General features: G+C 42.7%; 97 protein-coding genes and 1 rRNA gene (1 of these 98 cut by a window edge). 69 read left to right on the forward strand and 29 right to left on the reverse strand.

Annotated elements, in window-relative coordinates; genetic code table 11:
* The 3 genes from J7384_RS07500 to J7384_RS07510 form a co-directional block, all read left to right on the forward strand.
* A protein-coding gene (locus tag J7384_RS07500; RefSeq protein WP_209112631.1) for a 3-deoxy-7-phosphoheptulonate synthase crosses the window boundary here: on the forward strand, positions 1-590 show its 3' portion. The gene continues 508 nt to the left of window position 1, outside the view; the window shows 590 of its 1098 coding nt (coding positions 509-1098); the start codon falls outside the window, past its left edge; its stop codon occupies positions 588-590.
* A gap of 89 nt (positions 591-679) precedes the next feature.
* Positions 680-1810: a bifunctional chorismate mutase/prephenate dehydrogenase gene (gene tyrA / locus J7384_RS07505; RefSeq protein WP_209112633.1), complete on the forward strand. Its 1131-nt coding sequence runs from the start codon at positions 680-682 to the stop codon at positions 1808-1810.
* 349 nt (positions 1811-2159) lie between these two features.
* Positions 2160-2678 carry a thioredoxin family protein gene (locus tag J7384_RS07510; RefSeq protein ID WP_247741680.1) on the forward strand — a complete coding sequence of 173 codons (519 nt, stop codon included), beginning with the start codon at positions 2160-2162 and terminating at the stop codon, positions 2676-2678.
* Positions 2679-2780: 102 nt separating this feature from the next.
* On the opposite strand, the gene J7384_RS07515 is transcribed toward J7384_RS07510, so the two are convergent.
* Positions 2781-3383 (reverse strand): hypothetical protein, encoded by a 603-nt coding sequence (locus J7384_RS07515; RefSeq protein WP_209112635.1) that lies wholly within the window; start codon positions 3381-3383, stop codon positions 2781-2783.
* 238 nt (positions 3384-3621) lie between these two features.
* On the opposite strand from J7384_RS07515, the gene J7384_RS07520 reads away from it, so the two are divergent.
* Together J7384_RS07520 and J7384_RS07525 are read left to right on the forward strand one after the other, a co-directional pair.
* Positions 3622-4680, forward strand: coding sequence for an efflux RND transporter periplasmic adaptor subunit (locus tag J7384_RS07520; RefSeq protein WP_209112637.1), 1059 nt, complete (start codon positions 3622-3624; stop codon positions 4678-4680).
* Positions 4677-7790 carry an efflux RND transporter permease subunit gene (locus J7384_RS07525; RefSeq protein WP_209112639.1) on the forward strand — a complete coding sequence of 1038 codons (3114 nt, stop codon included), beginning with the start codon at positions 4677-4679 and terminating at the stop codon, positions 7788-7790. The genes J7384_RS07520 and J7384_RS07525 overlap by 4 nt, the downstream gene beginning before the upstream one ends.
* Before the next feature lie 143 nt (positions 7791-7933).
* Here the strand turns inward: J7384_RS07525 and J7384_RS07530 are convergent, their stop codons facing one another.
* The 3 genes from J7384_RS07530 to J7384_RS07540 form a co-directional block, all read right to left on the reverse strand.
* A complete protein-coding gene (locus tag J7384_RS07530; RefSeq protein WP_209112640.1) occupies positions 7934-8260 on the reverse strand; it encodes a glutathione S-transferase N-terminal domain-containing protein in 327 nt (108 codons plus the stop codon).
* A gap of 94 nt (positions 8261-8354) precedes the next feature.
* Entirely contained in the window at positions 8355-9530 is a 1176-nt protein-coding gene (pheA, locus tag J7384_RS07535; protein ID WP_209112642.1) for a prephenate dehydratase, read from the reverse strand.
* A 243-nt stretch (positions 9531-9773) separates the two neighbouring features.
* The gene (locus tag J7384_RS07540) at positions 9774-12191 is read right to left on the reverse strand and encodes a penicillin acylase family protein (protein WP_209112644.1); all 2418 of its coding nucleotides are present in this window, start codon (positions 12189-12191) and stop codon (positions 9774-9776) included.
* 361 nt (positions 12192-12552) lie between these two features.
* On the opposite strand from J7384_RS07540, the gene J7384_RS07545 reads away from it, so the two are divergent.
* The 5 genes from J7384_RS07545 to J7384_RS07565 all read left to right on the forward strand — a co-directional run bounded on the left by J7384_RS07545 (position 12553) and on the right by J7384_RS07565 (position 17143).
* Positions 12553-12894, forward strand: coding sequence for a hypothetical protein (locus tag J7384_RS07545; RefSeq protein WP_209112646.1), 342 nt, complete (start codon positions 12553-12555; stop codon positions 12892-12894).
* A gap of 115 nt (positions 12895-13009) precedes the next feature.
* Positions 13010-13642 carry a nucleotidyltransferase family protein gene (locus J7384_RS07550; RefSeq protein WP_209112648.1) on the forward strand — a complete coding sequence of 211 codons (633 nt, stop codon included), beginning with the start codon at positions 13010-13012 and terminating at the stop codon, positions 13640-13642.
* Positions 13643-13718: 76 nt separating this feature from the next.
* On the forward strand, positions 13719-14174 hold the full coding sequence (locus J7384_RS07555) for a (2Fe-2S)-binding protein (RefSeq protein WP_209112650.1): 456 nt from the start codon (positions 13719-13721) through the stop codon (positions 14172-14174).
* Between the two features lie 3 nt (positions 14175-14177).
* Positions 14178-16436, forward strand: coding sequence for a molybdopterin cofactor-binding domain-containing protein (locus J7384_RS07560; RefSeq protein ID WP_209112652.1), 2259 nt, complete (start codon positions 14178-14180; stop codon positions 16434-16436).
* A gap of 152 nt (positions 16437-16588) precedes the next feature.
* Positions 16589-17143, forward strand: coding sequence for a DUF2058 domain-containing protein (locus J7384_RS07565; RefSeq protein WP_209112654.1), 555 nt, complete (start codon positions 16589-16591; stop codon positions 17141-17143).
* Between the two features lie 88 nt (positions 17144-17231).
* Here the strand turns inward: J7384_RS07565 and J7384_RS07570 are convergent, their stop codons facing one another.
* Together J7384_RS07570 and J7384_RS07575 are read right to left on the reverse strand one after the other, a co-directional pair.
* A complete protein-coding gene (locus tag J7384_RS07570) occupies positions 17232-18356 on the reverse strand; it encodes a DUF6136 family protein (RefSeq protein WP_209112656.1) in 1125 nt (374 codons plus the stop codon).
* Positions 18349-18954: an ATP-binding cassette domain-containing protein gene (locus tag J7384_RS07575; RefSeq protein WP_209112658.1), complete on the reverse strand. Its 606-nt coding sequence runs from the start codon at positions 18952-18954 to the stop codon at positions 18349-18351. The genes J7384_RS07570 and J7384_RS07575 overlap by 8 nt, the downstream gene beginning before the upstream one ends.
* 217 nt (positions 18955-19171) lie before the next feature.
* Here J7384_RS07575 and J7384_RS07580 point away from each other — a divergent pair, with 217 nt between their 5' ends.
* On the forward strand, positions 19172-19525 hold the full coding sequence (locus tag J7384_RS07580; protein WP_209112660.1) for a glutathione S-transferase N-terminal domain-containing protein: 354 nt from the start codon (positions 19172-19174) through the stop codon (positions 19523-19525).
* A gap of 98 nt (positions 19526-19623) precedes the next feature.
* Here J7384_RS07580 and J7384_RS07585 read toward each other — a convergent pair whose 3' ends face one another.
* Positions 19624-20208, reverse strand: coding sequence for a DUF4202 domain-containing protein (locus tag J7384_RS07585; RefSeq protein WP_209112661.1), 585 nt, complete (start codon positions 20206-20208; stop codon positions 19624-19626).
* 587 nt (positions 20209-20795) lie between these two features.
* On the opposite strand from J7384_RS07585, the gene J7384_RS07590 reads away from it, so the two are divergent.
* The 12 genes from J7384_RS07590 to rpoS all read left to right on the forward strand — a co-directional run bounded on the left by J7384_RS07590 (position 20796) and on the right by rpoS (position 31490).
* Positions 20796-22433 (forward strand): CTP synthase, encoded by a 1638-nt coding sequence (locus tag J7384_RS07590; protein ID WP_209112663.1) that lies wholly within the window; start codon positions 20796-20798, stop codon positions 22431-22433.
* A gap of 86 nt (positions 22434-22519) precedes the next feature.
* Positions 22520-23812, forward strand: a complete 1293-nt coding sequence (gene eno, locus J7384_RS07595) for a phosphopyruvate hydratase (RefSeq protein WP_209112665.1) — start codon at positions 22520-22522, stop codon at positions 23810-23812.
* Between the two features lie 176 nt (positions 23813-23988).
* Positions 23989-24675 carry a hypothetical protein gene (locus J7384_RS07600; protein ID WP_209112666.1) on the forward strand — a complete coding sequence of 229 codons (687 nt, stop codon included), beginning with the start codon at positions 23989-23991 and terminating at the stop codon, positions 24673-24675.
* 76 nt (positions 24676-24751) lie between these two features.
* Entirely contained in the window at positions 24752-25048 is a 297-nt protein-coding gene (gene ftsB, locus J7384_RS07605) for a cell division protein FtsB (RefSeq protein ID WP_209112668.1), read from the forward strand.
* Between the two features lie 52 nt (positions 25049-25100).
* On the forward strand, positions 25101-25871 hold the full coding sequence (gene ispD, locus J7384_RS07610; RefSeq protein ID WP_209112670.1) for a 2-C-methyl-D-erythritol 4-phosphate cytidylyltransferase: 771 nt from the start codon (positions 25101-25103) through the stop codon (positions 25869-25871).
* Complete coding sequence (gene ispF, locus J7384_RS07615) at positions 25862-26344, forward strand: 2-C-methyl-D-erythritol 2,4-cyclodiphosphate synthase (protein ID WP_209112672.1); 483 nt, start codon at positions 25862-25864, stop codon at positions 26342-26344. The genes ispD and ispF overlap by 10 nt, the downstream gene beginning before the upstream one ends.
* A gap of 8 nt (positions 26345-26352) precedes the next feature.
* A complete protein-coding gene (truD, locus tag J7384_RS07620) occupies positions 26353-27393 on the forward strand; it encodes a tRNA pseudouridine(13) synthase TruD (protein ID WP_209112674.1) in 1041 nt (346 codons plus the stop codon).
* Positions 27394-27556: 163 nt separating this feature from the next.
* Complete coding sequence (gene surE, locus J7384_RS07625) at positions 27557-28309, forward strand: 5'/3'-nucleotidase SurE (RefSeq protein ID WP_209112675.1); 753 nt, start codon at positions 27557-27559, stop codon at positions 28307-28309.
* Positions 28306-28968, forward strand: coding sequence for a protein-L-isoaspartate(D-aspartate) O-methyltransferase (locus tag J7384_RS07630; RefSeq protein WP_209112677.1), 663 nt, complete (start codon positions 28306-28308; stop codon positions 28966-28968). Before surE ends, J7384_RS07630 begins: the two co-directional genes overlap by 4 nt.
* Positions 28965-29543, forward strand: coding sequence for a YqaA family protein (locus J7384_RS07635; RefSeq protein WP_209112678.1), 579 nt, complete (start codon positions 28965-28967; stop codon positions 29541-29543). Before J7384_RS07630 ends, J7384_RS07635 begins: the two co-directional genes overlap by 4 nt.
* A gap of 59 nt (positions 29544-29602) precedes the next feature.
* Positions 29603-30475 carry a peptidoglycan DD-metalloendopeptidase family protein gene (locus tag J7384_RS07640; protein WP_209112680.1) on the forward strand — a complete coding sequence of 291 codons (873 nt, stop codon included), beginning with the start codon at positions 29603-29605 and terminating at the stop codon, positions 30473-30475.
* Between the two features lie 100 nt (positions 30476-30575).
* On the forward strand, positions 30576-31490 hold the full coding sequence (gene rpoS / locus J7384_RS07645) for an RNA polymerase sigma factor RpoS (protein ID WP_209112682.1): 915 nt from the start codon (positions 30576-30578) through the stop codon (positions 31488-31490).
* 93 nt (positions 31491-31583) lie between these two features.
* Here the strand turns inward: rpoS and mutS are convergent, their stop codons facing one another.
* A complete protein-coding gene (gene mutS, locus J7384_RS07650) occupies positions 31584-34166 on the reverse strand; it encodes a DNA mismatch repair protein MutS (protein ID WP_209112684.1) in 2583 nt (860 codons plus the stop codon).
* Between the two features lie 360 nt (positions 34167-34526).
* Between mutS and recA the strand changes: the two genes are divergently transcribed.
* The 3 genes from recA (at position 34527) to metH (ending at position 40547) form a co-directional block, all read left to right on the forward strand.
* Entirely contained in the window at positions 34527-35552 is a 1026-nt protein-coding gene (gene recA, locus J7384_RS07655) for a recombinase RecA (protein ID WP_209112687.1), read from the forward strand.
* A gap of 359 nt (positions 35553-35911) precedes the next feature.
* Positions 35912-36853, forward strand: a complete 942-nt coding sequence (metA, locus tag J7384_RS07660; RefSeq protein ID WP_209112689.1) for a homoserine O-succinyltransferase — start codon at positions 35912-35914, stop codon at positions 36851-36853.
* Position 36854: 1 nt separating this feature from the next.
* A complete protein-coding gene (gene metH, locus J7384_RS07665; RefSeq protein WP_348523853.1) occupies positions 36855-40547 on the forward strand; it encodes a methionine synthase in 3693 nt (1230 codons plus the stop codon).
* A 157-nt stretch (positions 40548-40704) separates the two neighbouring features.
* On the opposite strand, the gene J7384_RS07670 is transcribed toward metH, so the two are convergent.
* The gene (locus tag J7384_RS07670; protein ID WP_209112693.1) at positions 40705-41061 is read right to left on the reverse strand and encodes a hypothetical protein; all 357 of its coding nucleotides are present in this window, start codon (positions 41059-41061) and stop codon (positions 40705-40707) included.
* Positions 41062-41227: 166 nt separating this feature from the next.
* Between J7384_RS07670 and J7384_RS07675 the strand changes: the two genes are divergently transcribed.
* The gene (locus J7384_RS07675) at positions 41228-41881 is read left to right on the forward strand and encodes a hypothetical protein (RefSeq protein WP_247741681.1); all 654 of its coding nucleotides are present in this window, start codon (positions 41228-41230) and stop codon (positions 41879-41881) included.
* Between the two features lie 722 nt (positions 41882-42603).
* Here the strand turns inward: J7384_RS07675 and J7384_RS07680 are convergent.
* The 3 genes from J7384_RS07680 to J7384_RS07690 form a co-directional block, all read right to left on the reverse strand.
* Complete coding sequence (locus J7384_RS07680) at positions 42604-43887, reverse strand: HlyC/CorC family transporter (RefSeq protein WP_209112695.1); 1284 nt, start codon at positions 43885-43887, stop codon at positions 42604-42606.
* A 74-nt stretch (positions 43888-43961) separates the two neighbouring features.
* The gene (gene ccsA, locus J7384_RS07685) at positions 43962-44762 is read right to left on the reverse strand and encodes a cytochrome c biogenesis protein CcsA (protein WP_209112697.1); all 801 of its coding nucleotides are present in this window, start codon (positions 44760-44762) and stop codon (positions 43962-43964) included.
* 158 nt (positions 44763-44920) lie between these two features.
* Positions 44921-46048 carry an SO_0444 family Cu/Zn efflux transporter gene (locus tag J7384_RS07690; RefSeq protein ID WP_247741682.1) on the reverse strand — a complete coding sequence of 376 codons (1128 nt, stop codon included), beginning with the start codon at positions 46046-46048 and terminating at the stop codon, positions 44921-44923.
* Positions 46049-46263: 215 nt separating this feature from the next.
* Here J7384_RS07690 and ffh point away from each other — a divergent pair, with 215 nt between their 5' ends.
* The 13 genes from ffh (at position 46264) to J7384_RS07755 (ending at position 60622) form a co-directional block, all read left to right on the forward strand.
* Positions 46264-47658 (forward strand): signal recognition particle protein, encoded by a 1395-nt coding sequence (ffh, locus tag J7384_RS07695; protein ID WP_209112699.1) that lies wholly within the window; start codon positions 46264-46266, stop codon positions 47656-47658.
* 285 nt (positions 47659-47943) lie between these two features.
* Entirely contained in the window at positions 47944-48192 is a 249-nt protein-coding gene (gene rpsP / locus J7384_RS07700; RefSeq protein ID WP_044835858.1) for a 30S ribosomal protein S16, read from the forward strand.
* A gap of 26 nt (positions 48193-48218) precedes the next feature.
* Positions 48219-48743: a ribosome maturation factor RimM gene (rimM, locus tag J7384_RS07705; protein WP_209112701.1), complete on the forward strand. Its 525-nt coding sequence runs from the start codon at positions 48219-48221 to the stop codon at positions 48741-48743.
* A gap of 21 nt (positions 48744-48764) precedes the next feature.
* Positions 48765-49529 (forward strand): tRNA (guanosine(37)-N1)-methyltransferase TrmD, encoded by a 765-nt coding sequence (gene trmD / locus J7384_RS07710; RefSeq protein WP_209112824.1) that lies wholly within the window; start codon positions 48765-48767, stop codon positions 49527-49529.
* A gap of 13 nt (positions 49530-49542) precedes the next feature.
* Positions 49543-49896: a 50S ribosomal protein L19 gene (gene rplS, locus J7384_RS07715; protein ID WP_209112703.1), complete on the forward strand. Its 354-nt coding sequence runs from the start codon at positions 49543-49545 to the stop codon at positions 49894-49896.
* Between the two features lie 355 nt (positions 49897-50251).
* On the forward strand, positions 50252-51136 hold the full coding sequence (locus tag J7384_RS07720; RefSeq protein WP_209112705.1) for a bile acid:sodium symporter: 885 nt from the start codon (positions 50252-50254) through the stop codon (positions 51134-51136).
* Positions 51137-51316: 180 nt separating this feature from the next.
* Positions 51317-53269, forward strand: a complete 1953-nt coding sequence (gene acs, locus J7384_RS07725; RefSeq protein WP_209112707.1) for an acetate--CoA ligase — start codon at positions 51317-51319, stop codon at positions 53267-53269.
* A 40-nt stretch (positions 53270-53309) separates the two neighbouring features.
* Positions 53310-53948: a DUF1080 domain-containing protein gene (locus tag J7384_RS07730; protein WP_209112709.1), complete on the forward strand. Its 639-nt coding sequence runs from the start codon at positions 53310-53312 to the stop codon at positions 53946-53948.
* Positions 53949-54265: 317 nt separating this feature from the next.
* On the forward strand, positions 54266-56695 hold the full coding sequence (locus J7384_RS07735) for an ABC transporter permease subunit (protein WP_348523854.1): 2430 nt from the start codon (positions 54266-54268) through the stop codon (positions 56693-56695).
* Between the two features lie 9 nt (positions 56696-56704).
* A complete protein-coding gene (gene pstA / locus J7384_RS07740; RefSeq protein WP_209112711.1) occupies positions 56705-58390 on the forward strand; it encodes a phosphate ABC transporter permease PstA in 1686 nt (561 codons plus the stop codon).
* A 135-nt stretch (positions 58391-58525) separates the two neighbouring features.
* Entirely contained in the window at positions 58526-59341 is an 816-nt protein-coding gene (gene pstB, locus J7384_RS07745; protein ID WP_209112713.1) for a phosphate ABC transporter ATP-binding protein PstB, read from the forward strand.
* A gap of 33 nt (positions 59342-59374) precedes the next feature.
* The gene (phoU, locus tag J7384_RS07750) at positions 59375-60079 is read left to right on the forward strand and encodes a phosphate signaling complex protein PhoU (protein ID WP_209112715.1); all 705 of its coding nucleotides are present in this window, start codon (positions 59375-59377) and stop codon (positions 60077-60079) included.
* Positions 60080-60109: 30 nt separating this feature from the next.
* Positions 60110-60622 (forward strand): hypothetical protein, encoded by a 513-nt coding sequence (locus J7384_RS07755; protein WP_209112717.1) that lies wholly within the window; start codon positions 60110-60112, stop codon positions 60620-60622.
* A 104-nt stretch (positions 60623-60726) separates the two neighbouring features.
* Here the strand turns inward: J7384_RS07755 and J7384_RS07760 are convergent, their stop codons facing one another.
* Together J7384_RS07760 and J7384_RS07765 are read right to left on the reverse strand one after the other, a co-directional pair.
* Complete coding sequence (locus J7384_RS07760) at positions 60727-61806, reverse strand: efflux RND transporter periplasmic adaptor subunit (protein ID WP_209112719.1); 1080 nt, start codon at positions 61804-61806, stop codon at positions 60727-60729.
* A 31-nt stretch (positions 61807-61837) separates the two neighbouring features.
* Positions 61838-64960 carry an efflux RND transporter permease subunit gene (locus tag J7384_RS07765; RefSeq protein WP_209112721.1) on the reverse strand — a complete coding sequence of 1041 codons (3123 nt, stop codon included), beginning with the start codon at positions 64958-64960 and terminating at the stop codon, positions 61838-61840.
* A 356-nt stretch (positions 64961-65316) separates the two neighbouring features.
* On the opposite strand from J7384_RS07765, the gene J7384_RS07770 reads away from it, so the two are divergent.
* From J7384_RS07770 to tnpA, 9 genes are all read left to right on the forward strand, one after another.
* Positions 65317-65994 (forward strand): TIGR00153 family protein, encoded by a 678-nt coding sequence (locus J7384_RS07770; RefSeq protein ID WP_209112723.1) that lies wholly within the window; start codon positions 65317-65319, stop codon positions 65992-65994.
* Between the two features lie 11 nt (positions 65995-66005).
* Positions 66006-67271: an inorganic phosphate transporter gene (locus J7384_RS07775; RefSeq protein ID WP_209112725.1), complete on the forward strand. Its 1266-nt coding sequence runs from the start codon at positions 66006-66008 to the stop codon at positions 67269-67271.
* A 234-nt stretch (positions 67272-67505) separates the two neighbouring features.
* The gene (phoR, locus tag J7384_RS07780) at positions 67506-68840 is read left to right on the forward strand and encodes a phosphate regulon sensor histidine kinase PhoR (protein ID WP_209112727.1); all 1335 of its coding nucleotides are present in this window, start codon (positions 67506-67508) and stop codon (positions 68838-68840) included.
* The gene (locus J7384_RS07785) at positions 68841-69848 is read left to right on the forward strand and encodes a phosphate ABC transporter substrate-binding protein PstS family protein (RefSeq protein WP_348523855.1); all 1008 of its coding nucleotides are present in this window, start codon (positions 68841-68843) and stop codon (positions 69846-69848) included.
* Positions 69849-70069: 221 nt separating this feature from the next.
* Positions 70070-70963, forward strand: a complete 894-nt coding sequence (locus tag J7384_RS07790; RefSeq protein ID WP_209112729.1) for a hydrogen peroxide-inducible genes activator — start codon at positions 70070-70072, stop codon at positions 70961-70963.
* Between the two features lie 170 nt (positions 70964-71133).
* Positions 71134-71700 (forward strand): sigma-70 family RNA polymerase sigma factor, encoded by a 567-nt coding sequence (locus J7384_RS07795; protein ID WP_209112731.1) that lies wholly within the window; start codon positions 71134-71136, stop codon positions 71698-71700.
* Positions 71693-72439, forward strand: coding sequence for a hypothetical protein (locus J7384_RS07800; protein WP_209112732.1), 747 nt, complete (start codon positions 71693-71695; stop codon positions 72437-72439). The genes J7384_RS07795 and J7384_RS07800 overlap by 8 nt, the downstream gene beginning before the upstream one ends.
* 3 nt (positions 72440-72442) lie before the next feature.
* Positions 72443-73369, forward strand: a complete 927-nt coding sequence (locus J7384_RS07805) for a hypothetical protein (RefSeq protein WP_209112734.1) — start codon at positions 72443-72445, stop codon at positions 73367-73369.
* Positions 73370-73544: 175 nt separating this feature from the next.
* Positions 73545-73985 carry an IS200/IS605 family transposase gene (gene tnpA, locus J7384_RS07810; protein WP_209112151.1) on the forward strand — a complete coding sequence of 147 codons (441 nt, stop codon included), beginning with the start codon at positions 73545-73547 and terminating at the stop codon, positions 73983-73985.
* A gap of 68 nt (positions 73986-74053) precedes the next feature.
* Here the strand turns inward: tnpA and J7384_RS07815 are convergent, their stop codons facing one another.
* The gene (locus J7384_RS07815; RefSeq protein ID WP_209112736.1) at positions 74054-74449 is read right to left on the reverse strand and encodes a biopolymer transporter ExbD; all 396 of its coding nucleotides are present in this window, start codon (positions 74447-74449) and stop codon (positions 74054-74056) included.
* Between the two features lie 272 nt (positions 74450-74721).
* Between J7384_RS07815 and ylqF the strand changes: the two genes are divergently transcribed.
* Together ylqF and J7384_RS07825 are read left to right on the forward strand one after the other, a co-directional pair.
* Positions 74722-75666, forward strand: coding sequence for a ribosome biogenesis GTPase YlqF (ylqF, locus tag J7384_RS07820; protein WP_209112738.1), 945 nt, complete (start codon positions 74722-74724; stop codon positions 75664-75666).
* Between the two features lie 96 nt (positions 75667-75762).
* The gene (locus J7384_RS07825; RefSeq protein WP_209112830.1) at positions 75763-76164 is read left to right on the forward strand and encodes an HIT domain-containing protein; all 402 of its coding nucleotides are present in this window, start codon (positions 75763-75765) and stop codon (positions 76162-76164) included.
* 285 nt (positions 76165-76449) lie between these two features.
* Here the strand turns inward: J7384_RS07825 and megL are convergent, their stop codons facing one another.
* Positions 76450-77670 carry a methionine gamma-lyase gene (gene megL / locus J7384_RS07830; RefSeq protein WP_209112740.1) on the reverse strand — a complete coding sequence of 407 codons (1221 nt, stop codon included), beginning with the start codon at positions 77668-77670 and terminating at the stop codon, positions 76450-76452.
* Positions 77671-78117: 447 nt separating this feature from the next.
* On the opposite strand from megL, the gene J7384_RS19660 reads away from it, so the two are divergent.
* The 4 genes from J7384_RS19660 (at position 78118) to J7384_RS07850 (ending at position 84871) form a co-directional block, all read left to right on the forward strand.
* Complete coding sequence (locus tag J7384_RS19660) at positions 78118-79767, forward strand: sigma 54-interacting transcriptional regulator (RefSeq protein WP_209112743.1); 1650 nt, start codon at positions 78118-78120, stop codon at positions 79765-79767.
* A gap of 326 nt (positions 79768-80093) precedes the next feature.
* Positions 80094-82832 (forward strand): pitrilysin family protein, encoded by a 2739-nt coding sequence (locus J7384_RS07840; RefSeq protein ID WP_209112745.1) that lies wholly within the window; start codon positions 80094-80096, stop codon positions 82830-82832.
* 162 nt (positions 82833-82994) lie between these two features.
* Positions 82995-83924 carry an alpha/beta hydrolase gene (locus J7384_RS07845; protein WP_209112747.1) on the forward strand — a complete coding sequence of 310 codons (930 nt, stop codon included), beginning with the start codon at positions 82995-82997 and terminating at the stop codon, positions 83922-83924.
* 203 nt (positions 83925-84127) lie between these two features.
* Positions 84128-84871, forward strand: a complete 744-nt coding sequence (locus J7384_RS07850; protein WP_209112749.1) for a DTW domain-containing protein — start codon at positions 84128-84130, stop codon at positions 84869-84871.
* Positions 84872-84900: 29 nt separating this feature from the next.
* Here J7384_RS07850 and J7384_RS07855 read toward each other — a convergent pair whose 3' ends face one another.
* A complete protein-coding gene (locus tag J7384_RS07855) occupies positions 84901-85788 on the reverse strand; it encodes a LysR family transcriptional regulator (protein WP_209112751.1) in 888 nt (295 codons plus the stop codon).
* Between the two features lie 131 nt (positions 85789-85919).
* Here J7384_RS07855 and J7384_RS07860 point away from each other — a divergent pair, with 131 nt between their 5' ends.
* Positions 85920-87422 (forward strand): CoA-acylating methylmalonate-semialdehyde dehydrogenase, encoded by a 1503-nt coding sequence (locus J7384_RS07860; RefSeq protein WP_209112752.1) that lies wholly within the window; start codon positions 85920-85922, stop codon positions 87420-87422.
* 64 nt (positions 87423-87486) lie between these two features.
* Here the strand turns inward: J7384_RS07860 and prsT are convergent, their stop codons facing one another.
* Both prsT and xdp1 read right to left on the reverse strand, forming a co-directional pair.
* Entirely contained in the window at positions 87487-90264 is a 2778-nt protein-coding gene (prsT, locus tag J7384_RS07865; RefSeq protein ID WP_209112754.1) for an XrtA/PEP-CTERM system TPR-repeat protein PrsT, read from the reverse strand.
* A 102-nt stretch (positions 90265-90366) separates the two neighbouring features.
* Positions 90367-91107 carry an exosortase-dependent surface protein XDP1 gene (gene xdp1 / locus J7384_RS07870; protein ID WP_209112755.1) on the reverse strand — a complete coding sequence of 247 codons (741 nt, stop codon included), beginning with the start codon at positions 91105-91107 and terminating at the stop codon, positions 90367-90369.
* A gap of 277 nt (positions 91108-91384) precedes the next feature.
* On the opposite strand from xdp1, the gene J7384_RS07875 reads away from it, so the two are divergent.
* Positions 91385-91663: a peptidylprolyl isomerase gene (locus tag J7384_RS07875; RefSeq protein WP_209112832.1), complete on the forward strand. Its 279-nt coding sequence runs from the start codon at positions 91385-91387 to the stop codon at positions 91661-91663.
* A gap of 15 nt (positions 91664-91678) precedes the next feature.
* On the opposite strand, the gene J7384_RS07880 is transcribed toward J7384_RS07875, so the two are convergent.
* The 3 genes from J7384_RS07880 to J7384_RS07890 all read right to left on the reverse strand — a co-directional run bounded on the left by J7384_RS07880 (position 91679) and on the right by J7384_RS07890 (position 93144).
* Complete coding sequence (locus J7384_RS07880; RefSeq protein ID WP_209112757.1) at positions 91679-91843, reverse strand: DUF2897 family protein; 165 nt, start codon at positions 91841-91843, stop codon at positions 91679-91681.
* 129 nt (positions 91844-91972) lie between these two features.
* Positions 91973-92572, reverse strand: a complete 600-nt coding sequence (locus J7384_RS07885) for a Yip1 family protein (RefSeq protein ID WP_209112759.1) — start codon at positions 92570-92572, stop codon at positions 91973-91975.
* A gap of 296 nt (positions 92573-92868) precedes the next feature.
* On the reverse strand, positions 92869-93144 hold the full coding sequence (locus J7384_RS07890; protein ID WP_209112761.1) for a hypothetical protein: 276 nt from the start codon (positions 93142-93144) through the stop codon (positions 92869-92871).
* 196 nt (positions 93145-93340) lie between these two features.
* Here J7384_RS07890 and miaE point away from each other — a divergent pair, with 196 nt between their 5' ends.
* Positions 93341-94099 carry a tRNA isopentenyl-2-thiomethyl-A-37 hydroxylase MiaE gene (gene miaE, locus J7384_RS07895; protein ID WP_348523856.1) on the forward strand — a complete coding sequence of 253 codons (759 nt, stop codon included), beginning with the start codon at positions 93341-93343 and terminating at the stop codon, positions 94097-94099.
* Between the two features lie 181 nt (positions 94100-94280).
* Positions 94281-96155: a DUF885 domain-containing protein gene (locus J7384_RS07900; RefSeq protein ID WP_209112765.1), complete on the forward strand. Its 1875-nt coding sequence runs from the start codon at positions 94281-94283 to the stop codon at positions 96153-96155.
* A 216-nt stretch (positions 96156-96371) separates the two neighbouring features.
* Here the strand turns inward: J7384_RS07900 and J7384_RS07905 are convergent, their stop codons facing one another.
* On the reverse strand, positions 96372-97310 hold the full coding sequence (locus tag J7384_RS07905) for a LysR family transcriptional regulator (protein ID WP_209112767.1): 939 nt from the start codon (positions 97308-97310) through the stop codon (positions 96372-96374).
* 171 nt (positions 97311-97481) lie between these two features.
* Here J7384_RS07905 and J7384_RS07910 point away from each other — a divergent pair, with 171 nt between their 5' ends.
* A complete protein-coding gene (locus tag J7384_RS07910) occupies positions 97482-98393 on the forward strand; it encodes an MBL fold metallo-hydrolase (protein ID WP_209112769.1) in 912 nt (303 codons plus the stop codon).
* Positions 98394-98464: 71 nt separating this feature from the next.
* Positions 98465-99523 carry a hypothetical protein gene (locus J7384_RS07915; RefSeq protein ID WP_209112771.1) on the forward strand — a complete coding sequence of 353 codons (1059 nt, stop codon included), beginning with the start codon at positions 98465-98467 and terminating at the stop codon, positions 99521-99523.
* Between the two features lie 347 nt (positions 99524-99870).
* On the opposite strand, the gene J7384_RS07925 is transcribed toward J7384_RS07915, so the two are convergent.
* The 3 genes from J7384_RS07925 to J7384_RS07935 form a co-directional block, all read right to left on the reverse strand.
* Positions 99871-100905, reverse strand: a complete 1035-nt coding sequence (locus J7384_RS07925) for a GGDEF domain-containing protein (protein ID WP_209112773.1) — start codon at positions 100903-100905, stop codon at positions 99871-99873.
* 289 nt (positions 100906-101194) lie between these two features.
* Positions 101195-101920, reverse strand: a complete 726-nt coding sequence (locus tag J7384_RS07930) for a UDP-2,3-diacylglucosamine diphosphatase (protein ID WP_209112775.1) — start codon at positions 101918-101920, stop codon at positions 101195-101197.
* Positions 101921-101924: 4 nt separating this feature from the next.
* Positions 101925-102416 (reverse strand): peptidylprolyl isomerase, encoded by a 492-nt coding sequence (locus tag J7384_RS07935; RefSeq protein ID WP_209112777.1) that lies wholly within the window; start codon positions 102414-102416, stop codon positions 101925-101927.
* 154 nt (positions 102417-102570) lie between these two features.
* Here J7384_RS07935 and cysS point away from each other — a divergent pair, with 154 nt between their 5' ends.
* Positions 102571-103956: a cysteine--tRNA ligase gene (gene cysS / locus J7384_RS07940; protein ID WP_209112779.1), complete on the forward strand. Its 1386-nt coding sequence runs from the start codon at positions 102571-102573 to the stop codon at positions 103954-103956.
* Positions 103957-104030: 74 nt separating this feature from the next.
* On the opposite strand, the gene J7384_RS07945 is transcribed toward cysS, so the two are convergent.
* A complete protein-coding gene (locus tag J7384_RS07945) occupies positions 104031-104957 on the reverse strand; it encodes a choice-of-anchor H family protein (RefSeq protein WP_209112781.1) in 927 nt (308 codons plus the stop codon).
* A gap of 203 nt (positions 104958-105160) precedes the next feature.
* Between J7384_RS07945 and J7384_RS07950 the strand changes: the two genes are divergently transcribed.
* The 5 genes from J7384_RS07950 (at position 105161) to J7384_RS07970 (ending at position 109939) form a co-directional block, all read left to right on the forward strand.
* Positions 105161-105772, forward strand: coding sequence for a glycine zipper 2TM domain-containing protein (locus J7384_RS07950; RefSeq protein WP_209112783.1), 612 nt, complete (start codon positions 105161-105163; stop codon positions 105770-105772).
* A gap of 98 nt (positions 105773-105870) precedes the next feature.
* Complete coding sequence (locus J7384_RS07955) at positions 105871-106179, forward strand: PepSY domain-containing protein (protein ID WP_209112785.1); 309 nt, start codon at positions 105871-105873, stop codon at positions 106177-106179.
* Between the two features lie 11 nt (positions 106180-106190).
* Positions 106191-106874 (forward strand): response regulator transcription factor, encoded by a 684-nt coding sequence (locus J7384_RS07960; protein WP_209112787.1) that lies wholly within the window; start codon positions 106191-106193, stop codon positions 106872-106874.
* A 150-nt stretch (positions 106875-107024) separates the two neighbouring features.
* Positions 107025-108470, forward strand: a complete 1446-nt coding sequence (locus J7384_RS19665) for an ATP-binding protein (RefSeq protein WP_209112789.1) — start codon at positions 107025-107027, stop codon at positions 108468-108470.
* A gap of 128 nt (positions 108471-108598) precedes the next feature.
* A complete protein-coding gene (locus J7384_RS07970; protein WP_209112791.1) occupies positions 108599-109939 on the forward strand; it encodes a DUF3300 domain-containing protein in 1341 nt (446 codons plus the stop codon).
* 122 nt (positions 109940-110061) lie between these two features.
* Here the strand turns inward: J7384_RS07970 and J7384_RS07975 are convergent, their stop codons facing one another.
* On the reverse strand, positions 110062-110685 hold the full coding sequence (locus J7384_RS07975) for a sulfotransferase family protein (RefSeq protein WP_209112793.1): 624 nt from the start codon (positions 110683-110685) through the stop codon (positions 110062-110064).
* Positions 110686-110769: 84 nt separating this feature from the next.
* On the reverse strand, positions 110770-111216 hold the full coding sequence (locus J7384_RS07980) for a DUF4124 domain-containing protein (protein WP_209112795.1): 447 nt from the start codon (positions 111214-111216) through the stop codon (positions 110770-110772).
* Positions 111217-111379: 163 nt separating this feature from the next.
* On the opposite strand from J7384_RS07980, the gene pssA reads away from it, so the two are divergent.
* Both pssA and J7384_RS07990 read left to right on the forward strand, forming a co-directional pair.
* The gene (gene pssA / locus J7384_RS07985; RefSeq protein WP_209112797.1) at positions 111380-112228 is read left to right on the forward strand and encodes a CDP-diacylglycerol--serine O-phosphatidyltransferase; all 849 of its coding nucleotides are present in this window, start codon (positions 111380-111382) and stop codon (positions 112226-112228) included.
* A 581-nt stretch (positions 112229-112809) separates the two neighbouring features.
* Positions 112810-112880 (forward strand): 16S ribosomal RNA (locus J7384_RS07990); the annotation flags it as partial.

A 112880-nucleotide genomic window follows, 5' to 3' on the forward strand; every position in this document is an offset into this window, starting at 1 on the left:
GCGCCCGTACAACTGAATCGCAAACCCACCGTGAAATGGCCAGTGGTTTGTCAATGCCGATTGGTTTTAAAAACGGTACTAATGGCAGCTTAGGTGTTGCAATTAACGCGATGCAATCGGCTGCTTCTTCGCACCGTTTTATGGGTATCAATCGCCAAGGTCAAGTTGCCTTAATTAAAACCTCAGGCAACCCTGACGGTCATGTTATTCTTCGTGGTGGTAAGCAGCCTAACTACGATTCGGTTAATATTGCTGAGACAGAGCATGAGTTAGCATCGAATAACTTGGCGCAAAGCATTGTCGTTGACTGCAGCCACGGTAATTCAAATAAAGATTACCGCCGTCAGCCGTTAGTGGCAGAAAACGTTTTTAATCAAATTTGCGAAGGCAACCGTTCAATTATTGGTATTATGCTTGAAAGTCACTTAAAAGCTGGCAATCAAAGTGCTGATTTACCAGAGAACGAGCGTGAATACGGCGTTTCAGTCACTGATGCTTGTATTGATATTACAGCAACAGAAGCGCTCATTGAACAAGCCCACAATAAGTTAGCGCAACCGCTAGCAGCTCGTTGTTGCAGCGTTGAATAAGTTGTCGGGATTAATTAGCTGATATTATTTGAAACGTTAATAGCTCCAATGAGCAACTTTTGGGGCTAGAGAGATGATTAAGAAACACCATGTCTGATTTTGAAACTAAACTGGGTGCCTTGCGCGATCAAATTGACGACCTAGACCAGCAACTCGTTGATTTATTGGTTAAGCGCCGTCAGGTGACGACTAAAGTTGGCGAGCTAAAAAGTGAAGTCGGTATGCCAATTTATGCGCCAGATCGCGAAGCGGCATTGTTCGCAAAAAGACGAGCGCAGGCCAGCGAAAAGGGCTTGTCGCCAGATTTGATTGAGGATTTGCTCCGCCGAGTGATGCGAGACTCTTATGTCAGTCAAGATGAAAGTGGTTATCGCTGTGTCAACCCAGAATGTCAAGAAGTGGTTGTGATTGGCGGCCACGGTCAACTCGGTGGCGTTTTTGTCGACTTGTTTCAACGCTCTGGCTATCAAGTGAGTATTATTGGTCAAGATGATTGGCAGAGTAGTGAAGATGTTTTTGCACGCGCCAGTGTGGTGATTGTTGCTGTTCCTATTCGTTTGACGTTGAGTGTTATTCAGCAATTAACGGATTTACCTGATGATTGTATTTTAGCTGATGTCACCAGTATCAAAACATCGCCATTGTATGAAATGATGAAGGTTCACACCGGACCTGTGATTGGCTTGCATCCAATGTTTGGTCCTGATGTCACCGGTTTAGTCAAGCAAACGATTATTGCCTGCCATGGCCGACGAGAGCAAGAGTACCAGTGGCTTTTAGAACAGTTTAACGTTTGGGGCGCTGAGATTTATCCGGTTGGTGCCGACAACCACGATCAGGCGATGGCTATGGTTCAAGTGATGCGTCACTTTTCGACAATTGCTTACGGTTATCATTTGATGGCTGAAGGTGCCAATATTGATGAATTAATTGCAATGAGTTCGCCAATATATCGGCTTGAATTGATCATGGTCGGCCGATTGTTTGCGCAAGATCCAGTGTTATATTCAGATATTATCTTTGCTAACCGCGATAACATCGACATGATGAAACGTTTTGCAAATCGCTTTTTAGCCTTACTTGAAGATGTTGAGCGCGGTGATAAGCAGGCGTTTGTCAGTATGTTTAATCAAGTCTCTGATTGGTTTGGTGACTATGCCGATACCTTTTTACAAGAAAGTAAGCTTATGCTACAAAAAGCGAATGAAATCAAAAAGTAGTGTTTATACCCAAACTACTTCAGGATGCGCAGTTCAGCGCTATCACAGGGACTTAATATCGAGGCGCAGCTAGCAGGAATGGTCACTCTCGGCAACTGCTCCTGCGTTGCCCTAATGTCCTGCATCCATGCAGGAACCTTTCAATTAGCTGCAACGATGAGAGTAAGTTCCTGTGAAGCGCCCAAAGGGTTGGTTTAAAAGATAATTTATGCGGCGTTATTGATTTTAACAAGGGGGCAACCATTCTTTGCAATCAATGCCTTGCCTAAATTACTTTTAATTCCAACTGAACAAGCATCTTGAAGTAGCTTGGGTACAGTCTAAAGTAGAAAAGAAAAGGAGATGTTCGATGAGTCTTCGCAGAGTCTTTCATTGGCGTTGGCAGTTAGTTAAACCCTTGATGATCGCTAGTAGCTTAGCATTGATGAGCTGTGCCAGTCATGCTGGTAAATCTGGCAGTCAGTATCCTGTTGGTGATATTAAAGCTGAGCAACTGTTAGGTCAGTTCGACAAATTTACTTTGCCGTCGAATTATAGCATTAGTGAACAAGAGCAAGCGCTCGTTAAAGCTTGGCCTACTGAGCTTCAAATAGATGTTTATTTTGGCGCTTGGTGTCACGATAGTCAGCGCGAAGTGCCACGTTTATTAAAAGCACTAAATGGCAATTCAAATATTGCCATTAATTTAATTGCGCTTGATATTAAAAAACAAGAACCTCAAGGTCGAGCGACGCAGCTCGGCGTAAAATACACGCCAACCTTTGTCGTTTCATTGGCTGGGCATGAAATTGGCCGAATTGTCGAGCGCCCCAACAATAGCTTAGTCGGTGATATTGATAGTTTTATTAAAGCGAATAAAAGCGAGTAGAGCGCAGTAAACGCGCTACTTGATAATATCCTGAGTAGTGTCCAATAAAAACGAGAACTAGGTTCTCGTTTTTTATTGGCGCTTTAACATATCAATTAACAGTTAAAAGCTGTAAGCAATACCAACTGAGATATTGGTATCGATATAGATTGAATCATCGACTTGCGCGGCGCAATTTTCACCCTGACAAAAAATATCGCTGTCCTCATCCGTCAGCGTTGCGTAGGCGCGCAGTTCAGTCACTAAGGCAAAGTTTGGTGTAAACTCATAACGGGTACCAACGGCTACGGTCGCCGACGGAAAAATTTCGCTATCGTTAGCATCGAACAGTGCACCACCTAAGCCAAGACCGACAGTTGTGACATAGTTTTGCTGACGGAACTGGGCGATACCGTTAAAGTGCGCATAAACAATATCGACATCGGTATTAATTTGGTCGAGTTCATGGCTGACTCGGTTTAATAAAATTTGGCCTTGGCCATTTGGACTGTCTTGCCAGGCAAAACCAATTGCAATATTGGTGTCGTTGCCGACATCGATACTTTGATTGCCGTCAGCACTGCGAAAATCTGACCCCGACATTTGCCCAGCCAATACTGTGACCTCGTAATCATTTGCTAGTGCAACTGATTGGCTAAAACTGAGCAATACGGCACTTAGCACTAGGCTTTTTTTAGCGAACAACTTTATCGCATTTGTTTGCATCGCAATGTCTTCCTTCGTTAGCAAGTTTTCATGTTTTTTATTGGGATCGGATTTTATTCGATGTTTTCACTAAAACGTGAAATTTATTTCTAGTTATTCCGGTTTATCTTGGGCTAAACCGCTTAGTTGACAATGTCTTGTCTGCGTTTAGCACCCAAGTAATTAAGATAAGCGGTAATGTCGTAAAGCGCAAGCTGCGTTATATTAATAATATAGAATTATCCTGACCTTTTGAATTATGTCTAACCCTATTGTTCGCCGTTTACCCTTACTTATTATCATTTTGTTGTTAGCCGCTTTAGTGGTTTATATACAGTGGCCTAAAGCCGAAGTTGCCAAGCCTAAAAGAGAGCGAGTTATTCCAGTAAAAACCGTAGTTGCAGCACAAGCTGAATTTAAGGATGTTATTGAAGCACTCGGTACTACTCGCGCTAATGAGCAGGTACTGATTACCTCGAAATATGCAGATATTGTCGACGATATTTCATTTCAAGACGGACAAATCGTTAAAAAAGGCGATATTTTAGTGTCACTTAACAGCCAAGAAGAGGCGGCTAAGGTTAGAGAGCTAGAAGCAAACTTAGCGGAGTCGGTGGCACAGCTCAATCGATTACAAGATCTCTACCGTCGCAAAGCAACCTCTATTTCTCTAGTAGAAGAACAAGAAGCACAGGCAAAGGCGATTTCTGCCCAATTGTTGAGTGCTAAAACCCGTTTGCAAGAATTAACCATTACCGCGCCATTTGATGGGGTTTTAGGGTTTCGTCAAATCAGCGTTGGCGCATACATTAATGCCGGTAGCGTCATTACTAGCTTAGATGATTTGAGTGTTGTTAAAGTTGATTTCTCAGTACCAGAGCGCTTTTTGCCGACGATTTTACCGGGTCAAACGGTAGTGGCACAAAGCACCGCGTATCAAGACAAATCCTTTAGCGGAAAAATCACTTCTGTAGACTCACGAGTCGATAATGTCACGCGAACATTGCGGGTGCGTGCTGAAATAGCTAATCCAGGTTACTTACTGCGGGCAGGCATGTTACTCAACGTGCGCGTTGAACGCCAAGTCGACAATGTATTGCTATTGCCAGAAAGCGCGATTATTCCGATAGAAGACAAACACTACGTCTTTACTGTTGAAGACAATAAAGCTGTGCGTAAAACGATTAGTATTGGTCGTCGTCAGCTCGGTGTTATTGAAGTGGTAGACGGTTTGAATTTAGGAGAGCAAGTCGTCGTTGAAGGTGCATTGAAGCTAAGACCAAACACAAGTGTTAAGATCTTGGGAGCTGACTCGTGATTCTTTCTGATTTATCGGTAAAACGCCCAGTATTTGCCACGGTAATTAACTTATTGTTGGTAACCTTCGGTGTGGTTGCCTTTATGCTGTTACCATTGCGTGAGTACCCAGATATCGACCCACCAGTGGTTAGTATTAATACCACTTACCCCGGCGCATCAGCAGCAATTGTAGAGAGTAAAATAACTCAAATATTAGAAGATCGTATCAGCGGCGTAGAAGGGGTTAAAAACATCACTTCAGTCAGTCGTGTTGGTCGCTCTAGTATCACCATAGAATTTAACTTAGATCGAGATATTGACTCTGCAACAAACGATGTTCGCGATCGCATATCTCGCGCTTTGCAGCAACTTCCTGAGCAAGCCGACTCGCCAGAAGTGTTTAAAGCAAACGACGATGAAAACGTGATTGTTTGGTTTGTTTTACAAAGTGAAACCATGAGCACTTTGCAGTTGACGGACTACGCTCGCCGCTACATTGTTGACCGTTTTTCTGTCGTTGACGGCGTTGCCCGCGTGCGCGTTGGTGGCGGTCGTACTTATGCGATGAAAGTCTTCCTCGATCGCGTTGCCATGGCGGCTCGCGGTGTTACTGTTGATGATATTGAAACAACGCTACGCGCTGAAAACGTTGAACTACCGGCAGGTGAAGTAGAATCTGTTGAGCGTGACTTTTCAATCCGTGTTGAACGCAGTTACCTCACGCCTGAGGACTTTTCAGCTATGGTGGTTGCGCGCTCAAGCGATAACAGCCTTATTCGTTTAGGGGATGTTGCTCGCGTTGAAATTGCTGCTGAAGACGATGAAACTATGTTTAAAGGCAACGGTAAAAACATGGTTGGCTTGGGTATTGTTAAACAGTCTAAGGCTAACACGTTAGAAGTTGTTAAGTCGGCTCGTAGTGAAATGGCGAATATTCGTGAGTCGTTGCCGGTTGGTACAACAATAACCAATAGTTACGACTCATCTGTTTTTATTCAAGGCTCTATTGACGAAGTATACAACACCTTAGTGATCGCCATGTTGATGGTGGTTTTGGTTATTTTCCTCTTTCTGGGCAATTTCCGTGTCACATTGATTCCAGCGGTTACCGTACCGGTGTCTTTGATTGGTTCAATGATGGTCTTATCGGCACTGGGCTTTTCGATTAACTTACTCACCTTACTCGCCCTAGTATTGGCAATTGGTCTAGTGGTTGACGACGCTATTGTTGTTTTAGAAAACATTGTTCGACGCATTGAGCAAGGACAAACGCCATTAATGGCGGCTTATCAAGGTGGTCGAGAGGTTGCGTTTGCGGTCGTGGCGACCACTTTAGTGCTAGTGGCGGTGTTTGTACCACTGGTGTTTTTGTCAGGTAATGTTGGCCGTTTATTTACCGAATTTGCTCTCGCGATTGCCGCTGCTGTGGTCTTTTCAAGTTTAACGGCACTGTCGTTAACACCTATGATGTGTTCAAAAATGCTCAAGCGCCGGGAGCGTGGTTCATCACTGGGTCAGTTCCTCGATCGCGGTTTTGCAAAACTAGAGCGCGGTTATGGCGTTTTGTTAAGCCATAGTATTCATCAGCCGTGGTTAATCTTTATTGTCTTGGTATTGTCGTTTGCAGCGGTTTATAGCTTGTTTACTCAATTGCCGAGTGAATACACGCCAAAAGAAGATCGCGGTAATTTCTTTATTTCAATGCAAGGGGCTGAGGGCGCCAGTTACGAAAGTAATGTCCGCAATATGCAGCAAATCGAGAATAAATTGCTTACCTATTATGAGAGCGGTGAGCTTGATCGCGTCATTGTGCGCGTTCCTGGTTTTGGTGGTCGCGGTGGTATTGCGATTATTGGTATGCCAGCTTGGGACCAGCGTTCAACTTCGACCTTTGATTTTATCAATAAGTTTAATCGCGAATTGGCAACTGTGACAGATGTCCGTGCTTTTGCCATTATGCGCCGCGGTATTGGCGGCGGTGGTTCTAGTCAGCCGGTAGAGTTTGTTTTACAAGGTAATACTTACGAAGAGTTGGCAAAGTGGCGTGATATCGTTATTAGCGAGGCACAGAAAAATCCACAGTTATTGAGTATTAATAGTGATTACAAAGAAACTTTCCCACAATTGTTGATTGAGATAGACCACAATCGCGCTTATGACCTTGGCGTGGCTATTGGCGATATCGGTAAAACCTTGGAGACCATGTTGGGTCAACGCCGAGTCACTACCTTTGTTGATCGCGGCGAAGAATACGATGTTATCTTAGAAGGTGATGAAGCTGACTTTACTAGCCCGAGAGACATCGACAATGTTTACGTTAAATCACGAGCGTCTGGACAGTTGATTCCGTTGTCGAACTTGATCAAGGTGTCAGAAAACGCGACCTCATCAAGGCTCAACCGCTACAACCGTTTGCGCAGTGTTACAATAACCGCCAACTTGGCTGACGGCTATGCTTTAGGGGATGCTTTAGACTTCTTAAACGAAGTGGTTAAAACCCATTTACCTGAGAACGCTCAAGTCGATTACAAAGGTCAATCGCTGTTGTTGAAAGAATCTGGGCAGTCGATTCTGTTTATTTTCATGTTGGCGTTATTAATCACGTATCTAGTGTTGTCGGCACAGTTTGAGAGTTTTATTCATCCGTTTGTTATCTTGTTAACGGTACCATTGGCATTAGTGGGTGCTCTGATGGGGTTAAAACTGATGGGCATGAGTTTAAATATTTATAGCCAAATTGGTATTGTCATGCTGATTGGTTTAGCGGCTAAAAACGGTATTTTAATTGTTGAGTTTGCCAATCAACTTCGCGATAAAGGCGTTGAATTTGAGCAGGCACTGTTACGCGCAGCCAAGCAGCGTTTAAGGCCAATAGTGATGACTACATTTACCACGGTTACCAGCGCAATACCTTTGGTGATGGCAGTTGGGCCGGGAGCTGAAAGTCGAATGGTGATCGGTATTGTGATCTTCTTTGGCGTTTCATTTGCCAGCTTGTTTACTCTGTTTATTGTGCCCGGCGCCTATTACTGGTTATGCCGAGGAACTAGTTCACCGCAAGCAATTGCCCAGAAAATTGAACGTGAAGAGCAAGATCTCTTTTCAGAGCAAAAGGTATCTGAGTCGTAGGTTTAGACTAAATTGTTGAGAGAAACGGGCGCATTTTGCGCCCGTTTATGTTCATGGTCACATGGATATGAACGAAGGTATGTTTTTGATAAAAAAAACAGTAGCTTCTTTTAGAATCTATAGTGAGTTGTATTGGCAAAAGGTTACTTTTCAAAGCGTTTGTTCAAATATGTGACAATATCCGCCGATTCATAAAGCCAAGTGTGGTCGCCATTTGGCTCGGTGATATGCAAACAAGGCACTGTTTTTTTACCACCACCGCTAACAAGGTCTTGAAGGTGTTGCTCTTGTTCGTGAATATCGCGCAGTTCAATCGCTAGGTTAAGGCGTTTTATATTGCTGCGTACCATGCGGCAGTATGGGCAAAAACCAAAGTGGTAAAGGGCGAGATCTAGCGCTGGGGTCAGTGGTTTATTATCACTTGATACTGAAGTGGGCTGTGAAAATATCTTTTTGATAAAAGTAAACAAGTGCTATCTCCTAGTGGCTCGTTGTTGTAAGCACAATTAGACAGAAGATAGCAATGACATCTTTCACATACCGTTTCAGTTTTATAATTGGCTTTTACAATGCACTACTAGGCACATTAGTCGGGCTAATATGCTCAATAGGGTAGCAACCCAATACTTTGATAAACTTAGTGATAGCGGTAAGTTCATTGATCGCTTCTTGCAAGGTTAAGCTCTTTAAGTTGGCTTCAACATCAATGTAAAACATTTCCTCCCAAGGGCGTCCTTGAATTGGACGAGATTCCAACTTACGCATATTAATACCGTGTTGCTTGAGCACAACCAAGCAATCAACTAAGGCGCCTGGTTTTTGTCCTGTCGCCAATATAAAGGTGGTTTTGGCCGGAATTTGTTCTGCGACATCAACTGGCTTGCGAGCAACAAGAATAAAGCGACTGTGATTTTCATCTTGGTTGGCAATGGATTTTTCCAGCGCATGCAATTGGTAGAGGTAACCACCTTCTTCACTGCCAATAACGGCAACAGTATCGTCTTGTAATTGATAGACTTTTGCCATTGCATCGGCGGTGCTGTCACAGTATTCAATGCGGATATCGTGTTGCTTATCTAAAAAGTTACTACACTGGGCAAATGGCTGACCGTGAGCGTATATGGTTTTTATTTTGTCTAAGCTGGTGTTAACGGCAGTTAGCAAGCAATGTTCGATTGGCTGAGTGATTTCACCGACAATTGACAAGTTTGTGTGTTGCAGTAAGTCATAAACCTCGTTAATACTGCCTGAGCTGGTATTTTCGATAGGTAACATGCCATAGTCGACGTGGCCAGATTCAACAAGCTGCATAATTTCTTGGAAACTTTGGCAGCCGGATTCAATAATAGTTTCAGCGCGACGAGAAAAGTATCTGTGGCTGGCTAGATAACTGTATGAACCTTTATCACCCAAAAATGCAACACTCACTGCCGGCAATTGTAGGTTGGGGTTAGTGAGCTGCTGCAAATACGCTTGTTGGTTGAGCACCGAGTCTTCAATAATTGTTTGAAAAACGCTGGTAACATAGTGAGCATCTAAGCCAAGCTTTTTACCTTGATTGATCAAACGCACCAAGAGTTCTTGCTCTCGCTGCTGATCACGTACTGGCCTAACTTGATGTGCTTTGCTCTTTGCGACATTTAATGTCAGCGCTCTACGCTCGGCAAACAGTTCTAGCAACTTTTGATCTAAAGCGGTTATATGTTCACGAATCTTGGTTAAATCTAGTTGCTCAGTCACGACATTTCCTTCAAATTATTCAATTATTTCTTATGAATGTAATTGGCAAAAAAAAACCTCCGCTGTGGAGGTCTTGACAGTTTTAATCAGGTAAAACAATCCGCCTCCATTAGCTTGCGCTAATAAAGAACTCGATAAAAAAGCGGTTACCTAAACTGATAATATTTCTATTCATGCCTTCACTTTAGCCAGCAGTTCAGTTCAGTGCAATAGTTTCTTTATAATAAAAAGCTAGGTTTATAATTAATAACTTAATAAGGTTAAGCTGTACTTGGTTTTACCCGGTAAAAAACTACTGGGCTTGCCTTGTTGCCAATCCTGATGACCATTGCCGTAGTATGGACTCCACGGGTGCCCCGATTGGCTCGATGGCATGTGAAAAATTCCACTTTGTTCGTGGCCAGGTGAAACGATCATACGTTCTGAAGCGCCAAATGTTTTGCCTTGTACTCGCGGCATATAAGTGTCGCCAGACATTGGCTCAGCTGGCATATCTAGGTTGAGTAAAGTACCCAATATAGGCACAGCTTTGCTGAGTGGGTGTTGAATAGCCCCAGTATTTTGCTGACCCCAAGTAGCCTCTGCTAATGACTGTTCTTGTGTCATTTCATCCAGCGTCTCGGTTAATGCTTGAGCAAATAAGGCCTGCCAGTTGTCAAAAGGTTGCAATAAATAGTTATTGGGCTGTTGGCTAACCAGAAGCCACAGTGGTGATTCTATTTTGCGGTATAAAGGTTTGGCCTTAAAGTCCGGCGCAACGTTAACAATTTGTTCAATTAAGGGGGTAAAAACTAGGTTTCTGACTTCTAAGCGAAAGTTTCGAACAATGCGGTAAGCGACCGACTCGCTATCGGCTGAGAGTTGTTCTGTGGTTAAATATTGTTTGACTTCACGCCAATGCGGCTGCTGGGCAATATTGGCTTCTGTAAGTACCTGCTCTAGCAATAACTGTTGCCAGCGCTGCAAGAACAACGCTTCATCGTCTAACGCGATATCTAGCAACGCTTGTTCGTCAAATTGTTCTTTTGCCATTAAGCGGTCGCGAATTTGTTGACTGCGAGCGCCGAGGGCATAACCGCCGCTACCAATTTTTTCAAAGTTTTCACCGCCAACTACGCGAGAGTTGCCAGTCCAAAGCCTCAATTGGGCAGGGTTGTAAACTTTTGGATATTCATTTGCCGACAAATAGCCTTGCCACTGATGTTCTCCGTTTGACCAAGATTTTGGCGTGCGACCAAAATTGCTGGATTTACGGGGAATTGGTCCCATGATGGTCCACCCAATATTGCCTAGGCTATCGCCGACCATGAGGTTCTGTGCCGGTACGCCAGCGGTTGCTGCAACGGCAAAAGCTTGTTCAACCGTAGTCGCTTGTTCCATGTTGATGATATTGAGATTAACGGCGTTGAGATCGTGGGCGACCCAGCGATAAGCGAGCAAGTTACCTTGGTGATCCTCGCCTATCACGGGGCCCCAAATAGTTTCGCGAACTTGCAATGAGGCTGATTTTTGATCCTTGATGGCAATCATTTGTTCTTGATAAGTAAAGTCTTGATAACCGTCGGGTGTTAAATAAGCACTCTTATCTTCGTTGGTCTCTAAGGTAATAACATCATGCCAATCGCCGTAGCTATTGGTAAATCCCCAAGCAATATTGCCATTGCTGCCGACAATCATATTGGGTGCACCGGGCAGAGTGGCTCCGGTAATTGCTATCGACTCGCCACGCTCTGTTTTGTATTCAAAACGGGCGCGGTACCAAGTATTGGGTACCCTAATGCCCAAATGCATATCGTTGGCAACAATGGCCGACTTGGTTGTACTTATTTGACCACTAACTGCCCAGTTGTTAGAGCCTGGTAAGTGTTCAACATCAGCTAAGGCTTGGCTTGCGATCAGTTGTTCGCGAATAACAGACAGTGTCTTTGACGAGTTGTTAGACGGTGAAGCCGCTGGCCAAGCACTTGTGGGCAGCTGTGCCCAAGTCTGTTGGCTGTCGTCTATGGCTGCATCCCATTTGCTGCCTTGTGGCGCAATAAAGTTAAACACTTCTGGAGGAAATAGTGTTTCTAGAGTGCCTAGCGTTTGCTCTAGATCGCCGTATTCGTCTTGTAAATCAATGTACATGCTAAATACGGCTAAAATTGTATCCTCTTCTTGCCAAGCAACAGGATCAGTTTGTAGAAATAAATATTCAAAAGGTTGGGCATGCAAGAGTTCCAACCCTTGATTGACGCCGCGCGTATAAGACTTAAGGATATTGTATTGGTCAACTGGGAGTTGCTTTACAATTGCGCGTGCTCGGTCGCGGAAACGATGAACCCTAATCGCTTTGTCGTAATCTAATGCCACTTTACCAAATAAGCTCGACAATTCGCCAGCGGCATTTCGGCGCAACAAATCCATTTGAAAAAAGCGCTCTTGGGCGTGAACAAAGCCAGTTGCAACCGCTAAATCGAGTCTATTCGCCGCTTTGATGGTTGCTATGCCATTGCTGTCGCGTTCAACACTGGCGCTAGTTGATAAGCCATAGATAGTCTTTTTACCGTCGAGTTGGGGCAGTGAGCCGTCAATTTGACTGTAAAGCCAGGCACTAAATCCGAGAATCAAAAAAACGACAATGGTGATTAGCGCGACAAACCAAGAGCGAAAATTTTGCATTTAAATAACTTCCTACGGGCGATAACCTAAGCGTACCGCAAAATGTAATCACTGTGTATCAAGATTTTTGTTTGTTTCATGCTCTTTTATGACACGAGTAAGGTACTGTTTTTAGTTAAGTTATCTAAGGCGGTCTGTAGCCCTTGTCAATAAGGGGATAGAAGGTTGAAATAATTACTCTATTTATCACTTGAAAAATTAATTTTTAATGGCACCATAGCGACCGGTTTGAAGTACTGTACTTAACTGTTTGAGTGATTGCCTCGGGTATCTGTTTTCTCTATTAGGTTTGAGTGTCGGTTAACTGAATTTATTTTGGTTTTGTGAAAGACCAACAGTGATAGAGAAAATTGGAAATCATATGAAAGAGAGTAGTCCTAGATATATTAGAGTTGGTGATTGGTATTTCGAAGTTAAAAGCGTGAAAGCAATCCGTGTTGATGAATATGGTAAACCATATACTGCAGTCGCAAATTGTAGCTTTAATGGTGATAGTATGTATGTCGACGGCTTATTGGCAAAAGATGAGCATGAGTTTTCAAAGTCAGACTACAAAGCCTTTTATGATTTTTCTAAACTGATGACTGTGGATAAAATTAACTATCACAGAATGTACAATGGCAGTGTGATGACTAAAAATCACGATTTGCCGGCAAATAGTCCGTTTATTGAAAAGAATAGCAAATGTGCCAATGAGAGCTGATTTAAAAATCACTCATTTGGTTAATTGATAAAAGCCAGTATTCATTGCTGGCTTTTTTGCATCTTGAATTTATCTATGTTGAGATGACGCTTTTAACGGCGCGGTAATCTTTGAAATGAAACACTCGGGCCTACAAGGTCTATTACTGGCAGCGGGAGCTTCAACTCGGCTTGGTCAACCCAAACAAATCGTGATTTACCAAGGGCTAAGCTTAATTACTCGGCAGACTCGCTTGCTATTAAAACAATGTCAATACGTGACTATTGTGCTAGGTGCAAATGCCGATTTATGCCGTAGAACGTTAGAAGCTGAACTTCTAGACCATGAGTTAGCGGCAATTGAGTTGATTGAAAACCAGAACTGGGCAACTGGGCTTGGCAGCTCAATTGCATTTGGTGCTGCGCACTTTGACCGAACATATCGCGGGATATTGCTACTTTTGGTCGACCAATGGCAGTTGACCGATCAACATTTAAGACACTTTGTTAAACATTGGCACGCTTGTGCTTATGTTAAACCTAGCAACATTTGTATCGCTAGTATGCAGCAAGAAAAGCTCGTCACCGGACCACCGGTGATATTTTCCGAGCAATTTATCGATGAATTGTCTCAGTTTAACGCGTCAGATGGTGCTAAATCATTGATTAAACGCTATTCTGAACAAGTATTCGATTATCCAATACCACAAGCCTTCACCGATTTAGATACGGCCGAGCAGTTGCAAGTGCTACGGGCAAGCGATAGTTAATAACTTATTTGTACTGAATATTAAATATGCGAAGGCGATAAATAACAAGAATGCAAACCGTTCTGGGGGGAACAACATGATTACCTTGATGATTAATGGCAAGGCGCATCAGTTTGATGATGATGGCAGTATGCCTTTGCTTTGGGCACTTAGAGATGTCTTGAAATATACCGGTACTAAATACGGCTGTGGCAAAGGTTTGTGCGGTGCCTGTACCGTTCATTTAAACAGCCAACCCGTGCGTTCTTGTTCGTTACCTGTTTCCGCTGTTGGTGATGGCGAAATCACCACCATTGAAGGCTTGTCTGAAAATGGCGAACACGCAGTTCAGCAGGCTTGGCAGCAACTCAATGTACCTCAATGTGGCTATTGCCAAGCTGGTCAAATGATGTCGGCAGCAGCATTACTTGAAAATAACAAAAAGCCGAGTGATGACGATATTGAGCGAGCCATGAGCGGCAACATTTGCCGTTGTGGTACCTATCAGCGAATCAAGCAAGCGATTCACTTAGCGGTTGAGTTAAAGGAGTAGCCCATGTCTGGTCAAATTGAAAATGTTAGCCGTCGTCGCTTTTTAAAAAATCTCGGTATCAGCTCAACAGCACTAGTTATTGGCGTGCAATTGCCAGGCTTAAGTTTAATGCCAAAAGCACTTGCGGCAAGTTCAGATAATGCCGTTTTTGAACCAAGTGTTTATTTGCAAATAGCACAAGACAATACCGTATCAGTCATTGTTCATCGCTCAGAAATGGGCCAGGGCATTCGCACCAGTATCCCGATGATCTTGGCTGATGAGCTCGAAGCAGATTGGCAACAAGTTAAGGTGATTCAAGGCTTAGGTGATAAAAAATACGGTAGCCAAAACACAGATGGTTCGCGCTCTATTCGACGTTTTTATCAGCCATTGAGAGAAGCAGGCGCGTCGGCTCGGATGATGTTGGAACAAGCTGCCGCTAATATTTGGCAGGTGCCTGTCGCCCAATGTCAGGCGCAAAGTGGTCATGTTGTTGATAAAGCGGGCGCCCGTCAGCTTACATTTGGCGATTTAGTCGCTGCTGCCCAGCAATTGCCATTACCGGAAAAAGACAAGATTGTCTTTAAAGCCAAGCAAGACTTTAACTTTATTGGTAAAGAAAACGTCGCCTTGGTTGACGGTCATGATATTGCCACCGGCAAAGCGGTTTACGGTTACGACGTTCAATTACCTGAGATGAAAATTGCAGTAATCGCAAGACCACCAGTATTGGCCAGTAAAATTAAAAGCTATGACGATAGCGCCGCTAAAAAAGTGCCAGGTGTTATTGCCGTTGTAAAAATGCCTGATGTTGAAGAGCCTGTGCTGTTTAAACCCTTGGGGGGCATTGCCGTTATTGCGACCAATACATGGGCAGCACTACAAGGGCGAAAAGCGCTGAAAATAGACTGGCAAGTCAATCAAGATCATCAAACCTACAATAGTGATAGCTACAAGGCTGCGTTAAATAATAGCTGTGATAACCCGGCGAAAGTCTTGCGACAAAAAGGTGACGTTACCAAAGCCTTAGCAGACGCTGACCAAGTGTTAAGCGCTGAATATTACGTGCCAGAATTAATTCACGCACCAATGGAGCCACCAGCGGCAACAGCGCATTACCACGATGGTCAGTTTGATATTTGGGCTTGTACGCAAACGCCGCAATCGGCGCAAAATACTGTTGCTCAGTTTATGCAAGTTGAGCCTGAAAAAGTGAATGTTAACGTTACCCTGCTCGGCGGTGGTTTTGGTCGCAAGTCAAAACCTGACTTTATTGTTGAAGCTGCCTATTTAGCGAAAACGCTCATGATGCCAATAAAAGTTGAGTGGAGTCGTGAAGACGAAGTTCAGCAGGGCTACTACCACGCGGTCAGCTATCAAAAATTGCGGGCAGGGCTAAAAAACAAAACTCTGACCGCTTGGCAACACAATGTTGCCTTGCCGCCAATTGGCTCTACCTTTAGTAAGGGCGCCGATTTAATTGGCTCTGAGTCTGGCTTAGGGCTGGTTGATATGCCTTATCAAGTAGCCAATGTTAGCTGCGCAGCCGGCAAAGCGCCAGCACATACCCGTATTGGTTGGCTGCGGTCGGTAACCAATATTAACCAAGCCTTTGCGGTTTGCTCATTTGCTGACGAACTCGCCCACGCCCGTGATTTAGATCCGGTGCAAAATTTATTGTCATTGCTGGGTGATGACAGGTTAATCGACTTAACCAAAGAGCAAACTGAGTACGGCAATTATGGCGAGTCTACCGATGTTTATCCGATTGATACTGCGCGCCTTAAAAATGTTGTTAACCGAGTTGCTGAGTTAGCAAATTGGTCTAAGCCTCGTCCGAAAAATCACGGTTTGGGCATAGCGGTTCATCGAAGTTTCGTCAGTTATGTTGCCTCGGTGGTGGAAGTGTCGGTTAATCCTCAAGGTAAAATTAAACTGGAACACGTTTGGTTAAGTGTTGATTGCGGTACAGCCGTAAACCCTGAACGCATTAAGTCGCAAATGGAAGGTGCGGCAGTTTTTGCTATTTCACTCGCTTACTATGGCGAATTGACCGCGAAAAATGGGGTTATTGAACAGGGTAACTTTGACACCTACCAAATGGCGAGAATTGGTGAAGTACCAGAGACAACCGTAGATATTGTCGACAGTGATGCGCCTCCAGGCGGTGTTGGTGAGCCGGGTGTGCCGCCAATCGTTCCCGCGCTAACTAACGCGATTTTTGCGGCAACAGGTAAACGCTATCGCGAGTTACCGCTGAAACAATACGATATTATTTAATTGTATCCTAGAAACCAGAGCCAGTAGTTATTGCTGGCTCTTTAGGTTTAGCCGTTTAAAATTTCTGCTGTATTTAATCAAAAGCAGTTAGTGAAAAACTAGTAACTCGCGCTAAAATAGCGGGGTTAAATTATTATTATTGGGTTTTTAAAATGTCATCATTGCAAGAGCAATTATTAAAAGCGGGCTTAACGACCAAACAAAAAGCTCGTCAAGCCAATACTGACAAGCGTCGCAAGCAAAAACAAAAAAAGAGTGGCGCAAAAGTAGAAGCAAGCCTACAAGAACAAGTTCAACAGGACTTAGCCAAAGCGCAAGCTGAAAAACAAGCCAAAGATACTGCGCTTAATGCTGAGAAAAAAGCCGCGTTAGCCGAGAAAGAGCAGCACCAACGCATTCTACAAATTCTCCAGCATCACCAAATCGTTGTTGAAAACGGTGAGCTTGCCTACAACTACGACTTTGCTGGTAAAGTGAAAAAGATCTTTCTCGACGATCAAACCCAACAAGCTCTGGTCAATGGCCGTTTAGCATTGTGTGGCTTGGACGATGTTACCTATATTGTTACTAGTGAGACCGCAGCCAAGTTAGCAGAACTTGCGCCTGAGGTAGTGTTAGTTAAACATGAAAAACAAGCACAGCAAGAAGCCGTTGAAGAAGATGATCCGTACGCGGATTATCAAATCCCTGACGATCTGATGTGGTAATTGAGGCTCAAAAATTTCTTATATTTTTGTTTTATAGATAAGCAACGCATGCTCGCGCCTATTGTTAAACTTGTCGTGTTCAATAGTGTTAAACAAGCAAGATAATAGGCGCGATAACGGCACATCCAGGTAGAAAAAATTGATAGCCCAAGCGCATTACTGACCACATTGATAGTGCAGTCAAAAGCGGGATTATTGCTAAACTAGCGATGTTAAAATTGAGCCAGATAATCAATGTTAGGCTGATCAGTACTGAAAACAACAAGGGCACAATTGCATCGAGTAGTTTCTGGCTTTTTGTACTCAATATCAAACTGTTTAGGTAGTGTTGATGGCCAAGGTAAAATGCTTTGCTATCAAATTGATAACTGGCAATAACGAGCGCTAGTATCAAGTTAATAATACACTGCACGGCTAGTCCAACAGTTGCTGAAAGCTGAATTTGTCCATACCAAGTCATCATCAATACAATGGTAACAATTGCTAACCTCAACAGTTCGTGACCAATTTTCAGCTTTATCGCGTGTAAACGCATAAGTGGGTAATACTTAAATTGTCCAAACTGAGCGTCGAGTCTTACGGTTATTGGTTTGACAACTTCAATGATACTCAATAGTAACCAAACGATAGTCAGCACGGTAGACCATAAATAACTGTGCCCGATAGTCGTTGATATTAATCCGAGTATTACCGGAATTGCCGCTAAGCTAAACCAAGCGATGCGCTTTTGAAAAGTTGCCAATATACCAACAACAACTGCCTGCACGGCAAACAGTGGAAAGTGAATCGATTTTAGAAAGGTTTGCCAATCGGGTAAATAAAAGCAGATAACTAATGGTGTCAGCAAGACCAGGTTTCCGCCAACTATCAGTAGTACCGTGCTGGTCAGGTTTTTTCGCCAATGGCTAATTGGTAAAGTATTTAAAAAATGCTGATAGCGAGTCGCCAAAATAGCCGGACGTTGTAATCTAAGCCAGCCATAGAGTAAGGCCAAATAAACTGATTGATAAAATACCCTAGTGGCCAGTTCGGTATTTAGGTCTGCGATGGTATTAATTGCTAACAGCGCGCTAAAAGCGGCAACAGGCAGTGCCATGTATAACACTAAATACAAAAAGCCAAGCAGTTGCATTAAGCTTTGTAAGAACTGTTTGAGGGTATCGCGATAGATGCGGTAGCGCAGGGTAAAATAGTTCAACTTTGCATTACTCATTACTGGATTTTAAATTCGCAATATCGAGTTGTTGATAGTCTTTATGCTCGGTAAAACAAGCTTCATGAGAAGCAAGTACAAGCGTTTGCTGGCTTGAATCTAAGTAGCTAATTAACCAATCTCTGCTGGCTTGGTCTAAGCCTGTGGTTGGTTCGTCGAGCAATAAATATTTTGGCTGATGACTAAGGGCTAACAATAAGCCGAGCTTTTTATAGCTGCCCAGCGACAACTTGGCAACGCCAGTGGCTAACTGCTGGCCAAAGCTAAGCTGCTCAATCATTTGCTGTGGCCATTGGCATTGATGCTGCTCTAGGTGAAATTCAAGCAGTTGTTGACTGGTTAAAAAGCTTGGCAACTGAATTTTATCAGAGCAAACCCCAATTAAGCGTTTCGCGTTGGCTGCTCGAATATCAATATTGTCAATGGTGACTGTGCCTTGGTCTGCTGGTTCAAGACCACCAGCGAGCATTAACAGGGTTGTTTTACCACTGCCGTTGACGCCTCTAATACAGTATTTTGAATTGCCAAAGTCAATATTAAGTTGGTTGAACAACAGCTGATGTTGGTAGCTTTTACTGAGGTTAGATAAACTGAGCATGAAAATATATATGTCGAGAAAACTGTTAGGCAGTATATAAAAGCTAAGGTTATTCAATAAGGTAAAAACTGTAATCAGATATTAACAGCGGTTATAAAGGCAGATCTTATTTGCCGGTTGGATTGTGCTACAATGACGCGATTTTTATTCGCTATGATTTTTTATTAACTAACCTGGGTTCTAGTTGAGAAAACAGGTTAACAATCGAGGTAGTAGTATGTTTGTTATTCGTTGGTTGCTTGGCCGCATTATTTTATTGGTTGATTTTTTAACATCACCGAAAAAGCCAAAACTAACTGCAGATCAGCAAACAGCATTGGACGCTAAAACAGGTAATTTGAGTTTGTATCAGCTTACCGCTTGCCCATTTTGTGTAAAAGTACGACGTGCAATTAAAGCAGGTGGGTTGAATATTGAGTTGCGTAACATTAAAGAGCAAGCCAATTTAAATGAGCTTGTTGAGCAGGGTGGTAAGCGCACGGTACCGTGCTTGCGCATTGAGAACCAAGATCAGAGTGTGACTTGGTTGTATGAATCAAACGACATTATCAACTATTTGCAAAAGCTGTAATTGTTGACCCTTGAAACTAAATAATATTAGCGGTGATAGTCATGATGACTTCACCGCTTTTTCTTTTGTAAATTCAGCTTTTCTTGTGAGACCAACGGTTAACTCAAGGCTAATTTTATCAATCGCGCTAAGTGCTCAGGGAAGGTGACAGACAAGGCAATATCTTGCGCTTTAGTCGACATCTTTTTCCACGTTTTTTGTAAAATACTAATAATTTTTTCTTCGCTGTGTTTCTCGGCAAATGGCGCAAAGTAATGTTGTAAGAACACTAAACAAGCAACGTCTTCAAGTGCTTGGCTGTTGGCGTTAGTTTTGAGCTTTTCTTTGCGAATAATTTGCGCGGTGGTTTCGCCATCACTTTCACTGTAACCGTTGTCTAGCATTAATTCTTTGGTCAAATCCGCGTGAAAGGTACCAAGTGCTTTGCGCCACTTGAGGTACCCGGCTTTGCCTTCCGGATATTCAGAGCGTTTGATATGCCAGCGCTTAATATGTTGGGCTCTCACGGCTATTTGTAAGTATTCATCGGCATCTGGCCAGTGTTGGTTTAAACAAGCGGACATTTGCTGACCGTAAATAAGTTCTTTGGCGACTGGTTTTTGGTCAATCTCTACTGTGTTGGGGTCTGCTTGGTTAACGCAGTCTATTTTTGCGAGGGTTAAATTGAGGCGTGAAGCTTTCATTGTAATACCTAAATAACTGATTTGATTAGCAAGAGCGAAAATCCAATATTAGTGAAACCAGCAGAGATTACAATCGTTGGTTTTCGATAACCGAAATCGCGATTGTTAATAATTACCTAAGCAGACGCTAAATCACCATATTTTTACTCAAGTTATTAGGGCGTGTTGATCTTTCGAGATTGAATTTTGTTCTACCTAAACGCTTTCTGAACGCGGCGCTCGGGCTGCAGCATAGTTATTCTATGTAAAAACCGAGCAACAATGATCAGGAAGCGTTTAGGTGAACCCACAGGGCAGCACCTGTTTGGTATTTCTACAGCGTTGTCGCAAGGTTTATGTAGGGCAACTACACGACACATGCTCCGCCTTGTATAAAAACCAAACAGACGGCTGCAAAAACAATCCTGAAACATCAACACGCCCTATTGTTGTTGGTCACTCAATTGAGTATAATATCGCCCCGTCTTGCTACTCAGCCACTTAACTCTATACTTAACCATCAGGTCATATTTTTGTCTCTGGTTAGGTATTGGTTTAGTCAATAAAGTAGCCAAAAAATTCTCAACTTCCTAACTTCTGGGTTTTACATGACTACAAGATATATTTTTGTCACAGGCGGTGTGGTTTCATCTTTAGGTAAAGGTATTGCTGCCGCTTCACTTGCAGCGATTCTTGAAGCGCGTGGCTTAAAAGTCACCATGCTTAAGCTTGATCCTTATATTAATGTTGACCCAGGCACCATGAGCCCAATCCAACACGGTGAAGTATTTGTTACTGAAGACGGTGCAGAAACCGATCTTGATTTAGGTCACTATGAGCGTTTTATTCGCACCAAAATGACCAAGCGCAACAATTTTACTACTGGTCGTATTTACCAAGACATTCTCGCTCGCGAGCGCAAAGGTGAATTCTTAGGTGCAACTATTCAGGTTATCCCACATATTACTAACGATATTAAACGTCGTGTCATTGAAGGTGCTGAAGGCTATGACATCGCAATGGTCGAAGTCGGCGGTACTGTCGGTGATATTGAATCACAACCTTTCCTTGAAGCTATTCGTCAGCTCGGCACAGAGCTTGGCCGTGAACGCGCTATGTTTATGCACTTAACCTTAGTGCCTTACTTAGCTGCATCAGGCGAAATCAAAACTAAACCAACTCAGCACTCAGTAAAAGAGTTGCGCTCAATTGGTATTTTCCCAGATATCTTAGTATGTCGTTCTGAAGGCACTATTCCTGCAAATGAGCGTGCTAAAATCGCCTTGTTCTGTAATGTTGAAGACAGAGCGGTTATCTCAATGCGCGACGTTGACAGTATTTACAAGATTCCTGCCCTGTTAAAAGCACAAGGTGCCGATGATATCGTTGCTAAACGCTTTGGTTTAGATGCACCCGAAGCTGACTTATCTGAGTGGGAACAAGTTTTATTCCAAGAAGCGAACTCAGTAGGCGAAGTGACTATTGGTATGGTGGGTAAATACATCGAACTACCAGATGCCTATAAATCAGTGAATGAAGCGTTAAAACACGCGGGCTTGAAAAACCAAGTTAGCGTTAATATTAAATACGTTGACTCACAAGCAGTTGAAGCTAAAGGCGAAGAAATGCTTCAAGACCTTGATGCGATCCTTGTTCCCGGTGGCTTTGGCGAGCGTGGCGTAGAAGGGAAAATATTTGCTGCTAAGTACGCCCGTGAAAACAAAATGCCTTATTTAGGGATTTGTTTAGGGATGCAAGTAGCGTTAATTGAATATGCCCGTAACGTCGCTGGCTTAACTGATGCCCATAGTACAGAATTCAACGCCGAAACACCGCATCCTGTAGTTGGTTTGATCAACGAATGGCTAGACGAAGACGGTCAAGTTGAGCTGCGCAATGAAGACTCGGATTTAGGCGGCACCATGCGCTTAGGATCTCAGTTGTGTCACTTAGTGAAAGGCACCAAAACCTGTGACGTATATGGCAGTGAAACCATTTATGAAAGACACCGTCACCGTTATGAGGTAAATAATAACTATCGAGAGCAACTTAGCCATGCTGGCTTAGTATTCTCTGGTTTATCCTCGGATAAAAAATTAGTCGAGGTGATTGAAAATCCAGATCACCCATGGTTTATTGCAGGCCAGTTCCATCCTGAGTTTAATTCGACTCCTCGCGATGGTCATCCGTTGTTTCAAGGCTTTGTCGCGGCAGCGTTTGAGAACAGCAAGCAACAAACTAACTAGTATTTTTAAAACCGTGGCCCGTGCTGCGGTTTTTTGTTTTTAATATCAATTGAATTAACGAATCTAAAGAGTGTAGAGGAAGATTAATGTCGACTATTAGTAAAATTATTGCCCGTGAAGTTATGGACTCACGCGGTAATCCGACAGTTGAAGCAGACGTATTTTTGGCGTCTGGTGCGTGGGGTCGCGCTTGTGCACCATCTGGTGCCTCAACAGGTTCACGCGAAGCCTTAGAATTGCGTGACGGTGATAAAGCACGTTACTTAGGTAAAGGTGTATTAAAAGCCGTTGCCGCAGTGAATGAGCAAATCGCGCCAGCATTAATTGGCAAAGATGCACTAGCACAAGCTGATATCGATCAAATCATGATTGATTTAGACGGCACAGAAAACAAAGAAAAATTTGGTGCTAACGCGATTCTTGCAGTATCACTTGCTAACGCAAAAGCAGCGGCAATGGCCAAGGGCGTGCAATTATTTGAGCACATTGCCGACTTAAACGGCACGTCTGGTCAGTACTCATTACCACTGCCAATGATGAATATCTTAAACGGTGGTGAGCACGCCGACAACAACGTTGATATTCAAGAATTCATGGTTCAGCCAGTTGGCGCCAGCAGCTTTAGTGAAGCATTACGCATGGGCGCTGAAATTTTCCACCAGCTTAAGAAAGAGCTTTCAAGCCAAGGTTTAAACACCGCGGTAGGTGATGAAGGTGGTTTTGCGCCAAACTTAGCGTCGAACGAAGATGCTTTAAAAGTGATTGAAACAGCTGTTGCTAACGCTGGTTATGAAATGAATAAAGACGTTACGTTAGCGCTAGACTGTGCTTCATCAGAGTTCTACAAAAACGGCGTTTACGACTTAGCGGGCGAAGGCAAACAGTTTGACTCAGAAGGTTTTGCTGACTATTTAGCTGAGCTTAGCGCGCGTTACCCAATTGTTTCTATCGAAGATGGTTTAGACGAGAGCGATTGGGACGGCTGGAAAGTACTTACTGACAAAATCGGTGATAAAGTTCAGTTAGTTGGCGATGATTTATTCGTGACTAATACTAAGATTTTAACTCGTGGTATCGAGCAAGGTATCGGTAACTCAATTTTGATCAAATTTAACCAAATTGGTTCATTAACTGAGACCTTAGCGGCAATTAAAATGGCGAAAGACGCTGGTTTTACCGCGGTTATTTCACACCGCAGTGGTGAAACAGAAGACGCCACGATTGCTGACTTAGCTGTTGGTACTGCCGCTGGCCAAATCAAAACGGGTTCACTATGTCGTTCAGACCGCGTTGCCAAGTACAACCAATTATTGCGCATCGAAGAGTTCTTAGGTGACAAAGCCGTATTTAACGGTTTAAGTGAAGTTAAAGGTCAGTAATCCTTTACTCAGTTAACCGTGAATAATAGAAAGAGCGCTATATCTAGCGCTCTTTTTGTTTTTGGGGCTGAATGCAGACATTGGCGAAGGGGCAATAATAGCTGGCGCTATAATTTGTAGCAAAGATCGAGTATGCTTAACAAATAGCTGATATTAGTTGTTTTGTTAACCGATTTATGAGTCAAGCGTCGCTGTGGCAAATACAGCAGCAAACCCCTGAGTATGCCGAACTATGTCACGCCCTTTATGAGCGTGAAATCAGTGCGCTTGCCCAAATTGAATCAAACTCGGTCGTCAGCTTACAGCACCGACTAAAAAGCCTGCCTTATTATATTAATCGCACCGCTGATTTAATGACCCGAGTGCAGTCTCCCCTTGAACTCGATATTCAAAATGCCACTTGGTCAACCAAACAAGCCAACAAAATGCCGTTGTCGGGTCAAACACCTGAGCAAGTTTGGCAATGGTATCAAAGCTTTAACTTCTCTACTGGGCTAGTGGTGCCAGTCGCTTTGTCCGATCATATTGTGTTGGAGTCAATCGATAGGATTGATATTGATAACCAGCGCTTTCGCGGCAATCGCTATGGTTGGTTCGACCAAGCGCGAGTTGTCAGCCCTACTGCCGATGATGTTCAATTGCTTAAGCCGACTAAACGGGCGATGATGGCGGCGTGTGCTGGTCACTGTTGGACGCCTTCGGTGCTTTTATCTAAACCAACAACTAATGCGGCATTAAGCCAAAGTCAGGGCGAGAAAGTAAATAAGCTGCAGCCGGTTTTGCCGAGCTTGCGCGAGTTGTTACTCTCTTGCGCGATTAATTGGCAGAACTTTCGCAAACCACTCAATTTTATCTCCTCATAAAGCGCCTCGCATCTTGTTCTGATATCAGTATAATACTCGGTAGTTTTCTATTTATTTGGCCAGCTAAGCACGTTTAATGCGCATTGTTACCGGCATTTTGCTGATCTTCTTGTTGTTGCTTCAATATCGACTTTGGTTCGGTAAAAACAGCGTGCCTGATTACATGGCCCTGAAACAAGAAGTCGCCAGGCAGGAACAAGCCAACAACAAACTGATACAACGCAATAAGTTGCTCTATGCTGACATTGATGACCTAAAGTCTGGTGTTGAAGCAGTTGAGGAGCGAGCTCGCAATGAGCTTGGCATGATCAAAGAAAACGAAACATTTTTCCGTATTATTACTGACGAGTCTCGGACGCAAAAGCGCCAGTAGAATGATTATTTAATGTACTTCAAAATATTTTGTCACCTCGATTGGGTGATACATGACTGAATTGACCAGAGCACAATGCCTTGATACGCCAATTGACCAACAGTTTACTGTGGTTATTCCCGCCGCTGGCGTTGGCAAACGCATGCAGGCCAATTGTCCAAAGCAATACCTTAAACTCAACGGCGATTACTTGCTCAGCCATACGGTGAAGCGTTTACTTAGCCATCCCAACATCAACCAAGTGATCATTGCGTTAGGTGCCCAAGATCAATACTTTGCCGATACTCAATTAGATAAATTGCCCGGTGTTAAAACGGTTATTGGTGGTAAAGAGCGCGTTGATTCGGTATTGGCGGGTTTAAAAGCGCTTAGTCAGCAAGAACACAGCAATGGCCACTGGGTGTTAGTGCACGATGGGGCAAGGCCCTGCGTAAAACACAGCGATATTAGCCGATTAATTGAATCTTGCTTGCAACAAGGTGTTGGTGGTTTGTTAGCGGTGCCAGCGAGTGACACCATTAAGTTAGCCAAGAGTGATGGCTGTGTCGATAAAACGTTAGATCGCGCAGTATTGTGGCAAGCACAAACCCCGCAAATGTACCCTACTGATCAGTTGATTAATGCAATTGAACGTGGCTTAAGCCAAGAATTAGCACTCACTGATGAATCTTCGGCAATCGAGCTCGCTGGATTTAGCAGTCAGTTGGTTGAAGGCAGTAATGACAATATCAAAGTGACTCGACCGGCAGATTTGCCGCTGGCCGAGTTTATTTTAACTCAACAATTAACAGAACAAACACAAGCGGAGCAAGTATGCGAATAGGCCATGGCTTTGATGTCCATAAATTTGGCGGCCAAGGGCCGATTGTATTGGCTGGCGTAAAAGTGCCATATGATTATGGTTTTATCGCACATTCCGACGGAGACGTTGCCATTCATGCCCTTTGCGATGCAATTCTCGGCGCTTTAGCGCTTGGCGATATCGGCAATCACTTTCCCGACACTGACGACGATTACGAAAATATCGACAGCCGAATTCTGCTGCGTCACGTCGTTGGTTTAATGCACGACAAAGGCTACCAATTGGGCAACGCCGATATCACGATTGTTGCTCAAGCACCTAAAATAGCCCCTCATTTGTTGGCCATGCGAACCTGCTTAGCCGAAGATCTACAATGCCAACTCGACTGCGTTAATGTCAAAGCAACAACCACTGAAAAACTCGGGTATGTTGGCCGTAAAGAAGGTATTTCAACCCATGCCGTGGTGTTATTAACCCCGCGTGCAACGAGTTAGGAGCGATTGTGAATTTACCTTATTTGCATGGTCAGCCAACCGTTAGTGGCGATTTACGCACCAAAATGGCTGATTTTAAAGTTTTTGAATTATTGCCATTTGAGCCTTGTGGCGAAGGTGAGCACTTATTTATTCACATTAGGAAAACAGGTGCCAACACAGTATATGTTGCCCGTCAGTTGGCCAAGTATTTTAGTGTTAAAGAAGCGCTAGTTTCTTACGCGGGTTTAAAAGACCGTTTTGCGGTCACCGAACAATGGTTTGGCATTCACCTTCCCGGTAAGCAAGATTACGATTTATCTGATTTGGCAATCGAGGGCGTTGAAGTATTAAGTTATCAGCGCCACAACAAGAAATTGAGAACAGGGGCCCTAGTTGGCAATCGCTTTGAACTGACCTTGCGCAATGTCAGCGATACTGCCGAGCTTGAGCAACGTTTGGCTAAAATCGCCGAAACGGGTGTTCCTAATTACTTTGCCGAGCAGCGCTTTGGTATCGATGGCAATAATCTTGTTCGAGCGCAACAGATGTTTGCCGGCAAAAAGGTAAAAGATCGCAAAAAACGCAGTATTTATTTATCGGCGGCGCGCTCTCAGCTGTTTAATCAAATCGTTGAAACTCGCATTCAGCAAGGTTTGTTTAGTAAACTGCAAACCGGTGATGTTTGTATGTTAGCCGGCAGTCAGTCGGTTTTTCACGTTGATCAGGTCGATCAAAGCTTAACTGAGCGACTCACTCAATTTGATCTCGATATTACCGCGTCAATGTGGGGCGCAGGTGAGTTGATGACAACGGCTCAGGTCGCTGAACTTGAGCAAAAAATTGCTGATGAAAACGTCGATTTTGCCAAAGGTTTAGGTAAGTTTGGCCTAAAACAAGAGCGTCGACGGATTAGGTTAGTACCGCAACAAGTAAAATGCGAGCATGAATCAAACAATAGTACTGTTGTTGTTTCGTTTTTCTTGGCGGCAGGCAGCTACGCGACCACAGTACTTAGAGAATTGCTAAACTATAGCGATTTAACCGTTCGCAACCAAATAGCTGAATAGTGATTGTCGATAGTTGATGACAGCGCACTTTGATGGCTTTGCGACAGCTTGCCAATAATAAAGTTAAACAATACTCAGAATTGCGATAATCTAACACTGCAAACGCTGCTACTTACGACAATAACTAAAAACGCGGCGGTGAGATAAAGATAAAAGGGAACAAATGAAAATCTTATTAAGCAATGACGACGGTGTTCATGCCCGCGGCATTAAAGTGTTATTTGACGAATTAGTCAAAATTGCAGAAGTCACACTGGTGGCGCCGGACAGAAATTGCAGTGGTGCCAGTAACTCACTGACCTTGATGAATCCACTGCGCGCGCAAACCCTTGAAAATGGCTTTATTGCGGTCAATGGCACGCCCACAGATTCGGTTCATCTAGGCATTAGTCAATTGATGACTGAGCAGCCTGATTTGGTGGTTGCGGGCATTAATCACGGGGCTAATTTAGGTGATGACGTTTTGTATTCTGGTACAGTTGCCGCTGCCACCGAAGGTCGCCATATGGGGATGCCGGCGATTGCGGTTTCCTTGGTCAGCAAACAAGGTCAACACTTTGAAACCGCAGCGGTTGTTACCGCCAAGGTCATTCAACGCTTGCAATCTCATCCGATTGCCGCAGACCAAATTCTCAATATCAATGTTCCCGACCTGCCGTTGTCTGAGCTCAAAGGTCTTAAAGTGACCCGCCTTGGTCATCGTCACAAAGCCGAGACCATGCAAAAGGTAAAAGATCCGTGGCAGCGCGATATCTATTGGTATGGTTCTTTGGGCAAAGAGCTCGACGCTGGTGAGGGCACTGACTTTAACGCCGTTGCTGATGGCTATGCCTCGATTACACCTTTGACCGTTGATATGACAGCGTATAACAGCATAGATAATATGAAATCTTGGATAAGTGATTTAACAATATGAATGCACTCGTAGGAAGCCGGATTGGCGGTAAGTCTGGTCGCAGTGGCGAGTTGCTCGCGCAAAAGTTAGCGGCGGAAGGCATTACTAATCAACAAGTATTACAAGCTATTGCCCGTTCACCTAGGCACATATTCGTTCCTGAAATTTTAGCCCATAAAGCATACGACAATACGGCTTTGCCGATTGGCCAAGGGCAAACTATTTCACAGCCCTATATTGTGGCAAAAATGTCAGAGTTGTTATTGGCTAATGGCACGCCAGAGAGCATTTTGGAAATCGGCACTGGTTCCGGTTATCAAACCTCTATTTTGGCGCAGTTAACTGCCAAAGTGTTTTCGGTAGAGCGAATAAAGTCATTGCAGTTTCAAGCTAAGCGCAAACTGCAAGCAATGGATTTACACAATGTTTCAATGAAACACGGTGACGGCTGGAAAGGCTGGCAAAGTAAAGCACCGTTTCAAGCGATTATTGTCACTGCTGCGCCTACTGAAGTGCCGCCAGCATTGCTTGAGCAGCTTGCTGATGGCGGTCGTTTGGTGATTCCCGTTGGTGAGCAGCAGCAAGTGCTAAAAATTATTACTCGTCGTGGTGATGACTACGACGAACAGCAGGTAGAAGCTGTTCGCTTTGTACCACTTGTTCCAGGAGCTTTGCTGTGAAGATATTTAGCGCCTTATACGATTGGACACTGCGCTGGGCTGAGCACAAGTTAGCGCCGAAAATGCTAGCCTTATTAACCTTTGCTGAATCTGTGTTCTTTCCAATTCCACCGGATGTTTTGCTCGCCCCTATGGTACTGGCGAAGCCTGATCGCGCGTGGTACTTGGCAACGTTAACCACTGTCGCTTCGGTGATTGGCGGAGTCGTTGGTTTTGCCCTTGGCTACTATATGTTTGAACCTTGGATTCAACCGCTGATTACTGAGTTTGGCTATCAAGCTCGGTTTGACAAAGCGATGGCCTGGTTTAGCGAATGGGGTGTTTGGGTTGTCTTTCTCGCTGGCTTTTCGCCCATTCCCTATAAATTGTTTACGGTGAGCGCTGGCTTTTTACAAATGGCATTTTTGCCATTTTTATTGGCGTCGGCGATTGGCCGAGGTATGCGCTTCTTTTTAGTGGCTGGCCTTATTCATTGGGGCGGCGCTGCGATGGAAGAAAAATTGCGAAAATGGGTAGATGTATTGGGCTGGCTGTTAGTTGGTTTAATTATTCTAGCCTATTTACTCACTCGTTAATTTATATCAAGATAGTACTTAGTTCTTCAAAGTATTATTAATCTTTTTAATGAGTTAGCATGTTAACTGGGCAGGTTTTTCAAGGTCGAATTACTGTGTTGCTAGTGTTACTAGTAACACTGAGCGCTTGTTCGAGCCGCCAAGCCCCTGCGCCCGTTGTCGATATCCAAGCGAGTGTACCACTCAAAGATCGCGTAAAAACTAGTATCAAAGGTACCGAGTATATCGTCAAAAAAGGCGAGACTTTATACTCAATTGCTTGGCGGGCTGACGTTGATGTTCGCACCATTGCCAAGCTCAATAATATCTCCTCTCCGTTTCGAATTTATCCCGGCCAAAAGTTGCGCTTGACGAAAAAATCAAGCAAAGCTAGTCGCAGTAAGGGCTGGACTAAAAAGTCGAATAAAAGCTCTGGTAAGACTTCTACTAAAGAGCGAAAAAAAGCTGTTGCACAGAAAAAAAAGCAGGAGTATGGTAAGACTGTAAGTGGGCAAAAAGTAAACAAAAAAGTTGCTGCAACCACTAAAGCAAACAGTACCAATGGCCAGTTTTCACAGAAAGTTAAACGCTGGCAATGGCCGTTCAAAGGCAAGGTGATAAAAACCTTTTCAAGTACCCGTCAGGGGAGCAAAGGGATTGATATTGCCGGACGTCGAGGTGACAAAATAAGAGCGGCAGCAGCAGGTAAAGTGGTCTATGTTGGTAACGCACTGCGCGGTTATGGCAACTTAATTATTATTAAGCACAATGAAGATTATTTGAGTGCTTATGCCCACAATGACAAGTTACTGGTTAAAGAACAGCAACAAGTCAAGGTTGGACAGGTTATCGCTGAAATGGGTGATAGTGGCAGTGACCGAGTGATGCTTCATTTTGAGGTGCGTTTTCGCGGCAAATCGGTCAATCCATTAAAATATTTACCTAGAAGATAATCCTAGTATCAACATTAGTCGTAACAAAATTATAAGAAAAAAATGGAGTAAATGTGGAAGTTTAATGTAGTACCAGATTAGCGCTAGCGGGAGAGCTGATATGAACATAGAAAAAACACTCAATGATATTGTTCTAGATAACGCCGAATTACAGGAGACTAAAGTTGCCGAGGAAACTGCCTCAAACTTAGATGCAACTCAAATTTATTTAAGCGAAATTGGTTTCTCACCACTACTCAGTGCCGAAGAAGAAGTGCACTTTTCACGACTCGCCTTAAAAGGTGACCAAGCCGCACGCAAGCGAATGATTGAAAGCAACCTTCGCCTTGTCGTCAAAATCGCCCGTCGATACAACAACCGTGGTTTACCGTTATTAGACCTGATTGAAGAAGGCAATTTGGGCTTGATCCGCGCGGTTGAAAAGTTTGATCCCGAACGCGGCTTCCGTTTCTCGACCTACGCCACTTGGTGGATCAGACAAACGATTGAGCGGGCGATCATGAACCAAACCCGCACTATTCGATTACCGATTCATGTTGTTAAAGAGCTCAATACCTATTTGCGTACTGCTCGCGAGCTAGTACAAAAACTTGACCACGAACCAACGGCAGAAGATATTGCCAACGAATTAGATTGCCCAATTGGCGATGTTAGCAAAATGCTCAAGCTCAATGAGCGTATTACGTCAGTTGATGGACCATTTTCAGGGGATTCTGACAAAGCACTACTGGATGTGATTGCCGATGAAAAAAGCCAGGGCCCAGAGAATAACCTGCAAAACGACGATATGAAAAACAATATTGTCGATTGGTTAAATGAGCTCAACCCTAAGCAGCGAGAAGTATTGGCAAGGCGTTTTGGCTTGCTTGGTTACGAGGCTGCTACATTGGAAAACGTCGGCACCGAAATTGGCTTAACTCGTGAACGCGTTCGTCAAATTCAAGTTGAAGCACTCAAACGTTTAAGAGATATTTTACGTAAACAAAACCTGTCGATAGAAGCAATTTTTCAATAATCCGATAAAGCTACTATATAAATATTTAGCTATCAGTTTTAGTGTTAATTCCAGTATTAGTTCACTAAATCTGATAGCTTTTTAGTGTCTGCTCTATAATTTTTCTTTTAGTTGATACAGTAAGTCGAGTGCTTGTTTTGGACTCAAATCGTCAATGTCCGTAGTCGATAATTGTTCGACTACTGGGTGCGTTTGATCGATTAGCGGTAGTTGTTGAAACAAATCCGGTTGGTCACTGATATTACTCGGTGCTTGTTGCGTTTCCAGCTCAGATAAGCGTTGCTTGGCGCGGGCAATCACTGCTTTTGGCACACCGGCAAGTTGCGCTACTTGTAAGCCGAAACTCTTACTGGCGGCACCCTCTTGCACTGCGTGCATAAAAATAATGTTATCGTCGTGCTCAACAGCATCTAAATGCACATTGGCAAGCTGCTCTATTTGTTCGGCGAGTAGCGTCAGTTCAAAGTAGTGACTGGCGAATAAAGTAAATGCCTTGGTTTGCATCGCTAACATTTCGGCGCAGGCCCAAGCGAGCGACAAGCCGTCATAGGTACTGGTACCGCGGCCAATCTCGTCGAGTAAAACCAAACTTTTGTCGGTGGCGTTGTGTAAAATATTGGCGGTTTCAGTCATTTCTACCATAAAGGTTGAGCGGCCGCTGGCGAGATCGTCGGAAGCGCCGATACGGGTGAAAATTCTGTCGACCAAACCAATTTTTGCCGCGCTTGCCGGTACGTAACAACCGATATGAGCGAGTAAAACAATCAATGCTGTTTGGCGCATATAAGTTGATTTACCGCCCATATTGGGGCCAGTGATAATCAGCATCTTACGCTGTTGGTTGAGAGCAACAGGGTTGGCAATAAAGGCTTCTGTAGTCATTTGTTCAACCACTGGGTGACGACCTGCTTCAATGTTTATCCCACTCTCGTTTATCAGCTCGGGTTTGACATAGTTTAAGCTGTCGGCACGTTCGGCAAAGTTATTGAGCACATCGAGTTCGGCAAGGGTTTCGGCAAGCGCTTGTAGTTTGGCTAACTCTGGCAGTATTTGGTCAAACAGCTGATCGTAAAGACGTTTTTCAAGTGCTAAAAACTTGCTTTGCGCGCCCAGTACAGTTTCCTCGTGCTGTTTTAATTCTTCGGTAATAAAGCGTTCGTTGTTTTTCAGGGTTTGTCGACGAATGTACTCTGCAGGTACCTGATGTGAAGAGGCTCGGCTAATCTCAATGTAAAAACCGTGGACCTTGTTGTAGCCTACTTTTAACGTTTGGATACCCGTACGGGCTTTTTCCCTTTGTTCAATTTCCGTTAAAAATTCGGTGGCACCGTCAGTTAAATCGCGCAAGTGATCGAGCTCTGCGTGATAGCCCGGTGCGATAACACCACCGTCTCGAATCAATACCGGCGGGTTTTCGATAATCGCACGTTCGAGCAGGGTTTGGATTTCTGTAAGTGGCTGACACTTTTGTGCCAATGCCATAAGCTCTGCGCTGTTATTGTCGCTAAGTAATTGTTGTAATGCTGGCAGCTGTTGCAAGGCATTGCGCAGCCGAGCAAAGTCTCGTGGTCTTGCCGAGCGCAGGGCAATACGAGCAACTATGCGCTCAACATCGCCTATTGGCTTTAAATTATCGCTCAGCTCTGGATAAAGTTCTTGGTCTAAGAGCTCGCTAATCACATTCTGTCGAGCTGTTAATGTCGCAATATCTCGCAGCGGAAAGTGCAACCAGCGTTTTAATAATCTTGAACCCATTGGTGTTGAGGTTTGATCAAGAATAGAGGCTAGCGTGTTTTCGTGATTGCCCTGTAGGTTTTGCGTGAGTTCTAAATTTCTGCGAGTAGCCGCATCTAAAATCACACCTTGTACAGCTGATTCGCTAATAATTGAGCGAATATGGGGTAAGGCGGTGCGCTGGCTGTCTTTTACATATTGAAATAAACATCCCGCGGCGGAAACGCCTAATGTTTTTTCTTGTACGCCGAAGCCAGATAAATCTTTGGTGTCAAATTGTTTGCTGAGCAAGCTATAGGCGGTTTCTAAATCAAATTCCCAATCTGGACGGCGGCGCAGGCCCTTGTATTGTTCAACAACACCTGCAGTGGAAAAACTCTCAGGGTAGAGTAACTCGGCAGGGCTTAAGCGTTGTAATTCAGCTTGTAGCTGTTCAATGGTACTTGGCTCAGTAATGACAAAACGGCCACTGGTCATATCGAGGTACGCCAAACCAAATTGCTGGTTTTGTTTTTTGTTGGATTCGACAATTGCGACAATTAAATTGTCTTGTCTATCGGTTAATAGCGCTTCATCACTAACGGTACCGGGTGTGACAATTTTAACTACTTTGCGTTCAACCGGGCCTTTGCTAGTCGCTGGGTCGCCAACTTGCTCACAAATGGCAACCGACTCGCCCAGTTGCACTAGTTTTGAAAGATATGATTCAACGGCGTGATAGGGGACTCCAGCCATTGGAATGGCATTGCCGCCACTTTTACCTCTTGCGGTTAATGAAATATCGAGTAAGTCTGCCGCTCGTTTGGCGTCGTCAAAGAACAATTCGTAAAAATCTCCCATTCGGTAAAACACCAGAATATTGGGAAATTCGGCCTTAATGGTCAGGTACTGGCGCATCATTGGCGTATGGTTTGAAAAGTCTTGGGCTGTCTTACTAGTCATAGAGATCGTGAAAATTGTGCTAATCGAGATAAATAATGACTGCGAATTATGCCATAAGCGCCATAGTGATGCTCTTGTTAATTTTTACTGAAAGATTACTGTATAAAACTGAAAAAGCTTGCCTATTGATTTTGTTGGTCGAATAAAAATATATAACAAACAATTGGTTATGCTTTTTAATGGATATTTAATGAGAAAATACTTGATACTGTACGGCTGTACAGTATACTGTTGCTCAATTACTGAATATTAACTTGTTTAATTAAATTCGCGTTTGCCTTTATTGTTATGAGACTTCTGAAATAGATTTCATAACAGGCCAGCGAATTTAATCAAGATCTACGATATCTGGAGCAATCAATGGATCAAGATAAAGAAAAAGCACTATCAGCGGCACTCAGTCAAATCGAACGCCAATTTGGTAAAGGCTCAATCATGAAGCTTGGTGAAAACCGAAGCATGGACGTTGAAACTATTTCAACGGGTTCATTGGGCTTAGATATTGCACTAGGTGCTGGTGGCTTACCAATGGGTCGTGTTGTTGAAATTTACGGTCCGGAATCAAGTGGTAAAACAACGTTAACTCTTGAAGTGATTGCAGAAGCACAGCGCAATGGCAAAACATGTGCTTTCGTTGATGCTGAGCACGCGCTTGATCCTATTTACGCGGAAAAGCTGGGCGTTAACATTAACGACCTATTAGTGTCACAACCCGACACCGGTGAACAAGCGTTGGAAATTTGTGACATGTTGACACGCTCTGGCGCGATTGACGTTATTGTGGTTGACTCAGTGGCAGCACTAACGCCAAAAGCAGAAATTGAAGGTGAAATGGGTGACTCTCACATGGGTCTACAAGCGCGTATGCTTTCTCAAGCAATGCGTAAGCTTACTGCTAACTTAAAACAATCTAATACTATGATGATTTTCATCAACCAAATTCGTATGAAGATTGGTGTTATGTTTGGTAACCCAGAAACCACGACTGGTGGTAACGCCTTGAAGTTTTACGCGTCAGTTCGCCTTGATATTCGCCGTATTGGTGCGGTTAAGAGTGGCGATGAAATCGTCGGTAATGAAACCCGTGTTAAAGTGGTTAAAAACAAAATTGCACCGCCGTTTAAACAAGTAGAGTTCCAAATTTTATATGGTGAAGGTATTAACAGCCTAGGCGAGTTAATTGACTTAGGTGTACAAAACAAGCTTGTTGAAAAAGCGGGTGCTTGGTACAGCTACAATGGTGATCGCATTGGTCAAGGTAAGGCAAAAGCAGTTGATTACTTGAAAAATAACCCTGAAGTAGCCAAAGATATTGATGGTAAGCTTAGAGCACAGTTTTTAAGTAACAAAGTTGTTGATGAAACAGCCGAAGAAGCTGCAGAGTAATTGACACCGATAATATCTATTTTTGTAATATCGCAAGCCAATTAAACTTGCTATTACAACGGAGAAAAACCGCTGCTTGCAGTGGTTTTTTTATGCCTAAGTAAAATGTTCATGAATTGCGCTTAGAAATAATGTTTAACTCACTCAATACCTATATGGCATTAACTTTTATCTTAATACTCGTTGCTAGTAACTAATACCAACTTCTCTTTAATAAGAATGCAGCTCCGCTGGTAAAAAGCTAAGTTATATAAGCTATACTAAATTATTTAGACGTCTATACGTTTAGATGTTGACATAGCTAAAAAACCAAGGCAAATTTAGCCTAGCTATTTTTATCTGTGCCATTTAGGTGTCTTATGCCCATTAAAATTCCTGACCAATTACCTGCGCTTTCTATTTTAGGTGATGAGAATATCTTCGTGATGTCTGAGCATCGTGCGGTTAATCAAGATATTCGTCCTATGGAAGTGGCTATCCTCAACCTAATGCCGAATAAAATTGAAACGGAAGTACAGATTCTCCGGATGCTGTCTAATACGCCGCTGCAAATTAATATTGATTTGGTTCGCATTCATGCCAACCCGTCGAAAAACACGCCAAGTTCTCACTTAAATGCTTTTTACCGTTTATTTGATGATGTTAAAGACAAGCAATACGACGGCTTGATTATTACTGGCGCACCTTTGGGCTTAATCGACTACGAAGAAGTCAGTTATTGGGATAAAATTTGTGAGGTCTTTGCTTGGGCACAAAACAATGTGGTTTCAACTATGTACTTGTGTTGGGCTGCCCATGCCGCACTTTACTATCACTATGGTTTAAAGCGTTCAATCAAAGAGCAAAAGCTATCGGGTGTATACAAGCATCAAATTCAGCAGCCATTGGAGCGCTTAACGCGAGGGTTCGACGATAACTTCTGGGCACCGCATTCGCGTTATGGTGAAGTTAGTAAAAAAGACTATCAATCAGTTGATAACCTCAATATTCTTGCCGAATCAGAACAGGCAGGCGTTTATTTAGTGGCGAGTGAAGATAAGCGACAAGTGTATGTTACCGGTCATCCTGAATACGACCCTAATACCTTGGCAGATGAGTATCAGCGAGACGTAAACTCAGGTGAGACACCGCCGGTTCCGGTAAACTATTTCCCAGAAAACAATCCTGATAATCGACCAATTAGTAGTTGGCGCGGTCATGGTAATCTATTATTTAATAATTGGATTAACTACTATGTTTACCAAATTACCCCTTATCAATTAGATGCTGAAAACATTCAGACATCGATCACAGGAGAATAACGTGCAGCAGTCGTCTTCTTATGCCTTATTAAGTGAGCAGTTGGCAGAGCGCATTTTGATTTTGGATGGTGCCATGGGCACCATGATTCAAGAATACAAATTTGAAGAGGGTGATTACCGCGGTCAGCGTTTTGCCGATTGGCATTGTGATGTAAAAGGCAACAACGATTTATTAGTGTTAACGCAGCCAGAGGTTATTAAAGATATTCACCGTCAGTACTTGGCAGCAGGCGCTGATATTTTAGAAACCAATACCTTTAACGCGACCACAATTGCCATGGCAGACTATGACATGGAAGCGTTAAGTGCTGAAATCAACTTAGTCGCTGCGCAATTAGCACGACAAGTGGCGGATGAATACAACCAACAAACGCCAGATAAACCCAGATTTGTTGCCGGTGTGTTAGGGCCAACTAACCGCACTTGTTCAATCTCACCAGACGTTAATGATCCTGCCTATCGCAATATCAATTTTGATCAACTTAAAGATGCCTATTTGGAGTCAACCATAGCGCTTATTGAAGGTGGCTCAGATATTATTCTAATAGAAACCATCTTTGATACGCTAAACGCAAAAGCGGCGATTTTTGCGGTTGAACAGGCCTTTGAACAAGTTGGCATGCGTCTACCTGTGATGATTTCGGGAACGATTACAGATGCCTCCGGCCGCACGTTATCGGGGCAAACCACTGAAGCTTTTTACAATGCTTTGCGCCATGCCAAGCCGATAGCAATGGGTTTAAACTGTGCCCTTGGCCCAGTTGAACTGCGTCAATACGTTGAAGAAATGAGTCGAATTTCAGACTTTGCAGTATCTGCCCATCCAAATGCCGGTTTGCCAAATGCCTTTGGTGAGTACGACTTTACCGTTGAAGATATGAATAGCCATGTTCAAGAGTGGTCTGAGTCTGGTTTCCTAAATATTATTGGTGGTTGCTGTGGTACCACGCCTGCGCATATTCGAGGTATGGCTGAAACCGTTGCCAAGATTAAACCGCGTAACATTGAGCCGCGCCCGATAGCTTGCCGTTTGTCGGGTTTAGAGGCCTTAAATATTCAAGACGATACGCTTTTTGTTAACGTTGGTGAGCGCACCAATGTCACTGGCTCTGCGATTTTTAAACGACTGATTAAAGAAGAGAATTACGACGAAGCGATTTCTGTTGCTTTGCAACAGGTGGAAAACGGCGCACAAATTATTGATATCAACATGGATGAAGGCATGTTGGATTCAAAAAATGCCATGATTCGCTTTTTGAACTTGATTGCTGGTGAACCTGATATTGCCAAAGTACCTGTGATGATCGACTCGTCAAAATGGGATATTTTGGAAGCGGGCCTCAAGTGTATTCAAGGTAAGGGTATTGTTAACTCGATTAGCTTGAAAGAAGGCGAAGCAATTTTCCGCGAGCAAGCCGAGTTATTGCGCCGCTATGGCGCTGCGGTAATTGTTATGGCTTTTGACGAGGTTGGCCAAGCCGATACCAGAGCGCGCAAGTTTGAGATTTGTCAGCGCGCTTATCACATTTTGGTTGATGAAATTGGCTTTCCGCCGGAAGACATTATTTTTGACCCCAATATTTTCGCGGTTGCCACTGGTATTGATGAGCACAATAACTACGCCGTCGACTTTATCGAGGCGGTTGCTGATATCAAGCAAAACTTACCTTATGCCATGATATCTGGCGGTGTTTCTAACGTTTCGTTTTCGTTTCGCGGTAACAACCCTGTGCGTGAAGCGATTCACGCGGTGTTTTTATACCATGCGATTAAAAACGGCATGGATATGGGGATCGTCAATGCTGGTCAGCTCGCGATTTATTCAGATATTCCTGAAAAACTTAGAGTTGCAGTCGAAGATGTAATTCAAAACACCGATGACGGTGCTACTGAGCGTTTGCTTGACATTGCCGAAGAATATCGCGGTCAAGCTGGCGTTAAAGACAACAAAGCCGATTTAGCATGGCGTGAACTGCCTGTTAACGAACGCTTAGCTCACGCCTTAGTCAAGGGCATTAACGAATTTATCGTTGAAGATACTGAAGCCGCTCGTTTAGCCGCGACTAGACCGCTTGATGTCATTGAGGGGCCGTTAATGGACGGCATGAACATTGTTGGCGACTTGTTTGGTGCTGGTGAAATGTTCTTACCGCAAGTGGTGAAATCGGCCCGAGTGATGAAACAAGCGGTTGCTCACTTGCAACCCTTTATTGAAGCGGAAAAAACTGAGGCAAGTTCAAACGGTAAGGTGTTATTGGCGACAGTAAAAGGCGACGTGCACGATATCGGCAAAAATATTGTTGGCGTTGTTTTGCAGTGTAATAACTATGAAATTGTCGATTTGGGTGTGATGGTACCCAGCGAGAAAATTTTGCAAGTTGCTCGTGAAGAAAACGTCGATGTTATCGGCTTGTCTGGTTTAATTACGCCATCACTTGATGAGATGGTCCACGTTGCTAAAGAGATGCAACGTCAAGGTTTTGAGCTACCACTGTTAATTGGCGGCGCGACTACGTCTAAAGCCCATACCGCAGTAAAAATAGAGCCACAATATCAACATCCTGTTGTTTATGTGCCCAATGCTTCGCGTTCTGTTTCTGTCGTCAGTAACTTATTATCTGATGAATTGTGTCCAGCTTTTATGGAGCGCCAAACACAAGAATATCAGCGAGTTCGGGAACGTCATTTAAATAAAGGGCCAAGATCAACCCTTATTCCTATTGAGCAGGCACGAGCCAACCAAGTGCCGATTCGCTTTGACAATTATACGCCTAAGACACCGAATAAGTTAGGTGTTACGGTTTTAGACAAGCTCGATTTAAATGTTGTCCGCAAGTATATCGATTGGACACCGTTTTTTATGACTTGGCAGTTATCGGGTAAATACCCGTTAATTTTAAAACACGAAGTGGTTGGTGAAGAAGCGACTAAGCTATTCAATGATGCTAATGCCATGCTCGATGATTTAATTGCCAATGACAAGTTGACTGCTAAAGCGGTTATCGGCTTGTTCCCTGCAGGGCGTGTTGACGACGATATTCAATTGTTTACCGATGATAATCGAGCAAACGAGTTAATGCGTTTACATCAGCTGCGCCAGCAAGGTAAAAAGCCAGAAGGCCAGTATAATCGTTGTTTGTCGGATTACGTTGCCGAACAAGGTAGTGGTATTAACGATTATCTCGGCGCATTTGCCGTTTCTGCGGGCTTCGGCGCAGATGAGATTGCCGCACAGTACGATGCGGAAAATGACACTTACAATAGTATTTTGCTAAAAGCGGTTGCCGATCGCTTAGCTGAGGCGGCTGCCGAATACTTGCATGAGACGGTTCGCAAAGAATACTGGGGTTATGCGGCAGATGAAGATCTCGCTAATGACGATTTAATTCGCGAAAAATACCAAGGTATTCGTCCTGCACCGGGTTATCCAGCCTGTCCTGAGCACACTGAAAAAGGTTTGTTGTGGCAGTTACTCGACGTTGAGAACAATATTGGTATGGAGCTAACTTCTAGCTATGCGATGACACCAACAGCTGCGGTTAGTGGTTGGTATTTTGCGCATCCTGACAGCAAGTACTTTGCCGTTGCCAAAATCAATAAAGACCAAGTGCTCGACTATGCTCAGCGCAAAGGGTTTACTTTGGAGCAAGCAGAGCGCTGGTTGGCGCCTAATTTAGACTATGATCCTGAATAAAGGATCACAGTCTCGTCAATTAAACTAACCTCGATTAGTACTAGGTTTTGCTGCTTGTTGTGAGCTTTGTTGGGCTTTTAACAAGTTGGCATTGGCGTCGCTTAATGAGCTGGTGAGCTGAGCGAGTTCACCAGTTAATTTTTCTAGCCTTTGTTTTTTAACTTGTTCGCTTAGGTTGTTGTTGTTTTTTTAACCGTTCTATTTGAGCTTTTTTTTCGGCAATTTTTTCTTTTAGCTCTTTGATTTTTTCTTGAATCTGACTGACTAAACTATTGTTTTTTTTGTCGTTACCAACACTGGTGTTTATCTGTTGTTCTTGCGCTTGCTTTTGTCTTGCCGCTTCAGAGAGATCGACTCGGCTACTTGGCCCTGTTCTAGTACTTACTTCCGTCTGATTTTCTGAAACTTTGCTTTTGTCTGAACTTGGGTTAACCGCGGTACTTTGCGTTGTTTGTTGATTGGGGGTTGGTGTAATCCGAAATGTTGAGCTTTCGGCTGTGGTGTTGATGTTCACGGGAGTATCTTCCTGACGGCTATAAAATTAATATTGATTATCAGTGATTTCAAGCGGTCAAGTTTTAGTGTTTTGTATCGGTATTGTCATGACATTGTTGCTAACGTGTTAGGTTTGCTGAGTAAATTAAAATTGTCTTTGCGCTTGGCTAAGCAATTCTGGCATTATGAACAGCACATTAATCAATAACTTGTATGTGATGTCTAAACTAAGTACTTCAGCGCTAGCATTATTGGCGACAGTCACTTTGTCCAGTTGTGCGACGCCACCACCGAAAAACCCAGAAAATTTATGTGAAATATTTCGCGAAAATCGCGATTGGTATTTTGCCGCAAAGGACGCTCGAGAGCGCTGGGGAGTACCTATTCATGTGCCAATGAGCATGATGTATCAAGAAAGCTCATTTCGTCACAACGCCAAGCCACCGCGTGATTATCTACTCGGTTTTATTCCATGGGGGCGAGTAAGTAGTGCTTATGGTTACTCGCAAGCCAAAACCTTAACGTGGAAAGATTATATTCGAGAAACCGGCAATTCAGGCGCTGATCGCGATGATTTTGACGATGCTATCGATTTTATGGGCTGGTTCATTTACAAAACCCAGAAAATCAATAAAGTCTCTAAATGGGATGCCTACAACCAATATTTGAACTATCACGAAGGTTGGGGTGGTTTTAAACGCAAAAGCTACAAGAACAAAGGCTGGTTGGTTAAGGTTGCCCGTAAAGTCGATAACCGTGCTCGTCGATACAGCAGTCAGTTAAAGAGCTGTGAAGCTGATCTCAACAAGAGTTGGTTATGGCGACTATTCTTTGGTTAGTCTATTAACTAAAACTCAATACGATAGATTACATGGTAGCGCGACCTGTTAAATCGCGCTCAATCACTCAGTTAATTTCTATCCTCATCGACTTGTCACCAGCAATTGATGGTAAGTACTTATTGTGACATCAAGCCCACGTTAAATTATTGTAAATGGATTTCAGATCTATTCATGAGGACTAAAGGTGAGCTTTGTTATCAAGGTTATTGTCTATTTTGTCGAGCTTGTTAATAAGTGAACAATTTTCGTTAAAATAATCAACGATCCTATCTTTGTGATCGAATATCAAGCAATTATCTCGCAGCCCAAGTATGAGATCTTTTTCTTTTGATCTAGGCTTGATTTTTAGAGCATATTTCTTGCCAAATTTGATTGAAATTTATTCAACCTCGCGCTAGTGCCCGTATTTATTGGTACCGTAAAAAAACCGTAAAAAAACTGAAATTTTTTAAAGAAAATTATTGAAAATCCTCAAGCCCAGCGTTTACTGGCTCTGCATCTGTTATCCACAGAAAATGTGGAAAGTTGAATATCTAGATCTTGCCTGTGAATAACTTTGTGATTAACTTTGCGTTGTTTTTAAATTATCCACAAAATGATGGTTTTCGATACAAGTTGAGAAAAGCAAGTTATTTGTTAAAAACTCGGTTAATAACTTGCTATTTTTCAGGCGTTAACAATTGCAGTTTTGCAATTGTCTGTCGATTTGACTTGAGAGCTTACTCTTCGCTTTGTACTGCTTGGAAGTAATCGGGCAAGATCCTGACGGTTTTGATCGTGTTATCGCTGGTGTCGACGATCTCAACGGGATAGCCAGCGATCCGCAAACTCATTTTTTCTTGCGGGATATCTTCTAAAATCTCAACGATCAAGCCACTCAGAGTTTTAGGGCCGTCGGTGGGTAGCTGCCAAGACATTTCTTTGTTGATGTCGCGAATACTGGCGCTACCATCAATTAAATAGGTACCGTCTGGTTGCAAGTGCACTTCATCACTGGTTGCAGGTGTCGCTGTTGTGGTGAAGTCGCCAACGATTTCTTCAAGGATATCTTCGAGCGTCACTAAGCCTTGAATATCGCCGTATTCATCAACAACTAAGCCCAATCGTTCTTTGGCGTGCTGAAACTTCAACAGCTGTACGTTGAGTGGTGTTCCTTCTGGAATAAAGTAAAGCTCGCGCACCGCTCTTAGTAGAGTTGCTTTAGTGAACTGATTTTTTGACAGTAGTTTCAAGGCATCACGAACGTGAACATAACCAACAACATCGTCAATATTGTCGCGGTATAACAGTACTCGGGTGTGATTGGATAGCGTTAGTTGCTTTTGAATTTTTTTCCAGTCGTCATTGATATCGATGCCGACAAGCTCGTTGCGCGGGATCATAATATCTTCGACGGTTACCTTTTCTAAATCGAGCACACCAACTAGCATATTTTGGTCGCGCTCAGGCAATAGCGCGCTTGATTCGTTGACCACAGTTCGGAGTTCTTCAGAGCTTAAGCTGTGCTGTTCGCGTTGCTCTGGACTAATCCCCAACATCGCGAGGAAACCATTGGTAATCCAATTAACCGCAACAACAAACGGAAATAACACTTTTAGCAATATCGTTAATATGATTGAACTGGGGAATGCGACTTTTTCCGGGTAAAGCGCAGCTAATGTTTTAGGAGTTACTTCGGCAAAAATAAGTATAACCAAAGTTAATACTAAACCTGCGTAGAAAATACCTGCGTCACCGAAAAACCTTGCAAAGATTACACCTGATACCAGTGATGCAAAGACATTAACTAAGTTGTTGCCGATAAGAATAAGACCTATCAGTCGATCTGGTTTATCTAACAACTTACTGACGCGCTTAGCACCTTTGTGGTTTTGTTTTTCTAAATGACGTAACCGATACCTGTTTAATGACATCATACCGGTTTCAGAGCTTGAGAAATAAGCTGAAATAAGAATGAGTATGCCCAATATCACAAAAAGCATACTAGTGGAGATAGCGTCCAATCAGGGGATCCTATGTTGCCTAACAAAAGGTATGTTTGAACTAACAAACATACCAAACCTTTATACCTGAAAAATTAGGATAAGAGAAACTCTTTTACGAATCTGCTGCCAAAATACGACAAAGTGAGTAAACCGGTACCAATTAGCGTTAATACTAACACTCGATGGCCGCGCCAGCCTTGGCTGTAGTGACCCCATAAAATTGCGCCATAGACGACTAATGCAGATAGTGACAATACGGTTTTGTGCAGCTGAGCTTTGGCAAAAAAGTTATCTAAAAACAGTAATCCGGTCACTTGGCTCGCCAGCAAACAAATGGTGCCCAGCGCTAAAATGATAAATAGCTGGTTTTCTACCTGCATTAACGGTGGCAAGTGATTAACGGCAGCCAAGTTCTTTGATTTCAATTTCAAGTTGATGTAGGTCACTTGAAAGGCGTATAAAGTCGCAATAACTAGCACGCAATAGGCAATCAATGCCACGGTGATATGGCTAACTAGGGCTAAGGTATCTGCCGATAAACTAATAGTGTCTATCGGAGGAATGACAAGCACAACTAATTGCCAAACGGCAGCAAAGCCATAGGAAACCGGCAGTAGCAAGTTGACCTTGTACTTTAACGCAGTCAAGGTAATTAGCATGGTAATGAGTAAGCTGACTAACGAAACGACATTAGGCAAATTAAAGTTTACCGCTTGGCTATTTAATAAAAAGCCAGAAACTTGCATGCTGTGACCAACAATGGCGGCACAGGCAAGCGACAAAATTAAGATAAGGTTAGGCCCTTTTGGATGAAATAAACGCAAAACCACGGCAAGGGTTGCAAGCGTGTAGCCGATAACGGCAAGGACTGAACTAAGTGTCGTAAGTTCCACTGAAGCTCCAACTAAGACTAATTTCAAAGCAAGGTTTAGACGATATCCATCAACATATTGCACATGATTGAATCTGTTTAATGTTAATGAGTATTAATATTATCTATTTATTCTTAGCGCATCTTATCAAATCGACTAATAAAGTGTTAATAGTTGACTTAAAAAACTGAGTTAAAAAGTTTACTGCGCAAAGGTTTAATCGATAAAAAGACCAATAGTGTGCTGCACGCATGATTAAAACTACTGGGCAACAAGGCATGGCTGTGCTGCATTTGTTCGCCAATATTAATAGCGAATAAAGTGACTAAGTAATCGAGTAACAAGCCAAAACCTATTGCACTTAAGCCAACACCCACTAAGTACCTGAACAATACTGCTGCGCCCATTTCAGTTTTTATCACACCAAGGGTTGAGATATTAGTCGCAGGTCCGGCCATCATAAAGACTAGGGCAGTCCCGGGTGAAATACCGGCTAAAATAAAACCTGCGGCAATCGGGGTTGAGGCAGTGGCGCAAATATACATAGGAATTGATATCGCAATCATCAGTAGCATTGCCGGTAAGCCGCTGCCGTAGCTTAACAGCAAGCTTTCGGGAATAAAGGTTCTCACTATGGTGGCAAACAACAAACCAATACTAAGCCATAAGATAATATCGTCGACAAGCTTAGTTGCAGCGTAATGCACGCCTTGGCGAGTTTTTTCAAAAACAGACGATGTCTTTACCGTTGGGCTATTGTGCTTAGTTCCACAACAACTGGTTTTTGCCGCTGGTTTAGTTTGCTCTGCCTTTGTCTGTGTACTTGAACAGCAGCTCGATTTAGCCGCAGAAGAAGCGTTTGCTGTTTGTGTTTTAGTGGTTTGAGTTTTAGTAGTTTGTACTTTGGCTGTTGTCACTAATAGACCTGTTAGTATTGCCGAGCTTATCGCGGCTATTGGCCGATAAATCGCAAATAGTGGACCAAGCAGTGCATATGATACAGAAACTGAATCGACCCCTGTTTCAGGTGTTGCCACTAAAAATGAAGATGTTGCTGGAGCCGAAGCGCCGCTGCGTCTTAATTCGGTGGCAACCGGGATAACGCCGCATGAACAAAGTGGCAGTGGCGCGCCAATTAACGCTGCTTTTACTATGGCTAATTTGCCTTGCCCCAAGTGTTTACTCATGAGCTGGCTCGGCAGCCATACTTTCATCAAGCCCGCGATTAATAAACCGAGTAAAAGCCAAGGACTCGCTTCGTTGGTTAAGGTGACTAAATTTTGAATAAAGAGGTAGACGTAATCCAAAACAACTTTTCCACACTATTGGGCGGCAAAAATGCGCGAAGATAATCGCAGAGTATCACAAAAACAGCGTTTTTTGTTGATCCAGTGTGCTAAAAGCCTTGATTAAGTTTTATCCGCTCGCATATTTTATATCGAACAGTATAATAGCGGGATTAAAACAGACTATTTCCTGCTTAGAAAGCCAAAGAGTTGGCACATATCCTTTTGAGTAATTTATGTTTGAAAATTTATCTGATCGTTTAACCAAAACGTTAAAGAATATTAGTGGTCGTGGCCGCTTAACCGAAGACAATATAAAAGATACGTTGCGTGAAGTGCGGATGGCACTTTTAGAAGCCGATGTTGCTTTACCTGTTGTTCGCGAGTTTATCAGCAAAGTTAAAGAACGCGCGGTTGGTCAAGACGTTTCCAAAAGCCTTACCCCTGGCCAAGTCTTTGTCAAAATTGTTCAAACAGAACTCGAATCGGCAATGGGTGAGGTTAACGAAGGCTTAAATTTAAAAGCTGCGCCACCAGCCGTTATTTTGATGGCGGGTTTACAAGGTGCGGGTAAAACAACCTCGGTCGCGAAACTGAGTAAGTTTTTAACCACTCGTGAAAAGAAAAAAGTCTTAGTCGTAAGTGCTGACGTATACCGCCCAGCAGCGATCAAACAACTTGAGACCTTAGCCCAAGAAGTTAACGTTGAGTTCTTCCCAAGTGACATTAAGCAAAAGCCAATTGATATTGTTAACGGCGCGATTGATCACGCTAAAAAGCAATTTTTCGATGTTTTGATTGTCGATACCGCAGGTCGTTTGCACGTTGACGACAGCATGATGGACGAAATTAAACAGCTACACGCTGCGATTAAGCCAGTTGAAACCCTGTTTACCGTTGATGCTATGACAGGTCAAGATGCCGCCAATACCGCGAAAGCGTTTAATGACGCGTTGCCGCTAACAGGGGTGATCTTAACTAAAACTGACGGTGACGCCCGTGGTGGTGCTGCACTTTCAATTCGTCATATTACCGGTAAACCCATTAAATTCTTGGGTGTTGGTGAAAAAACTGACGCCCTCGAAGCCTTCCATCCCGATCGCGTTGCGTCGCGTATTCTCGGCATGGGTGATGTCTTATCGCTTATTGAAGAAGTCGAACAAAAAGTTGATAAAGAAAAGGCTGCTAAATTCGCCAATAAAGTAAAGTCGGGCAAAAGCTTTGATTTAGAAGACTTTCGAGAGCAGTTAGTACAAATGAAAAACATGGGTGGCATGATGGGCTTAATCGACAAGTTGCCGGGCATGGGTAATATGTCGGATCAAATCAAAGGCCAAATGGACGACAAGCTCACGGTTAGAATGGAAGCCATTATTAACTCGATGACACCTGCTGAACGTCAGCGTCCCGAAATTATTAAAGGTTCGCGTAAGCGCCGTATAGCGGCTGGTTCTGGCACGCAAATTCAAGATGTCAATAAACTGATTAAACAGTTTACCCAGATGCAGAAAATGATGAAGAAAATGTCGGGTAAAGGTGGCATGCAGAAGATGATGCGTGGCATGAAAGGCATGTTACCACCGGGCATGGGCGGTGGCGGCGGATTCGGCGGCGGTATGTTTGGCCGATAAGCGCTTATCGTTTAATTGTTCACAAGAAAGCTGTCAGCTACAAATGGAGCTGGCAGCTTTTTCGTTTTAGCGTTTTATTCCTCACTTTTTATTTTCAGCGCTTACTTTTCGCTTTTGTTTCTCCTTCCTGAGTACTAAGTAATTGCTTTACGCCGTAAACCAATTATCTCCTTGCATTTTTACTGGAAAAGCGTAGAATACGCGAGCTTTTCTGTCTGCCTGAGATATTGGTTAGTCAGAAAGTGTCTGGAAAATTCGTTTAACATTAAATATATAGAGGACGGTATGGTTACCATTCGTTTAGCTCGTGGTGGCGCGAAGAAGCGTCCATTCTATCAGGTTGTTGTTGCAGATAGCCGTAACTCTCGCGATGGTCGTTTCATCGAGAAAGTAGGTTTCTTCAACCCTACAGCACAAGGTCAAGCAGAAAAATTGCGTTTAGACCTAGATCGTATCAACCACTGGGTTGGTCAAGGTGCTGGTTTATCTGATCGTGTGGCTAAGTTAGTTAAAGACGCTCAAGCAGCGGCTTAATTGCTTAGTAGTTTTAGGAGTATTTTGTGGCAGATTCAACAATCATTCTCGGTAAAGTAGGCGCTGTTTACGGTATCAAAGGCTGGTTGAAAATAAATTCGTTTACTGAATTTCCTGAAGCAATTTTTGACTACGCCCCTTGGTCATTAAAATTAGGTGGCAAAGAACAATCAGTACAAGTCACTGATTGGCGCAGACACAACAATGGCTTGATTGCCAAGTTTGCTGGTATTGACGACAGAGACCTTGCACAAACATTAGTGAGTGCCGAGATTTTAGTCGACGAGCAAACCTTGCCTGATTTACCTGAAGGTGAATTTTACTGGCGAGACTTAATTGGCATGAAAGTAGTTACCACCAAAGGTTACGACCTTGGTGAAGTAACTGACATTATGGAAACAGGCGCTAACGACGTATTGGTTGTTAAAGCAAACCGAAACGACGGTTTTGGTAAAAAAGAGCGGTTAATTCCTTATCTTTTTGACCAAGTTATCGACTCGATTTGCAAACAAACGAAACAAATTAATGTTGACTGGGACCCAGGTTTCTAGCTTGTGAATGACAGCAAAAAAATGTGGATTGGCGCGATTAGCCTATTTCCACAAATGTTTGATGCCATTACACAATACGGGGTGACAGGCCGAGCGATACGCAATGGGTTAATTGACTTCCACACGTGGAATCCAAGAGACTTTACCCATGATAAACATCGCACCGTTGACGACCGACCTTACGGCGGTGGTCCGGGCATGTTAATGATGGTTCAACCGTTGCGCGATGCCATTAGTGCAGCAAAAACTGCGGCACAAACGGCGGGCAAAAACGCTAAGGTCATATATTTGTCACCACAAGGCAGAAAATTGGACCAAACCGGTGTTAGTGAATTAGCACAACACGACGCGCTGATCTTTATTGCAGGGCGTTACGAAGGAATAGATGAACGGATCATCGAGTCAGATGTTGACCAAGAATGGTCGGTTGGCGATTACGTACTCAGCGGTGGTGAACTACCGGCGATGAACGTAATTGACGCGGTTGCCCGCTTTATTCCAGGAGTGCTTGGACATCAACAATCAGCTGAAGAAGACTCGTTCTCTAACGGCTTATTGGATTGTCCCCACTATACGAGACCTGAAGTATTGGATGACAAATCTGTACCGCAAGTGTTGTTAAGTGGTAATCACGAAAAAATACGCCAGTGGCGCCAATTTCAGTCATTGCAAAGAACGTGGACCAGAAGACCTGAATTATTAACTGACCTAGCTCTGACAGCTGAACAACAGCAGATGCTTGACCAAATTAAAGGCGAGTGTGATGCAGCAGACTGTGAACCCTAGGAAGAAGGTAAATATGAGTAATATTATTAAGCAGCTCGAACAAGAGCAAATGAAACAAGACGTGCCAGCGTTTGCTCCGTCAGACACTGTTGTTGTTCAAGTTAAAGTAAAAGAAGGTAATAAAGAGCGTCTTCAAGCGTTTGAAGGTGTTGTTATTGCTGTTAAAAACCGTGGCTTACATTCGGCTTTCACCGTTCGCAAAATTTCTAGCGGTGTAGGCGTTGAGCGTGTATTCCAGACACATAGCCCATTAATTGACTCTATTACAGTCAAGCGTCGCGGTGATGTTCGTCAAGCTAAACTTTACTACTTACGTGAGCGTTCAGGTAAATCTGCACGTATCAAAGAGAAGTTGGCTAAGAAGTAAGGCTTGCTTTACTATTGCTTTGAAAAAACCAGTTGGCTTGCCAACTGGTTTTTTTATACCCGCTCCTTTGTACATTCAATTTAAAAGCGCTTTTAACAAGTACTTCGTTAACCGGTATTTGGTTATTAAACGTCAAGCCAGCTTTTTTCCATGAATTTAGCTTGTGTGCTATGCCAAAAGTTTCTACCCCCTAGCTAAACTATTAATTACCGAAGCTTTCCCTTTTTTTATATGCTGATTAAATGTCTAGTAAGTAACACCTGTTATTTCGGGACTGAAAATATTAAAAATTATTATAACTAGCTGATTAGTATTATTTTTGAATATCAGCAAATTGTTTCAATTTGGTAGTTTTATGGAAGCTTTAATTACACCGGCTTTGTTGTTTGCACAGGCCGTTATCATGTTCTCTCTTGGTGTTGGGCTAACGCTAGCTGACTTCAAAAGAATCATCGATCGACCTTACGTTTTCGCTATTGGCATTTGTTGTCAGGTTGTTTTTGTCCCACTTTGTGCCTTAGCGATTGTTTATTTATTTAATTTCCCGCCAGTATTCGCCGCAGGCTTAATGATTTTGAGTTTTTGTCCTGGTGGTGTTACCAGTAACATTATCTCCAAGCTATCAAAAGCTGATGTTGCCTTATCAGTATCACTCACTGCCATCGTCAGTGTTATGTCTTTTCTTACCGTACCAGCGTTAGTGTCGTGGGCCATCACTCATTTTATGGGGGAAGACGCCATTGAATTTTCATTTTTCGATTTGAGTATTGTTACTTTTGTTGTAACAACGACACCAGTAGTGCTTGGTGTTGTGTTGCGTCACTACAAGTCAGTATTAGCGATTAAGTTAGAAAGTGTTTTAGAAAAAATTGCTATGGTACTTTGGGTCATCATTGTAGCTCTGGCCGTTGCCAACGTTTTTGAAAGGTTAGTTGCTAACTTTGCTCAAATTGGCACGGGCATTTTGTTAATGCCGTTTGTTCTTGTGGTATTTTCACTAATTACTAGCCGTTTATTTGGACTAGACATTAGAGAGAGCAAAACCTTAGCTGTTGAAAGCAGTATTCAAAACTCACCATTGGCTATCGCTTTGGCTGCCACCATTACCGGCGCAACTGGCTTTGTTGGCGAGCTCGCAATGCCAGCTGCAGTCTACTCAATTACTATGTATTTAGTAGCAATCGTCTTTATTCTATTTTTTAGAAACTGGAACCCTAAATCGGTTGTTGCAACAGCATAAGCAACCAGTTTAATCCGCTTTAACAGATGATTGTTTTTAAGAAGATAAATCTCTGTTAAAGCGCAAATTGTGCTTGAAACACCTATTGTTGAGTGTCAAAGTTGTGACTAAGTTAGCGAAATGACTAACTAATGATAACAATGTAAACGATGCAAGTTGACCAAACAACAGAGAGCAAGCATGAATGAATTAAAGAGCCTGTACCCAGTTTCCTCGCAGGCAAAAGCTAACACTCATATCGATGCGCAAACCTACGAGCGCATGTATCAAGAATCTATCAATAATCCCGACGCCTTTTGGGCTGATCAAGCCAAAGAATTTATCGACTGGTATAAACCTTGGCAGAGCGTCAGTGACGTTGACTACCACAAAGCAGAAATTAGTTGGTTTAAAGGTGCCAAACTCAATGTTAGCTACAATTGTATTGATCGCCATTTACCCGAAAAGGCCAATGATACCGCGATTATCTTTGAAGGTGACGAACCCAGCGATGATTTAACCGTCAGTTACCAAGAACTGCACGATCATGTTGCTCGCTTTGCCAATCTGCTTAAGCAACGAGGTGTTAAAAAGGGCGACCGCGTTTGTATTTATATGCCGATGATTCCTGAAACAGGCTATGCAATGTTAGCTTGTGCTCGCATTGGTGCGGTTCATTCGGTAGTTTTTGGTGGTTTTTCTAGTGAGTCAATTAAAGCGCGGATTCAAGACGCCGATTGTCAGGTCGTGATTACTGCGGATGAAGGTGTGCGCGGCGGCAAGATAATACCGCTGAAAGCCAATGTTGATGCCGCCATAAATGACCTAGATACAGTGCACACTGTTGTTGTCGTTGAGCGCACTGGCGCACAATCGGTCAAAGACTGCTGGCAAGCTGAGCGCGATGTTCATTACCAAGAGGCGATCACCAATTTACCTGCACAGTGTACACCCGAAGTGATGGATGCCGAAGATCCATTGTTTATTCTTTATACTTCGGGCTCTACGGGTAAGCCCAAAGGGGTGTTGCACACGTGCGGTGGCTATATTTTGTATGCCGCCATGACCCATAAATACGTGTTTGATTATCAAGATGGCGAAGTGTATTGGTGTACCGCTGATGCCGGCTGGATAACCGGCCACTCTTATATTTTTTACGGGCCATTAGCCAATGGTGCGACAACATTAGTCTTTGAAGGCGTGCCTACTTACCCAGATGCTGGCCGTTTCTGGCAAGTGTGTGAGAAGCATAAAGTTAATATCTTCTATACCGCGCCAACCGCGATTAGAGCATTAATGAGCTTGGGTGATGAATTAGTTGAACGTTCAGATTTATCGTCAATTCGCTTACTCGGCACCGTTGGAGAGCCAATTAACCCTGAGGCTTGGCATTGGTATTACGAAATTGTTGGAAACAGTCGATGCTCAATCGTTGACACTTGGTGGCAAACCGAAACTGGCGGCATTTTAATTACCTCGCTCCCCGGCGCTGTTGATATGAAGCCCGGCGCTGCAGGTAAGCCATTTTTTGGTGTTCAACCGGCGATACTGTCAAAAGAAGGTGAGTTACTCGAAGGCGAAAATCGCGGCCGCTTAGTGATGACTGGCAGTTGGCCAGGGCAAATGCGCACTGTTTACGGTGACCAACAACGCTTTTACGATACTTATTTTAGTCAATACCCCGGCAATTATTTTTCCGGCGATGGCGTCAAACGCGATAGCGACGGCTTTTATTGGATCACAGGTCGTATTGATGATGTGTTAAATGTCTCTGGTCATCGCTTGGGGACTGCTGAAATCGAAAGTGCCTTAGTGTTACACCCAGCTGTTGCTGAAGCTGCGGTGGTTGGTTACCCCCATGAAATCAAGGGGCAGGGTATTTACGCTTATATTTCTTTGATGAACAGTGCTCATGAGTCAGATGACTTAATCACCGAGCTACAAGAGTTTGTCGCTAAAGAATTAGGTCGTTTTGCTAAACCTGACTACATTCAATATGCACCGGGCTTGCCTAAAACACGCTCGGGCAAAATTATGCGTCGCATTTTGCGCAAAATTGCTGAAAATGAATTAGAAAACTTAGGTGATACTTCAACCTTGGCGGACCCAGCTGTAGTTGAGCACTTAATTGACAATAGAATTGTTCACCAATAAGTGAACTAGGTTTTGGCTTAACTTTATTTGGAACAAGGTAATGAAAAATAAAAGGTTTTTATTGTCAGCGTTATTTTCAGGAATTACTGCGCTAGCACTTTTTGCTTGTAGTAATCAAACTCAGCAAGCTGGACCAAAATTGGCGGAGCAGGGCGGAGTTTTGACCTTGTTTAATGGCGAAAATCTCAGCGGGTGGCGTCAGCAAGGTGATGTTCAGTGGTTAGTGAAAAACGGCGAAATAACCACTAATGAGGCTGGTGAAAAAGGCTATTTGATCACGGATAAGGCTTACCGAGATTTTGAATTGAGTCTAGAGTTTTGGCCAGATGCCGAAGTCAATTCAGGTGTTTTTATTCGCTGTGGCAGTATTGACAGGCTAAGTGCTGATGGCTGTTTTGAGCTCAATATTTGGGATCAGCACCCTAACCAAAAAAATCGCACAGGCGCTATTGTTAAGCTGGCAACGCCGTTAGCCAAAGTAGAAACGCTAAACCAGTGGAATCAATATTTGATTATTGCGCAAGGCAATCGTATTCAAGCTAAAATTAATGGCGTATTGGTGGCCGATTATCAAATTAAAGATAATATCAGGGCTAAGCGCGGTTATGTCGCACTGCAACGCTTTAAACAGGGAATGATTAAGTTTCGCAATATTGAACTTACGCCGCTTACTCCATAATCTAACGCACATTAGCCATGTACCACCGATGACGTAATGATTATTTCAGCATAGTTTGAGTACAGTTTGATGAAAAACGCATAAGCTCCTTATGCGTTTTTTTTATTTTTAGGGGCTTTATTTGGTGTGTTTGTTATAGTTTAAAAAACACTCTTTGTCATTGTTTTATGTTTATCATAATGATTTATAAGAATTTTTGTCTTTATTGAACTGGGTTGTAGTTTTGTGTTGTCACAAAAGTGTCATCTATATGCGATACAATCCTCTGATTAACTTACCATTGCTAATTTTATCATTTTCGTTATTAAGGCTTACTTGTGACTCTAAGGTCAGGTTCAGCAAAATCTCGTTTGCTGAAAAACAAACTCGCGCGCTATTTTATTACCCTTGGCGGGGTTGGTGTGCTGTTTACCTTAGTATTTATCTTCTTGTATTTGCTGTACGTGATTAAACCGATTTTTGACGATGTTGAGGTTGACGCGCTTGCTTCCATCCTGGTTAATAACGACAGCACTAGCCAAGTTAATCATACTAATAGCTCAATAGCATTTATTGGCTTGGACGAATATCAACAAGTCGCTTATCAAGTCAGACAAAATGGACAAATAGACTTTTATCAACTTGTTGATTCTGACTTTCATCGCTCTGGCACCAACATATTGTCGAGCTCGTTAGCGGGTAATGAGCCGCTTGCCGTCAATAACAATCCTGTTGTTGATATTGTGCGTTCAGCAAACAATAAATTTGCCTTGCTCAATAGCGATGGCCAAGTCAATTTAGTCGATGTAAAGTTCATTAGCCGATATCTTGCCGACAGCCAAGAAATACAGCCTAGGCTCGATTATCCTATTGGCAAGCAAGGTTTTGATCTTGTGCCAAATCAGGCCAAGGTTGAGTTGTTCAGTTATGCAACCGAGCAAGGTCGCTCTCGCTTTGTCACACTAACGTCAGACAAGCGCTTAGTTGTTACCACTATTTCAAAAAAACAAAAACAAAAACAAAAACAAAAACAAAAGCAACCTGCTGCAGGCATCACTGCACTTAATATTCGTTATCACGAGCTAGCGAAAGAAGTGAATGCTGATCAGCTATTAATTACCCCTGATTTAAGTTTGGCGATTGTGCGCGATCACAACCTTGTGTCGGTGTATCGGCTTAATGATTTAGCCGAGCGCCGCCAAATGCTGAACGAATCGAGCGAATCAAATACAGCAAGTATTCTTTCTTCTGAAAATAGTGCGGCGGTTGAACTCAGTGCTGATATTGAGCGTTATAATCGCGAGTTCCTACACAGTCAGTTTCAACCGTTCAGCAGTTTGACTGATAAAGCAAATATCAGTGCCATGAGCTTGTTGTCGGGCAGTAGCTCAATCTTATTTGGTTCAAGCAAGGGTGAGGTAAGTCAGTGGTTTGAAGTCATGACCTCACGCGGTCGCGTATTCAAAGAAATACGCCAGTTCGACGTGGGCGATAATGCCATTGTCGCGATTTACCCTGAGCTGTTTCGCAAGAGCTTTTTCACTCTTGATAGCGAGCAAGACCTCGGTATTTTTTACACCACCAGTGAGGCGGATCTTTGGCGTGGTAAAGTTGCTCAACAAACGTCACTGGCGATCGCCATTTCACCACGTGCCGATGCCTTGCTAGTGAGTGAACTGTCTGAGCAAGGTGGAAGCCAATTGACCTTGTTTAGCGTTGATAATCAGCACCCAGAAATCACATGGCGAGCACTGTGGCAACGCGTTTGGTATGAAGACTATCCAGAGCCCGCTTATGTTTGGCAGTCAAGCTCAGGTTCAGACGAGTTTGAAGCCAAGTTTTCACTGGTGCCCATTTCATTTGGTACCATAAAAGCAGCGTTTTACGCGATGATTTTTGCGATTCCAATTGCGATTACCGCCGCTATTTATACTGCTTATTTTATGCCGTCGAAGTTGCGTCGTAAGGTCAAGCCAACTATCGAAATGATGGAAGCATTGCCAACGGTGATACTGGGCTTTTTAGCAGGCCTTTGGTTAGCGCCAATTATTGAACAATACTTAGCAGCAGTTTTGTTGCTGCTGATTATTCTGCCGATTACCGTATTACTGGTAGCTTTTGGTTGGCATAAGTTACCGAAAGATTGGAAATTAATGCTACCAGAGAGCTGGTCGCCGTTAATTCTTATTCCGTTTATTATCTTAGTGAGCGTTTTTGCCTTTAAATTTTCATCAACATTTGAAGCTTGGTTCTTTGCCGGCGACATGCGTTTATACGTCACTGAATACTTAGGCATCGACTACGATCAGCGCAATGCCTTAGTGATAGGTATTGCGATGGGTTTTGCTGTTATTCCAACCATCTTTTCGATTGCTGAAGACGCTATTTTTAGTGTTCCGAAACACTTAACTAGCGGCGCTTTGGCGTTGGGCGCGACACCTTGGCAAACCTTAATTACAGTGGTGCTGTTAACTGCAAGTCCGGGCATTTTTTCCGCGATTATGATGGGCTTAGGGCGTGCCGTTGGTGAAACCATGATTGTCTTAATGGCAACCGGTAACACACCAATTCTCGACTGGAATATGTTGCAAGGTATGCGCACCTTAGCAGCTAATATTGCGATAGAAATGCCGGAATCAGAAGTCGGTAGTTCTCATTATCGAGTGTTGTTCTTAGCGGCCTTTGTTTTGTTCGTTTTCACATTTATCTTCAATACCTTAGCCGAACTGATTCGTCAGCGGTTAAGAGATAAGTACAGTTCGTTGTAGGGGATACTGATGCAATCTTGGTATAAATCAGGTTCTCCTTGGGTTTGGCTATCAGCCGCTGGTGTTAGTTTTAGTTTGATTGCCGTGCTTGGCTTATTATGGCTAATAGCCTCTCGCGGATTGTCATACTTTTGGCCGGCAGAGGTCTATCAATTTGACTTTACCGATGAGCAGGGCCAAACACAAAGTGTTATCGGTGAAATATACGACCGTGAACAAGTGCCATATGCGCAAGTCGCTCATTTGAATTTACCGTTTTTATCGTCAGAATCTGCCGATTCTGAACAGGCTAGCGGGGAACATTTAACTAACGAGCAGCAAACGCTTGAACGCATATTAATTAAAACCGGCAATCGCGAGTTAACCAATTTAGACTTTCGCTGGTTGTTCCAAGGCTCGATTGTCAAACAATCGAGCCCTGAGCACATCGCAGTCATTGAAAGGCGCAAAAACGGCGACTTTTACGGTTTTATCGACGCTATTGTGTCCGGGGGGCAAGTTGTTGAACTCAGTCAATTGCCCTTGTTGTTGGCAAGGGCGAGAAATTTACAACAGCAAGTTAAAAAATTAGAGCGCGGTGAAATTCGTTCAGTTAACTTTGAGCTGGAACGCTTGCGTTTGCATGAGCGTAAATTGCTGATGAAAAATCAGCTTGACCAGAATACGCAACAAGAGATTAATCAGCAAAGAGCGGTGCTTGAGCAAAACTATCGCGCCTTTGAACAGTCTCTCAATAGCGTACGTGAGCAATTGATGCGTGACCAAATTATTGTCACCGCAGCCAATGGTCGACAAGTGAGTTTAGATTTTGCCGATATTTTGCAAATTACCTACAACAATCAACTCACGACGTTAGATAAAGTCGGCTTGTTCCTTAAACAGCTAGCTGTTTTTGTCAGTGATGAGCCACGAGAAGCCAATACCGAAGGCGGCGTTTTTCCTGCTATTTTTGGCACTGTGTTAATGGTGTTATTGATGACCATTATCGTCTCGCCTTTTGGTGTGGTTGCCGCGATTTATTTGCACGAATACGCAGGTAAAAACACCTTTACTCGAGTGATTCGGATAGCGGTTATCAACTTGGCCGGTGTGCCGTCGATTGTCTATGGCGTTTTTGGCCTTGGCTTTTTTGTCTATTTAGTCGGTGGCTCAATTGACAACTTATTTTTTGGTGAAGCCTTGCCAGCCCCGACATTTGGCACACCAGGAGTACTGTGGTCGGCGGTGACATTAGCCATTTTAACCTTGCCTGTGGTGATCGTCTCGACAGAAGAAGGTTTAGCGCGCATTCCTTCGTCACTTCGCCACGGTAGTTTAGCGTTAGGGGCGACTAAAGCAGAAACTCTATGGCGAATTATTTTACCCATTGCCAGCCCGGCGATTATGACCGGCATTATTTTGGCAATCGCTCGCGCAGCAGGTGAAGTCGCCCCTTTGATGTTGGTTGGTGTGGTGAAAATTGCCCCGAGTTTGCCGTTAGACGGTGATTTCCCGTTTTTGCATTTAGAGCGCAAATTTATGCACCTTGGTTTTCACATTTACGACGTTGGTTTTCAAAGTCCAAATATTGAAGCGGCGCGGCCGTTGGTTTACGCAACCGCCTTGTTATTGGTGTCAATCATTGTGGCACTGAACGTTGGTGCGGTGGCGATACGCAACCGACTGCGTGAGAAGTATCGAGCCCTAGAGCAATAGCGTATCAAAACCACAGGCCATTATTACAATAGGCCGCTAGTACAATAAGCCACTAGTGCCGTAAACTAACAGGATAACAGCCGCTAAGTCATACTAACGAGACTTAACGATTTTAGTAACAGGTAAGCGAAATAAATGAACTCAGCTAACTCAGTCAGTATAACAGCAGCTAATAGCACAACTGCTAATGCGACAGAGCAAATCGCGTTAGAAATAGACAAGCTGAATTTGTTCTACGGTGAAAAGCAAGTGTTGCGCGATATTTCGATGTCGATCCCAAAAGGGCAAGTAACCGCCTTTATCGGGCCGAGTGGTTGCGGTAAATCAACACTGTTGCGCTGTATTAATCGGATGAACGACTTAGTTGATGATTGTCGAGTGGAAGGCAAGATTAACCTTTATGGTGACAATATTTATCATCGCCACGTTGATGTTGCTGCGCTGCGTCGCCGGGTTGGTATGGTGTTTCAAACGCCAAACCCGTTTCCCAAGAGTATTTATGAAAATGTCATCTATGGTTTGCGCATTACCGGGGAAAAAAATCGCCGTGTTTTAGACCAAGTGGTTGAAAAGTCATTGCGTAGTGCGGCATTATGGGATGAAGTTAAAGATCGATTACACGAAAGTGCACTGGGTTTGTCTGGAGGTCAACAGCAGCGTTTAGTGATAGCGCGAGCGATTGCGATTGAGCCTGAAATACTCTTGCTCGATGAACCAACATCGGCGCTAGATCCTATTTCAACTTTAACGATTGAAGAATTGATCAACGATCTGAAAAAGCAGTTTACTGTGGTAATAGTTACCCACAACATGCAGCAAGCTGCCCGTGTTTCCGACCAAACCGCGTTTATGTACATGGGCGATTTGATTGAATACAGCGATACCAATACGCTGTTTACGACACCAGTAAAAAAACAAACAGAAGACTATATTACCGGCCGCTACGGATAGGTTTGGCCAGAGTTGAAGTAAGCAGGGGAAGTTATGGATAATGCAAATATTGGCCGTCATATTTCCGGCCAGTTTAATCACGACTTAGAAAATGTGATTAATCAAGCTATGCATATGGGAGGCTTAGTTGAAAAGCAACTGAGTGACGCCTTAAAATCAATTTCACAAGCCGATCGAGAGCTTGCCCAACAGGTACTGCAGAACGATTATCAAATTAATAAGCTCGACGTCAGTATTGACGATGAGTGCACCCGTATTATCGCTAAGCGCCAGCCAGCAGCGGGTGATTTGCGTTTGATTATGGCGATTGTTAAAACTGTCGCCGATTTAGAGCGCATTGGTGACGAAGTCGAACGTATTGCGCAGGTTACGCTAGAAAGCCTATCGGGGCCACAACGAGACTTACTACTCAGTGTTGATGATTTAGGTCACGAAGTACTGGCACTTTTGCAATCAACTTTAAATGCCTTTACCCGAATGGATGTTAAAGCCGCATTAAAAGCCCATAAAACTGACGAAAAAATAGATCAGTCATACGAAATATTAATGCGTCAGTTAATGACTCATATGACAGAAAATCCGAGCTCAGTACCTCAGCTGATGACGGTAATTTGGGCAGCGCGAGCACTCGAGCGCATTGGTGACCGTTGTCAAAATATCTGTGAATACATTATTTACTTCGTCAAGGGCAAGGTTGTTCGTCACACCAGTGCAGAAGATATCAAAAAACTGATTTAATACTTTTGTTGCTGTGGTAGGAGTCATTTAATGTCATCAAAACTGAGACTACTGTGGTCGGCTATTGTCGCTTTTGCTTTTTATTTTGCTTGGGCCTATTGGGCAAACAATATTGACGGTGTTGAGCAAAGCATGGTGCTGCGCTCGGCTATTGTTCAAGGCAGCTTTAGTGCAACAGTGACCTTATTGTTTACCCTTGGCCTTGAAAAAGCGGTAGCAAAGTTTGGTGGTAATTGCTTTTCACTGGTTTTTATTGTGCCAGTGTTGTGCTCAGTGCATTCTAAAACTCGCCACAATCTAGCGATTTTGAATACCTTTAATGAAGCACTCGATGTTTCTGCCGGATATTTAAAAGGTAAGTGCGTCGCAGGTACCTTGCTTGCGCCTTTGGTACCGCTATCAGTACAGGCGTGTTTAGTAATTTTAGTCAACGTAATTAACCAAACGCCAAACCTATGGCTAACCGTTGCGCCCAGTATCTTTTTTAGTGGCCTGTACGGTTACAGTTATACGTTCACATTGTTGAAACAGCGCGGTGAGTAGTCGCTTTAGCTAAAACTCATGTAAATAAAGTGTTTAAAATAAAAAGCTGAGAGTAAGACGATTATGCTTATACTCTCAGCTATCTCGCACCATTGATTCGACGACTAATTCAGCTTAGCAACCAAGGTTTTATCAATCCGCACTTTTTGACCGGCTTGCAGACGCTCAGCACCTCGAACAATTACCGTGTCACCAGGGTTGACATTGCCCGATACCGCAACCCAATCGCCAACACCTTGACCAACTAATACACTGACTTTTTGTGCTTGTTCTTGTTGGTCAACAGTGAGTACATAAATATCTTGTTCTCGCAAAACCAAAGCATCTCGAGGCACTAAGGTTGCTTGCGTCGGTCTTTGTTTTGGCAAGGCAACAGTCACCGCTGAACCTGTCAGTAAAGGCAAGTTATCGGCAGCGAGGCGAACATCAAAGGTACGAGAGTTTTGCTCACCAGCTTGGCTCCAAGTCCGTATTGGCAGCTCAATTAACCGATCTTCTGATTTCATCAAGACTTTGTTGGCGCTTTTTAGATATGGCGCAATCGACAGCGGCGCGGCAATTCTGATATCTAGATGTTTGGTGTCGACTAATTGCAATAATGGGCGACCCGGGCTGACTAATTCACCTAAATTGGCAAAGCGTTGGCTAATGTTGCCAGCAAATGGTGCCTTGATTGTCGATTTCTCGATATCGAGTTTGGTTTGCTCTACCAGCATAGTTAACGCTGTTACTTCGTTTTGGGCTACCGCTAAGTCCTTTTCAATTCGCTCTAACTCGCTTAAAGCGGTGTTATTGGTTTGATTGAGTGCCGACATCCGCTTTTTTTGTTTGGTTAAATAGGCCACTTCAGCTTGTTGTTGTTTCACTTGCGCTCGCTGGCGATTGAGCTGCAGTTTTAACGAGCGGTTATCTATTTTTGCAATTACTTGCCCTTGTTCTACTTGGCTTCCTATTTCTTCTAGCCACAGTAACTGCCCCGTTTGTTCTGCTGAAATCGGTGTGTTAGCGCGGCTAACAACATTACCGGGTAGCCAAATGCTTGGGCTAACTTCTTGTTGTTTGGCGGTTTCGACACCGACCAATTGACCGGGTGTTGCCTTGTCTGATTGCTCAGCAGCCAGTGCCGGCTGGTAAATACTGCTACTGGCAATAACCACAATGGCAGCTTTGATTAATTTATTCATGATTTTTCCTTACTGTAAGTATTTTTAGTGGTTATTGGTCAGTAACAGCTTTGTTACTTGCTGGTACAAGTGCCGATTCACCCGGCGCTATAGCTTGTTTAGTGAAGCCAAAGTCTCGTTGTGATAAGCGCAGTAAACACGGCAGTAAAATAATGGTGAACAAAGTGCTTACCGCCAAGCCACCAACAATCACCGCCGCCAAACCGCGATAGATAACACTACCTGCGCCCGGCATCAGGAGTAGCGGCAACATGCCAAAAAAGCTAGTTGCTGTACTCATGAAAATAGGGCGTAGACGCAGCTTTAAAGCATTTTCAACAGCTTGTGCCCGGCTATTACCAGCAAGCTCTGACAACCGCGTTTGATGCACTAATAAAATGGCATTGTTAACCACTAAACCGAGCAGAATGACAAAGCCAATCATGGTTAATAGATCAAGCGGCTGAAAAACAAAGAGATTGAGAATTTGTAGCGCTAAAATACCGCCAACCGTTGCCAGTGGAATGGTAATGATAACCAGCGCGCTGTCTTTAACTGATTTAAACAAGGCCGCCATCAGCAAGAATAAAATGACTAAAGCAAATGCGAAATTTTCACCCATGACTTTAATCGCTTTGGCAAGCTGATCGGCACTGCCGCCGTATAAAATGTTACCGTCGTCTGGCAATGCGGCTCTGAGTTTAGGTTCAACTTCTGCTTTTAATACGTTAATGGTTTCTTCCAAAGACCAACCTTGTGGTGGGTTAACATTGAGGCGAATGGTTCTATTACCGTCAACTCGGGTTAGTCGGCTTGGGCCAACAGTGCGTTGAATATCGACCAACTCCGACAATTGCGTGATGCTATTGTTGGCTGTGACTAAAGGCACATCATTGAGGTTGTCGGGCGTATCCCAGCGATCTGAGCGCAAGATCATATTCATGCGTTTGTTGCCATCAAAGTATTCGCCGACAAATAATCCATCACCGAGCGTGCGTACCACTTGGCCAAGTTGGCGACGATTCCAACCTTGTTCCAAAATATTGTGATCGTTGGGGAAAAGGCTGAGCTCTGGTTCAGACATTTCTGTGCCTGGGTTTGCTTGTACTTGAGCCTCGGGAATTGCCTCTCGTACCCAAGCTAAGCCTTGTCGAGCAGCACCTTGTAATGCTTTGGTGTCTTTGCTTTGCAACAGTATTTGAACTTGGCGGCCACCGCCAAAACCACCGAATAAATTGCCTTGAAAAGCAAACGCTCGGGTGTCAGGTAAGTCGACTAAAACTTCGTTGCGGACAATTTCTAGCAACTCGTCAACGCGATCTTGATCTTTAACACGGACGCCTAAATTTCCGCCAAATGGACCAGTGAACATGTAGTAGTTTTTCAGCGCAGGTTCTTTTTCTCCACTCATGTATGGCTGTAAGCGCTCGACGATGGGCTTCATAATATCTTGTTCAATGGTTTGAATACTGGCGCCAGGAGGGAACTGAATATTCGCGTCAACCGCGTCGCGCTTGACCGGTGGCAAGTAATCGAGTTTTGGCATCGCAACATAAGTAATAACTACGGGAAGGGTTAATAGTGTCACCGCCATAACTAAGCGTTTTTTGCTGGTACTGGTTGCAAACATCACAAAGCGCGTGATTGACTGCCACGCTTTTTGGTTGGGATCTTCTGCTTTTGGTTGGCTTAAAAACTGTTTGGCTAGCACGGGTAACAATACCGCGGCCACTAACAATGAGATAGAAACTGCGATAGCTATCGTTAGTGCCAAGTCACCAAAGAGCTGGCCTTCAATATCTTTTAAGAAAAATACCGGTAGAAAAATCGCAACTGTGGTCGCGGTCGAGGCCAGTAACGCGCCCCATACTTGACTCGCACCTTGCTCTGCGCTGTCGTGATTATCAAGACCTTGGTCGTCGCGCAGTCGTAATATGTTTTCTAGCACGACAATAGCAGCATCGAGTACCATACCAACGGCAAAGGCAAGACCGGCTAATGAAATCACATTCAGTGAACGGCCGGTGATTTCAAGTACAACAAAGGTACTAAGTAGGCTCAGCGGGATGGCGGTTGCAATAATTAGTGTTGCTCGTGCGCGGCGGATAAAAAACCACAATACTGACAATGATAAAATAACACCGGCGAACAAATTACTGGTCACCAGATTTATTGCGCGATAGATAAACACCGAGGCGTCAAAAGATTGCACCATGACCAGTTTTTTCTCTGCTAGTAAGTCTTGGTTGATCAGGGCAACTTCATTTTTGACTCGGTTGAGGGTTTCAAGCACGTTCGCACCGTTAGCTCGGTCGATGCGCATTGAAAACGCTGGGTTGCCATTTTGCACCGCGAGGTTTTGTTTATCACTGCGCTGAACTTGCACCGTCGCGATATCGCTGAGACGAATGTTACGGCCATTACGGGCAGTTAAAATCAAATTTTCAAGCTCGTTAACCTTGTATTTGCCATTAAAACGCAGGGTGTATTGGCGACGGCCAACATCAATAAAACCACCTGATACATCATCCGACGCTGAGACCAAAGCGATAAGATCTGAGATTTCAATGCCGTAGTTAGCCGCTTTAATTGGATCGTAACGGATTTGTAATTCTTCGCGATTCTGATCGTTGAAGGTTTGCACACTAGAAACCCCTTCAATCGCCTCTAGCCGCGGTCTAATGGTGTCATTGGTGAAATCGATGTAATCGTCGATGCTTTTCTCGTTTCCTGGCAGCGCTTGCAAAAAGAAAAAGGTTAGCGCCGGCGTGCCACCGCCAAAACCGCCTAACATAATACGTGGCGGTCTTGCATCACGCGGCAAGTTGGGGACACGAGTCATCCGGCTAATCACTTCTATTAGTGTTTGCTCCATATTGGTGTCAACGCCAAACTCTAAGTTGATAAACGCGTTGCCACTGTTGGCAAACGCATTGAGCGACACCAAACCCGGTATGCCTTTGAGCACTTGCTCTTGCGGTTCAATAATCTCTGATTCTATTTCCTGCGGAGATGCCGCGCGCCAGAAAGTTTGAATGGCAATTCTTGGGCGTTCTATGTCAGGAAATAGTTGAACGGGCAGTTTTATTAAGCTTAATACGCCAAGTAACAATATTAGCGCAACGCCAACGGCGACAGCTGCAGGGGATTTTAGTGCGGTTTGTGTAAGTTTCATGTCGGTGACTTATCAGTATTTTTGAACAAGCCTAGCAAGCGACATTTTGAAGAAAACTGAGCCCGCGTTTAATCGCAAACTAAATGGGATGAGCGACAGGAATGAAAAAGTTTGTTATTTATCGACACACTTTGACATAATTTGGTTAACGACTGTTAACAAGCCTATTAATAAGATCGAAAAACTAGCAGTCGACAATTGCACGAAACTTGTTCACACTGCAGTTGATTGTGTTAATAACCGTTTCATTTTTGTGACGTTATCATTAATTTTTGGAAATTTGTTGCATCAATACCTGAATCAGGTAATATCCGCGGCGAATTACAATAGAGGCCGTGTGTCTGCAGGAAAATACTATGCCTGGAAATTCTATCCTTGGTGTTTTTGCAAAATCACCTATTAAACCGTTAGAAAAACACATCCGAATTGCAACAAAAAGCTGTCGTCAGTTGATTCCATTTTTTGCTGCATCGACTAAGCAAAACTGGAAAAAAGCAGAACAGATTCGCGGTAAAATCGCCGAATTTGAAAACAAAGCTGACCTACTTAAGCGTGAAATTCGCTTAGAGTTGCCGGTTGGTATTTTTATGCCAGTTGAGCGCAGCGATTTACTAGAGCTTTTAACTCAACAAGACAAAATCGCCAATCGCGCCAAAGATATTGTGGGTCGCGTCGTTGGTCGTCAGTTGGTCATTCCTGAGAGTTTACAAGAAAAATTTACCCTATACCTCGAGCGTTGTATTGATGCGACTGACAAAGCAGCAGACGCAGTTAATGAGCTTGATGATTTATTAGAAACTGGCTTTCGCGGACGAGAAGTTGCGTTGGTCGAAAAAATGATTAACCAGCTTGATACCATTGAAGGTAACACTGACGACATGCAAGTTGAATTGCGAGCTGACTTATTTGCAATTGAGAAAGACTTAAATCCTATTGACGTTATGTTTTTATATCAAATTATTGAATGGGTCGGTGATTTAGCCGATTTAGCTGAGCGTGTTGGTGCTCGTTTAGAAATCATGCTCGCTAGATAGAGGCTCAGTGAATGGAAATTTTAGCTAACTACGGTTCAACCTTAGTTATAATTGCTGCGGTTGTCGGTTTTTTAATGGCTTGGGGTATTGGTGCTAATGACGTCGCTAATGCAATGGGAACGTCAGTAGGTTCGAAAGCACTAACCATTAAGCAAGCGATTATTATCGCAATGGTATTTGAGTTTGCCGGTGCCTATTTAGCCGGTGGTGAAGTGACCTCAACAATCCGTAAGGGCATTATTGATACCGCTTACTTCGTTGATATTCCCGAATTGTTAGTCTTTGGTATGATCTCGGCGTTATTTGCCGCCGCGATTTGGCTATTAGTGGCCTCGGCCCTCGGTTGGCCAGTATCAACAACTCACTCAATTATTGGCGCTATTATTGGTTTTGCTGCGATTGGCGTAGGCCCTGAAACCGTCACTTGGAGTGCGGTTGGCGGTATTGTGGGTAGCTGGGTGGTAACGCCGTTAATCTCTGGTGTGATTGCCTTTTTAATCTTTAACAGCGCGCAAAAACTGATTTTTGACACCGACAATCCATTGGCAAAAGCAAAGCAATACGTGCCGTTTTATATGTTCTTAGCCGGTATGATCCTATCGCTAGTGACCATTAAAAAAGGTTTAAAACACGTTGGTTTAGAGCTTGGCGTGGCCGAAGGTTATATCTATGCTGTTGTGGTTGCCGTTATTGTTGCGATTATTGGTAAGGTGTTTATTAACCGTTTGAACTTTGACGAAAAAGCCAAGAAAGACAGTCAGTACGTCAACGTTGAAAAAGTATTCGCTATTTTGATGATAGTCACCGCTTGTTGTATGGCTTTTGCCCACGGTTCAAACGATGTCGCTAACGCGATTGGGCCACTCGCTGCGGTTGCTAGTGTTGTTGAAAATGGCGGCGAAATTACCGCTAAATCTGAACTGGTTTGGTGGATTTTACCACTAGGTGGTTTGGGTATTGTTGCCGGTTTAGCGCTGTTTGGTCATAAGGTTATTGCCACCATTGGCAGTGGTATTACTCATTTAACACCTAGTCGCGGTTTTGCTGCTGAGTTAGCAGCGGCTTGTACCGTGGTTATTGCTTCAGGTACTGGTTTACCTATTTCAACCACGCAAACACTTGTAGGTGCCGTATTAGGTGTTGGTATGGCTCGCGGTATTGCTGCTATCAACATCGGCGTAGTGCGTAATATTGTTATTTCATGGGTAGTGACCCTGCCAGCCGGTGCTGCAATGTCGATTGTTATCTTCTGGGCATTACAGGCGGCGTTTACTTAGCAATAGTTTACTTAGCAATATAAGCTAAGCAATACAGGGCTTAGTCAGAGAATTTTATTGGAAAATCCATTACTAGTGTAGTAATGGATTTTTTTTTGCCGGAATTTTGTTAATCTGAGCAAACTAACGGTATTGTCATAAAAATGTCATCGAGCTAAATGACAATACACAAACAATTTTGGCCAGTAAATTTGCGCTGCCAATCAAGTACGTCTTACTAAGCTTTTATAGATTATGTCGTTTCATTTTACTGGCTTTTCGCTTTATGTCCGCCTAGCCATACTAGTTACCATTGCCGCGTTTATTGGCTACTTTGTCGGTTATTTTTGGCCAACAATTGCTGTCGCCTTATTACTGGCATTGTTGTGGCAAATTCGTCATCTCAACCAGCTAAGAAGCTGGCTTTGGCGCACAAACACCATTACACCGCCACAGTCAGAAGGTGTCTGGGGAGCAATTTATGACGGTTTATTTCATCTAGTTAAAAAGCACAGATCTAAACAGCGCCGAGCCAACCAACGGATTAGACGATTTCGCGATGGCGCCGAGGCATTACCCGATGCTGCGTTGGTGCTATCTGATGATTTTGTTATTGAATGGGGTAATAAAAAGGCGCAAAAGCTGCTCGGGATTAGACGCTCAGGTGACGTTGGTCAGCGCATCAATAATCTGATCCGGCATCCTGACTTTACCGAATTTCTCGCCAAAGGTGACTTTGATAGTTTATGCCATATTCCATCGCCAGTTAACGATACTATTCAGCTTGAACTCAGGGTGATGCCCTACGGGACAGAGCAAGTACTATTTCTCGCCCGTGATGTCAGTAAAATTTATCGCCTTGAACAAATGCGTCGAGACTTTGTCGCCAACGTTTCTCACGAACTGAAAACACCACTGACCGTGATGCGCGGTTATGTTGAAATGATTCAAGCGACCGATGAAGGTTTTGACAGCCATTGGCAAAAAGTTTTTGGCACCATGGAAGCGCAAGTGTCGCGTATGGACCGCCTGGTAGAGCAGCTGTTAACCCTGTCAAAAGTTGAAATTAATTCCGACCAAGATAACAAGCAGTTTCTTGACATGCCGCGAATGTTAAACGGCCTTATTGATGACGCTAAATGGTTAAACCAAGACAAAAATCACAATATTCAGGCGGATATTCGCGGTGATTTATCAATCGTTGGTATTGATACTGAGATTAAAAGTGCCTGTGCTAATTTGATTGCCAATGCGATTGCGTACACGCCTGCTGGTGGTGATATTGAAGTCAGTTGGCAAATGGTTGGCAATAAAGCCAAGTTTTCGGTTAAAGATTCTGGACCGGGCATTAAGCCTGAACACGTCAATCGTTTAACCGAGCGCTTTTATCGAGTTGATAAGTCGCGCTCTCGCAATACTGGGGGTTCAGGGCTGGGTTTGGCAATTGTCAAACACGTATTGCAACATCACAATGCTGAATTGGCGATTGATTCTAAGTGGGGCAAAGGTAGTGAGTTCTCAATTTATTTTGAAAAACCTAAGACCAGCCGCAAGAATAAAAAGAAAAAAGACAAAGATAAGGGTAAGTAAGTGAACTCGATCAAGCAGTGGCTTAACTCCACTATCTCCTTATTATTGATTTGTCTGGTAACTAGTCAATCAACCTTTGCACAAGAGGCGTCGACAAGCCAGAACCGCGCTGTGCCCCATTATTTGCCCACGTACCAAAAGGTCAGTGGTATCTCTGGTAATTTAAGCTCGGTCGGCTCTGATACGTTGGCAAATATGATGACCTATTGGGCGGAAGAATTTAAGCGCCTTTATCCAAGCGTTAACATTCAAATCCAAGCGGCGGGGTCATCGACAGCGCCACCTGCGTTAACCGAAGCAACTGCCAATATTGGCCTGATGAGTCGTGCGATGAAAACGCGCGAGCTTGAAGCCTTTGAAAAACAATACGGTTATCCGCCAACAGCAGTGAAAGTAGCCATTGATGCTTTGGCGATATTTGTTCACCAAGACAATCCAATTAGTGGTTTAACGCTGGCACAAGTAGACGCCATTTTTTCAGCTAATCGCAAATGTGGTGCCATTGCCAAAGCCAACCATTGGGGCGATTTGGGCTTAAAAGGACAATGGGCTAAACGCGATTTACAGCTCTACGGTCGTAACTCGGTTTCTGGTACCTATGGTTACTTCAAACACCAAGCCTTGTGCCGCGGAGATTTTAACAACAGTGTTAACGAGCAACCGGGTTCTGCCTCGGTGGTTCAATCGGTTGCAGCGTCGCTTAATGGTATTGGCTATTCAGGAATTGGCTATCGAACCTCTGGTGTCCGGGCTTTGCCAATTTCTAATGATGGTAAAAATTACGTTGATGCTAACTTAGTCAATACCGTAAACGGTCAGTACCCACTGGCACGACATTTATATTTGTATGTTAACAAAGCGCCGAATAAACCTTTGCCGCCAATGGAGGCTGAGTTTATTAAGCTAGTATTGTCAAAGTTAGGGCAGGCAGTTGTCGCCAAAGACGGTTATATTCCACTGCCAATTTCGACTGTGTTCGAAGAGTTAGAAATACTTGGTTTGCGCTAATTATTGTTAAACTCAAAAGTGTTATGTGTTTTTAATGCAAAGGTTTGATCACTACTTGCAGTTTTATTTTTAATCGTTATTATTGATTTAAAGTTGTTTTTTAACAATAAAAACTAACTAAAATAGTCAAGCAAATAAAAATAAACAGTAAAGTAAATTAATCCAATAGCGACGGCAGATAACTCAAAAGAGCTTAACAACAAGTCAAAAAACAAGTCAAAATGATATTACCTAACTTAAAACACTTACAATATTTGGTGGCTTTACATCAGCACCAACACTTCAATCGCGCCGCGGCGGCTTGCTTTATTAGCCAGTCAACCTTGAGTAGCGCAATTATCAAGCTTGAAGAGCAACTTGGTTGCCAATTAATTGAGCGCGACCACAAGGCGTTTATTTTTACTAGTCAAGGTGAAAAAGTGGTTGAGTATGCCCGCCAACTGATTAACAACGCCAATGAACTTGTGCAGTATACTCAACATCAAGGTGATCCCGCTTCTGGTACGATTCGAATTGGCTCTATTCCCACCGTTGCGCCGTATTTGTTAACTGACGTTGTTCAAGCGTGCCGTGAAAAGCTACCTAATCTGGCGCTTTATATTGTTGAAGATACTACGCAAAACCTGATGGCAAAGTTAGGAGCGGGTGAAATTGACTTAGCCATTTTAGCGCTGCCTGTTAAAGGCCATAATTTTAAAACTAAGATCTTGGGACAAGATGCGTTTTATATTGCTGGAGAACAGGGCTTAGTTAGGCAGTTTCAAAGTAACCACGATTATCAGCAAGTGCCAGAGCAAAGTGTTTTTCTGCTGAACGAAGAGCATTGTTTAACTGAGCATGCGGTCTCAGCATGTCAGCTTGGTGATCAAAGTCGCATCCACAATTTTTCTGCTTCTAGTTTGTCTACCTTAGTGCAAATGACAGCTTTTCATCAGGGCTTCACGTTTTTACCTGAAATGGCTGTTAACAAAGGCGTTGGTGAAAATGAAGGACTTACCGTTGAACGGTTAGGGGACGATGTTTATCGCGATATTGGTATGATGTGGCGACCAACTAGCATGCGCCAGCGGACATTTTTAATGCTTGCTGAGCTCGTTTCAGAGTTACTCGACTAGCAACGCCAGCCAATCTCGTTTTGGCCTCAGTATTATTTGAGGCCAAGCACTTTCCTTATTCAACGATTAATTTTGATTTTTTTCAAAACTTTCCAAACTATTTCTTCCTTCATCTCGACTATATATATCAAACAACAATAAATAACTGAATAAACGAGGGGTTCAAGCCATTGAAGGTTTTTGAACGAAGTGATGAAAGCTTGATTAAACAAGCATTAAACGGCAAAAAGTCAGCATGGCTGAGCTTGGTTAAGCGCTATGAGAAGCCCGTTTACAATTTTGCTTTGCGCATGGTGTCTAACCCAGATGATGCGCTTGATTTAATGCAAGAAATCTTTGTTGCCGTGTTTCGCAATTTAAGCTCGTTTCGCGGTGATAGTCCGTTTAAAGGTTGGCTATTTAAAATAGCGCACTATCGCTGTGTTGAATTCTACCGCCGCAGACGGCCAAATATATCGCTCGATCAAACAGCCGAGCCAGAAGATGAAGCGACTTATGTTTGTCCTGAAAGTCAATTATTCGCTGATCAGCAAGCCTTAGTTTTACAAGGCGCAATGCAGAAGTTGGCATTTAATCAGCGAGTAGTGGTTGAAATGAAATTTTTTCAACATTTTACCTTTGAGCAAATCGCTCAGCAGTTGGGAATATCGAGCAATACCGCAAAGTCGAGGCTTTACAGTGCTCTCGACAAACTTAAAGAACATTTAGACGTAAATACTGAGGTGAGCTATGACTGATAAACGCGATCAGCGTCAGCACTCAAAAGATGATGAACAGGCGTTTCTCGATTGGTTGAATCAAGGGGATGAGGCACAAGAAACAGCGCTAGCCGATGAGACGTGGCAATCGCGTCAGGCGACGGCTAATTTTGTCTCACAAGTTTCCAAGCACAGCCAAGATGCTAGCGTGCCCAACTGGCATCGAGAGGCGACATTTGATAATGGCATTAGGCAGCAGAGCAATACCTGGTGGAGTCAGTGGTTACCGATTAGCTCAATGGCGTTCTCATGTTTTGCACTGGCCTTAGTTTTATTTAATGTTCAACTAACTACGACAGAGCAAGGGCTTACACTTGCCTTTGGTAATGCCAACGTTGCTAATAACGGTGCTAGTGGTGTTGAAAATACAGCTGACGCAGAGCGCTTAAACGAACAGCAGTTAGCGCAATTGTCAGATGTACTAGATAGGCGCTTACAGGAATTTGCCAATCAGCAAAAATTAATTCTCGCTGATCACACTAATGATTTACAAGCGCAGCAACAAAGCAGTAATTTACAGCTCGCGAGCTATATTTTGTCGACCTCAAGACAAGAGCGCAAAGAGGATTTTGGCGACTTTATCAAGTTTGTTAACCAACAGCGCAAAGACGACCAACTCAGTCAGGAAATTCAGTTTAAACAATTAGAGCAAACATTACTTTGGCAACAAACCGCCAATACCAGTAGTTATCAAGACAAGTGGCAAAGCCAGGAGTAGAAGATGAAAAAGTTTATTATGATCAGCCCTATATTATTGAGTTTAGGCGTTAGCTCGGCAGTTTATGGGCAAGCGCAAGGCCACGAAAAAATAGCCAAACAGCTCAATATTATGACCGACATCTTAAAGTCGTCTTTGGCTGCGGGCAGTGAACAACAAGGCTACAAAGTAATTCGAATTGACAGTACTTACCTCTCAGGCCAAGGGGCGCTATTTACTGTACAAAGTCACAGCCGCGGACATACCAAATACTTTGGTGATTTTGGTGAACACAAAATAGAGTTACCACCGATGCCGCCATTACCTGAATTGTCTGGATTAAAAGAGCTTACCGATGTACCAGATATTGAGTTTGTTGTTGAGTCGAGTTACCAAGATGCGATGCAAGAGTATCAAGTAGCGCTCGAGTCTCTAGGCAATGGCCGCCACGCTTATCGAGAGCTGCAAGAGCAGCAAAGAGACATCGCTTATGAGATCAGAGACATTGACCGCGAGATTCGCGACTTGGAATATCAAACCAAGCGATTGAGCAAGAACAAAGAAGAAGCTCAATCGTTAAAACAAGAGCTCAAACAAGCGCAAGCTCGTCGTCAGGCCATGAAAAAGTCACTCGACAAGGCCAATCAGGCGCTGAATAAAGCACGACAGGAGCAGAAAAAAGCAAAAATTAAGCAAGAGCAAGCACGGGCTGGATATTACCGAGGGTTAACCTTGTCATTGGCTGAAACGTTTTGCGCATACGGCAATGGTTTAAGAGCTATTCCCAACGACCAACATATCAGTGTTATCGTAAAAAATGCCGGAGCTAAAAAGCGTTCAGGTTATCAAGATCAAATTATTGTTTTTAATAAGAAAGATATTAACCAATGCAGCTTGGACAAAATCACCAGTGAAAAACTGGTTGAAAAAAGTCGTCAGTATTCGTTTTAGCGCTAGACTTATTGATTCAATCATGCAAAAGAGCACATGTTGTGCTCTTTTTTATTTTCTTGACAGCTAAACCACCTACTTTAGTAGGTGGTCATTGTTAAAAAGGCTATGCCTGAAATATCTACTCATGTTACATCCCCGTTTGATTTTTAGCGAAGTCAAATAGGAGACTAACATGAGTAGATATGAGCAAGCATCGCACGTATTTTGGCGGTGTCAATATCATATAGTTTGGACACCGAAGTATCGGTTTAGAATATTGAAGAATAATATTGGTAAGGATGTTTACCGATTTATTCATATTTATTGCGATAAGCTTGGTGTAAAAGTGATGGAGTTAAATGTACAAATAGACCATGTACATATAGTCGTTAAAGTCCCACCGAAGTTATCAATTTCTCAATTGATGGGATGTTTAAAGGGAAGGTTAGCCTTAAAGCTATTCAATAAATATCCGCACTTACGTAAGAATAAAGCATGGGGTGGTCGTTTTTGGCAACGAGGCTATTTCGTTGACTCTGTAGGTATTAACGAAGAAATCATCAGGCGTTATGTACGGCATCAAAACAAGATGGAGAAACAAGAAGAGAAACGTCAATTACATTTACTAGGATAACCCAGCCCCCTTGTTTAGGGGGCTTACGCAAAGCCACCTTCTTTAGAAGGTGGATTCTTTACTTTGAGTTATTTGCCAATAGCGACGGTAAGTTGGTCGAATAATTTTATTTGGTCGATAACTTTTACCACAGTGTCGTAAGTGACATTAGCGTGAGGGATAACAACAGCACTACTAGTTTCATTTTTAGCGAGAAAGTTCTCAATTCTGGCTGGAATACGCTCAATATCGACTGCTTTTCCATTGAACTGAATTAACCCGTTTTCATTGATTTGTAGCATAATCACAGGTTTGTTAGGACTGTTACTTTGACTTTTATTTGGCCGGTTAATCAGTAATCCTTCCTCTTTGACAAAAGAGGTCGTGACAATAAAAAAGATCAATAAAATAAACACAATGTCGAGCATAGGTGTCATATCGACGTCTGAGTTTTGCTCTTGAAGCTGTCGTTTAGTTTTACTCATAGTGTTTCCTTCTTGTTTTGTTGATACTATTACATATTTCGACGATATTCTTCGTAGTTCTTTTTGATAAATATAAGCTGAATTCTTTTAAATGCAAAATTAATTTACGAATTGATTCGTATTGTTGCTATGAATGTAAAGTCAGAAAATAGTGAAAGATACAGTTGTGCGGTTTATCAGCAGAAGATTTTAGTCTTGCAAAGAATTAGCTGCTGTATGTTGCAGAGTGAATTGGTAGAATAATGCGATAAATATTTAGATAAGATAAAACTATGGCAATTAACTGGTTTCCGGGCCATATGCACAAAGCCCAAAAAGAGATCAAAGAGATACTTCCACAAATTGATGTTGTAATTGAAGTATGTGATGCACGACTGCCGTTTAGCAGCGAAAATCCGATGATCACCGAGATTAGAGGTGATAAACCGTTAATTAAAATTTTGAATAAGAGTGATTTAGCCGATCCTAGCATGACGCAAGTGTGGCTTGATTACTTGCAAGCTCAGCAAAACGTTAAAGCTATTGCTTTAACCACAGATAACTCTGGGCAGGCGAAACTCATTCCAGAGTTAATTCGCAAACTAGTACCTCACAAAGATGAGCCGGGTAAGCAGATCAATGCCGTTATTATGGGGATTCCCAATGTTGGTAAATCAACGCTGATCAATACATTAGTTGGTAAAACCAAGGCTAAAGTGGGCAACGAACCGGCTGTGACTAAAGGCCAGCAGCGCATTCGACTTGATGACGGTGTTTATTTGTACGATACACCTGGCATGTTATGGCCAAAAATTGTCAATGAAAACAGTGGTTATCGTCTAGCGGTTACTAGTGCCGTTAAAGACACCGCTTATGATCACGATGAAATCGCTTGTTTTGCCGCCGAGTACTTGTTGGAAGCCTATCCGCAGCGCTTGCAAGAGCGCTATAAATTTGATCAAATGCCTGAAAGAGAAATTGATTGTATTGAAGCGATAGGTCGAGCTCGTGCTTGTGTTAAAAGCGGTGGCATGGTTGATTTTCACAAAGCGTCGACGATTTTAATCAATGAAATTCGCGATAAAACCTTAGGGCCATTAACTTTTGAAAGTCCTGAAATGGTGGAAGCAGAACAAATTCACTTTGCTGAGCTTGAAGCACAAAAAGTAGCGGCTCGCGAAGCGAAAAAAGCAGCTCGCGGTCGCGGCCGAAAGAACAAACCCAAAAAACGCCGATAAACGTATAGTTTTAGTTTCCAAATTGTTTACATGGAGTAGAAAATGAGTGAGCAAGAATCCGTTTCTTTAACGAGTGATAACTTTCTATTGCACCCTATGCTAGAAGCTGATGCTATTTTGCTAGCTGAGTTACCGCTATCGAACTTACTAGTTAGCAATGATAGTCAGTACCCTTGGTTTATTTTGGTGCCAAGAGTTAATGATATTACTGATATTTATCAGTTGGATTGGCCACAGCAGCAGCAATTGTTAAACGAATCTAGCATGTTGTCAGAGGTTTTAATGCAAGTGTTCAACGGTGACAAAATGAACGTTGCAGCGCTTGGTAATATGTGTCCCCAGTTACATGTCCACCATGTTGTTCGCTACAAAAATGATGTTAGTTGGCCGAAACCTATTTGGGGGTTATTACCGACTAAACCTTATAGTGAAGAAGCATTAGACCAATTAAAAGCAAAGGTTTTACCGGCACTCGATACGGTATTAAATCAAATTTAACGGCCTTGTTGGCGAGCATCTGAAAATAAAAAATGCCCACCTGCGGTTGGGAAGTCGGTGGGCATGACATAAACAGAGTACACTTTATAACACCAATTTCAATAAATATGCGGTCATTCTAGCTGGTTAAAATTGTCACTAACATCGTTATTATTTTTGAAATTAGAACAACTAGTTACAGAAAATAATGCCTTGTTATTGAGCAATTTTTCCGGCGCTATAATTGATCACCTAATTAATTCAATTGGTATAACTGTCGTTGATAACGATAGTGGCTATTCATTATTACGCAGCGTGAATATGACTGGTTTTGTTGCTAGTGCTAAAAACACCTTCAAGCGCTTGCGACAAGTCTGCTATAAGATCGTCGCTGTGCTCTAGACCTACCGACAATCTAATTAAACTATCGCTAATGCCAGCTTCAAGGCGTTCTTCTTGACTATATGGCGAATGAGTCATCGACGCAGGGTGCTGCACCAACGATTCAGCATCGCCTAAGCTCACCGCGATTGAAAACAATGACATACTGTTAATTAACTGAGCGCCTTGCGCTAGGTCGCCTTTGATTTCAAATGCGATAACGCCACCAGCAGCTCTCATTTGATTACCTAAAAATCGATGTCCGGGGTGACTTTTTAATCCCGGATAATAAACTTTATCGATATGTGGGTGTTGTTCTAAATATTCCGCAATGGTTTGTGCGTTTTGGCAATGGCGTTCTACTCTTACCGCAAGCGTTTTTAAACCTCTAAGGATCAACCAAGCGTCGTGTGGGCTAATGGTGCCACCAATATCTTTAAGTGCGGTCATTTTGACATTGCTAATCATATCTTTATTGCCACAAACGATACCGGCAACGACATCGCCATGGCCATTTAGGTATTTGGTGGCGCTATGAATAACAATATCAATACCTAACTTAGCGGGCTGCTGTAAAACAGGGGTTAAAAAAGTATTGTCAACAATCGAAATGAGTTGGTGTTTTTTGGCAACAGCGGCAATTGCCGCCAAATCTAATACGACTAAATTTGGATTAATTGGACTTTCCAAGAAAATGACTTTTGTATTGCTTTTTACTTCTGCCTCGATATTTTCGGGGCTGGTCATATCGACAAAGCTTACTTCAATGCCAAACTTAGTCAGCATGTGACTCATTAAAGCGTATGAACAACCATAAACGGCCTTTGATGCAATAAGATGATCACCTGCGGCTAAGTTACTCAGTAACGCCGCTGATACCGCTGCCATGCCAGTGGCGGTTGCCGCGGCGTCTTCCATTCCTTCCATCGCCGCCATTCTTTGCTCTAGTTGGCGTGTGGTTGGATTACCCAAACGGCTGTATATGTAGCCGTCGGATTCGCCGGCAAATCGCTGAGCGCCTTGCTCTGCATTGTCGAAAATAAATGTCGATGTCTGGTACAAAGGCGTGGCAAGTGAGCCAAACTGTTCATCGTTAATTCGGCCTGCGTGGATAGTTTGAGTTTCAATATGCTTACTGGTTGTCATTCTTATCATCTTCCAATGAAATCTTGGTTATTGGTGCTAAATACTTACCAATAACCACATCTGTTTTGCTGTTTTTATACTGGGTAATTTGGCCATAGCGAGGCTCATGTGCCGTTTTACATTAACTCTTTCGCTAGCTTTAGCTAACTTAAGCATTAGCAAAAATAAACCCACTATTGAAAAGTTGTTTTTTATCAATGTTTTAGGGTTTTCATTCGTATTATTGATGATATGGTTTGTAACTAAAATGTGACAAAATCGAAGGCTATTAAGTTTAACTTATATCTGTTCTTATTAACTTCATGATAATTAAGCTTTATATTTTGATTGTTAGGTTTGTCACTTTTTTGTGACGTAATTTTTTTATGACATGTTTTGTGACATAGTGTTGGTAAAGCAATTGGCGCTTTACTGTAATAGTTCAGCTTATTGGTTAGGGTCATCACCGTGATAAAAATTGAAGTGTTGTCGACCGATCGAGTCGGTGTCAGTCAGGAAGTATTAACCGTTTTTGCCGACAAAGGTCTCAATGTTACTGCGTTAGAGGTTAGCACTGGTGCGCTGCACATTGCAGTCAACACGAGTATGTCTTCATTTGATACCGTGAAGCTGGCAATTTTAGCCGTCGACGGCGTTCGCGAATGTCAGCAGGTGAGTTGGTTACCATCTGAGCTTAAAGCTAAACATTTATTGACTTTATTGAGCCGAATACCCGACGCCATTTTTGACCTTTCGGCAGATGGCTTAGTAATGGTTGCCAACCAAGCAGCGCTTGATATTGTCAGCAGTATTAGCAGCCAACCAGTGAGTCAGGAACAGGTCATTGGCCAATCGATAGAAGCATTATTGTCTCAAAATCTGCCTGAACTTAAACAGCCAACAGTAAGCCATTTTGAAATTAGTATCGCGGCCAAAACATTTCTTGCTGAGCTACAACCGGTTTTGATTAAGCGTGAAATAAACGGAGCGCTGCTAACCTTGAAAGCGTCACAGCAACTAGGGCAACAAGTAGCATTTATTCAACAGCATCAAGCGCATAGCATTGATCACATGCTAGGGGTTTCACCGCAAATTAAATTAATTCGCCAGCAAGTAAGTCAGTTTGCCGATCTCGATTTACCGGTATTAGTACGCGGTGAAACGGGTACTGGTAAAGAGCTCTTGGCGCGAGCTTTACACCAATCAAGTAAACGTGCGCAAGCGCCGTTTTTGGCAATCAATTGTGCAGCGTTACCCGAACATTTGCTTGAAAGCGAGTTGTTTGGCTATGCGCCAGGTGCGTTTAGTGGAGCCCGCAAAGGTGGTAAACCGGGATTGTTTGAGTTGGCTGAGGGCGGCACGGTATTTTTAGATGAAATTGCTGAAATGTCGGTGTATTTACAAGCTAAGTTACTGAGATTTTTGCAAGATTTACGTTACCGAAGAGTGGGGGGGACGCAAGAGCTCAGCGCTAACGTTCGAATATTAAGTGCTAGTCATCAAAACCTTAATCAACTGATTGCCAAGCAGGTTTTTCGCGCTGATTTGTACTACCGACTGAACGTACTACAAATTGAACTTCCTCCGCTTCGTCAGCGCCAAGACGACGTTATTTTACTGGCGAAGCACTTTATTGCCGATGCCGCTAAACAGGTTAATTGTCGTACGCCAATGCTAAGTGAGTCGGCGTTGACTCAGTTAAAAAGTTATTCGTGGCCGGGCAATATTCGACAGCTGCAAAATACCATGTTCCGCATTGTTGCGATAAACCCAAGTAACCAAGGACAAAAGTCGATTATCAGTGAGCAACTGATTGTTCAAGCCTTGAGTAACGACGCTAGCATTGATAAGGCGTCGAGTAACCAGAGCGGTGGTGAACAGTTTGACCGCGCTAACGCAAATACAAATACAAGCCAAATAGAACAAGCCACTATGGGGAATAATACGACTGAATCAATGAGTGAGGTTAAAGATTGGGCTAGTGCTCAAGCGCAATTTGAACGAGAGTTATTGACTCAGTTATACCCCCTTTATCCAACAACGCGCAAATTAGCAAAGCGATTAGCGGTTTCTCACAATAAAATTGCGATTAAACTCAAAACTTATGGGATTTCTTAGTGAGCACAGGTAGCTGATTTGTATCAAAATATTTCTCCTAGCTCTTGCTTAACCTCAGGTTTGGATAAGAAATAGTGAATGATGATAAAATTCAATACATTATCATTTTTTTCTATGACTTCTGGCGAGAAATATTTGCTGATATCAAGGCGGATTTACGTGTCAATAGCTAGTCTATTGCAAGTGAATCCAACGCAGAGAGCAGTAAAAATAGCCGCTAGAAGCACATTAATTATTCGAAGCTGAGGTTACATATTAACACTTGGATAACAGAGTGTTAAAGTAAATGATAATACATGCTATCTGTTACAAAAGAGGATAACTGGATGTTCCAGCTTTCACGTTTTAATCGAACCAAGCGCTTGGTAAAAGCGGTGGTATTTACATCACTGTCGGCTTGTAGCTTACCCTTATTGGCACTAGAGCCGGTTACCAGTGTTGAAGGCATCACTGAGTATCGCCTCGACAACGGACTACAAGTGTTGTTATTCCCAGATCCAACCAAAGAAACGGTGACGGTTAATGTTACCTACTATGTAGGCTCTAAGCACGAGAACTACGGCGAAACCGGTATGGCGCATTTGCTTGAACATTTGGTATTCAAAGGTTCACCAAAGCACAAAGACATTCCTGCTGAGTTAAGCGCACATGGTGCTCGTCCCAACGGTACTACCTGGACAGATAGAACTAACTATTACGAAACCTTTGCTGCGACCGAAGAAAATATTAACTGGGCGCTGAGCATGGAGTCAGATCGCATGGTCAATTCGTTTATTGCGAAAAAAGACCTCGACAGTGAAATGACAGTGGTGCGCAACGAGTTTGAACGCGGTGAAAACAGCCCATTTAGAATCACTCTTCAACGCATGTTTGCGACCGCATACGAGTGGCACAACTACGGCAAAACCACTATCGGTGCTCGCTCTGATCTTGAAAATGTACCTATTGATCGCTTACAAGCGTTTTATAAAAAGTACTACCAACCGGACAATGCTACCTTGATTATTGCTGGCAAGTTTGAAAATGACGATATGATCAAGTTAGTTGAGCAGTACTTTGCGCCGATTCCTAAACCAGAGCGCGTTATTGACCCGTTATACACTAGCGAACCGGCGCAAGACGGCGAACGTCAAGTAACTGTGCGCCGAGTTGGCGATGTTCAGCTCGTCGGTGCTATGTATCATATTCCGGCGGGTTCTCATCCAGAATTTCCAGCCCTGAGTGTGTTAAGCGAAGTATTGGGTGCAAATGCCACGGGTCGTCTACACAAAGGTTTGGTTGAGAAAAACTTAGCGAGTCAGTCGTTTGGATTTAACTTTCAGTGGGCAGAGCCTTCAGCGGCAATGTACTTTGCTGAAGTAGACAAAGATGCCGATTTAGACAAAACCCAATCGGCACTGCTCAATGTGGTTGAAAGTATTAATCAGCAACCGATTACCGATGAAGAAGTAGAACGCGCCAAGCGCACCTTACTCAAGAATATCGAGCTTGGCTTTAACTCATCTGAGCGCATTGCACTTGGTTTGAGTGAGTGGGTTGGAATGGGCGACTGGCGCTTGTTGTTTTTGAATCGCGATCGCATAGAAAACGTAACCACGGCAGATGTGCAAAAGGCCGCTGAAACCTATTTAGCTCGTAATAATCGCACCCTAGGTCGTTTTATTCCGGCGGAACAGGCAGAGCGCGTTGAAATTCCGCAAGTAACGAATGTCAGTGACATGGTAAAAGACTACAAAGGTCGCGCGCAAGTTGCTCAAGGGGAAGCGTTTGACCCAAGCCACGACAATATTGACAACCGTACCCAAGTGGTCACTTTGTCTAATGGCGTTCAAGTTGCCTTACTGAGTAAAAAGACGCGTGGTGAATCGGTTGTTGTCAGTTTGTCTAGCCAGCTTGGTAATGAAACTTCACTTGCCGGTAAGCGCATGGTGGGTAATTTAACTGGGGCAATGTTGATGCGCGGCACTGCGTCGCTGAGTCGCGATCAACTCAAAGACGAGTTTGATAAGTTAAAAACCTCGGCCAGCATTGGCGGTGACAATCAGTCGGCATTTGCCAGCTTACAAACGACCAAGCCGAATTTAACCGCCGCGCTTAATTTGATGGCGGATGTTTTAAAATCACCGGGGTTTGATGGCAAAGAGTTCGCTCAACTAAAATCAACCCGCGAAGTGGCGATTGAGCAGCAATTACAAGACCCACAAGCGATTGCTTTTAGAGAGTTTTCTCGTCGCCAAAGCCCGTTTGAAAAAGGCCATCCTAAATACGTGCCAACGCTTGAAGAAAGCTTGGCAGCTTTGCAAGAGGTGACATTGGCGCAGGTTAATCAATTTCACAAAGACTTTTACGGTGCCAACAGCATGCAAATTAGTGTTGTCGGTGATTTTGACCAGCAAGAAGTTATTGAAACACTTGAGCAAGCATTTGCCGATTGGCAAAGCGCGCAAAAAGTGATTCCTATTAAGCACCCGTACCAAAAGCTTGAAGTTAAAGATCAAAACTTCAACACGCCAGATAAAGAAAACGCCGTGTTTGTTGCCTCAATTTCTTTACCCGTAGGGATGAACAGTGACGATGCTGCGGCATTAGAGTTGGGGAACTATATTCTTGGTGGCGGTTTCCTCAATAGCCGGTTAGCGACGCGCTTGCGTCAGCAAGACGGCTTGAGTTATGGCGCGGGCTCATTTGCTGATATTAGCTATGAAGACAACCGCACTCGAATGGGCGCATACGCTATTTGCGCGCCGCAAAATCTCGACAAAGTTGAAGTTGGCTTTAAGGAAGAGTTGGCAAGGTTGTTAAAAGGTGGCTTTACCAACGATGAAATCGAACAAGCCAAATCGGGTTTATTGCAAGAGCAAAAAGTCAGTCGCTCTCAAGATAAAGAACTTGTCCGCGCGCTTCGCTACAATCTTTACTTGCAACAAGATATGCAGTTTAGCAAAGCGTTTGAGCAAAAATTGGCGAGCTTAACGGCAGAAGATGTTCACAAAGTGATGAAGAAGTATCTGAAGTTAGAGGACTTTTCGATTATCAAAGCCGGTGACTTTAGCAAGCTGAAATAACCGTAGATAAGCCGTAAACCTATGCAAGCCCGTGTATCACGTGAGCACGGGCTTTTTATTTGTACCCATTAATTGCACTTGTTCTTTTGTATTTGTTTACAGGCCAACTGTGCTTAATTACTATGCAATCGAGATTCAGTGGTAATAACTTAAGGGAATAAAATGAATTTAATCAAAAAAGTCGCCACACTTGTTTTGGTATTAATTATTGCTGGCTTTATTTATCAAACGGTAACCACTCATATTGATAAAAAGAGATATTTGCCATCGGGACAATTTATTAATGTTGAGGGTGTTAACTTTCATTATCAGTTGTCTGGGCAAGGACAGTATACGGTTGTTTTTGACAGTGGTATGGGGGATTCTCAGCGGGTTTGGCGCAAGGTCAAAGCGTTATTACCCAAAAAAGGCATCCGTGTTTTTAGCTATGATCGCGCTGGCTTGGGTTACAGCGATCGCAGCGCGAATGACCGCACCAGTGAAAATATGACTGTTGAGCTTAAACAGTTACTAGATGCAGTTGGTGTGACTGACTCGATTATTCTTGTTGGTCATTCTTTAGGTGGCTTAAATGCGCAATTATTCGCGAAAAATTACCCTCAAATGGTTGCCGGCTTGGTCTTGGTTGATTCTGCTCATGAGGGGCAATCAGAGCGCTTACCACCAGCTAATCAATTACAATCAACAGTCTTTAAAATGGGTATGAGAGCTGCGCCAATTGGTATTCCAAGGCTCTACTTATCGCTAAATGATAAAACTGAACAAGCACTAAAAAGCACCACTAAACACCAATACACATTATTAGCTGAGTCGAATAGCTTTAGCGTGAGCCAAGAGTCGATAAGTTTTGAACCTCAGGCTCTGGGTGATATACCAATTTACGTAATATCTAGAAACAGTTCAGTTGAGCAACTTAAAGAGCAAACAAGCTCTAAATACAGGCTTGAGTGGGCAAAATTGCAAAATGAGCTGTTAGCGTTATCGCGTAATAGCGAGCAAGTTTTTACCGGGCAAAAATACCATAGCATTCATCTTAGGCAGCCTGAACTCGTTGCTGAAAAAATAAAGAAACTACTTGCGATCTATCGGTAAGTACAATGTTGAGTATAGGGCTATCGGATGGCTTAAGTATTTTGACCTAGGCACCACAATTTTTTGCAGACAAAGGTATAGTTTTTTTTAAGACAATCAATGGCAAACTTTAGCGTTCTTAAACTATCAAATTTGAGTAAGTTACTAGCTGATATTTGAGCATACAGTGTATAATTCGACGCTAACTTATTAGTTGATGGTTTATGCATTCAGTTCACCGTTTATTTCAGTATCGACAAAGTATTAGTACTAAGCCTTTTGCCGCACGTGGTAAAAAAGTGAGTCGGTGCCCGTTATGTCGAGTCGCCCAGCAATATTGTATCTGCCAATATATCCATCAGGTAGACAGCAACGTTGGCTTCGTTTTATTGATGCACGATATTGAAGTGTTAAAGCCCAGCAATACTGGCCGCTTAATTGCCGATATTATCCCACAAACCCATGCTTTTCTGTGGTCCAGAACTAACCTAGACCAGAATCTTGAGCAGTTGCTGAACAATGACGCTTGGCGGCCGATTGTTGTGTTCCCTGAGCAATACGCCAGTGTTGAGCAAAAGCTTATCAAACACCAAGATCTTGTTGCCATGAAGGAAAACAATGAGCATCGCAAGCCGTTATTTATCCTGTTAGATGGTAGCTGGCGTGAGGCAAAAAAAATGTTTCGTAAAAGCCCTTATTTGGCGGATTTGCCAATGTTGTCCTTGTCATCTCAGGAGTTTAATAATAGTGGCTACCAGCTGCGAGACAGTGAAATTGACAATCAGTTTTCTACCGCAGGTGTTGCTGCTAGAGCATTACACTTAGCGGGTGAAGCGGTTAATGGTGAGTTATTGATGCACTGGTTAGATGTTTTTAATTACCAATATCAGCGCAGTGTATGCCAAAAAAATCACGGAAACCCTCAAGCGTTAGAGAATTATCAAGCGTTTTTGAAACAGCACTATTAATGCTTTTTTAAATCTGCCGCAGAAGGTTTTTAGTTTGGCATCAATAAGTGCTGTTGCTGCTCGGTCAACGTTTTGAGGTAATTCCAAACAATATTGACCCGTGACAAGCGTTTGTTTTCGGGATGAGTGATTAGGTAAAAGGTACGTTCAATATTAATTTCACTAGAACAAATCTTAACTAAGTTTGGATCTTGGTCGGCCATAAAACACGGCAAAATACCAATGGCAATACCGCTTTTAATTAATGCATACTGACTGGTGACACTCGTGCTGCGATAGTCGGGCGTAATATTGGCTTGCAAATCGCGGTTAAACGAGAGCTGTTCAGTAAACAGTAAATCGTCGACATAACTGGTCCAGCGCTGGTGCGCTAAGTTATTTTGGCTGATCGGCGGGTTTTCTTCGATATAGCGATGGCTAGCGTATAGCTGGAGCTGATAGTTCGACAAGGTTTGGACAATCAATGATGCGTTTTTCGGTTTGACGATTGATATGGCAATATCTGCTTCGTTACGGCTGATTTTTACATCGCGATTAAATTGAAGAAAATCAATTTTAATATCCGGATATTGTCGATGAAACTCAACAAAGTTTGGCGCAATAAAGTAACTACCAAAGGCCTCTGTTAAACCAATTTTAACCAAGCCTGCGTGTTCGGCATTGTCGAGCGTGACTTTATCGTAGGCCCAAATAGCCTGCTGCTCCATTTTGTGTGCGGCGTCGAGTAAAGTTTTTCCATCATTGGTTAGGTGATGGCCGTCAAGTGTGCGCTCGAATAGTTTGGTTTTCAAAGACTCTTCAAGCCCGTGTAAACGCCTAGAGACCGTCGAGCTATCAATTGACAGCTGTTTGGCGGCTTCACTGAGCTTTTCTGTACGAGCAACCGATAAAAAAATTCTAATGTCATCCCATTTCATTCCGTTAATGTATCAGAATTGTTTAGTGTATTACAAATATGCAAGCTTTGTTGCATTTGTGCATGTTGTGGTCTGGTGACTCAAGCATTACCTTTAAACTAAAAGATAAAAGCACAAAATGAGTAATAACTATGACAATTAAACAAGTTCCATTAATTATTGATGGCGAACGTGTACAGTCAGCATCCAAAAACTGGTTAGACGTATTGAATCCGGCAACGCAAGAAGTGGTTGCTCAAGTGCCGATGGCAACACTAGACGAAGTAGACAGAGCGATAGACAGTGCTAACCGAGCTTTTAAAACATGGTCGAAAGTCTCACTGACTCAGCGCATGAGAGTGATGCTTAAATTTCAACATTTGATCCAAGAGCATACCGATGAGCTAGCGGGCTTGATCACTGAAGAGCATGGTAAAACGCTTCCTGATGCCGAAGGTGAAGTAGGTCGAGCGTTAGAAGCTATTGAAAACGCTTGCTCAATTACGCGATTGCAGTTGGGGCAAATGGCAAATAATGCTGCTACTGGAGTCGACGTTTACACCTTGAATCAACCACTGGGGGTTGGAGTCGGTATTACCGCGTTTAATTTTCCTGTGATGTTACCAGCGTTTATGTTTCCAGCGGCCATTGCTTGTGGCAACAGTTTTGTGCTCAAACCGTCCGAGCAAGATCCATCCGCTAGTGTTCGTCTTGTTGAGTTAGCCATCGAGGCAGGTTTGCCACCAGGAGTGCTAAATGTTGTGCACGGTGGACCAGAAGTCGCTGAACGTTTGTGCCAACACCAAGCAGTAAAAGCCGTTTCTTTCATTGGCTCTAGTCATGTTGGTAGCCAGATATACAAGCATGCGAGTGACTATGGCAAACGAGCACAATGTATGATGGGGGCAAAAAACCATATGGTCATTATGCCTGACGCCAATAAAGATAGAGCGATAAATGATTTACTCGGATCCGCATTTGGTGCCGCCGGTCAGCGTTGTATGGCGAATCCAGTCACTATTTTAGTGGGCGAAGCACGAGCTTGGTTACCTGAAATAGCAGAGCGTGCCAAGCTGTTAAAAGTTGGGCCAGGCACGCAGCGAGATGCTGATCTCGGTCCTGTTATTTCACCACAGGCTAAAGCAAGAATTGTTAATTTACTTAACTCAGGTGTTGAGCAGGGCGCTGAACTATTAGTTGACGGTCGAAACTGTCAAGTCGAAGGATATCCAAATGGCAACTTCGTTGGTCCTACTATGTTCACTAAAGTCACCACTGATATGGATATTTATCAACAGGAAATTTTTGGTCCTGCCTTGTGTGTGCTAGAGGCAGAAACCTTAGAACAAGCGATTGATATTATTAATGCTAATCCCAACGGTAATGGCACGAGCCTTTTTACATCGTCAGGCTGGGCTGCGAGAAAATTTGAAAATGATATTGATGTTGGCCAAGTGGGGATCAATGTACCAATTCCTGTACCAGTGGCGTACTTTAGCTTTACAGGTTCACGCGCATCAAAATTAGGTGACTTAGGTCCAAACGGTAGCCAAGTGGTTCAATTTTGGACGCAAACAAAAACGGTGACAAGCCGATGGTTTGAACCGGACCACCAAGACGGTGCTCAAGTACACACCACGATTAGTTTAAAGTAAATAATAATAAAGCCTGCTAATTGCAGGCTTTTTTATTTATCAGTCTTTATTTGCTAATTTGGGGCTATTGCTTTTTTAGTTCTTCTAGCAAACTTTTGGTTTGCTCACTTTCGGCAAAATCAACATTGAGATCTAACGCATCTTGTAGCGACTTTATTGCTTCTCCCGTCCGAGCTAATTTATTGAGGGTGTAACCAAGGTGATAATTTACCGCAGGATCATTTGAATTAAGCGTATAGGCTTGCCTTAGCAATGCTAAGCCTTGTTCTAGCTTACCTTGTTTGGTCGCAATCCAGCCATTGGTGTCTAATATTGCTGTGTTATTATCACTTAACTCAAGCGCTTGTTGAGCGTACTGTTCTGCTTGTGTGATGTCGTCATTGATAAAAATATTGGCTAAGTTATTAAAAATAAAAGCCTTGTTTGGAATTTCTGCTTGTTCAATTAAGATCAAATAATGCCCTTTTGCTTTGTCCAGCTGTTGCTGGTTTAGGTAAAAATCTGCTAATAGGTTTCGGCTAAAATGCAAGTCTGTTTGCTTAGCTAGCGTTGACTCAAGTGTTTGTGAAAATTGCTTGTGCCCTATATTGCTGAGTGTTAATTGGTAGCTTTTGATTAGCGCTTTGTCAAAATAAGGTGTCAGTTTATAGGCGCTGATATATTTGTTAAAAGCTGCTTTTTTCTTATTGCTTTTGGCTAGAACGTCACCTTCTAAAACCTTAACGTTGGCGTTGTTATTACCAAGCTTTTGTCTGAGTTTAGCAATAATATTTTGTGCATCTGAAGTTTTATTCAGCTGAATCGCTAACTGAGCTTGTTCGAATTGATAAACCAAGTGTTCCGGTTGTTTCGCTGCTGCTTTTTGAATACTGTTATAAGCGCCAGCTAAGTCACCAATTTGCTGTTGTAATTGAGCTAATCTAAAAAATTGTTCTGCGCTTTCGGCAACGCCAATAGCGATACCAACATTTTTTTGTGCCAGTGATAGTTGGTTAGTGCGAATGTAAATAAAAGCTTTGTCTGCAACGTCAGAGAAGTGCAAAAATCTTAGTTTTGATAGCCTGTTCAGCTCGACAAGTGCTTCTTCGTAGTTGCCGTTATTCATGTATATCTGTGCTAAGACGGTAGCGACTTCTATATTTTTAGCATCGATGTTTTGTGTACTTTTCAACTGTAAGATAGCTTGCTCTGTTGAGCCACTATCTCGCAGTAATTTAGCATGAAGTACCTGTGCATCAGCACTGTCAGGGACGTCATTTAATAAGCTCTTTACGATATCAAGCGCTTGTTGCGTGTTGTTTAGTGCAGCGTGTGCAGTTGCGCTGTTGAATCGTGCAGAAAAATTACTCGAATCCTGTATTAGTATTTTGTCAAATAAATGAAGCGCTTGTTGCCACTGTTCTTGTTTGAGTGCAATTAGGCCTGATAGCATTAAAAAATCTATGCTACTTGGGTTCTCTTGCAACAAGGTTGACGCGACTTTTTGGGCTGACTCGAAATCTCCTTTAGTGATAAATATGAGGCCAGTTGTCATCGCATAACTGCTAATATTCGTCTGCGGCTTGTGATTGCTGAGCAGAGATAACGCATCGTTGTAGCGTTTAGATTTCGCGAGCACGTTTGCTTTCATCAAGACAAATCTATCATCATTACTAAAATCTCTCGCAAGCTTTTCCAATAAATACTCTGCTTTGAACATCCGATTATTATTTAGATAAATATCAACCAATTTAAGTGATAAAACTAAATCAGAAATTATTGCCAGCTCTTTTTGTTCGAGTAGATCTTCTGCTTTATCGAATTGTTTTTGTTGAATGTAAATGTTCGAGAGCATGCTGATTGCGGTTAAGTCGTTTGGTGATAGCTTGAGGTACTGCTTTAGATTGGTTTGCGCTAACTCGAAGTTGTTTTGCAGATATGCAGCAGCTGCTGTGACATAAATGAGAGTCATGTCTTCAGCACGTTGCTGGTCAGAAAGCTGCGACAGTTTGTCACTTACTTGACTCAATACTTCAAGTGCTTCGCTTTCTTGCGCGGAGTCTTTTAACACTTGGCTTTTGAGCAAGTTAACAAAAGGATCGTCAGGCGTATCTTTAAGGATTTTTTCTAGCAGCTCTTGAGCTTCCGCTAAGTAACCTAATAGAGAATACTGATAGGCGAGAGCTCTTTGAATAATGGGATCTTCGCCTGATAATTCCATCGCAGAACGGTAGTGTTTCAAAGCTAAGCTTTGTTTGCCCATTTGTTTAGCGAGCTGCCCTTTTAAATACCAAATATGGCTGTGCGCGGGCAGTTTTTGACCAGCACTATTTAATATTTTTTCTACTTCAGTAAAGTGTTGTTGAGATAATTCGAAGTTAGCTAAACTAGAAATAGCTCTGATATCAAGAGGCGCTAGTCGATACGCTTTGTTGTACTCGATTCGCGCTTGTTCAATGTTTTCGATAGCAACGTATGCGTTGCCTTTATACAAAATTAGGTTAAGTTGATTTTCAATACTTAACTTACTACTCTCTTTTATAGCTAGTAGCTTATCGAAATCATTAGTTATCAATAAGGCTGCCGCAAGCTCTCTCAGGTATAAATTAATATCTGCACCTTGCATTCCTGCTTCTTCTAGCACGGATATACCATCGTCGTAAAAGCCTTCCTCGATTAAAATTTTCCCCATAAGAAGTTTGGCGGGTAAATTATCTGGTTGAGAATTCAGTGCATTTTTTAAATGAATATAAGCTTCATCTACTTTTTGGTTGTTAAACGCTGTTAGCGCTTTTTCGTAGTCACTGTTGGCAAGAGCTAGGCACGAGTAGAATGATATGAAACAACAGAGCAAATAACGCATAAAGTAAAGTACTCTCAGAATTTTATTTAATTGTAGTTAGTTATTTAATAATAAAAAAAAAAGATGGCTAAGCCATCTTTTTTCGATAATTGGGTTTATTAGTTAAGCCTTTTTTACTCTGCGCCCAGCAAGAGCTATTAAAGCTAGTCCAAATACTAACAGCACGCTTGGTTCTGAAACTTCTGTAGTTGGTAACTTTTTCGTAAAAGACACCGTTTCCAGTTTAAAACCACCATGTTTAATATGATCTAACGAACCGAATACACTGTTAAATGCGCCTATCAACCAATATCTAGATGTTGAGCCAACATTATTGTTAATAAAGTATCCTGTATTGTTGGCGTTACGAGTAATCGCTGATGAACCAGACCCCGTTGAGTACAGATTACTTGCGACTTGTTGCCATGTTAATCCAGTTAGGCTACCGCTGAATTTACTTTCATCCAATGCTGCGTAACTCACCCCCAAGTTACCTGAAGTCAAGTAACCAAATGTCGCACCAGTTAAGTTTACTGAGTGAGTAAAATCTACCAAAAAGAAGTCGTAGTCATTACCACCAGAGTAGTTATCAGCAGTGTGTCCATCACCGCCGTCACGGTTAGTAATACCCCAACCACCGTAGTAACGAGCCAAATATCTTGCTTGTTCTATTTTATTATCTTTTCGTCCACCAGTATCAGCCCATGCTGTTGCATTAACTTTACCTGTACTATCTGTAATTTGATTGTATGTATGGCCTTGGCGACCATAATTGGTAAAATCTGCAGTTTGACTTCCGGCAACGGCTACATTGGCTAAGGTTATTAGTGCGCTTACTGTGAGTAGTTTCAGGATATTAACCATTTACAGCTCCGAGTTAATATTAAAATTATGTGGGTCACAACTAATTTAGCAAAATGCGTGCCTAAAATAAGTTGTTGTTTTTTATTGTATTTATTTGTTTTGTTGTTCTTGTTGTAAAGAAAGATGACAGCTTACTAGATTTTTGGCAAATTTATTTGTGACCGGTGATACTGGCTCTACAAATGCTTTAGTGTTAGTTGATAGCCATTATGTAAAATTAATTTTTCGACTATTTTGTTATAATGGCCCAAGTTTTATTTTTTGTATAGGAAGGCCAATGGCAGTTGCATGTGCGAGACATATTTTAGTTAAATCAGAAAAGAAAGCACAAGAACTTAAAGTCTTGTTAGAAAAAGGCAAAGATTTTGGCGAGTTAGCCAAAAAGCATTCAACTTGTCCATCGGGTAAAAAAGGTGGTGATTTAGGGGAATTTAGGCGTGGTCAAATGGTTAAACAATTTGATGACGTTGTCTTTAAAAAGGAAGTATTAAAAATTCATGGCCCGGTGAAAACCAAATTTGGTTTTCATTTGATTCAAACCATTTATCGCCAATAAATTAATTGGGTTTCGTTAGTAATCGTTTTCTTCATTGTCGCGCTTATCTAGCTGCTGATTGCGCTGTTTGATCTCTTTGAGCTGCTCGTCAGTTAAGTTAAATTTTTTAGCTGACTGTTTTAACAGCAGTATTCCGCTAACAATGACGCCAAATGAGATAATAACTATTAGCCAAACCATAATACCGGTACCTTAATTTAACTTGGTTGCTAATGTATCACGTTGGCGGCTGGTTCATAGTATTTTATCTCATAAAAAAAGAGCAACGCTATTGGTTGCTCTTTTTTGTTTTTACTCGTTTTTCAGTGATCAGGCGACATATTCAGGCCCTAAGCCCATGCTCCACAAAATCGCCGATGCGGCCATAATACTCACGAGTAGCACTAAACCACAAGTTACCACTGAGCTTGCGTATATAAAGCCTTTTTCTTCTGGGATGTTCATCATGATTGGCACGCCAGAATAGAGCAAGTAAACAGAGTAACTCAACGCCACCAAGCCAGCGCAAACGAAAAACCATAACACCGGATAAAGCGCTGCAATACCAACCATTAATAATGGCGTTGCTGTGTATGCGGCGAGTTCCAGTGATTGGGTAAAATCTGGTGATGAATCAAACGTTTTTGCCATCCAGTGAATTAGGTAGGCAAGTGCAAAAACACCAACAATCAGCGCAAAGTACATGGCAACTGACATGATCATTGCACTGGTGCTAGTGAGTTTGATCGGATCGCCGGCTCCTATGGTCCAGCCGATATGAGCTGCGGCATAATAGCCACAAATTGATGGAATTAACGCAACGGTTAATATGTGGGCAAGACTATAAAATAAACTCTCGTGACGCTTTTCTATGGTTTGCCATTCTTCTCTTGGATGGGCGTACAATCCCCAAATATGGTTTAGGATCATAGTTATTTTCCTCTCGCTGTCCCCAATTTCAGATATTGTTCAGCTCTTTTGCGCTGATAAACAATACCCCGTTTATCGACATTCTTTTTATTGGTTTATTGTTGTTGTTTTTTTAGTCGATAGTTTATTTATGTCGGATGGCAACAGTTTCGTCAAGAACTGTCTTAAAAATAACCATAGAAAAGCACAGGTTTTACAGTTTATGACAAACTTTGACGAAATTAGACAGCTTTTTAAATGTCGCTGCTATTTTGAGAGCAGGACTAGAACAATTGAAGATAATGGAGGAAGTGGCCTTAGCTGACCTTAACACGTACGACTCGCATGATATCAATATCAAAGCCGGCGACAGACTCTGTGTCTGAGTAATAAGTCAGGTTAACTCGCTGTCCAGCCAGCGAGCGGTATGCTTGTTTTCGCTTGTATTTAAAGGGAACATCAATTCCATCAAGCATTACTGTATTGAGAAACCAATCATCTTGCTCGCGTTGAACGTGAGAGATCACTTTTACATGCTCACTGTGAATGAGCTTCTGGTGTTTATTTAATAAGGTTTTGACTTCTTTTGACATCGACGTTGGTCATTTATTTCTGCTGGACATAAAAATATGTCCTTTGATTGTCCTGCTACTTTATCACTAAACAGTGATGCTTGTGTCGATAAATATTGATCTATTGCAAGGTGATATAAGTTAACTCAGCACTTAGCTAGCGTATATGGTAATATTGCCCCGTTTTTGTTATTCACTTATTTGCACTGAGGTTTTTGTGTCGGTTCAAGCATTACTCGCGCCTGTTTTATCTTTTCTCAAATGTTCAACACCAGAGGCTTGGTTGGAAAAAGCGCGACAACCGGAAAACCTAACGGTATTGCTAACTGACCATATGATTTGTGAGTTAAAGGCGGCGCAAACTGCGATGTATTTGATTCGCAAATACGCGGTTGACAAAGAAAGTGGTGATGCCTTGTTGGCTTGGTTAGCGCCTTATGAAGAGTTTATTTACCGAAAAAATGGCACCCTTGAAGAACTTGCAAACAAAAACACCTTATCAAAACAAATTTTACCGAAAAGCGATTCCGCCTACGGCCAAGATCTGATTGATAAAATGGTACTTTTGATTAAAGAAGAATTACATCACTTTTATCAAGTTTTTGAGATCATGGAAAACCGCGGCATCAGCTACCAGAGCATAACGCCAAGTCGTTATGCCAAGGGCATGATTCGCCACGTTACGAGTTATGAACCGAATACGTTAGTCGATAAGTTGATTATTGGTGCCTATATCGAAGCGCGCTCTTGTGAACGTTTTGCTAAATTAGCGCCAATGCTAGACGATGAACTACACAAGTTTTATATCTCTTTGTTGCGCTCTGAAGCCAGACATTACCAAGATTACCTAACACTCGCCGAACAAATAGCCGGTCGAGATATTAGTGATAGAGTTCAATTTTTTGGCGAGCTTGAGGCTGAACTAATTCTAAGCGACGATCAAGATTTTAAGTTTCACAGTGGTACACCTGTATAACTTTATGTATGAATTCAAACCACATAAATTCACATTAATCAGATGACTGTTGACCAAACACTTTTCTTAAATATGCGTTTGGTTGACATAATTTCTTGCATTATTTTCATTAAGGCCACTTGGTTGCTCGTTAAATAGTCGTTATGATTATTTACAAACTAATAACAATGAGTGACCACCAATGAAAAAAGCCTTCTTATGGGCCAGTGCAATCGTTGTAATGGCCGGTTGTCAGCCCAACACTGACGCTACTAATAGTAATCAATCACCATCAGAGTCTCCAGCGCAGGTAGCTGCGGTAAAAGCTATGTCTGAAAGTGAGCGTTTAAATCAGTGGTTTGCGGAAAAATATGAGCAGCAATTGCAAATGAGCCCACTGATGATGACGTTTCTTGGTCGCAAAGATAAATACGACCAATTTGACGATCTTTCCGAGCAGGCGGAAATAGAGCAATTAGCCTGGATGAAGGCCGCGGCAGAAGAACTAGAAAGTCAGTTCGATTATCAAAAACTCGACCAAGATGCGAAGATTTCTTATGACATTTGGCTTTATCAATACAGCCAAGCGCTGAAAAACGACAAGTTTAGAAATAGCGGCTATGTATTCACTCAAATGCAAGGTGTTCAGGCCTTTTTCCCACAATTTTTAATCAACTTTCACAAGGTTGAAGATTTGTCTGATATGCAGGCGTATATCAAACGTATTGGTGGCGTTTCAAGAGGCATAAGTCAATTGTTAGAGCGAGCACAATCGCGAGCTAAGCAAGGTGTTAGACCACCTCGATTTGCCTACGAAGGCGTTTTACAGCAAGCGCGAGGCATTATTGCCGGCCAACCGTTTAGTGATGTTGAGCAAGCATCGCCGTTATGGGCTGATGCCCAAGCAAAAGTCGCTAAGTTAGTTGAAGGGGAAAAGATTGATCAAGCACGAGCGGATCAATTATTAGCTGACGTTAAAAAGGCATTAAACGAACAACTGCAACCGGCTTATCAAGCACTGGTTACATGGTTTGAAGCCGATATCGACAATACAGATATTGTTGCAACTGGCGTAGGTAAGCAGCCAAATGGCGAAGCGTATTACAATCATCAACTCAATGCCCATACCACCACCGATTTAACTGCGGACGAAGTACACAACATCGGCTTGGCTGAAGTGGCTCGTATTCAAAAAGAGATGGTGGCGATTAAAGACAAAGTTGGTTTTGAAGGTGATTTAAAAGAGTTTTTCAAGTTTATCAAAGACGATAAGCGCTTTTATTACAACAACGATGACCAAGGTCGCCAAGGTTACATTGATGATACCGAAGCCTATCTCGATGCCATCAATAAACAGCTACCTAAGTTTTTCGGTATTTTGCCAAAAGCCGACTTGGTCGTGAAACGAGTGGAGCCGTTTAGGGAGCAAGACGGTGCTGCCCAGCACTACTTCCCGGGGGCGCCTGATGGCTCAAGACCAGGTGTTTATTACGCCCACTTATCTGATATGAACGCTATGCCAAAATCTGAAATGGAAGCGATTGCTTATCACGAAGGTAACCCTGGTCATCACATGCAAATTTCAATCGCCCAAGAATTAACTTCGGTACCTGAATTTAGAACGCAAGCTCGTTTTACCGTTTATTCAGAAGGTTGGGGTTTGTACGCCGAACTATTGGCAAAAGAAATGGGTGGCTACCAAGACGACTATTCTGACTTTGGTCGTTTAATCACTGAAATTTGGCGAGCAGTGCGCTTAGTCGTTGATACTGGCCTGCACAGCAAAGGCTGGACTGAACAACAAGCGATTGATTACTTCAAAGATAACGCCCCCGTTGCTTACGATGCTATTGTCTCGGAAGTACGACGTTATATTGTCTGGCCTGGTCAAGCGACTGCTTACAAAGTTGGTATGCTGAAAATTTTAGAACTACGCGCTAAAGCTGAAAAAGCCTTAGGTGATAAATTCGATATTCGCGGTTTCCACGATACTGTTTTAGGTGGTGGTGCAATGCCATTAGCGATTTTAGAAACTCGAGTTGACCAATGGATTGCTAAAGTTCAGGCGTCAAACTAAACCTTAAGTACAGTGCTTTAATTAGAGAAACTAAAAAAGCCAATTGCGAGAAATCGCAGTTGGCTTTTATTTTCAGTAGTTACTTATAGTGGATTGGTCACTTACATCTATGGTTACATCCTAATCAGTAATTCACTCTGAGTTGACGCAGACCCTAAGTCTAATCAAATACCCAAAAAAGTCATTATGAGTGAAGAATTCGACAACAATAGGAGGCTAAGAATCAATAAATCTGTGCACTTTGTTTACTTGATGCGTTACTCGTTTAACGAGTATTTTCTTTATATGTTTTCTTAGCCAAAGTAACCCATTGTCTGCGCTTTGTCGTTTATGCCATAACATTGAAATCGAGGTATGAGGAATATCGATTGGCGGGTGGATAATTGCAAGTTCATCGCAAGCTAAATAATTGTAGAGAAGTTCAGTAGGCAGAATCGCAATAAGATCAGTCTCTTTAATAACTGGGACTGCGGAGGAAAAACTATTTACTGTAAAAGCAATGCGTCGACTGAAGCCTTGTTGCTGCAAAGCTTGGTCTGTTGGACTAGATACATCACCAGATAATGAAACTAACAAATGCTCGGCTAATGAAAACTCTTCCACTGTTAGATGTGTTTTTGTCAAAGGATGACCTTTACGCATGACGCAGACATAGCTTGTATTAAATAAGTGCTCTGTACAGATATTTTCCAATGAGCGATTACTTTGTCCTATGACAAGATCTACTTCAGCGGTATCTAATATTGATTTGGTGCTAGCTATAGTATAAGGAACCGCATGTAAATTAAGTCCCGAAGCTTCTTTTTCGAATAATTTTCTTAAGTCTAACCAAAGAGCATCAATGACAATATCAGGTAAAGCGACTCTAAAAGTTCGCTTAGCACTTCTGGCCTCAAATTCTTCTGGTTCTATAGCTTGGTTAATATTGTGCAAGGAATCTCGCACTTTGCTCCAAAGGTTATTTGCGTAAGTCGTTGGCTGTATTTTTCGGCCGTCTGGAACAAACAATTTATCACCCCATAATACTCGCATTCGAGATACAGCATTGGATACGGCAGGCTGAGTCATCGATAATCGCTCAGCAACTAGCGTTATTGATTTTTCAGTCATTATTACATCAAATATAACCAATAATTTTAGTTCTTGGGGGCGCATAATTACGTCCTTAATTACTCCTTAAATTCATCATATATTTTTATCTATCGATTGTCATTTAACATAATTCATCAAATTTTTGAATGAATTTAATACCATTATAAAATTATATTTTATCGCTAGGCGTTTTTAATATGAGTTGAATAATCAAACATAAATACAGGGCTGGAAATGAAAAAGATAGCTCAGCTAGTAACTTTTATTTGTTGGTGTGGCTTTGTAAATGCGCACAACCATGATAAAGGCAAAGGTTTTGATATTAAAGTCACTGACCTTGGGAGCAACATTTTTGAATTAAGAACAGAACGCTCAGGGAATGTTGCAGTATTAATAGGAACAGATGGGGTTTTCATGGTCGACACGCAAATGGAACACTTAGTCGAACTCATTGACCACACTCAGAAAAAGCTGTCTCGCAAGCGAGATGTCAACTTAATCCTAAATACACATTTTCATCGAGACCACGTTAGAGGGAATGCTTACTTTAAACAGCGTGGAGCGATTATAATGGCTCACCCCAATGTTCGCCGTTATCTTGAAAAGCCAAAAGCGATCAAGATGTTAGGCCACATCTCTCCTTCGTTTACATCAGAGTATTATCCAACAATTGATATCGCAACTAATACTCTGATAAAAATGAATGGACAAAGTATTGAGCTTTATCACACTCCAAAAGCACATACAAATAGTGACCTCTTTGTTGTATTTAAAGAAGCCAATGTAATACATGCAGGAGACCTTGTTTTTAATAGGCGTTTCCCATTTATTGACATTGACAATGGTGGCTCGGTAGCCGGCTATATTGCAGGCATTGAGAAAGTAATTAAAGTCGCTAACACAGATACGAAAATCATCTCAGGGCATGGCCAAACAGCAACGATAGCAGACCTAGAAGCCAGTATTATAATGTTAACCGAGACGCACAGTATTATTAAAGAATTGATTCAACAAGGCTTGTCTTTAGAAGCTATCAAAGCGTTAGCTCCTTTAGATAAATATAAGGAAAAATGGGATTGGGCATTTATCAGCAGTGATAGAATGATTACCACGCACTACTACGATATTACAGGAATGCTTGAGTAACACTCTATCAATTAAAACAACCTATATTGAGCTTTTGGTTGTAGTTAATTTGAGTTAAGTAGGAGGTAACGATGAATTTAATAGACATTACCAAAATATGCATATGTGCAGCGTTCACATTAGTGGCTGCTAACAGCTTTGCTAAGCAAGACATCATTTTAGCGAAAGACACCAAGGCCGAGGATCATTTTGGTTATAGTGCAGCTATTGATGGTAATACCGTGCTGATTGGAGCACATAAGGCAGATATTGATGGAGTTGTAGATGTGGGAGCAGCGTATGTCTACGTATTTGGTGATAATGGTTGGTATCAGCAAGCCAAGCTTGTGGCGAAGCCATTCTTTGCCGAAGATACAGTTGGCGGCAAGGTCGCATTAAAAAATGATATTGCTATGTTAGGTGCTATGAGAAGGGATGATAAAGGCAAAGACTCAGGTGCCGTTATTTCCTTCGAGCGCCATTTGAATAATTGGAATCAAAGGCAAATTATCACTGCACCTGATGCACAAGCAGGCGATGCATTTGGCCAGAGTATTGCACTGTCAGAACACCACCTTGTCATAGGCGCGCCTCGAAGCGACACGTTAGGTAAAGACTCAGGCGCAGCTTACATTTATAAACGAGAAAAAAACTCATGGCGTTTTCAAACGAAAATTACGGCCAATGATGGTGTCGCTGGAGATTTATTTGGAGTAAGCGCAGCTATTGACAGCAATACCATTCTTATTGGAGCTGATTTACATGATGAAAAAGCAGATAACGCTGGCGCTGTTTATGCTTATGTTCTAGATGACAACCAATGGAGACAAGAAGCTAAACTGATTGCGTCTGATGGTAGTAAAACAGATATTTTTGGTGTCAGGGTTGCTATTTCCGAAAATACCGCGTTAATTTCAGCTAGAAGAGACGACGTTAAAAACATGGGTATCGATGCTGGTTCAGCCTATATTTTTGAGCGAAAAGGTAGTATTTGGACAGAAAAAGCAAAACTGATTTCGCCAGATGGCAAAGCAGACGACAGGTTTGGCCGTGGTGTAGCATTGAGCAAAGACACCGCAATCATAAGTGCAATGAATCACGACTCGAATGGCAGAGATACTGGTGCGGTTTATGTCTATAAAAAAATGTAAATAGTTGGGAACACACCGCAAAAATTACTGCAAAGATAAGCTTACCCAATGATAGATTTGGCTGGAATCTTGATTTGTCTAACGGAGTGGCTGTGATTTCAACACCAAACTACAATGGAAGAGGTATGAATTCGGGGGCAGTATTTGTACAAGAATTAAATAATGAGGCTAAATAGGTAAGATCTAATTAGGTTACTTTATTTTATCTTGGTTAGACAAAACATTTACTTGTGACACCTTAAAGCATACGCCTGTTATAATAATTTTAGTGAAATCTCTTACCTGTAAGGTTGATGTTAAACCACATTGTTGAGGTTAGTTCATAGTACCAAAGGCGCTGCGCAGTTCTACGCAGCAACAGTTTCAGCAATTACACAGCGATTTCTACCGGTTTCTTTAGCTTGGTAAAGTGCTTTATCAGCCCGTTCAAAAACATCTTTCCAGGTGTGATCGTGGTTCACTTCGGCGATACCGATTGATACCGAAATTGGCGGCAGGTAGGTTTGTGTTTGTCGCTGCATTAACCTCAATGCGTGAATTTCTTTGCGCATGGTCTCGGCAATCATTTTGGCTTGTGCCACACTCTGGTTAGTTAGCACAACAACAAATTCTTCGCCGCCAAATCGCACCGCAACATCTTTACTGCTGGTGTTTGACTTGATCACTTTAGCAATGCGCTGAATAACCTTATCACCGACAAAGTGACCAAAGGTATCATTAATTGATTTAAAGTGGTCTATATCAATGGCCAATGAACAATGAGCGTCTTCTAGCGTGACATCGGCGAGCTTAGCATCGCAACCCCGTCGATTGAGCAAGCCAGTGAGTGCGTCTAAGTAGGCTTCTTCTTTGCTTTGCTTGAGCTTTTCTTTTAGTTGATTGACTTCTTGATAAGTTTTCGCCAACTCTTTTGATAGTGACTCATGCTTGCTTTGCGAGTCTGTTAAATTGGTACTTAGAAAGCTCAATACTTTTTGTACTGCCGCTTGGTCGGCATTGTTGTCATTGGCCAAACTCTGATTGAGGGCGCGGTCGGCAAGTTCTAAATTATTTGCCATGGTTTTATCTGAAATCGCCTGTGATTTCAGTTTTTCCATGGTTGCGTTGATTGACTTTTCAAATGGTGCCAGCACTTGGCTTTCGACATTATTGGTTTCAGCAATGTATTTGTGAAACAGCTGATCGATAAATTCTGAGGTCAACAACTTGTCTTGAGCGATGTGTTGCTCAATTTCTTTATTCAGCGCAGGTAGTCTATTACAAACGTAAAGATAAATAACACTGTAATTTATTGGGCTGGGTGCCAACAAGTGTTGGGTAAATATTTGGTGAGCTTTCTCACTGTGTTGACAAGCAGATTCATAACTATCTTGCATTATCATGCGTTTTCTCCATTAGCTTTTAACTATTATTTTTGGCTAATATTTCGGAAAAACTTGGCAGATATGTTACTTATATCAGTTAAGCACAGTAGCTTAACTTGTCATCCTTGGAATTATTCAAGCGTACATCTATAAAACGCAAAAAACACTATTTACTGCATCCTGTGTTAATTGTGTTTTTGTTCAATTTGAACTTGGTGATTATTTTAGCAGCGCCTGCATTTGAATTACAAGCGTATTTAGCATACTCAATGAAAATTTTAATAACAGTAACAAAAACTTAGACTGGTTAGTCAAAGTCTCGCTGCAACAGCTCGAAACCTTCTGGTGTCACTTTTAACCAAGCGCCTTGCTCGTACCAGTCGCCGAGCACTATTCTCGTGGCATCAGCTCGATTGGCTTGCAGGTCGTGTACTGCAGGTCGATGAGTGTGGCCGTGAATCATCAATTGACAATGGTACTTCTCAAGCTGGCTGACAACCTCGCTCGGCGTAACGTCCATAATATCGAGTGACTTGCCCATTTTTGCGTTGGCGCTTTTTTTGCGGTAGTTCTCAGCAATATTTTTTCGGACAAAAAGCGGCAAACTTTTCATTATTCCCTGCCACCACCATGTGCGAGATTTTTTGCGAAAGGCTTGGTAATCGATATCTTGAGTACACAAGGTATCACCGTGCAGAATTAGCGCTTTTTGACCGTATAAATCAACAGTCTCTAGTTCAGGCAGTAGCGTCATTCCGGCTTTTTTGGCGTAACGCTTACCCAACAAGAAATCGCGATTGCCATGAATAAAATAGATGTTTGTGCCGCTATTGCTGAGAGATTTGAGGGCGTCGGCTATTTGATTGACAAAGGGGCTGTCATCATCATCGCCAATCCAATATTCAAACAAGTCACCTAAAATGTAGAGGGTTTCTGCTTTTGGTGCTTGCTCTTTGAGAAAGGTGAGAAAGCAGCCAGTGATATCTGGCCGCTGCTCCGATAAATGTAAATCGGCAATAAAGTAAGTGAGCAATGGCTTACTCTACTTCTACTGCTTCAACAATGATTTCATCTTTTGGTACATCGTCATGGAAGCCAAAACGGCCAGTTTCAACTAAAGTCATTTTGTCGACAATGTCCATGCCTTCAACAACTTCACCGAACACACAGTAACCCCAGCCTTGCATGGTCTCGCTCTTGAAGTCTAAGAAGTCGTTGTCAACTAGGTTGATAAAAAACTGGGCAGAGGCTGAATGAGGCTCTTGCGTGCGGGCCATTGCTAGCGTACCACGCTTGTTGCTCAAACCGTTGTTGGCTTCGTTTTTGATTGATTCACGAGTTGTTTTTTCTTCCATGCCAGAAACAAAACCACCACCTTGCGCCATAAAGCCTTTGATCACGCGGTGAAAAATGGTGCCTTCGTAGTAACCTTCTTCGGCGTACTGTTTGAAGTTAGCGGCAGTGATTGGTGCTTTATCAAAGTCTAAAGCAATTTTGATATCGCCAAGATTGGTTTTAAAAGTGATCATAATCGATTCTCTGTCGTTGAATATGGCGCAAATTGTAACGCAAGATAGGCATCTGTAAAGAAATAAACAAGTTTGCTGATGATTTGATGATTCTGTTGAAACCTTAGGGTACAATTGCCGCGATTTTCACTTATTATCAGGAAGTTTTGACACTATGTTGCAAATATACAATACGCTAACGCGTAAAAAAGAAGCCTTTGTCCCGCTACAAGAAAACAAAGTCGGCTTGTATGTTTGTGGTGTTACCGTTTATGACCTGTGTCATATTGGCCACGCTCGCACCTATATTGGGTTTGATAACATGGTGCGCTTTCTTCGTTTTTCTGGCTTTGACGTTAACTACGTGCGCAATGTGACCGATGTTGAAGATAAAATTATTAAGCGCGCGGCGGAAAATAACGAAGATTGGCTAGCCTTGGTTGAACGCAATATCGATGAAATGTATCAAGACTTTGATGCCTTGAATTTATTGCGCCCTGATATTGAACCGCGTGTGACTACTCACATGGCCGAAATTATTGAAATGATTGGTCAATTAGTTGAGAAAAACCACGCCTATATTGGTCAAAGTGGCGATGTTTTATTCGACGTATCTAGCTTTGCTCAGTACGGTCAGTTAAGTGGTCAAAATCTCGAGCAATTGCAAGCGGGCTCACGAGTTGAGGTTGACGATAACAAGCGCAACCCACTTGACTTTGTTTTGTGGAAAATGGCGAAGCCGGGTGAGCCGGCGTGGCAATCACCATGGGGTGAAGGCCGTCCGGGTTGGCATATTGAGTGTTCGGCGATGAACGCTAAAGAGCTGGGGGCGCATTTTGACATTCACGGTGGCGGCTCTGACTTGGCATTTCCACATCACGAAAACGAAGTGGCACAAAGCTGCTGTGCATTAGACACACCGTACGTGAATTATTGGGTACATACCGGAATGGTACAAGTTGACCAAGAGAAAATGTCGAAGTCACTGGGCAACTTTTTTACTATTCGGGAAGTACTGCAAAAATACGATGCTGAAACCACTCGTTATTTCTTAACGTCAGGTCATTATCGCAGTCAGTTGAACTATTCAACTGATAACTTAGACCAAGCGCGTGCCTCGCTAGAGCGGATATATACATCGTTGCGTGATGTTAGTGTTCCAGCTGATTTGGTGTTTGATCAGAATCATCCGCAAGTGGTTAAATTCTGCCAAGCAATGAATGACGATTTTAATACGCCAGAAGCGCTGGCGGTGTTATTTGAATTAGCGAAAGAATTGAATGTCGCCAAGCAACAACAGAGTGAGCAAGTCGCAACACTTGCCTTGACCTTAAAAACATTAGGCGGTTTGTTGGGGTTATTGCAAATGGAGCCAGCTGAGTTTTTACAAGGTGGCGGTGATGCTGACGAAGTGGCTGAAATTGAAGCGTTAATTGCTCAGCGTAACCAAGCAAGAGCCGATAAAAACTGGGCCTTAGCCGATGAAGCACGTGATAAACTTAACGCCATGAATATTGTGCTAGAAGATAGTGCAGGCAAAACGACTTGGCGTAAGAAGTAATAGGGTTCATTGACTAAAAAAGCGCGCGATAAACTGAGTTTATCGCGCGCTTTTTTAGTTTCTAGGTATATAGTTTACGACTGAGTTTCTCTCGCTTTTGCATAACGAGTAAATAACAAGGCCATCAGTGTTAATATCACTAAGACTGAACTCGAACCACCATGACCATGACTTTCACTGATTTGAATCTGAGTGCTAGGCGCAGTATTCGGTCGCGGATCACGGTCGGCACTTTCTAGCGGTAAGGCATACAAACCATTGGTGTCGTCGGAACTGATGCTGGTGACAATATCGCTGTAACCGACTTCGTACAGGTCGATTAACACGTCATAACCGTCGGCAAAATATCCTGAGCGCAGTGTTGTCACCACTTCATAGCTATCGCTTTCATTGTCGTTCACTATGGTAAACGCGTCAGTGGTAAAGTAGTGCAACCACGGACCACCGTCTCTGCTGAGGTAAAGTTCTGCATAAACATCAGCACTTTCGATTAAACCAAAACCGTCGACATCAGCATCAAAGGTCACGCTGAACGTACTGTAGTAGCCATCGCCGTCAACATCGTCTAGTAGTTCACTAAAAGCATGGTAAATACTAAAACTATGACTAAAGCGCGCACTTTTCTCTAATTGACTTACAGCTGACGCTTGCGCTTGTTTTTGAGCGATAACTTGCTCTCTGGTTTGGTTTAACGCTTTGCCGAGTAGCTGGTCTGGTAGCGCTTCATTGAGGTTACTCGGCTTGTTGTTAGATACTGCCGTATTACCGTTATCGCTTTTGTCATTTAGTTGTGCAGGCGTAGTTAGCTGTTCGTTAACCATAGCGCCGATTGAAGAGCTTGTTACTTGTTGCTGAACTTGTTCTGCTTGAGCAGATGGCGCACTTAACAGTCCAGCGCCTATTGCGATTGCCGCGCTCATAGCCATAAGTGACGATCTTGTTTTGTTTATCGCCGTTGATAATGTCGGTAGCGTGTCGTTATTTTTTTGTAGAAAAGACATCTGTCATCTCCCATTGTTTTAAAGTCGTGCTTGGTTGTGATCAATTAAAACAAAGAGAAACTGAACAAATGCTGAATGAAGCTGTTCAGGCTTCGTTCAGTTAGTGATAGGTAAGCTTGTGTCAAAATCGAACAGTAAAGCTTAAAAGCGAAGGCTAAAACTAACTTGTCTTTTAGCTTTTCGCTGCTTTAGAGGAGAAGGTGATGACACTTATAACGCAAAACACTATTAGTCAAACAAGTAATAGCCAAGCAAATAGCATTCAAACTAAGCTGTTGATAAAAACGTCACTGGTGACAGCCTTGGTATTGACTGCGTTTAGTAGTTACGGCCAAGGTCACTATTCATATCAACAAAGTAGTTTTTATGATCGCGCCAAAGTGATCAGCGTGACACCAATTGTTGAACAAATAAAAATTGCCTTACCACGTCAAAAGTGCAAACCGAGATATTATCAAAAACAGTATCGTCCTCATGATGATGGCGACACATTAACCGCAGTTGCTGGTGCAGTTATTGGCGGTGTGGTTGGCAACCAAGTGCTAAAAAACTCTAAGTATCGAGATATTGGTACTGTTGCGGGCGCAGTCATTGGTGGTTCTATTGCATCTAATAGCGGTCACAATAGTTACCAAGTTCACCACAGCAATGGTGGTTTTAGACATCATCACCAATGTCGCGATCGCTATCAAATAGTTGATGAGATCGTCGCGTATCAAGTCAAATACCGATATCAGGGAGAGATCTTTAGTACGCGTATGAAACACCATCCCGGTAAGCGTATTGATGTTAAAGTGAGTGTTTCGCCGGTTTAATGGCAGCGAGATTGCCCTCGTGATAACAGTTTATTTAAGCGGGGCAATCTATTACTATCAGCGTTAGAGAAGAACTCTTTGAGTCAGGTACAGCAATTATGCGTTTTATGTTTGTGGTAAGTGTACTGGTTGTCGCACTTGGTTTTGGCATTGCGCCGGCCAAGGCGAACAGTGCTAACTACCAAAAAGTATTATTTCAATCGGGACAGGGCGGCCAACAAGCACTGAGAATAAAAAGTGCTCAGCAAGCCGTTCAGCTAGTAAAACGTCAATACGGTGGAAAAATACTGAAAGTACAGCGGCAAAAAGTGAACGGTAAACCGGGCTATCGCGTCAAATTGCTCAAAGACAATGGCAATGTTGTTTCGGTATTAGTGGATGCCAAATCTGGCAGAATTATTGGTTAGATAGGTGTTTTATGCGTTTACTACTTGTTGAAGACGATGTTGATTTACAAACGAATTTAAAAACTCATCTTATGTCGGCGAAATATTCAGTCGATGTCGCCGCTGATGGTGAAGAAGGTTTGTTTCAAGGCTCTGAATATCCGTATGACGCCGCAATTGTCGATGTTGGTTTACCTTTGCTCGATGGCATAAGTTTAATTCGCAAGTTGCGAGCGGAAAACTTCGACTATCCCATCATTATTTTAACGGCTAGAGACCGTTGGCAAGATAAAGTTGAAGGCCTTGATGCTGGTGCCGACGACTATCTGACTAAACCGTTTCAGCCGGAAGAACTATTGGCTCGTTTAAATGCCTTAATTCGTCGCTCTGTTGGCCAGTCAAGTCCAGTCATCGAAAATGGCCCGCTGATGATCAATACCGCAACGTTATCGGTGTCGGTTGCTGACCGCCATATTAGTTTAAGTGGTTCGGAATATAAGCTTCTTGAATATTTGATGCTCCACCTTGGCGAAGTTAAATCAAAAACTGTGTTAACTGAACATATTTACGATCAAGATTTTGATCTCGACTCGAATGTTATAGAAGTATTCATTAGGCGCTTACGCAAAAAATTAGACCCTGAAAGCCGTTACGGTTTTATTGAAACGCTTCGCGGTCAAGGTTATCGATTGAAGAAAATCACCGGTGAGGCTTAGGGCTTCCTTAAATTTAGCGCTTTCTTAAATTTAGGGCTGGCGCATACAGTTGTTAGAATCGTGCTTTTTGAACAAATAATATTAGTCAACTTAGCCGTTAACCCTAAACAACAATCACTAAACAATTATCTGTAAAAATAGTCGCTATTTGTGAATACTAATCAATCAGCAAATCAAACCTCTAATGCTTCAAAACATAGTGCCGGTCAATTTTTTAGCCGCTGCTATCAAGTATTTACCGCTTCATTGAAAGCTAGGTTGTTGACTAGCGCTATTTTTGTTGTCTTAATTGTTCTACCGATTATTGGTATCACCCTCAACCAAGCATTTGAAGCACAACTTAAAAACGCAATAAAAAAAGAACTTACTGCCTACAGCTACTCTATTTTGGCGGTCGCAGAAGTAGATGCTAATCAGCTATTGATGCCAGAACAGCTTTTAGAAAATCAGTTTAACGTCATTCAATCTGGGCTTTATGCCTTGTTCAGTGATTATCAGGCCAACAATAAACTTGATCTCAATGGCGAGAGTAAAGCTAGTGAAGGGGTTGTTTGGCGTTCTTCTTCACTGTTAGGACTTGAGCTACCGGAACAGTTGGCACAGCCAAAGTTGGCAGAAAATAGTTTTGCTTTGGTTGAGCTGGATAACCAAGCGCACTTTATTTTTAGTATTACCATTAACTTTGCCGACAACCTTCAAGATTTACCGCTGACATTGCACATTATTCGCAGTCAGCAAGAGTATTTAGCAAGCTTACAAGAATTTAAACAAACCTTGTGGTTATGGTTGGCGGTACTTATGTTACTACTGTTGGTCAGCCAAGTGTTGTGGTTGTTGTGGACACTGAAGCCGTTAAAAGTGTTAAAGCAAGAACTGGCCGATGTCGAACAAGGCCGAACTGATGAGCTCAAAGCACAATACCCTAGCGAGTTGCAACAAGTCACAGGCCAGGTCAATACCTTGTTGGCAACCGAGCAAAGTCAGCGCAAACGCTATCGCAATGCTTTGTCTGACTTAGCGCATAGTTTAAAAACACCTCTAGCTGTTATTCAGAGTCAGTCTGATTTGAGTACTAACGCCAAAGAGCAGCTTTCGACGATTAACCAAATGATTGAACACCAGTTGAAACGAGCGCAAAGTGCCGGTCAATCATCATGGCATTTGGGGACCGAGATTGCTCCGGTATTAACTAAACTGGCTAATACTTTTAAAAAGCTTCACGCGACAAGCGCCAAACAACTACTAACCGAACTTGGTGATGGTCTTATTTTTAAAGGTGATGAAGCCGACTTAATGGAAATATTGGGCAATCTCATCGACAACGCATTTAAAGCGGCCAACAGCCAAGTGAATGTTAGTATTTTCATTAAACAGCGGTACTTAGAGATTCATGTTGAAGATGATGGCCCTGGCATCGATCAAGATCAGAAAACATTAATTTTAGAACGCGGCACGCGGGTTGATACTTACAAACAAGGCCATGGTATTGGTTTAGCTATTGTTAGAGATCTTGTCGACAGTTATCAAGGCGAGTTAGACATTGCTCGTTCGTCGCTAGGTGGCGCACATTTTATGCTGACCTTTCCAAACTACTAATCCGTTTAGCGGGCTTTTGGTCTAAGCCTAGGACCAATATAACTATTTAATTGAACAAAGCTGTTCAGTTTGTGTTCATCTTATCCACTCTACACTGTTAATACTCGTTACTAACTTAGGAATTAACGATGACAGTGGACAAACGTTTTGATTTGAGCGCTAGGGTAAAAATAGCGCCACTACTATCTGGGGTATTAGTATTATCCCTCAGTGTTATCGCGCCGTCGGCATATGCGACACCACCACCTAAGAACGTTGTTACTGAGTATCAAATTGACGAATATTCAGAAGCAGAATTAGCCCAAATGCTGGCGCCAATTGCGTTATATCCCGACAGTTTGTTGGGGCATATTCTTATTGCTGCAACTTACCCTTTAGAGGTCGTAGAGGCTGCTCGGTGGCAGGAAGACCACAAAGACTTGCGTAAAACCAAAAGAGCTGAGTTGATTGACCAACAAGACTGGGCTCCTAGTGTTAAGGTGCTGATAGGATTTCCCATGGTGCTATCGCGAATGAGCGATGATCTCAGTTGGACACGTGAGCTAGGTGATGCTTTTTTACAAGATGAAGCAAAAGTACTGGCGAGTGTTCAAGATTTGCGGCATCAAGCAAAGCTCGCTGGCACGCTAGCTGAGTTAGACAAAGTGGATGTAGAGTACCAAGACAAAACCATTATTTTGCAACCGGCCAAAAAAGAGATTGTCTATGTGCCTTACTATGACTCTCGCCATGTTTATGGCGATTGGCGTTGGCGTCACCACTCGCCAATTTACTGGCATAACCGCATCGGCTACAGGTATGGCAACCACTATCATCGGCATCGCGGTCATTTAGGCTGGTATAGCGGTGTCGATATCTCGTTTAACTTTTTTTTCAATGCGGTCAATTGGCACAATCGTTATGTTGTGGTCAATTTACCTCGCCATTATTCATATCGAATCCATCGTAATCATCACAGATATTATGGCCGTCACGCGCTTATAAATGATCGCCACACCAGAAGATGGCAGCACAACCCATATCACAGACGCAGCGTAAGCTATGGTGATTATCGAACACGTGCGAAATACCTGAGTAGTTCTTCATCGGGCAAAAAATATAGAAGTAGTAAAAAACGAGACCAGCACTACGCTAACAGCCGCTATTACCGGGATAGAAAACACGTTAGTCGCTATAAAAATAAAAAATATAGACATAAGGATAAGGCCTATAACCGTGTTACTAGCTCGACTAAAATACGTAAAGTGGTCAAACAGCCCAGTAAATATCGACACAAAACAAGCCGAGATAAGAACTATTACTCAGCACATAAAAAAGTGATAAAACGACAGCAAGTCAAACACAAGTATCGCACTAACAAGAAACAGCGCAGCTACCAAGGCCAAACGCGTAAAGTAAAACAAGGATATAGAGTTAAAACAGCAAGCAAGAGCCGACACAGTAAACAGCGCTATAAGCGTCGTGAATAAGTGACCGGTTTATCCTCTGGGTAAGGGAGTACTAGCTGCTGAAATGCACATAGCAACAATAATAATGCTTCAGTGGCTAGCTTTTTTAATCTGGATGTAAAAACTGGTGTGAGTTTAGCAGACTAACAATCTTTAGCTTTTAAATTACTGTCTATTTTTAGCGGGTGCTTAATCTTTTTCCAATAAGTGACTTTCCCTGCAACATTGACATGGGGGAATTTGTTACCGTTAGTTGCTTTTCCAAGAAAATCGATGAGTTTTTGATAACTGTCGTGAGCGCTAATATCTATTTCTAGCAAGTCTTCTTTGCGATCAGCAAAGTAATCGTAAATGTCTCTTTGATGCTTTTGATAACAGTCGAGTAAATGTTGGTCATCATTAATGGCTTCAATACTCAATGGCGCAAATATCTCGCTGTAGCAGCGTTTTAATGTTGGATTAAAACCACCGTCAGTGCGGGTTAAGTTTTTCTGCATGCGCAAAAGTAGTTGCTTAATCGACGGCAACCAGCGTTCAGCACTGCGAGTTAAATAGATGAATTTGGCATTGGGGTATTGCTTATCAAGTGTTTTAAAATCGCAAAACACTGGCGTGTCTGCAATCGCTTGAGCGTTATCTAGGCAGTGCGGGCTATAAGCAGTGTGAGCAACGGAGTAACCGAGTTCAAGTAGACTAATACAAATGCTTGTAGTACCTGTGCGAGGCAAGCCGATAATAAATAATTTATTGTTTGAATGTTGAAGCATTATTCAGTGGTAACTAGTATCGCGCGATATGTTGCGCTAAGAGAGCCTCATAATACCACTAATGGTTAATTATCTGATGATAAATTATTGCTCACAGTATACTTCGACTTGTCGCTGGCTCAATGCTAGCTGTTGTTTCTTGTCTTCTTCAGAGAGCAAAGTCGTATTGCCGTCTTCGTCTGTGTATTGAATATCGTCGAAGTTGGTCAAGGTCTTAATATTTTGTTTAGCTTCTTCACAGCGCTCTGCCATTTTTTGTGCAACGAGTGACTGGTTTGCTGGAGAAGTTTCATTATTGGTAAGAGTAGATGATAGATCTGAAGCAACTGAAGGCGATTCAGACGGCGCAGGTGTTGCACTTTTTGCCATCGTAATTTCAGTATAATTATTATGGCTAGGTTGATGTTGGCTAAAGTGAACGACATTGTCTTCGTCTACCCAGCGGTAAATCACCATGCCTTCGGCGCTGACAGTCGTATTTGAAAGCAATAACAGCGTACTTAAAACTACCGATTTTCTTATTATATCCATGACTTTATCACCGAGCTACTGAGATAAACAGTTGTTATCACTCTTTTATAGCAATTGCGACTAGATAACACAATTAATTATTGGCTCAGTAGATTTCATTATGACTGGATTAGCAGATATGATAAATTGTCCCCACAAATTCTAGTTAATTAATAGTTTCTTCATGACAGTGAGTAATTCAAACGAACAATCTAAAAGCCGTGGTATTTATCTGTTACCTAACTTATTAACAACCGCCGGCTTATTTTCTGGCTTTTATGCTGTTGTCTCTTCAATGAATGGCCATTTTGTTAGCGCGGCGGTTGCCATTTTTGTCGCCATGATTTTTGACGGTTTAGACGGTCGTGTTGCCCGTATCACCAATACGCAAAGTGCTTTTGGTGCTGAATACGACAGTATGGCCGACATGGTGTCATTTGGCATTGCGCCTGGATTGGTTGCCTATAATTGGGCGTTATCGGGAATGGGGAAATTTGGTTGGCTAGCCGCTTTTATCTTCGTCGCCTGTGCCGCGCTGCGCTTAGCTCGTTTTAATACCCAAGTCGGTGTTGCCGATAAAAGATATTTTCAAGGGCTTGCCAGTCCGGCCGCCGCGGGCGTATTGGCTAGTTTAGTCTGGGTAGGTGGTGAATATGAAATCAATGGTAATGACTTTGGTTTTATCATTGGTTTGTTAACTATCGCTCTTGGCTTATTGATGGTAAGTAACTTTAGATACAACAGCTTCAAAGAAGTCGACTGGAAAGGTAAGGTTAATTTTGTCGTAGTACTGCTTATTGTACTCGTTTTTGTCGTTGTTGCTGCCAGTCCTGCGGAATTGTTATTAGCAATTTTTGCACTGTATGCAGCATCTGGGCCTGTAACGACGATTCGCAGTGTTAAAAAGTTAAAATTAGAACACGTTGTTGGTGATGACCAAGATGCTGACTTCAATGCTAACTGTGAAAAGAATGTTGTTGAAGCAGAATCTGTTGAATGTGAAAAAGCGGAAGATAAAAAAGATAAAGTTTAAGCGTATCTAAGCTCCTAAACGTTATATTAAGTAAAAAGCTCTCTAGTAGGGCTTTTTTTATACATGCAACCAAGGTTTTGTTGCTTATTTGAGCGTTTAACCAAAAAAACGAAAAAAGTTTAAAATAAGTGTTGACGGCCAGATAAAAATCTCTAAAATGCGCATCCACTTCCACGGGGCAGCCCAACGAAGTGTTTTGATAAGTTTAGTGAGCGAATATGCTAGGTAAACGGGTCAGATAACTTAGAAAAATAAATTAAAAAATTTTTCAAAAAGTTGTTGACATCAAAACTAGGAAGCGTAAAATTCGCATCCTCTTCAACGCACTAATGACAACGCTTCGAGCTAAGTTAGTCAGTTGAAACGCTTCTCACGAATGCGATGAGTAAGCAGCATCATTAAGATGCAGTTCTTTAATAAGTAGTTATCATGCAATGTGTGTGGGCATTCACGACGATGATAGATTCAACTAAAAGTTGCTTCGGCAACGAATTTATCTTGATGAATGTCTATATACAAACTTAATAAGTTTTATAGTACAGAATTCATTGAGCAGAAGCTTTTAGCTTCACAAACGATTTTAATTGAAGAGTTTGATCATGGCTCAGATTGAACGCTGGCGGCAGGCTTAACACATGCAAGTCGAGCGGAA

It is taken from the genome of Endozoicomonas sp. G2_1 (assembly GCF_017744155.1).
In the GTDB taxonomy this organism is placed as follows: Bacteria; Pseudomonadota; Gammaproteobacteria; order Enterobacterales; family Alteromonadaceae; genus JAGHQT01.

What these genes read in the sequence shown, in the direction of transcription:
- tyrA (WP_209112633.1), top strand. Translation starts at nt 680, where the DNA reads ATGTCTGATTTTGAAACTAAACTGGGTGCCTTGCGCGATCAAATTGAC.
- J7384_RS07510 (WP_247741680.1), top strand. Translation starts at nt 2,160, where the DNA reads ATGAGTCTTCGCAGAGTCTTTCATTGGCGTTGGCAGTTAGTTAAACCC.
- J7384_RS07515 (WP_209112635.1), bottom strand. Translation starts at nt 3,383, where the DNA reads ATGCAAACAAATGCGATAAAGTTGTTCGCTAAAAAAAGCCTAGTGCTA.
- J7384_RS07520 (WP_209112637.1), top strand. Translation starts at nt 3,622, where the DNA reads ATGTCTAACCCTATTGTTCGCCGTTTACCCTTACTTATTATCATTTTG.
- J7384_RS07540 (WP_209112644.1), bottom strand. Translation starts at nt 12,191, where the DNA reads ATGCAAAATTTTCGCTCTTGGTTTGTCGCGCTAATCACCATTGTCGTT.
- J7384_RS07545 (WP_209112646.1), top strand. Translation starts at nt 12,553, where the DNA reads ATGAAAGAGAGTAGTCCTAGATATATTAGAGTTGGTGATTGGTATTTC.
- J7384_RS07550 (WP_209112648.1), top strand. Translation starts at nt 13,010, where the DNA reads ATGAAACACTCGGGCCTACAAGGTCTATTACTGGCAGCGGGAGCTTCA.
- J7384_RS07555 (WP_209112650.1), top strand. Translation starts at nt 13,719, where the DNA reads ATGATTACCTTGATGATTAATGGCAAGGCGCATCAGTTTGATGATGAT.
- J7384_RS07560 (WP_209112652.1), top strand. Translation starts at nt 14,178, where the DNA reads ATGTCTGGTCAAATTGAAAATGTTAGCCGTCGTCGCTTTTTAAAAAAT.
- J7384_RS07565 (WP_209112654.1), top strand. Translation starts at nt 16,589, where the DNA reads ATGTCATCATTGCAAGAGCAATTATTAAAAGCGGGCTTAACGACCAAA.
- J7384_RS07570 (WP_209112656.1), bottom strand. Translation starts at nt 18,356, where the DNA reads ATGAGTAATGCAAAGTTGAACTATTTTACCCTGCGCTACCGCATCTAT.
- J7384_RS07575 (WP_209112658.1), bottom strand. Translation starts at nt 18,954, where the DNA reads ATGCTCAGTTTATCTAACCTCAGTAAAAGCTACCAACATCAGCTGTTG.
- J7384_RS07580 (WP_209112660.1), top strand. Translation starts at nt 19,172, where the DNA reads ATGTTTGTTATTCGTTGGTTGCTTGGCCGCATTATTTTATTGGTTGAT.
- J7384_RS07585 (WP_209112661.1), bottom strand. Translation starts at nt 20,208, where the DNA reads ATGAAAGCTTCACGCCTCAATTTAACCCTCGCAAAAATAGACTGCGTT.
- J7384_RS07590 (WP_209112663.1), top strand. Translation starts at nt 20,796, where the DNA reads ATGACTACAAGATATATTTTTGTCACAGGCGGTGTGGTTTCATCTTTA.
- eno (WP_209112665.1), top strand. Translation starts at nt 22,520, where the DNA reads ATGTCGACTATTAGTAAAATTATTGCCCGTGAAGTTATGGACTCACGC.
- J7384_RS07600 (WP_209112666.1), top strand. Translation starts at nt 23,989, where the DNA reads ATGAGTCAAGCGTCGCTGTGGCAAATACAGCAGCAAACCCCTGAGTAT.
- ftsB (WP_209112668.1), top strand. Translation starts at nt 24,752, where the DNA reads ATGCGCATTGTTACCGGCATTTTGCTGATCTTCTTGTTGTTGCTTCAA.
- ispD (WP_209112670.1), top strand. Translation starts at nt 25,101, where the DNA reads ATGACTGAATTGACCAGAGCACAATGCCTTGATACGCCAATTGACCAA.
- ispF (WP_209112672.1), top strand. Translation starts at nt 25,862, where the DNA reads ATGCGAATAGGCCATGGCTTTGATGTCCATAAATTTGGCGGCCAAGGG.
- surE (WP_209112675.1), top strand. Translation starts at nt 27,557, where the DNA reads ATGAAAATCTTATTAAGCAATGACGACGGTGTTCATGCCCGCGGCATT.
- J7384_RS07630 (WP_209112677.1), top strand. Translation starts at nt 28,306, where the DNA reads ATGAATGCACTCGTAGGAAGCCGGATTGGCGGTAAGTCTGGTCGCAGT.
- J7384_RS07640 (WP_209112680.1), top strand. Translation starts at nt 29,603, where the DNA reads ATGTTAACTGGGCAGGTTTTTCAAGGTCGAATTACTGTGTTGCTAGTG.
- rpoS (WP_209112682.1), top strand. Translation starts at nt 30,576, where the DNA reads ATGAACATAGAAAAAACACTCAATGATATTGTTCTAGATAACGCCGAA.
- mutS (WP_209112684.1), bottom strand. Translation starts at nt 34,166, where the DNA reads ATGACTAGTAAGACAGCCCAAGACTTTTCAAACCATACGCCAATGATG.
- recA (WP_209112687.1), top strand. Translation starts at nt 34,527, where the DNA reads ATGGATCAAGATAAAGAAAAAGCACTATCAGCGGCACTCAGTCAAATC.
- metA (WP_209112689.1), top strand. Translation starts at nt 35,912, where the DNA reads ATGCCCATTAAAATTCCTGACCAATTACCTGCGCTTTCTATTTTAGGT.
- J7384_RS07675 (WP_247741681.1), top strand. Translation starts at nt 41,228, where the DNA reads ATGAACAGCACATTAATCAATAACTTGTATGTGATGTCTAAACTAAGT.
- ffh (WP_209112699.1), top strand. Translation starts at nt 46,264, where the DNA reads ATGTTTGAAAATTTATCTGATCGTTTAACCAAAACGTTAAAGAATATT.
- rpsP (WP_044835858.1), top strand. Translation starts at nt 47,944, where the DNA reads ATGGTTACCATTCGTTTAGCTCGTGGTGGCGCGAAGAAGCGTCCATTC.
- trmD (WP_209112824.1), top strand. Translation starts at nt 48,765, where the DNA reads ATGTGGATTGGCGCGATTAGCCTATTTCCACAAATGTTTGATGCCATT.
- rplS (WP_209112703.1), top strand. Translation starts at nt 49,543, where the DNA reads ATGAGTAATATTATTAAGCAGCTCGAACAAGAGCAAATGAAACAAGAC.
- J7384_RS07720 (WP_209112705.1), top strand. Translation starts at nt 50,252, where the DNA reads ATGGAAGCTTTAATTACACCGGCTTTGTTGTTTGCACAGGCCGTTATC.
- acs (WP_209112707.1), top strand. Translation starts at nt 51,317, where the DNA reads ATGAATGAATTAAAGAGCCTGTACCCAGTTTCCTCGCAGGCAAAAGCT.
- J7384_RS07730 (WP_209112709.1), top strand. Translation starts at nt 53,310, where the DNA reads ATGAAAAATAAAAGGTTTTTATTGTCAGCGTTATTTTCAGGAATTACT.
- pstA (WP_209112711.1), top strand. Translation starts at nt 56,705, where the DNA reads ATGCAATCTTGGTATAAATCAGGTTCTCCTTGGGTTTGGCTATCAGCC.
- pstB (WP_209112713.1), top strand. Translation starts at nt 58,526, where the DNA reads ATGAACTCAGCTAACTCAGTCAGTATAACAGCAGCTAATAGCACAACT.
- phoU (WP_209112715.1), top strand. Translation starts at nt 59,375, where the DNA reads ATGGATAATGCAAATATTGGCCGTCATATTTCCGGCCAGTTTAATCAC.
- J7384_RS07755 (WP_209112717.1), top strand. Translation starts at nt 60,110, where the DNA reads ATGTCATCAAAACTGAGACTACTGTGGTCGGCTATTGTCGCTTTTGCT.
- J7384_RS07760 (WP_209112719.1), bottom strand. Translation starts at nt 61,806, where the DNA reads ATGAATAAATTAATCAAAGCTGCCATTGTGGTTATTGCCAGTAGCAGT.
- J7384_RS07765 (WP_209112721.1), bottom strand. Translation starts at nt 64,960, where the DNA reads ATGAAACTTACACAAACCGCACTAAAATCCCCTGCAGCTGTCGCCGTT.
- J7384_RS07770 (WP_209112723.1), top strand. Translation starts at nt 65,317, where the DNA reads ATGCCTGGAAATTCTATCCTTGGTGTTTTTGCAAAATCACCTATTAAA.
- J7384_RS07775 (WP_209112725.1), top strand. Translation starts at nt 66,006, where the DNA reads ATGGAAATTTTAGCTAACTACGGTTCAACCTTAGTTATAATTGCTGCG.
- phoR (WP_209112727.1), top strand. Translation starts at nt 67,506, where the DNA reads ATGTCGTTTCATTTTACTGGCTTTTCGCTTTATGTCCGCCTAGCCATA.
- J7384_RS07790 (WP_209112729.1), top strand. Translation starts at nt 70,070, where the DNA reads ATGATATTACCTAACTTAAAACACTTACAATATTTGGTGGCTTTACAT.
- J7384_RS07800 (WP_209112732.1), top strand. Translation starts at nt 71,693, where the DNA reads ATGACTGATAAACGCGATCAGCGTCAGCACTCAAAAGATGATGAACAG.
- J7384_RS07805 (WP_209112734.1), top strand. Translation starts at nt 72,443, where the DNA reads ATGAAAAAGTTTATTATGATCAGCCCTATATTATTGAGTTTAGGCGTT.
- tnpA (WP_209112151.1), top strand. Translation starts at nt 73,545, where the DNA reads ATGAGTAGATATGAGCAAGCATCGCACGTATTTTGGCGGTGTCAATAT.
- J7384_RS07815 (WP_209112736.1), bottom strand. Translation starts at nt 74,449, where the DNA reads ATGAGTAAAACTAAACGACAGCTTCAAGAGCAAAACTCAGACGTCGAT.
- ylqF (WP_209112738.1), top strand. Translation starts at nt 74,722, where the DNA reads ATGGCAATTAACTGGTTTCCGGGCCATATGCACAAAGCCCAAAAAGAG.
- J7384_RS07825 (WP_209112830.1), top strand. Translation starts at nt 75,763, where the DNA reads ATGCTAGAAGCTGATGCTATTTTGCTAGCTGAGTTACCGCTATCGAAC.
- megL (WP_209112740.1), bottom strand. Translation starts at nt 77,670, where the DNA reads ATGACAACCAGTAAGCATATTGAAACTCAAACTATCCACGCAGGCCGA.
- J7384_RS07840 (WP_209112745.1), top strand. Translation starts at nt 80,094, where the DNA reads ATGTTCCAGCTTTCACGTTTTAATCGAACCAAGCGCTTGGTAAAAGCG.
- J7384_RS07845 (WP_209112747.1), top strand. Translation starts at nt 82,995, where the DNA reads ATGAATTTAATCAAAAAAGTCGCCACACTTGTTTTGGTATTAATTATT.
- J7384_RS07850 (WP_209112749.1), top strand. Translation starts at nt 84,128, where the DNA reads ATGCATTCAGTTCACCGTTTATTTCAGTATCGACAAAGTATTAGTACT.
- J7384_RS07855 (WP_209112751.1), bottom strand. Translation starts at nt 85,788, where the DNA reads ATGAAATGGGATGACATTAGAATTTTTTTATCGGTTGCTCGTACAGAA.
- J7384_RS07860 (WP_209112752.1), top strand. Translation starts at nt 85,920, where the DNA reads ATGACAATTAAACAAGTTCCATTAATTATTGATGGCGAACGTGTACAG.
- prsT (WP_209112754.1), bottom strand. Translation starts at nt 90,264, where the DNA reads ATGCGTTATTTGCTCTGTTGTTTCATATCATTCTACTCGTGCCTAGCT.
- xdp1 (WP_209112755.1), bottom strand. Translation starts at nt 91,107, where the DNA reads ATGGTTAATATCCTGAAACTACTCACAGTAAGCGCACTAATAACCTTA.
- J7384_RS07875 (WP_209112832.1), top strand. Translation starts at nt 91,385, where the DNA reads ATGGCAGTTGCATGTGCGAGACATATTTTAGTTAAATCAGAAAAGAAA.
- J7384_RS07880 (WP_209112757.1), bottom strand. Translation starts at nt 91,843, where the DNA reads ATGGTTTGGCTAATAGTTATTATCTCATTTGGCGTCATTGTTAGCGGA.
- J7384_RS07885 (WP_209112759.1), bottom strand. Translation starts at nt 92,572, where the DNA reads ATGATCCTAAACCATATTTGGGGATTGTACGCCCATCCAAGAGAAGAA.
- J7384_RS07890 (WP_209112761.1), bottom strand. Translation starts at nt 93,144, where the DNA reads ATGTCAAAAGAAGTCAAAACCTTATTAAATAAACACCAGAAGCTCATT.
- J7384_RS07900 (WP_209112765.1), top strand. Translation starts at nt 94,281, where the DNA reads ATGAAAAAAGCCTTCTTATGGGCCAGTGCAATCGTTGTAATGGCCGGT.
- J7384_RS07905 (WP_209112767.1), bottom strand. Translation starts at nt 97,310, where the DNA reads ATGCGCCCCCAAGAACTAAAATTATTGGTTATATTTGATGTAATAATG.
- J7384_RS07910 (WP_209112769.1), top strand. Translation starts at nt 97,482, where the DNA reads ATGAAAAAGATAGCTCAGCTAGTAACTTTTATTTGTTGGTGTGGCTTT.
- J7384_RS07915 (WP_209112771.1), top strand. Translation starts at nt 98,465, where the DNA reads ATGAATTTAATAGACATTACCAAAATATGCATATGTGCAGCGTTCACA.
- J7384_RS07925 (WP_209112773.1), bottom strand. Translation starts at nt 100,905, where the DNA reads ATGATAATGCAAGATAGTTATGAATCTGCTTGTCAACACAGTGAGAAA.
- J7384_RS07935 (WP_209112777.1), bottom strand. Translation starts at nt 102,416, where the DNA reads ATGATCACTTTTAAAACCAATCTTGGCGATATCAAAATTGCTTTAGAC.
- cysS (WP_209112779.1), top strand. Translation starts at nt 102,571, where the DNA reads ATGTTGCAAATATACAATACGCTAACGCGTAAAAAAGAAGCCTTTGTC.
- J7384_RS07945 (WP_209112781.1), bottom strand. Translation starts at nt 104,957, where the DNA reads ATGTCTTTTCTACAAAAAAATAACGACACGCTACCGACATTATCAACG.
- J7384_RS07950 (WP_209112783.1), top strand. Translation starts at nt 105,161, where the DNA reads ATGACACTTATAACGCAAAACACTATTAGTCAAACAAGTAATAGCCAA.
- J7384_RS07955 (WP_209112785.1), top strand. Translation starts at nt 105,871, where the DNA reads ATGCGTTTTATGTTTGTGGTAAGTGTACTGGTTGTCGCACTTGGTTTT.
- J7384_RS07960 (WP_209112787.1), top strand. Translation starts at nt 106,191, where the DNA reads ATGCGTTTACTACTTGTTGAAGACGATGTTGATTTACAAACGAATTTA.
- J7384_RS07970 (WP_209112791.1), top strand. Translation starts at nt 108,599, where the DNA reads ATGACAGTGGACAAACGTTTTGATTTGAGCGCTAGGGTAAAAATAGCG.
- J7384_RS07975 (WP_209112793.1), bottom strand. Translation starts at nt 110,685, where the DNA reads ATGCTTCAACATTCAAACAATAAATTATTTATTATCGGCTTGCCTCGC.
- J7384_RS07980 (WP_209112795.1), bottom strand. Translation starts at nt 111,216, where the DNA reads ATGGATATAATAAGAAAATCGGTAGTTTTAAGTACGCTGTTATTGCTT.
- pssA (WP_209112797.1), top strand. Translation starts at nt 111,380, where the DNA reads ATGACAGTGAGTAATTCAAACGAACAATCTAAAAGCCGTGGTATTTAT.